Genomic DNA, 115,343 nt, shown 5'->3' on the forward strand with positions numbered 1-115,343 from the left:
AACAGCGCTAATGGATAACCTAGTGCAGTTTATTAATAACGATGAGTTATGCGATGCAGATCCGCTGGTAAAAATGGCTATCATCCACCATCAGTTTGAAAGCACTCACCCATTTTACGACGGCAATGGCCGCACAGGGCGGATCCTGAATATATTGTACCTGGTGATTAAAGACTTGCTTAACCTGCCGGTACTGTATTTAAGCCGTTTTATTATTCAGCACAAAGCAGATTACTATAATAATTTGCAGGCCGTGCGCGACACTGGAAACTGGGAACCGTGGATAGCCTTTATGCTTGATGGCGTTATCGACACAGCGCAAAACACCATCTCACTCATTAGCGAAATGAAAAGCCTTATGGCAGAAGTTAAGCACGGTATTCGTGAACAACTGCCGAAAATTTATAGCCAGGATTTACTCAATAACCTTTTTCATCACCCCTATACCAAAATCGATTTTATTATTGATGAGCTAGGGGTAACGCGAATAACCGCCACTAAATACTTAGAGCAGCTAGTAGAACACGGCTTTTTAACCAAACAAAAAATTGGCCGCGCCAACTACTACATTAATGAGCCGCTGTGCAAAGTACTAATAGCACACAGCTAAGAACCAAATAATCTATTAAGAGACAAATATGACCAATAACGACATCGTTCAAAAACTCTGGAACCTCTGCGACGTACTTCGCGACGACGGTATTAATTATTCAGATTACGTAACCGAACTCGTACTTCTGCTATTCATTAAAATGGTGCATGAGAACACTGAAGCAGGCGTATTAAAACGCCATCCTCTACCAGAAGGATGCCGTTGGACAGATATCAGCGAAAAGTCGGGTATTAACTTGCTAAACGACTACAAACGCATTCTATTAAGCCTATCAACAGGTAAAGATTCAGACGGCAATATTGTGCACGAGGACCCGCTTATCAGTGCGATCTACGCCGATGCACAAACCCGACTGCGTGAACCCCGCCATCTTGAACAAATGATCAAAACCCTCGACCAGATTGATTGGTTTAGCGCGCAAAAAGATGGGCTCGGTGATTTGTACGAAGGCTTGTTGGAAAAGAACGCGTCGGAAACGAAATCCGGGGCAGGGCAGTACTTTACCCCTCGTGCACTCATCAACTGTATGGTCCGATGCATTAAGCCGCAAATAGGCGAGGTGATTCAGGATCCTGCCGCAGGTACTGCTGGCTTCCTGGTTGCCGTAGACCAATATATGCGTGATCAAACAGACAACTATCTCGATCTTTCTGCCAAAGAAGCTGATTTCCAGAAAAACAAAGCTTTCGTTGGCGTGGAATTAGTGCCAAACACCCGACGCTTAGCATTAATGAATTGTTTACTGCACGGGATGGAAGGTGATGAAGATGGCGTAGTGCATCTAGGTAACGCTTTGGGGGATGCTGGAAAGGATTTAAAGCAAGCTGACATTATTCTGGCAAATCCGCCTTTCGGCACCAGTAAAGGTGGTGATGCATCGAATACCAGAGACGATCTCACTTACAAAACCACTAACAAGCAACTGGCGTTTTTACAGCATATTTATCGTAATTTAAAACCCGGTGGCCGAGCGGCCGTGGTGCTACCTGATAATGTACTGTTTGAAGCGGGCGTAGGTACTGAAGTACGCCGTGACCTAATGAATAAGTGCAATCTACATACTATTTTACGCCTGCCAACGGGTATTTTTTATGCCCAAGGCGTAAAAACCAATGTACTGTTTTTTACTAAAGGTTCAGCAAAAGACAAACATCAGGAAGAAAACTGCACTGAAAATGTGTGGGTATACGACCTGCGCACCAATATGCCAAGCTTTGGTAAACGCACGCCTTTTGGTAATTCCGATATTGGCTTTTCATCAGAAGAATTCGGAAAAGATCAACATCTAGGCGCTTTTGAAAAAGTATTTGGTGAATTATCTGATGGAACAAGCCAACGCAAAGAGGGCGAATACAGCTTTGGTGCACAGGAAATTGAAGTCGACAAAGAAGTCGTTGAGGAAAACCAAGGGATTGATGACCGTCTTGCGCATTCCCGCTGGCGCTGCTTTAGCCGTGAGTGGATACGCGAAACAAAAGGCGATTCTTTGGATATTTCCTGGCTCAAAGATAAAGACAGTGTGGATGCGGCTGATTTACCAGAGCCAGATGTATTAGCCCGGGGAGCCAAGGATGAACTGAAAGCAGTCCTGCGTGAATTGGATGAACTAATCAAGGCGTTGGAAGGAGCAATGTGATGGCTGAGGTTAATCTGCCACCTGAATGGTCTGTTTGTACATTTTCAGATTTGGTTTCTAGCTCATTTACTGGTTTAGTGCGCTCAGCCCGAGAACAAGGTGAAGAACGTACTTTTAAATATCTAAAAATGAACAACTTAGACAGCAAAGGAAACTTCATACTCGATGGTTTTACCAAAGTGGACGCTGAGCCAGTCGAGATAGAAAGATACTCCCTACAAATAGGAGACTTCATATTTAACACGAGGAACAGCGTTGAACTTGTCGGAAAGTGTGGTGTTTTTAACATCAAATCAGCACAGCCGATACTTTTTAACAACAATTTGTTGAAAGTTAAGTTTATTGAAGTTGAACCAAGGATTGTTGCGCACTGGCTAAATTCGCCAGTAGGAAAAAGAAATTTGCGAAACATAACATCTGCAACAACCAGTGTTGCAGCAATTTATCAAAAGCAATTATTTGGCTTAAAGTTACCGCTTTGTCCACTATCGGAACAAAAGGTGATTGCTGATAAACTCGATACTCTACTCGCGCAGGTGGAATCCACCAGAGCCCGCCTCGAACGCATTCCAGAAATCCTTAAAACCTTCCGCCAATCCGTCCTCGCCGCCGCCGTGAGTGGGAAGTTGACGGAGGAGTGGCGCTTGGAGCATCAAGCTCCTGAATCTATAAACTTCACAGAAGAAACTAAAAAAGAGAGACTTCAAAAAGGTATTAGAGAAGGGAAATTGGCTAAAGATGCAAATGTTCCATATGTACCATATGAAATTCCTGAAAGTTGGAACTGGGTGAGGCTTGGTCATTTGGCTCTTAAAATAACAGATGGAGCACACAACACCCCAAAAGTATTGGAAAGCGGCTTTCCATATTTAATGGCAAAGGATTTAACTGGCGGTCAATTGGATTTCTCGGAAAACCGTTTCGTATCAGAAGACGTTCACAGAGAACTATATAACAAGTGCCAACCTGAGGTCGGTGATCTATTAGTTGTTAATATTGGTGCAGGGACAGGAAACAATGTCTTGATTGACGTAGGTTTTGAATTTAGCTTCAAAAATATCGCCATTGTAAAGAGACCTAATTACATAGCACCTGGTTACATGCAATATTATTTTAAATCTGCAAAACAACGAATATTTCAAGATCAAGCTAAGGGTGGAGCGCAGCCATTCTTGAGTTTGACTATGCTTAATGACGTTCCTTTTGCACTTCCTCCGCAGTGTGAGCAAACCGAAATCGTCCGCCGAGTCGAAGAACTGTTTGCTTTCGCTGACCGCATCGAACAGAAGGCCAATGTCGCACTTGAAAGAGTGAATAACCTCACCCAGTCCATTTTAGCCAAAGCATTTCGCGGAGAACTTACTACAGACTGGCGAGCCGCCAACCCTGAGTTAATCAGCGGAGAAAACAGTGCTGAAGCTTTGCTAGCAAAGATTAAGGCAGCACGTGAAGCGCTAAAGCCGGTTAAAAAAAGTAGTGTAAGGAAAAAATCCTGATGCGTTTGCTGTCGCTAACTTTAGGTGGGCAGTACAAGGGATTGAAAGATCAGACCTTTAATTTTGAGGATGCCGATGACAATGTCATCGCATTTATTGGTTTAAATGGCTCTGGCAAATCCCAACTATTGGAGTTAATTGCAGAGTGTTTTGCCTATCTAGAACGTTTGCAGCGAACTGATTTTAAAAACAAAGGGCATTTAGGGTTCGACTTTTCGCTGGTTTATAGCATGAGCGGTTATGTAAATGCAGCACCTTCTGCTCATGCGGAAGTATTCGGTGAAAAACTCCGAGTTGCTGATGGGTTTACTGATCCCAAATTTTCGGTATCAGTCAATGGTGGTGACGTACAGCCAATCGATGTTGAGCAAGCCGACCAATCAATAAAAATAGGCTTAGAGCAATTACCTATGCCGCATGTTGTAGGATATTCCTCCGGCCTGAATGAAAACTTACAACGTCCGTTTTTGAAAAATGCGAACCAGCTGTTTAAGGCTCTGAAAGCTAGGGCTCGTTACCATAAAGAAAAACGGGCATTAGATCTGTCTTATGAGAAAAATCTAAATGATTCGGAATCAGCTTTTAATCAGTTTAGAAAGAACAAAATAGATCTTCTAAAAAGGTATCAACGAAATCACCCATATTTGTTTAATTTTGAGGTGGCTGACTACGTTGAGGATGAAATTGAATTACCGGAAACGGTTACTCAGTCCTCTAACTTGGTATATCTAGACTACGATAGTGCGCAGCTTGTCGTTGCTTTTATTGATTTTGAGTACCAGTCTTTTTTCACCCAAGATTTAGCGAAAAAAAATAGTCAATATAGGCTGCTTTACGCAACTCCAACTTTGTTATTACTCGAATTTGATTTTACTCAGCCTTATGTATCCGACGAAGTTGTAGAAAGTGTAAGCTCCTTCATTCGATTAGCGGGGGCCGAAAATGTAGAGTATCAGGGCAGAAAAACAACGTCAGAAGAATTTGAGTACTACGAATTAGATGCATTGAAGGGGACTATTAGCCTAGATCTCACTCAGCTAGCTGACGATAGCAGACTATCAACCCACGGCGTACTTAACCCATTCAGGCTTTTCGAGCGCTTATATAAGACTCAGCAGCTAGGTCTAAAAAATATTAGCGCGCATGACCGTAATCAACTGGATAGAAATTGCTTTTTGGGGACCGTTAAAAAGCCTCTTAAAGTAAAGTTACCATTAACAGCTAAGCGTCTGATATTAGAAGGGGATAATTTAACTTCAGTTGCTTTTGAGGAGTTATCAGATGGTGAGTCACAGTTACTCCAGATATTAGCAATATTAAAATTGTATTCTCAGGAAAATACGTTATTTTTGCTCGACGAGCCTGAAACGCATTTAAATCCTGCCTGGCGAACTTCTTTTCATAAGTACGTTTGTGATGCGTTAAATGCCGGTAACAAAGAAACTAAATCACAGGTTTTTCTCTCGACTCATTCTCCATTTATGGTCTCTTCTCTCAAGCGTCAAAATGTTTATCAATTCTGGAGAGAGGACAGCGGATTTATACAGATGAACATGGCGCAAAACGAGACTTACGGTGCATCATTTGATGTGCTAATAAAAGAACTATTTGGATTACGCTCGTTGATCTCTCAGAGCGTGATTGAAGAAATTCGTAAGCAGCTAGCGCGAGGTGAAGAACACGCTAAAGTTTGGATGGAAAATAATCTCGGATTGTCTGCGGAAAGAGCATATTTGATAAGGAAATTGACAAAGTAATGTTATTTCGTTTGGTAGATGGAACTCCTTGTTTCGAAGTATTTCGCTTACTCAACTTAGAACTATTGCATTTTCTTGAAGAGGCGATAGATAAAGAAGATTTTGGCCGTCAATTATTCACTGCTGGAGCTATCGGCGATGCCTGCTGGGCTAACGAAAATACTCTTGATAAGTTTCAAAAACTATTCGTAGATCTAAGTAATGCTGATGGTGACACTAAACAGCAGCTTTTTCTAGCAATGCAGAATAATCAGGATTTGGAGGTATTTTTTGGCAATCCTCAGAGAGGACTTTTAGATTTCTTGAATGGTGACTGTCGAAGTTCACTAAAAGAATTGAGCTCACACTTGTACAGTGCGACAAAAGACTTAGTTCCTGTAGTTGCTGCTGCCGGAGGAGTTAACATAAATTCTCATTTTTCTGATTATAGATCTTTAGCCAATAACGGAAACGTTTGCAAAGCTTGTGGTATGGAAAAACTGGCAGTGATTAGAGCCGGTATTACAGAACAAAGACAGTGGCGTTCGGACTACGATCATCAACTTTGTAAATCTAAATATCCGATATTCGCGGTTCATCCTAACAATCTCATTCCCTTATGTAGCGTTTGTAATCAGAACGCAAAAAGAGCAAAAGATCTTTTCAATAGTACCGATGGAAATACCCGTTTAGCCTTTTATCCATACACAGAAGAAGCGAGAGACTTTGTTGGTATTGAGATTAGTAATTTACTCGATCCTGAGCCAGCTTTCAGCGTTTTCTGGTCCACTGAGAATGAAACAGTTTTGGATAAGCTTAAAACATGGGATGAGGTTTACGAAATTAGGAATCGCGTTGAGGGGCAATTACGTGCGATAGAGGATATTATTGTAGATGAAATTAATCCGATTGATGAAGCTCACCTAATCAGAAGAATACAGGATGAGGCCAGGCCCATAGTTGAAGATACCCTAAAACGGAAGGAGTGGGTATTTTGGTATCAAAAATTATTTGCAGCGCTTGAGCTGGTTGACCTTGCACCTTTTGCTGCTAAATTAGGCTTTATTCAAGAGCAGGGAGCTAATGGTGGTGAGTTTATTTTAAGCGGCGGTTGATTGACTTCTTTTTTCATTATTTTTTAAACAAGGATGTAAATAGCTTGAGAGTTTATATAGCCAACTTTGGCGAAGAAAATTATGAATGGCCAGTATGTAAAGCCAAAGGTACTGTTGCAACGATGAACGATATCAAAGCACAGCCACTATGGGAGCAAGGGAAAAAAGAAGAATACATCCTTTCTCGAATGAAAAATGATAAGTCAGCCAGAGGACAAGCGCCAACAAGACAAACAGCATCACGTTGGTACAATCTCATGACTATTATTTCTGAGACAACTAATGACCTTTGGATTCACAGAGACGGCGACAAGCTATTCTGGACTATTTCAAAAAACGACCCACATTTCTTTGAAAATAAGAAAGAGCCCGTTGGCCGAAAAAGAGAAGTTGTTGTCTGTCATAAACCATGTGAACCATGGTCAGATCGCAGCAAATCGGGGCAACAGCTTCTATGGCACGGTCTTCATCCTAAAGCGAAAGATTTCTTATCAACCGAAGCTACACTCCAGCAACTGAAACCTGAAAATGCTGAATATGCTATCGCTTTAATCAATGGCGAAGATTTATCACCTTGGCATGAGCAGGAACTGTGGAAAAAGAAAAATGCCAATGCTTCAAAAGAATATAATCCAGTAACCTATGCGAACAGCGCCAGAAAAGCCGCTATGCGAATGGCTAGAATGGCGTTTACGACAGCGAAGCAATCTAAAGACCAAACAGTAGAAAGGACGGTTAAAAATAAGGATGTGAAGTTCCGCAATGAAATGGAACTTGAGGACTACATAACCGCTTTGATTGAAGCTCAGGAAGGCATGTGCGCGTTAACAGAGTTGCCACTGGAAATGGACGAGAAAGATGGCGATAAAGAGCTTGTATGTTCCCTAGACAGGATCGATAGCAACGGTCACTACGAGAAGGATAACCTTCAAGTAGTTTGCCGATTTATCAACCGCTGGAAAAGTGACTCTGACAATGAAGAGTTTAGGAGATTGCTAAAAATTTTGGGAACCAACTGTATTATTCAAAATAATTAAGTAGTTTTTCTATTTATAGCGTCGAATCGATAACACCAGATAAAAAATGCGGGTAAGAGTTGCGGGGGGAATAAGGTTTACTTAGAGTCAAACATCAGAAATGTTCCCAGCTGTCGAAATACATGGAGGTAATAGAAAATGACCTATAAGTGCAGTTACAACCATGGAAATGGCGAGACCTGCAAGCATCCAGCAGAAGAAAAAGCGCTTAATGAGGCAGAGCTGTGCCTATTCCATCAAACTATAAGGCAGGGCGATGCTCAAAAGCGTTTTTGGTGGAGATTGAAACGACTGGATTTAAAGGGAGATGGTGATTGGAGAGGCTTTAACTTCCCAATAACTAAAGAGCTGGAAAATGTGGTGTGTAAAACATCATTGAGATTACAAAATGCGAGCCTTTATGGAGTCAAAATAAAACAGGGCGTGTTTGAAGGCAATTTAGATATGACTGGTTGTGAAATTAGCAGCTTGGAACTACAAACCTGCAAATTCAAAGGCTCAGTTGATCTTAGCGGACTAGAGTTTAGCTTTTTTAAAGCTGCGTCTATTGAAGTAGAAGAAAGTTTTATCGCAAAAGAAGTAAAGTTTGATGGTGAGTTCTTTATTTCGGGAGCTTTAAAACAGTCAGCTAACTTCAACCGTTGTCACTTCTCTAGTAAGGCAACATTTATACAAACCAAAACCGTTTCACTATCCGCAAGCTCCGCAGTTAGTTTTACTGTAGCCGGTCCATCTGTAGTAATAACTCAGAAACCTGGACCTAAAGCTGATACTCGGACAAAGATTAAATACCAGTATAGAAACTATAAGTCATTTCTCAAAAGCCACATTCGGCACTATATTCGAACTTTCGTGGGATTTGTGAAAAAGCTTCTACGAAAGATAAGAACAAGTCTTCTAAGAGCGTTTAACCGTTATCGCGTTAGATTTCCGCACAGACGAGAACACGTAGTTCTGTATGTTCTTTTCAATAGCAGAGCAATGCTTGAAGAAATAAACTTTGCGGATCCTAAAAGAGTTATTTTCAATGGAGTAAGGCTTTCTGAAGCGAGTTTTCGAAATACTGACCTTCGCGGCGTTAATTTTATAGGGAATGATTGGCGGCAGAAAAAAATTAGGCGCAATGGATTGTTTGATGAACTAAGTTTTCACCAACAAAATGATTATTACAGCAGGCGCGAGATGCTGCCAGGGATCGAGAATACCTATCGAAATATAAGGTATTCACTTGAAGAGAATAAGGACTTTGGATTAGCGAATGATTTTTTCGTAGGGGAGATGGAAGCTAAGCGAAGGCAGCTAAAATGGTGGCGGCGTTGGTTACTGAGTGTGCCTGCTGCATATAAAATTTTTAGCAACTATGGGACCAGCCCTTTAAGAGTGTTTTTATGGTTGTCACTACTCACTTTTCTAAATGCTCATCACCTATGGGATTATTCAATTTACGCTAATGAGTCACTAATTGAGATAAATACTCCAGAAGTAGATATCAGCTCATCGTTGGACGGTTTTGAAACGCTAATGAATTCCATCAAGATTAACCTTGAAGGAATTAGAGGGGTACTAACATACTCGATACAGACTTTAACACTTCAAAAAGATAAGCTTGAAATTTTTGATAATCTACCGAAAAACTCCCCCGTTTATTTAATAAATACGCTATACGCAGTTATAGGCCCCATTATTATTGCCCTGTTTGCCGTATCAATCCGTACGCGGATAAAACGCAACTAATAGCAATATTTACAGCATTTAGATTGCGTGAAATATGGAAGTTTTTAACTAGGGGTAGTGCACCCATTTGTGCACTACCATCACATTTCGGCACCCAAAACGTAATGCTACGTATCACTATATAGCGTCGCTCTGACGGGAGTACCACTATATATTGCTATGTAACGTGATCAGACTATTTTCAAATCCTCTCACACCGACCAACTTCTCTCTCACCCTTGAGTGGCTTGACTTACAAGCGTTTCGGCTATTCCCCAGTAAAGATAGCTTTCAAGATACCGTTTAACAATTCAATCACTGAATTCCGATAAACTCAAAAATCGATCCCAACACCAGTTCGGCACTCTCAATTTGCGGGTAGTGACCAATATTCTCAAGTTCAACTACATTGGGTTTGGGAATGAGTTCTTTGTATCGAGCTGCCATATGTGCGCCTGAGATAGGATCGGCCATGCCGACCGTCAGTCGAAGAGGAACGGTTGTATTTTGAAGTGCACCTACCCAGCGTTCTCTGTATTGCTTACGTTGGTTCATATAATCCAGCAGTAAATGCATGTATCTGTGGCCGTTGTTCTCAACAATAAGCGCCCAAAAATCATCAATTTCTTGTTCTGAAGGCGGCGTGTTTGGCCCAAAAATATTCAGCATGCTTTTTCGAAGGGCATTTTTATTTAGAAAACGGATAAGTAAACCGCCAACAGGAGAAAGAAGGAGCTTTTGAATAGGCAGTGCTAAATGGGTTTCTGGGAACAAACCACCATTTAATAAATGCAGTGATTCAATATGAAATGACAGAGTATTTTCATTGTGTTGTGCCAATAGCTCTTGCGCTGCCGTATCGCCATAATCGTGAGATAGCACATGCGCTTTTTGAATGGCTAAATGCTTCATGACGGCACTTATCACCGCTACTTGCTCTTTGATTTGATACCTTTTCGGCGCTTTACTGCTAAACCCAAACCCCAGCATGTCTAGTGTAACGCAGTGAAAATGAAGGGTGAGATCAGGCCAAAGTTTAATCCAATCAAAGCTTGCGGTGGGATATCCGTGAATGAGTAAGAGAGTAGGGCCTTGGCCTTCAGTTCGAAAGAAAACGCGCTGCCCATCTATATCTAGAAACTGACCGCCCTCGCGCCAATGATTCAGCTGCATTTTTACTTACTCGTAGTATTTACTTTCGCTTAGCTTGACGTGCTAATGGGCTAACGTCTGTCGTAAAGGCGACATTTCTATAGGGACGAATTGCTATTAGTCACGTCAAACCTCAAACAACAGCGAAGGGGTAAACAAACGCAGTGTTACGAGCAAATACTCATTGCTCAATAGGAATACGTACGGCTACCGTAGTTCCTTCTCCAGGCGCTGATGAAAGACCAATATCGCCATTAAATTTTTGTCGAACCAGATTGTATAAAATGTGAAGACCCAGCCCAGTGCCGCCTTTATCCCTGGCTGTGGTATAAAAGGGTTCAAACACTTTTCGGTGAAACTCTTCGGCAATACCTTTGCCGTTGTCCCTTACGCTTATAACAATATTGTTGTCTTGTTTAGTACACGATACGGTAACTTTATTGCCATCGTTATTTACTGACGGTCCAAATGCATGACGTTGGGCGTTTGAAATTAAGTTAGTTAATATCTGGGCGATAACGCCAGGGCAAGTGGTAATGACTAAATCTGGTGTTACATCAATAAAGAGGTCAACTTGTTCTTTGCGAAGCATAGGCTTAAGGGGGTTACATACGCGAGGAATGTATTCATCCAACGCGATTTCTTCAATTTCTAGTGAGGTTTGGTCAGCAGAAGTGCGTTTAAAATCCTGTACCAAGTTCGCCGCGCGCATTAAGCTGTTCTCAGCTAAAATAAGGCCCTCAGAACAAATGGCTTCGAAGTCTTTAAAGCCTTGTTCTGTCAGTTCGCCCTCCTCAAAATCACGAAATATACTTTTAAGCTCTTCTTTACAGTTACTCACAGACGTTAATGCAATGCCCAGAGGCGTGTTAACCTCATGAGCAATACCCGCCACCAAATTACCCAGTGCCGCCATTTTTTCTGATTCGATAAGCCTTTCTTGTGCGGCCTCAAGTGCTGCGGTACGTTCTTTTACACGTTGTTCTAGCGTCTGATTAGCTTGTATGAGTTTTGCTTCATATAATGCGCGCTCATTAGCGCTCACCGCACGTCCGTAAAGGTCAGCCAGTGATGAGGCAAAAACTATTTCATCGGGTTCCCATGTGCGGGGCTCACCTTGATGCTCGCAGCAGATGATGCCGATCATCTTGCCCCGATGTCGAATAGGCACGTCTAGCATTGAGGCGATACCCAACGGCTTTAAATACACATCAGCAAACTCAAACGTAGCAACGTCTGTTACCGCATTGTGTGCAACAATACTTCGTTCACTGTCTAACGCTTCAAAGTAGTGGGGAAAGTCTTTGCGCGTAAGTACCAGGCTCTCGTGCTCAAGGTTGTTGGTTTTATCAATTAGCAAGGCGCATTTGACGAGGGTTTGCTCAGCATCGTAAAGCCATATGCCCGCCCGAGTGATTTTCAGGCCCTCACAGATAGAATTGATGATCAACCTTAACGCGGTTGCCAAGTCTCCTTTATCAATATCGGCACTTTGGCCAACGCGCAGCAATATAAGTTCTAACGACTCTTTCATTACTCTTCATCCGGTTCTAGCGCTCGAATTTCTTGGATCTTATCAAAGTGTTCCAACATGATTTGCGTTATGAGTGGATCAAATTGCTTGCCCGCGTTTTCACGCAAATAGTCTTTTACCTCTTCTTCACTCCAAGCGGGCTTGTAACAACGCTTCGATAAAAGAGCATCGACCACATCCACTATCGCCATAATGCGCCCCTCAAGAGGAATCGCGTCTCTCTCTAAGCCTAATGGGTATCCTTTTCCGTCCCAGCGTTCATGGTGTGATTTGGCGATGATAGCGCCCATTTTTGCGACAATACGGTCAGAGCCGGCCAGTAGGTCGTAACCTCGTTGCGCGTGGGTTTTCATTATTTCCCACTCATCAGGATCAAGCTTTCCTGGCTTATGCAAGATAGTTTCTGGAATACTAATTTTTCCCACGTCGTGAAGTGCTGCTGCATATCGAATGGTTTCGATAAACTCTTTACTCAAGTGCAGCTTTTCTGACAAGAACTCTGTCATAAGAATAACGCGCTTTACGTGGCCACCGGTTTCTTTGCTACGCATTTCAATTGCGTCGCTCAGCACCATGATGAGTTCTTTCTGGGTCTGCTGTATGTCCTCTTTTTGCGTGAGGTTTTGGAAAATAATGGCAACATTAGAAGCAAACATTTCAAGTGTTTTGCGCTGTAGAGCATCTAACGGACTGTTTAGCTTGACGTATAAAATATTATGTGTGGTTTCTCCCGTAGGGTAGTAACCAACAAAGAGATCGTCAGATTGATAATGGGCTTTACTGACAAGCACATGTTTGACTTTTTCCTCTATCGACTCGGGAATTTTTTTAGAAATACCTGGCTCGCACAATCCCACGAGGTCGCCACTTGCGCCTAACACCGTCATGGTGGTGTCACCATAAAGATCGGTGTGTTGGGTTGATAAATAGAGCACGGAGTTGTCTAAATTTAGTAGCGTGAGCGTTTGCTTTAATACAGCAGTGCCAAACTGAGACAAAGATTGACTCGCTAGCACAGAAGAGGATGATTTGAGAACATCCTCCATACCGCGCTTACCCTTTTCGATAGTTTGAATGTCGCGATAAGAGCGAATGGCGGTGTAGACGCATGACTTAAGCTTAAGGGAAGAGAGTTCGGTTTTAGCCTTGTAGTCGTTGATGTCGTATCGTCGGATAACTTCTTCTTCAGGTGCCTGACCAGGTTGCCCTGTTCGCAGTATGAGACGAGAAGTGTGGTTATCTAAATCGTTCCTTATGGCGTCAATAAGTAATAGACCCGCGTCGTCGGTTTCCATCACCACATCGACGAACGCTAAAGCAATATCTGGATGAGCGGTAAATAGCGCTAGGCCTTGCTCACCGCTATAAGCCGATAAAAACTCTACGCCCCGTTCTTCAAAACTGAATTTTCGCAGTGTAAGTTTAGTGACTTCGTGAACGCCTTCTTCATCGTCTATGATGGCTATTTTCCAAGGCGCTTTGCGCGCAGTAACAGGCTCTTTTTTTACTTTTTTAAATAGCGACATACTTTATTTAACAAAACGTAGATTGTCTTAAAAGTAAGCTACAATTCCTGATGCCGCAATTGAAGGGAAATTAAATTGTTCTAAAGTTTAATACGATTGAATCTTTACAGTAACCACAGTGGCATCAATCACTATTGATAAAACGGGCAATCAGGGGATAAAGGAAGGACCAACGAGGCTTGGTGGCCCTATCACTCGAAAAACAAGCGATAGGGGCAATTGTAGTGAAGGCTAGTTCAAAGGATTAACTGTCTTCAATAGGCGTATGTTCAGTAATAGGCACCGTATTCACATCTGTATCCAAACTTTCTACCGCATTTTTCACGCCTGCAGCATAATCGGGGTGCACTTTCTCTAATACTGCGTACCATCTTTCTTTCACACTGTCAGAGCACGGGCCCATAGCAGCCGCATAGTTCTTATATAGACGCGCCTTCTGGTCGTCTGAAAACATTTCGTAGAGTTTACGTGGCTGCACGTAATCGACATCAGATTCACTTTGATGGTATCGGTCAGCATCTCCGTCTATGCGCAGCGGTGGTTCCTTCAAGGAAAAATCCGCAACAGGCCCGTCATATTGATTCGGTTCGTAGTAAGCGTCAGGGTTACCAAAGTCGTTGGTAAAGAAACGCATAGCACCGTCTTTATGATAGTGATTCACTTTACTATTTTTGGGGGCATTAGCCGGAAGCGCCTCATAATGAGTACCTAGGCGATATCTGTGGGCATCTGCATAAGCAAACACGCGAGCTTGAAGCATCTTGTCTGGACTGAAACCAATTCCCGGTACAACGTTTGATGGGCTGAACGCGGCATTTTCAACCATTTGGAAATAGTTTTCTGGGTTTTTGTTCATTTCCAACACGCCCACTTCGATAAGAGGGTAATCGTCATGAGGCCACACTTTGGTTAAATCGAACGGGTTGTAGCTTTGCTGACCAGCTTCCTCTTCAGGCATTGCTTGAATATACATTTTCCATTTTGGATATTTGCCTTCATCAATGGCGTTATAGAGTTCTTCCTGATATTTTTCACGGGTACTGCCAATGATCTTTTCAGACGTTTCGTTGGTGTAATTTTTAATGCCTTGCTGAGTTTTAAAATGGAACTTCACCCAGTGACGTACACCGTCTTTGTTCCACATGCTAAACGTATGGCTTCCATAGCCATTCATATGCATTGGCGATACAGGTATGCCACGGTCTGACATTAAAATGGTCACTTGATGGACACTTTCCGGTTGGCCAGCCCAAAAGTCGAACATCGCTTCTGGTGAGCGAAGGTTTGTTTTAGGGTGTCGCTTTTGTGTTCGGATGAAATCTGGGAATTTATAGCCGTCTCGAATAAAGAACACTGGGGTGTTGTTGCCCACCATGTCCCAATTTCCTTGCTGAGTATAAAACTTTAAACTGAAACCCCTTACATCTCGTTCGGTATCGGCGGCACCAGATTCCCCCGCCACGGTAGACCATCGGCTTAGTACTTCGGTCTGTTTACCTATTTCTGAAAACATATCTGCGCAGGTGTAGTCAGTAATGTCGTGGGTAACGGTAAATGTGCCTTGCGCTCCCCAGCCTTTTGCGTGCACAACACGCTCCGGAATTCGTTCTCGGTTTTGGTGGGCTAATTTTTCAATGAGCTGATAATCTTGTAAGAGGGCAGGGCCGCGCTCCCCGGCGGTCTTGGTAGTTTCATTGCTTACTACAGGGGCACCTGCGGATGTGGTTAACTGCGGTTTTTTAGCCATTTGTAACTCCTTTCATTGCTTTTTTCAAAGCCAAACTTCCATAAACACCATGCGTGTCTGACTCATGACGTAAAATTGCTACGCGCTATTAGCAGAAAGGGTTTACAAACCTCTATATATATCTATAAAAACAAACAATCCTAATTTGAATGCAAGCCTATTGAAGAGCGTATCACGGATGTTTACTCTAATTTAACAATTCGACAGCTATTTAATGGGTTAAGGAAGTTCATGAATTTTGCAGAGTTTGCAGCATCAAGAAAAAGCGTTCGCGGATTTACTCAGCAGCCGGTTACAAAAGAGACGGTAGATGCGATTATCAATGCGGCCAAATGGGCGCCGTCTTCATACAACACTCAAACTTGGAAGATACATGCGGTAACGGGGGATGTATTAGATAAAATTCGCGAAGGGAACACGAAAAATACGCTGGAAGGTAAGCCTCATGTTCGTGATTTTCCGTACAAAGAGGATTACGAAGGCATTCACCGCCAACGCCAGATCGACGTTGCCATACAGCTTTTTGACGTGATGGGCATCAGTCGTGAGGACAAAGAAAAACGCATGGACTGGATGATGCGTGGTTTCCGCCAATTTGATGCCCCCGTTTCGCTGGTTTTAACCTACGATAAATCACTGGAGCCTGCGGGTATAACCCAATTCGGCTTGGGCTCTTTGGCCTACGGAATTGTTTTGGCAGCCTGGGATTTAGGGCTCGGTTGTGTCATTAACGGGCAGGGTATCATGCAGTCAGATGTCGTGCATAAATACGCAAACATTCCCGATGATGAAGCCATAATGATTTGTATTGCGTTAGGTTACCCAGACCCAGATTTTCCAGCAAACGATGTTCGCTCAACCAGAGCAGATAACGAAGAGTTTGTGACTTATCACGGGTTCTAATTCGCTTTGTCTTTGATTCAATTCCAGTTTAGACGTTTCGTTAGAAAGTGCGAGCGCACAAAGAATTGAGGGTGAGTCGTCTTGTTGCAAAAGAGAAAAATAAGCATAAGCAAGAGAGAGACAGTAAAGACATGTTACTTTACTGTCTTAATAAGCGCTATTTACCTTTCATCTGACGGTGCGTAACGCTCCAACCAGTGTGCGTAAGGTGCTGGCATAACCCAAGATGGTTTTTCAACACCTAGCTGTTTCGCTGCAAAATAAGTCCAGTGTGGGTTGGTTAGGTGCATTCTTCCCACCATGACCACATCCAACTGTTCGTTTTTTACAGTGTCGTTGGCAAGCTCGGGCGTATCGACACCCCAAGCGGTAGCTACGGGAATATCTGCTTCATCACGTACGCGCTTCGCGATAGGTGCTAAAAACGCCGGTCCCCAAGGAATGTTAGCATCGGGCGTGTTAAAGCCAACACTAACACTGACAAAATCAGCGCCAATTTCTTTAAACTGCTTTATCAGTTCAATCGACTCATTTAGCGTTTGTTCGTCGTCGCCATCGTATTCGATAACACCAAAGCGCACGGTAAGCGGCAAGTTTTCAGGCCACACTTCACGCACAGCGCTAAGTGTTTCAAGTAAGAATCGACCGCGGCCTTGTGCATCACCGCCGTACTCGTCTGTACGCTTGTTGGCGTGCTTTGAGAAGAAGCTTTGGGCCAAATAACCGTGGGCAAAATGAAGCTCTAGCCACTCATATCCAGCTTCAAGTGCACGCTTGGCGCCCTTAACGAAGTCAGCCTTAACACGTTCAATGTCGGCCTTGGTCATTTCCTTAGGCGTTACTGGCAGGTGTGCACCAAACGCTTCGGCAGACGGTCCAATAGGCTGCCAACCTTTGTCATCACTTGGCTGAATATGATCGTCACCTTCCCACGGGCGGTTAGCACTGGCTTTACGCCCCGCATGAGCAATTTGAATTCCAGCAACAGCGCCTTGGCTTTTAATGCGCTCGGCAATGTTTTTTAAGCCACTAACGTGTTCGTCTTTCCAAATACCTAGGCAATTTGGCGTAATGCGGCCTTCTGGGGAAACGGCAGTCGCTTCTACAATTACAAGACCTGCGCCACCACGGGCGAACGACTGGTAGTTTGCTTCATGCCACTGATTGGTAAAGCCGTCTTCTGCGGAATACTGGCACATCGGAGGCACGGCAATACGGTTGCGAAGCGTCACGTCTTTTAACGAAAATGGTTCAAACAGTGGAGTCATATTTTCTCGCTATTTAAAATGAGAGTAACAAGTACCCAGCCGTTGCGGGGTACTCTGTTGTTCAAAACGCATATGTGCTTTGCACCATATGCAAATGGGCTTACGCCGCTAAGGTCAAAATTTCGCGGGCTTTCGCAAGGTCTATGTCGCCATGTTCTCCCAGCGCGGTTAAGCCATTGCGTTCTAGGTTCTCGACAAGTCCATCAATGGCAGACTTTTCAATGCCATAATCAGACAAACGGGTTTTAACCTGCATAGTTTCGAAAAAGTCTTGGACAGCTTTAATGGTTAGGTCGATGGCCTTTTCTTTGTCATCTTCCTGAATGCCGAACACGCGCTCGCCTAGCTGCAGAATTTTTTCCTGCTTCTTGTCGCGCTGCACAAACATGAGCGATGGCAATACGATGGCTAGTGTTACCGCGTGGTCTAAACCATGCAGCGCGGTAAGTTCATGGCCAATCATGTGGGTGCCCCAGTCTTGTGGTACACCTTTACCAATTAAGCCGTTTAGCGCCATGGTTGCTGACCACATAACGTTCGCGCGCACATCGTAGTCTTCAGGTGTTGCCAGAGCTTTAGGCCCTTCTTGGATTAAGGTTTGCAAAATACCCTCTGCAAAACGGTCTTGAAGCGGCGCATTTACAGGGTAAGTTAAGTACTGCTCAATTACGTGAACGAATGCATCTACCACACCATTTGAAACTTGGCGCGGAGGCAATGAATACGTAAATTCTGGATCTAGCACCGCAAAAACAGGTTGTACCGTTTCAGAAGAAAACGCACGTTTTTGCGAGGTTTCTTTTCTGTTTACGACCGAGTTACCGTTACTTTCTGAACCTGTCGCAGGTAACGTAAGCACCGCACCAATGGGTAACGGGTTGTTAAACGCTGCGCCTTTAACAAGAATATCCCACGGGTCGCCGTCAAAATTAACTGCAGCCGCCACAAATTTCGCGCCATCAATAACACTTCCACCGCCTACAGCGAGAATGAAATTTACATCGTTTTCACGGGCCACATTCACCGCTTTCATCAGCGTTTCAAATTCTGGATTGGGTTCAACACCCTCAAACTCAATGACTTCAGCGCCTTCTAGCGCGGTATTTACCTTATCGTAAATGCCGTTTTTCTTAATCGAGCCGCCACCGTATAGGAAGAGGACTTTAGCCTGTTTCGGCAAGCGTGAGGACACTTCACTAAGCTGACCTTTGCCGAACAAAATTTCAGTTTGATTTTTAAATGTAAAATTAAGCATTGGGTTGTCTGTCCTTAATTAAATTTTGAATTTAACTGTGCTAAAAGCGTTTCAGCTAACAGCTCGTCAGAAAATGGGTTTTGGCCTGTGATCAGTTCACGGTCTTCCACCACGTTAGGCGCCCACATTTCTTTGTATTCCATTTTGCCACCCGCCTGCGCCATGGCATCTGCTGGGTAGTACAATAAAGTTGCATCATCTAAGGTGCTTTCAAAATATTCTTCTTCCGGTGTTGAGAAGATTGTCATTTTGTAGCCTTCATAAATCCAACCTTCAGATGTGGCCTGCTCACCGGATTTCAATGCCAATTCAAACGCCTCTGGGTTAGACTGCCCAGAAAGTAAGGCGATTGGGCCATGGCAGATCGCAGCAGTGGGTTTTCCTTCATTATGGAAGTGAGACAAAATTAGGCCTACTTGAGGGTTGTTAGCGAGGTCGATAAGCGGTGCGTGTCCACCTGGAACAAATACGCCCTCAAATTCATCAAGCCCTTGCGCGATGACTTCAGTTAGCGACAACGTGTCATTAATGCCCTCCAAAGACGCTACAAACGTTTGAATAGCTTGCATGTGCGCTTCGCCGCCATCAAAGTATTGTGGGATGACTGACTTTTTATCTACCGATGGTGCGTTTCCTTTCGGTGTTGCCAATACCAGTTTGTAACCGGCGTCCGTCAAGGCTTTAGCTGGTACGCCAAACTCATTAAGGTAGTAACCTGTAGGTGCTGTTTTACCATCGGCAAGCTGCATCATATTTTCGCTTGAAAGCAATACAAGCACTTCGCCTTTATTGGCTTGTAACGTTTGAGCGTCAGCAGCGTTGGCTGATTGTGAAAAACCAGCGATGAGCGCTAGTGATAGAATTGATGATGCTTTTTTCATGTGCTTTTCCTGTTGCCTCTGAAAGTGCGTGTATCTTAGAGAGGTTGGTTTAGATCGAGAAGTCAGATAAATTATGACAAGTCATCAAAAATCTGATGGGTAGAAGATTATGTCTTACCTAACACAGCTAAAAACTTTTGTAGAAGTCTATCGAAGCGGTAACATCACTCGCGCCGCAGCGCGGCTTCATATGTCTCAGCCCGCGGTCACGTCTCACATACAAGCAATGGAAAACATTGTTGGCAAAGAGTTGTTTGTGCGAAAAGCAAGAGGGGTGGAACCAACGCCAATTGCAGATGATTTAGCACTGCAGGTCGCTAGTCACATCGATACTTTAGAGCAGAAGGTGGCTTCAATTCGCAGTCGTGCATCTACCGATCACGGTACGTTGCACCTTGCAGGTCCCGCTGAATACTTAAGTTCAGTGGCAGGGCCTGCCCTTGCAAACCTGCTGCAAGCGGACAAGGTCAATCTGGTCATTCACACAGGAAATAAGAACAATACGTATGCGTTGCTAGAGAATGATGTCGCTGAGCTTGCCATTACAGCGTCTGAACCCACCGATGCGATGTACGAATACCAAAAATTAGACAAAGAGCGTTTGATTTTGGTGATGAACAGAGTGCAAGGAAGGCTGCTTGAGGGCAAAGAAATTACGGCATCGCTATTAAATCAGCACAAAATCGTTACCTACGATGAGCAACTACCCTTAATTCGCCGCTATTTTTCGGAAATGTTTAATGCGCCTTGTGAGTCACCGGTAGCAGCAGTATGCCCTGATATCCGTGCAATCAGCAATATTGTTAAGGCTGGCATCGGCTATTCCGTCTTGCCGGATTATCTATGCAAAGAAAGCATCGCAAAGGGGGAATTAATCCCGCTCGGTATGAAAGGGCCCGAGAATGAAATTTATCTTGTATGGAAGAAGGGGGCGCTCAGTAATCCAAGGGTCGACTTTGCTAAAGATGTGATCATGGCCTTTGCCAATATGAATCATTTAGCAAACTACCCAGATTAACCAAGTAGATAGAAAAGCGACGGCTGGAGTTGCGTCGCTTGTTTGTAGTCTTTCATCCTGAAGAGTGCAGCTTAAAACGTTCCGACTACCTTAACGTCACCGCTTACTTTACTCTCGTCGATAAACCCGATGGTATTCGGGTTTGTAGCGACAAGCTGTAGCATTTCTTCTTCTGTCGCTATCATCTCAGGAGGCGTGCCTCTACCTGTAAAAACGAGTTTCGACCAAAACGCAGAGTACTGAGACTCTGATTTTCCCAATACGCCATTATTAAATGCGTTTCTCGTATCATTGCCTTGTTCAAAGGTAAGCGGTATGGCTCGGCTGCCATCAGGAAATGCCTTCATCTTTCCAAGGTAGATTTTTTTTACCGTGTCGAAGTCTACGCCAGAGTTATTGTTCGCGTTTACAATGACTGCGGTCCCGGCATAAAGCGGTGCGGATAATAAAAAACACAGGGCTACGACTATTTTCATTAATGTTACCTTCATTCGATACTCGACAACGGATGCTGTGCCGCGGAGTCGTTGATAAACTAGGGCGGTGCGCCCGTACTAAGTATAACCGCAATTTATGATTTGTCGCACTCAGACAAAAGGTTAAATCAAAATAAGGAATCAACAAACGAACTATGGCAAAACCCAATGCGAAAGGCCCTGTAAGAACAGTTCAAATCGTTTGCGCGAAGTGTAAATCTTTGCTGTTGAAATACCGAAAAGGCGGGAAAGGTGCGCTAGTAAAATGCTTTAAAGAACGAATTGTCGAAAATTATACTGAGGATGAAGGTATTTGCCCCTCGTGCGACAGCCAGTTTGCCAGGAGTACACTTATTCGCGGGACGCCGGCACTAAAAATGGTGGGTGGGAAAGTCAACATGAAATAGTTACTCAACTTGGGTGCTTAGCGTGCCAATTAGATTTTAATTTTATACGTTTTAATAATTTGCGCTAATGTAAAAATGTTCTAAATTAAGTAGATGTAAGGTCACTGTGTTTGTGACCAGTGCAAAAAAATGGTCCAAAAATGACGGAACATGGGATTTCAAGGGAGTGAGAAACGGGATTTATTAACCAAAATGAGAAATTAGATGTCTATTCAAAGAAAGTTTCTGTTCTCCATTGCAGCGGTTATTGGTTTGTTTGCAGCCATCGTGGCTATTGTGACTGTATTAACCACCTCCGCCTCCATTTCTAAGCAAGTTCAAGATCAAAAAAACAGTGCCGCGGATAGACTTGTCAATATACTTACTGTCACCGACGCCATTATGCTTGAACGTGTGAAAAGCAGTATGGCGCTTCTTAAACAACGAGGTGAAGCATTAGGCGTTCCGAATCAAACCGACTACGTTACGGTGAAGGATACACAGGCGCGGCAAGTTAGGTTGGGCACAGTAGAACAAGCTAATTCTTTTGACTTGGTCGATGGTCTGACCGATGTGATGGGCGGAACGGCCACAATCTTTAGCAAAACGGGTGATGATTACATTCGCGTGAGCACGAATGTCATAAAAGATGGTGCACGTGCCATCGGGACAAAATTAGCCCCTCAAGGAAAAGCCATAAAGAAAATTAATCAGCGAGAAGCATATTATGGCGCCGTTGATATTTTGGGCAGTCCTTACCTTACGGGTTACGAGCCCATGTTTAATGGTTCCGGAGACGTTATTGGTATTTGGTATGTGGGCTATTCCGCTGATTTAAACGTGCTAGAGCAAGCCATTAAAAATAGCCGTGTTCTGGAAGACGGTTTTGTGGCACTTCGAGATGCTAAAGGGAATATCCGAATGCACTCATCTCATGTAAATGGCTCGCAAGTAAGCAATGCTTTAACGAATAGTAGTGACTGGATCATAACGGAAGTACCGTTCTCACCCTGGGGGTATGACATTATACTCGCTGCATCTGCTTCCGAGAAAAGTGCATTGATAAGTGGTGCGGTGATGGGAGTGGTGTTTAAAATAGCCGTAGGCAGCGCGTTTATACTAATAACCATTTGGCTTTTGGTGAAATACATCGTTGGTAAGCCTTTGGATGAGTTTATCGAGGTCGTAAATAACTTGTCCTCGGGAGATGGCGATCTGACCTTCCGCTTCCAAGCTTCTAGCAGCGATGAGTTTGGTATAATGGCAAGAGCGTTTAACGCTCTTTTGAGCCAGCTCCAAGACACCTTGCAAAGTGTAGATGAAGCGACTGATCAAATGTTGGCCAAATCCGAAACGCTCAATGAAACGGCCATGCAGTCCCAAAAGACAGTTTCGCAACTCGGCAGAGAGACAGAGTCGATTGATAACGCGATATCACAAATGCAACAAAATACAGTGGCTGTTTCTTCTACCATTCAAAGTTCAAGTGAGGCAGCTCATGCGGCCGACCAAGACACCAGAAACAGCGTTAATGTGCTAGCGCAAACTATTAGCGATATTCAATCTCAAGCGAATGACGTAGATGCATCTGTACAAGTCATTTCCGAACTTGCGCAAGCCAGTGAAGAAATCAGCGGTGTAATGGAAGTTATTAGAAACATTGCAGAACAGACCAACTTGCTTGCATTAAACGCTGCAATTGAAGCAGCAAGAGCCGGTGAACAAGGTCGAGGGTTTGCTGTGGTGGCTGACGAGGTACGCTCATTAGCTAGCAGGACGCAGGCTTCTACCGAAGAAATTCGCATCATGATAGAAAGGTTGCAGCAGGGAAGTCGCGTGGCCTCGGAGAAAATGCAGCAAAATAAAGAGACGGCGTTTAAAACGGTAGAATCTACAAAGCACGCTGGCGATTCATTGAAGCAGGCGCTAGATGCCGTTGCACGAATAACCACCCTAAACCAAGAAGCCGCCAGTATGGCGAGTGGGCAAAGCACGGTTGCCGATGAAGTGAATAAAGGTGTTATCAGTATTCAGCAAGTGGGACATGCGAACAGCGATTATGCACAAGAAGTGGTGGATAATTGCGAAGCCTTAGTGAAAAGGATAAAGCAAATGCAAAGTCAATTGCGTCGATATCGATTTTAATGTGTAACGTAGAGCCGTTATTGTGGGACAAACTCCACCGTTTTTGCGGCTGACACTGATAGTAACAATTTCGAGCACGCCTAAGAGGCCTTATCAATTGATAAGGCCTTTTTTCATCATTATGCTTGGTACAAAAGGATTCCTCCAAAAAACGGATAAACTATAATGAGACGAATAACTAAACTGGCGATGGTCGTGGCGAGTGCGTGTGCTTTTACTTCTCTGTCAACCACATCGGCTGTGGCGCAAGAAACGGCTTTATCATCAGCCGTTGCGCCGTTAAAAAAAACACTGGCCGACGTTGAATATCGCTTACCCTCGCATGTTGCTCCTACGTTCCAACGCATTCACCTTAATATTGACCCTGACGTTCCAACTTACACAGGAACGACAACAATTGATGTCACAGTAAAAAAAACAACACATAAAGTTGGTTTTTATCAGCAGGATTTGACCGTAAGTTCTGCCCGCTTGGTGTCAGGTGAAACTATCATTCCTCTCTCCGTTTCTATTAGTGATTACGATATAAACTGGGGACAAGCGCAAAGCGAAATTGCGCCTGGTAAGTATCAGTTAGAGATAAACTTTGAAGGTAAGATAAACACCTCATCTGACGGTATGTATTTATCTCGTTTTCACTTGGCCGGCGCAACCGTAGAAAACAAAACATGGGCTATTCCACTTAAACTCACTTATCAGTCAAACGGTAAAATACACAACGACGTTGTGTTTATCGATAAACAAACGACCGTGTTACCTCAGCTTGCTGAAGCAGACTGGGTATTTCCTAATGATGATGCGACCGGTTATTTCCGCTGGTCAGTTGAGTCGAGTCAGCTTAATGCATTACTAGACAATGTTGATGCACTTAATAAGCGAGAGAAGAAAAACCTGCTCTACAATTATCAAGCGCTTCTAAATGCTGATGAAGTAGGTATAGACAGCGTAATGAAGGTGCTAAATAGTTTAGCCAAAGACAAAGACCCTGCGGTAATACGCGCAGCAGTTAGCGTATTAGAAGAGTTTGATTACTTGGTAAATGACCAAAATCAGGACGCGTATGCAGCGCTTTTAAACAAAACGTATATGCCGCTATTAACGGAGCTTACGCTTAGTCAAGGTGAGCAAGATAGCGCTGATGTGATCCGTTTGCGCAATCAGCTTTACAGCTTACTGGGTGCGTATGCCAATAGCGAAGCGTTAGTAGAGCAAAGTGTTGATATTGCAAAACAATACCTCGACGACACGACAAGTGTACCTTCGGGTATTGCAGGTACAGCTATTGAGATAGCGACCAAAAACAGCAATGACGGCGATCAGACCAAATGGTTTAACACAATCATTGACGCGTTTAAAAAAGCCCAGCTACCCAACGTGAAAAGTACGTTGGTGTATTCAATGCACTTTGAAGACAAAGCCACGGTTTTCAAAATGCTAGATTTAGCATTGACCGACGAGATTACGCCGGCAAATACCATGTATATGGTCGTACGCGTAGCCCGTAACCTTGATGATCATTCGCTGTTATACGAATGGCTTGATGAAAACAAAGACGCACTTATCAAAAAAATGCCTGACTATCATGTGAACCGTATGCCAGAGTTTGTCTCTACAACATGTTCCGCTGACAATTTGCAAATGGCTGAAAACTTTTACGGAGCGCTAAGCAATAAATACAAAGGAATGGCAAGAGGCGTCGAAATTATGCGAGACGAATCTAAACAATGCTTAAGGCTAAAAGCCGCGTTTCAAAATGATTTTGACCGCTACCTGAGTCATCAGTAACGGCAGAAAATCGCGCAAAAAGTGATCGCGTACATAATCTTTAAGTAACAGAAAAGAGCGTCTTTTGGGCGCTCTTTTTTTGTGCATAAACGTTTAAATTGCACGCTTTTGAGTCATAAAAATGTGTCAACCCTGAAACACTTCAGGTTTGTTACAAATCAGCTTTCCCTATACCTAAGTACAGTGGAGTTAATAAATAAATAAACTTATTTTAAGCCTCTAAACTATTGATTCTATTGATGTGTGACGTTTCTATTATTATTTTCATTAAGTGCTTGCTGCGTATACCTATGTATAAGAATTTATACGTTCCTTATATAAAAAGCGGAAAGCAAAAATGGTCAATGAGGGTAACACACAAAGGTATAAGCTGCGTAAATCAGCTAAAGTCGTCAACGCATTATTAGCCGGAACGTTGTCGTTAGGCGTCGTGGCTTTGAATGCAACAGCAGATACGCTATGGCAGGAAGATTTTGAAGCCAGCGAGCTTCAAGGTAAAGGAGCAACTGGCCCTCTCGGTGCAGGGAATAATGTAACAATTGATGGGGTAACCCGCTGGTCAATTGATGTTTCAGCTGGCGAATTGTCAGCAACGTCAGACTGGTTTCGCGTAGAAGCGGGCGCCATGCAAGCGCGTGACGTAGACGGCGAAGTGGTTTGGTTGAGTGAGTCTATCGATATTTCTGCTGCAGGTGATATTACGATTAATGCAGAGCTTTCTCAAAGCGGTGATTTTGAATCTGCGGACTACATCGATGTATTTTACTCGCTAGATGGCGGCGCGTTTGAGCTAATCACGCTTACAGAAGGGGCATCGAATACCGTGCAGGAAAACTTCGGTTCTGCGGCGGTAAATGAAACAATCGGAAGCGGAAGTACATTAGTCTTAAAAGTGGCCATGGCCAATAATGCTGGTTCTGAATATCTGAATTTAAACAGTATTTCAGTTACAGGTTCTGGGGCAACTGATGGTGGAGACAGCGGCGGAAATCCTGATAACGGCGGCGATCCTTCAAACGCGCTTCTTTTCTTAAGCGGTACTTGCTTTAATTGCCCTGATTTAGAAGCGATTAATTTAGCGAGTGGTTTTGTTGCATCAGACTATTACGCGGCCCTAGATGCAGCTATTGCGAATGGTGATAGTGCACAAGCACTTAAAGAAACCACGCATAACATTATTGAAAACGGTCATCGCGCGTTGTCATACTCTGAAGTATGGACAGCGCTAACTTACACCGATGAGGACCCTGCAAATACCGACAATGTCGTCCTGTTTTATAAAGGTGTATCGCAAGGGAAGTTTACGAATGGAAGCGGTAGCCAAAGTAACAACCCAGACAACTGGAATCGCGAGCACGTATGGGCCAGCAGCCATGGATTCTCAAGCAATAGTTTAACCGCCTACACTGATATCCTCCATCTACGTCCCTCAGACATTTCAATTAACAGTTCGCGCGGTAACTTAGATTTCGATTTTAGTGACGGCGAACTTGCTGAAGCGCCTGCTAATCGCGTTGATAGCGATTCATTCGAGCCTCGCGATGCGGTAAAAGGCGATGTAGCTCGCTCTATGCTTTATATGGATGTGCGTTACGACGGAAACACTGCCGGTGATACGGAAGAAGATTTAGTCTTGTTAAATCGCTTAACGTCTACCGAGGAGGCTGCATTCGGCAAGCTCTGTGTGTTGCTTCAGTGGCATGAGAGCGACCCGGTAGACGACTTTGAACGCCGCCGTAACGAACGGGTGTATGAATTCCAGGGTAACCGTAACCCGTTCATTGATAAGCCTGAACTTGCTTCGCTTATTTTTAACGAAAATTGTGATAGCACTGGCGGTGATACCGGCGGGGATACAGGTGGTGATACCGGCGGTGACACAGGTGGTGATACCGGAGGTGACACAGGTGGTGATACAACACCCTCTACCAATAGCGTTTATATCTCAGAGTATATTGAAGGTGGGAGTTTTAACAAAGCGATTGAGCTTTTCAATAGCTCAACTCAGCCAGTGAGTTTAACGGGATATGAATTGGTTCTACTGTCTAATGGTGCCACGGGCGATGCAGATCGCAAAGTGCTCGCGCTTGAAGGCGAGATTCCAGCAGGTGGGGTAGCAACGTTTGCTCACGCGCAAGCCGATGCTTTACTCACAAGTGGTTCTACGCTTAGCAGTTTCGTTATGAACTTCAACGGTGATGATTACATTGAGTTGGTATACAACGGCCAAGTTGTAGATGCATTGGGTACGTATGGCGTTGATACCGACTGGGGTAAAGATGTCACGTTAGTGCGTAAAAGCTCAGTGACAAGCGGGAATCCTGATCGCAATCCAGCGTTTACACTTGACGAGTGGGATAGCTTTCCAAAAGATACGCTGAGTAATTTTGGTGCCCATAACGGTTCTGTAAGCGAGCCAACAGAGCCAACAGATCCTTCCGACCCGACTGATCCAACAGACCCAGTTGTAGAGGTGGTACTGATTAGTGCAATTCAAGGTGACGGAGACGAGTCAGCACTGGTTGGCACCGATGTAATTGTTGAGGCTGTAGTAACAAAGGTTGTGCCTGCCATGAGTGGATTCTTCGTTCAAGAAGAAGCGGCTGATTCGGATGGCAATGCATCAACGTCTGAAGGCGTGTTTGTTTATGCGGGTTCGTTTAGCTTACCAGAAGCAGGTGACGCGGTGCGTTTGCAAGGAACGGTAGGCGAACGCTTTGGCGTAACCCAATTAGCCTTGTCTGCAGATGTTGAGGTTACTGGTATCGGTAGTAGTGTGCTTTACACTACAATTGCTATGCCTCTTAGCCCAGCAACGCGATTAGAAGCACTAGAGGGCATGCATATTAGTTTTGAGCAAACGCTTAAAGTGACTGATATCTATAATCTAGGGCGTTACGGCCAGTTTAACGTGTCTTCACAGCGCTTAATGATCCCTACAAATCAGTTTGTAGCGGGATCAGAAGAGGCGGTAGCGCTAGCGGAAATCAATGCGCGAAATACCTTATTAGTTGAAGACGGTAAAACAGCACAGAATTTGGATGGTATTCCTTTCCCTGTTGGCGGCTTGAGCCACAACAACCCACTTCGCTTGGGAGACAGTGTTGAAGCCCTTGAAGGTGTTCTGCACTACGCCTTTGGCGCCTACAATTTAATTCCTCTAGGCGATATCCAAACGGTGCGCACTAATCCACGGATTGCTGCACCTCAGCTTAATGCTATCGGAGATGTAAAAGTTGCCAGCTTCAATGTGCTCAACTACTTTAACGGTCCAGACTTCCCAACGTCTCGCGGCGCAGACTCACTTGCTGAGTTCGAGCGTCAAAAAGCGAAAACCATTGCAGCTATTGTCGCAATAAATGCCGATGTACTCGGTCTTGTTGAAATTGAAAACGATGGTTACGGCAGTGATTCAGCGATTGCTACATTAGTTGACAGCGTAAACGCAGAGCTTGGGAGTGATGAATACAGCTACGTTGCTCTCGAGTCACAGCTAGGCGGTGATGAAATTGCAGTAGGTATTATCTATAAGCCTGCTGTGGTTTCTCTCAAGGGAAACCCTGTTACCTCATCTGACGCACCATTTGACTTTGGTAACCGTCAGCCGTTGCTGCAAAGCTTCAGCGTGAACAGTAATGGCGAAGACTTTACGTTTGCGATAAACCACTTTAAATCAAAAAGTTGTGGTGACGCGACAGGCAACAACGCAGACTCAGGTGACGGTCAAGGCTGCTGGAATGAATTGCGCACCCAAGCAGCGCAAGGCCTGATTACGTTAGTTGAGCAAAACAGCGAAGTTTTGTCAGACCGCGTTATCGTAATGGGGGATTTGAATGCCTATGCGAAAGAAACACCTATTCTAGCGTTAGAAGAGGCTGGTTATAGCAACTTGGTTAACTTCTTCGTTGGCGATGGAGCCTACTCGTATAGCTTCGGCGGCGAAATGGGTTACCTAGATCACGCTTTATCTAGCCCTTCGTTAACTGAATATGTGGTAGATGCAACGGTATGGCATATCAATGCCGATGAGCCTCGCGTATTCGACTACAACGTTGAATTTAAATCGGAAACTCAGCTATCTAGCTATTACGGTGCTGATGCATATCGCTCGTCAGATCACGACCCAGTAGTGGTTGTGCTCAACTTTCCTGAAGAAGTCACCGTTGGGGATTTAGACGGTGATAACGATGTGGATTACAACGATATCATGGCCTTTTACCAGCTGTTTTTACAAGGTCAAGCGACGGGTGAAAACTACGATTTCAACGGCGACGGTTCAATTAATTTCTTCGATATTCAAGCATTAATGGCGATGTGTACACGCGCTAACTGTGCAATTTAATTTTAGGATAATAACAATGAAAAAATTCTTTTTACTACTAATAGCTGCCGCTGCCTTCAACGCAAACGCTGCGATTATTTCGATTACAACTGATAAAGATACCTATAAGGTTGGCGAGACAATAATGGCCACGGTGAGTGCTTCTGAGTTGTCAACAAATGGCGTTCAGACTTACTTCTTCGGGTATGATATATCTGTTTTGTTTGATTCGCTTTTTGTGAGTTTAGACCCAACTAAGGTTATGGATCTAGGTGCTATTGGTATGCCACTTTTTGGGCCACTGAATACTAGTTCAGCTAATTCAGCGTCACTAAGTAGTGCTACTATATTCCCGGTAGACCTTTTTCAAGCTGGCAAAACTAAAGTAGACATTTTTTCGTTTGCTTTAGTAGCGTTAAGTAGCGGAATGGTCGACCTTTCATTTTCTAAGGCTGAATTATCGAACAACATTGGATTTAATATTTTCGTCGCTACTGCCCAAGGAACAAGCTTCACCATTGCACAGGTCCCAGCACCAGGCACTCTTGCACTTTGGCTTTTGGCTTTTGGCTTTAGGCGGCATGGCTTTCGCTCGTAAACGTGCTAAGTCATAAACCTCAAATACTAAAAGTTTAAGCCCAGCCACGTGCTGGGCTTTTTTATTTCTTTAACTATTTACATGCGGCTTTAAATAAACCACACTGAATAAAAATACACTAAGTGCGCACTATGTTAGATACTATTTCTTTTTCTCAGCGTCAGCGACTGGCGTATATCGATTTCTGTCTACTGTTTAAAGGGGCTATTCATCGCCAAGATTTAATAAATCGTTTCGAAGTAGGTTTATCGGCTGGCTCTCGTGACTTTACGCTCTACAAAGAACTTGCCCCTGGTAATTTAATATACGATCCACGAGAGAAACGTTATTTCCAGACGGAAACGTTCGTACCTGTTTTTGAACATGATGCAAGGCGCACGCTGGTAAAACTTGCGAACGACATATCAGACGGGTTTGATGCTATCGGAGATATACACTTTCCGGTAGAAAGTGCCTCATCGTTGAACGTGCCCGATATTTTTGTTGTAGCGAAAGTGGTTCAGGCTATCGTCAATAACAAAGCCATTAGCGTGATATACACGTCATTATCCAGCGGTAGCGGCGCGCGCGAGTTAGTACCACACAGTATAGTTGACAACGGTCAGCGGTGGCATGTTCGCGCGTTTGATAGAAAGTCACAGAGCTTTCGAGATTTCGTGTTAACCCGCTTTAGTAAGGTCACAGTAAAAGCCGAGCCAGAAGCACACGAATGTATCGAGAATGATAAAGAGTGGGGAAGGCTTATCTCACTTGAAATAGTGCCTCATCCGAAAAATATTAATTATCCCACCGCAATAGAGCTTGATTACGCTATGGAAGAAGGCGTACTTAAACTAGAAGTACGAGCCGCCATGGCTGGCTATTTATTGAGACGTTGGAATGTAGACTGTACCAAGCATGCAAGTTTGCGCACTGGTGAGTATCAACTGTGGCTCAGAAATCAGCAAAGCCTTGCTAATACTGAAAACCTTGCCATCGCCCCGGGATACGTTGTAAAGGAAGAACCTTACGCTGTGTAACTTTTATGTACGCTTGCAAAGGCTTATGCGGATTGGTAATTACAAGTCCCCGTAAGCGTTAAGTGTGATGAACAGTGATTAATCACCCTTTAACATTGCGCAAGTACCATCAAGTCGTTACTTTAAAGATAGAGTTTGTCATGCACCCACGTACTTTCTTATGCATGTCAGCAGCGTATTTTTATCTAACGGCTTGGTGAGAAAATCATTCATGCCTGCTGCGAAGCACTCGTTTTTATCTTCGGCAAAGGCATTTGCGGTGAGGGCAACAATGGGGGTTTTTAGCTCAAACGTTTTGCGTAAAATAGTCGAAGCTTCAATGCCGTCCATGACAGGCATATTGCAGTCCATCAATATTAGGTCAAAATCATGCTTTTTGCAGACGTCGACAGCGTCTGAACCGTTTTTCACATGAAGAAATTTATACCCTTCGTTTTGCAATATTGCTTTCACGATTTCGGCGTTTATTTCATTATCTTCAGCCAATAGTATTCTTTTGTTCTTATTGATGGCGTGAATGTTTTGTTGTTTAGCAGGTTGTTTCTTGATTAACTTAGCTAAATCGTTTTCTAACTCTCGTCTATTAATTGGCTTTGCATGGGTCTTCCAAATGAGAGACTGTATGTCTTCCTCATCTTCCAAGCGTTCTAATTCTGCGGATATCAAAATGACTTTAGGAAGCGCGTCTGGATCCATGGTTTTGAGTTGTGTGATTAACTCAGTGCCGCTCATTTCTGGCATGGAAAGGTCTAAAATAATGACTTCATAACTTAGAGGATCATCGTCTAAATAGGCCTTTGCGCTTTCATAGCAAGTGGATTTAATCGAGAGAGAGGAGACGATATGCTCAAAATACTCTCTACTGGTTTGCAAATCGTCAATGATTGCACACCGTATATTCAGGTTCTTTTCTATGATGATTTCTGGAAGCTGGGTTTCTTCTGCTTTCAAATCGAACGTAAACGTACTGCCTTTACCCATTTCGGAGCGCACTCGAATGTCACCCTCCATTAGGTTGGCAAGCTGTTTGGCAATACTTAACCCTAATCCTGTACCGCCAAATTCCCGTGTAGTTGTTTGGTCGGCTTGTTCAAATTTTCTAAAAATGGTGTCAAGTTTAGAAGTGGCTATGCCAATACCCGTGTCAATGACATCAAAAATGAGTATATTGCCGTCTGTCCGCGTGACGTAGTTAACCTTCAGTGTGATTGAACCTTGCTCAGTAAACTTTATTGCATTGCTGAGCAAGTTATGAAGAATTTGTGAAATACGCGTGAGGTCGCCCTTTATTACATGAGGAAGAGAGGGGGATTTTACGTAGTGAAATGCTAAGCCTTTGCGCTGACAATATGCGCGCTGTAGCGAGACGACATCATCTAACACTTGAAGCAAATCGACAGGCGCTTGCTCAATTTTTATCTTACCTGCTTCTATTTTGGATATATCTAAAATATCGTTGATGAGAACAAGAAGCTGGCGGCCAGAAGCTTTAGCTTTCTTTAGATAAATATTGCTTTTTTCAGGGTTATCGATCGCCAGTTCTATCATGCCAAATAAGCCATTCATCGGTGTTCGGAGTTCGTGGCTCATGCTAGAAAGAAATTCTGATTTAGCTTTATTGGCTTTTTGCGCTATTTCAGCATGCGTTTCTGCTTCCTCCTTAAGCGCGTTGAGTTTTTTAAATGCGCGTTTTATTTCCAGTTCCATAGGAAAGAAAATGCAGGCTGCTTCAATCGTTAGCAGTAAAAGTGCGGCTAGCCAAAGGTACATCTCTATGGATAGCACCGTATCTACACGACGTTTCGCATCATATTCAAACTGATTTACCACGCTGTCTAACTGTTCAAGCAGGGCAGTAAGCTGCTTGATACTCAATAATCGGGAAGGTTTACATTCGGCGCTTTCTAGCGCTCTCTGAGCACTAGCAATATAGTCATTGACCTTGGCATTTAGCTGACCGTCTTTAAAATAAGTATTAAAACTAATAGCGGGAAGGTGTTCTAACGAGACTAAATACATATGGTTTTGCTTAAACCGCGTTAATGCCTGATTGAGATAGCGTCGCTCATCGCTATCACTGCATATTTCTGATGTCTCAACAAGAAGCGCAATGCGCTGTGATAGCATGCGCTGCTGGCCAGCAATATTGATAATTTCCGCATCCTGCCTTTGATTTTTAATAAGATCTGACAATACAAAAAAGGAAAGTGTAATAAGAGACGCCGTCAGCACAAGGGCAATGATGTATCGAACACGTATAGACATAGAGAGAGGCTTAGCACAGTGATATTCAAAAGATAATAGATACCTAGCGGTTGCGCAATGCACTACAGTATTTACTTACCTCTTTGATACACTATTTCATCCCGATGGGTTGCCATCCAGCTAATATCGCTTTTTTCGTATAGAAGGAAGCAAGTTCCTCGTTCAGTCTATGCGATTCTAATTCGGGAGAATTGACATCATAAGCACTGCCTTCACCGTGGGAATTGTACTCAGCAAACCTTGCTTCTGTGTGAGGGTTAAATAACACCTTTGTGCCTGACGGGCTCGTACCTGCCATACTTGCCCATCGCTCTTGTGAAATATGACCGGCCATATTGGTGTTAATAAAGGTCGCTTTGCCCACAGAAAAAGGGTTGGCGTAACGACCATTCGAAAACGTTGTAGTGGGGTGCCAGGGTCTGCCTAGCGCGACGCTATTGTTCTCCACGCCAGGCTCTCGTTCTAGCCTGCAATTGATAAAGGTCAATCCATATGGGCGCTGAAGGTGTGTACTGGGTGCTGTTATATAACCTGTAAGCCCATTGTCGCCAGACCGCCGCACGCGAGATACGATAGATACGTCCTCGAAAAGCGCGGTACCCTCACCGAAAATAAAATCAATGTGACCCGCTACGACTCCTCCTTGCATCAGAGTTCGATTGCCTTTTAAATACAGGGTGTCTTGATAGCCCCATAGCGCCACGTTATTTAAAAAAAGCTGATCGGAGTGAACATCCGCTTTGAGCGCTACCGCCTGTGTGCCCGATACTCGGGTAGGGTCTTCCTTTGCTTTTGCCTCGTTGCCAGGATAGTCAAAATCATTGGTAATCGTGATATCTTCTAACGTCACGTTCTTACCCTTAACTTCGACAGTGGCAGTGCGCCCCGTTCCCCAGGTTTCACTAGAACGGTCTAACGTTGTTTGGCCTGCATAGCGATTAAAAACTATTGTCGTTTGGTCACGAGAGGCACCAATTAAGCGAAGATTGCTTGCGTTTATGACGACTCGCTCTCGATAAGTTCCTTCCTCAACAAATATTGTCCATATCTTGTCAGCGTGCACCGAATGAGACTCAACAAATGCGATTGCCTGTGAAACAGTATCGAAATGAGGTATCGACGCGTTAGTTACATGCTGAGAAACTAAGACATCGGTATTCACCGGCATTGCGAGAGAAATCCTCGAAAGGAGCATGGTGATGACTAATACATAAGTTCTCAGTAGTAATGTATAGGGCTTTGTCACTACCATTGGCTTACTTCTCTTTTCTCTCGAACGGTTTGTCGTTAACCACAACATTGTTCAATGATAATTGTGCTACGTTCTCGATAACTGCGTCTTGTAATGCGCGTTTGATGACGATGTTATTTAACGTTAACCCTGATATCGGGGTGTGATCGTAGCCGCGCAACATAAATGCACGGTCCGCAGACTCAACATGCAGGTTTTCCACAGTAATATCTTCTAAGAGAGGAGGAAAGTTGCCTGCGTCACCTTCTTCATAAAAGAAGTTTACGACCACCGCATCTTTCACCGTACCAATATTAATATTACGGTAGTTCAGGTTTTTCAGGTGACCACCGCGAATGCTGTTGGTTTTAATTCTGATGCCGCGGTCTAAATCTGGGCTACTCATGTTGCAATATTGGGCATACAGATTTTCTACACCGCCGGATATCTCACTACCAATGACAACGCCGCCATGACCAGCCTTCATCTCACAATGTTCTATTACAATATTGCTGCAGGGTACATTGACACGCCGGCCATCTGCATTACGTCCGGATTTAATAGCAATACAATCATCCCCAGTGTCAAACGTGCAGTTTGAAATAAGTACATTCGTGCAGCTTTCAGGATCGCAACCGTCTGAATTGGGGCCGAAGCTTTTACAGTAAACATCATTAATGGTGACGCTTTTGCAGAGCACAGGGTTTACTAGCCAGAACGGCGAGCGCAGGATGGTAACGCCTTCTATGAGCACATTTTCACAGCGGTAAGGCTGAATAAACGGGGGGCGCAAATAATTATTTTCAAAAACGCGGTCACTAACGGGAATGGCCTTTTCCACCATTTCTTGTAGTGTATCCCGGGTATACTTTTGATTTTCAACCGGATCGTCTCCCCATGCTGAGGTTTTCCACTTACCTTTCCACGGCCACCAGTTGTCTTTTGTGGCACTACCGTCCAGCGTACCTTTACCGGTTATCGCAATATTGGTTTGCTCAAACGCATAAATAAGAGGGGAGTATCCCATTAACTCCATGCCTTCCCACCGCGTATACACATACGGTTTGTAGTCATCAGGGCGGGTAGAAAACCGAATGATAGCGCCTTGCTCAACATGTAGATTTATATTCGACTTTAAGTGAATAGGGCCGTTAGATACCCAGTCGCCTTTTGGCACTACCACTTTGCCTCCACCTTGGCTTGTAAGGTGTTCTATCGCCGCGTGCAATGCTTGCTTAAAATCGCTGTTGTGCTCTTTTAAGAAGTCGGCAACGCTCACCTCGAGTTCGGGAAAAGCAGGGCGCTTTATCATGGCTTTTATAAGGTTTGCTTCAGCGTCCCATTGGCGTTGAGTTCTTCCTGCTTCGGTCACACTTGTACAACCAGATAGGAATGTAGGAACCCCTAATGCCATGCCTGAGGAGGCAACTGCGGTGGCGAGGCCAGACTTTAAAAAGTGGCGTCTGGCATTCGATGAATTAGGTTGGACCATCATTTACCCCTTTGAATTACGTGTCAGCGCTGTTTTACTTATTCAGATAGTGTGCAGCCAGAATAAACGGGCCTACACCTTTCGCGTCATTTGCTCTGATTGGTTCACTCATGTAGTAGTCGAATGACCCATCTCTATATGGGTTGCCACCAAGACCGGCTACAGCGCACACTTTTTCAAGATTGACCACGTTAGTGTCTGGATTCACCGAAATCATTTGGTCAAGAATTCCAGCGAACCCTTTCTCTGCGTACGTTTTGTATTCCATGGGAAGAAGTGTAAGGCTAGCCCCCTTCGCTATCGCGTAGGTCAACATTGCCGTACCGGACGCCTCTAGGTAATTGCCTTTGCGGCTGCCCAAGTCGGTCACTTGATACCAAGTGCCTGAATGATGTTGATAGGCAAGGGTAGCATCAATAAATTTCTTAAAGCGTGCTTGCAACCAAGGGGTTTTTGGGTGCTCGGCGGGAACAATTTCAAGTACGTCTACCATTGCCATTGCGTACCAACCCAGAGAACGTGACCAGTGGTGCTGTGAAAGCCCTGTTTCTTTGTCTGCCCACTTTTGCTTTCTTGACGCATCCCAGCCATGTAAAGGAAGGCCCGTTTTATCGTTGTAAAGGTGCTCTTCGATTAATTCGAATTGTAAAAACACGTCGTCGAGTTCCCTCATATCGCCATACTTAACGATGTATTCGGCATAGAACGGCGCACCCATATATAAGCCATCAAGCCACATTTGTTCAGGGTAACGTTTTTTGTGCCAAAACCCGCCTTGCTCGGTGCGTGGGTGAGTCGTTAACTGAGTTCTTAAGAGATCGGCCGCTTTCTTATACTTTGGGTTACCTGTTTCTTCATAAAGAAAAAACAGCACCTTGCCCGGGTTAATCATATCGATATTGAATTTATAAAGATCATAGGTTTTGATACTGCCATCCTCTTGGACCAGCATGTCATAGTAGCCCTTTACATAAGAGAGAAGGCGAGGGTCTTTGTTGTCTTGATACACCTCAGCTATTGCGAGTAGGTTGAGACCATGGACATAATCCCACTGCGGTGTTTCATCCCAGTCGATTTGCCAAGCTTCAGGGAATCGCACCATTTCGGATTCTATCATTCTGATAGACCACGGTTGTGTGTTGTCGAGAGGCATTTGCACCTCAGTATTTGCATTAGCCGCCGAAGAAACAAACACCGTGCAAGCCACAATGGAAGCTGCGCGTAGAATACCTTTTAGCATAACAAACCCTTATTTTTATAACATTGTAAATACACTTTGTGCTACCGGTAGCATAATGATTTTTTTTTTGCTCATATGTCAACGAAATTATTCATTTTCATTTACTTTTGTTTTACCTTCTATTCCTTAATAATTTATTCAATAAGATTTTGTAAAATAAAGATAATTGCTGTTTTTCGTGCGCTTTTTTCAACTATTGCTATTGTAGATGGTTTTTGGTTTTTTCGCTTTAAATTTCTAAACATTGCAAAAATTTTAAACAAAGTAGTTGCCACCGGTAGCATAACTGGTTAGGATGTAAATCAAATGTAAAGCTTGAGTGTTGTTTTTGGGGTTTACATTATTGCCGAAGAGAAGTTTTGCTCTAATTAAAAATACAGCTGTACCCTGCAACTCTTCTTATTCATGGTTTTAGTGGCTTACAAGGTCACTCTAGAAAAAACTTAGCATTGACGCGTTTTTGCTTCCTTAACAGCCAAAACGTGCCACTAGAAAGCGTGGTTCATTGGCGGTATTTATGAGCAAATGTTTACCGGTGGCATGATGGGAAGTGAAATGATTAAATACGATAAATGTTGAATTTTTGTAAATTTGAATGTTCCACACACACCATTCAAAAGTATGTTCACGTTTTGTCAGTACGCGCGTCTCTTATAAATATAAAAAACCGGAGAAACAACAATGTTACCAAAGAAAAAGCAACTCGCTGTTCTCATTACGCTAGCGTTGTCAGGCGCCTATGTTCACGCGCAAGAAGCCACAGACGAACAAGTCACTGAAAGCGAAGCGCAAAACATGGAAGTCATTGAGGTATCAGGCTTTCGTGGTTCACTCAACAAATCACTGATGGAAAAGCGAACGTCAGTAAACAGCAAAGAATCAATTGTTGCTCAAGACATTGGTAAATTCCCGGACTTAAATATTGCAGAATCTATCCAGCGTGTACCTGGTGTGGCAATTTCTCGTGAGGGTGGGGAAGGGCGTCAAATTACGCTACGTGGTTTGAGCCCGTCGTTTACTCGCACAACGCTTAACGGGATGGAAGTACCAGCCAGTACAGATGGCACTGATTCAGGTGGCGGTGTAAACGGTGGCCGTGGCTTCGACTTTAATATTTTTGCCTCTGAGTTGTTTAATCGTGTCGATATTCAAAAGTCGCCCACAGCGTCAATGGAAGAGGGCGGTATAGCGGGTACAGTTGATCTATATTCAGCAAAGCCGTTTGATTACGACGGTTTTAAATTTGTATCATCACTGCAAGGTGGTTACAACAGCATCACTGAAGAGACTGATCCTCGCGCCGCCTTTATGATCAGCAATCGCTTTGCTGACGACAAGGTGGGGGTCCTTTTCTCTGCTGCGTTTTCTGAACGTACCGTAAGACAAGAGGGGTTCGGCACCGTTCGCTGGACTACGCCGGTACGCGACGGTGGCGGGATTTTTGGCGACACGTCAAATACTGTGGTTAACGGCACGCCGGACGTAGGTGATTGCCAGTATGAAGGTGCGTCTGTTGACCCCATCAACTGCTTGTGGACGCCACGTCTACCACGTCCTGATTATTTCGGTAACGATCAAGAGCGCACAGGTTTCACAGGCTCAATTCAGTGGGCAGCCACGGATAATTTCACAGTTACGTTAGATGGTCTGTTATCTAAACTTGATAACACCCGTACTATGTATAACTTCTTCCACATGTTCAGAAGTACGTTTGAAGATATTACCCCCACCTCTATAACAGTGCATCCCAATGGCAAACAAGTTTTAGCCGGTAGTTATGATGGTATCAAGTCCCGTATTGAAAGCCGCTTGCAAGAATCGACCACCGACTTTAGCCAATTTGTAATATCAGGTGAGTGGTTTATTGGTGAAAACCTTAAGCTTGATATGATGGCCGGTACTGCCGAATCTGATGCACGTTCAGAGCAATATCGTTACAACATGACTTTATTAGAAGAAACCAGCTATGGCTTCGATTTTAGTAACAATAGCAATGCCCCTGAATTGACCTACGGTTACGACGTTAATGATGCAAGTAACTACAACCTTAGTGATGGTCGTTTACGTGCTACAGACGTGTTGCGCGAAAACGATACGGTTAAACTTGATGCGACCTACTTAGGCGATGAGGTAACTATCAAGGCAGGCTTTGCTTACAATGACCGCGTTGTTACCTATAGTGAGGAGCAAATAAATGGCTTCCCAGACCAAAGTTCAGCGGTAGGCTTTGCTGAAATGATGCCAGTAGATGATTTCGGTAGTGGTTTCGATGGACCCCTTGATCCGTTTCTTGTGGCTGACTTCGACGCAATTAACAGTCAATTGCTAGATGTTGTTTGGACACCGCGTTCTGCACAAAGTTGGAAAGTAGGCGAGGAAACCACAGCTGCGTACATTGAGATGGACACGAGTTATGAGATTGGCGATATGCTTCTGCGTGCCAATTACGGTGTGCGCTATGTGAAAACCACCACCACCTCAGAAGGGTTTATTCAAGGCGAAACGGTACAAATTGAGAATGATTACAGCAACTTCTTACCCGCTGTTAATTTAGCCCTTGAAGCAACAGATGATGTGGTTGTTCGTCTTGGTTTGACGCAGTCAATGACGCGGCCAAGTCTGAATTCACTCAACCCTGGCAACCCTAGTTTTGACTACATAAACGGCTCGGTGAGCGTGGGTAACCCTTTCCTTGACCCGTTTACGTCTAACAATGTGGATTTTGGTGTTGAATGGTACTTTGACGATGAAGCGCTGCTTGCGGCAACGGTGTTTTACAAAGACATTGATAACTGGATAGTGCGTGCCTCTGAAGAACGTTTAGTCGATAGTGCTTACTACGATTTTATTGACAATGACGCACAGTTTGACCCGGTAATCGCCCTAGACCCTCGTACTATACCTTATGAGCATAGTAGCCCTATTAACGCAGAAGAGAGAAGTATAAGCGGGTATGAGTTAATTTATCAGCAGCCATTGACCTTCCTACCTGGACCGTTTGAAAACATGGGTATCGTGTCGAACTACACTCACGTTAACGCTGACAATATCGAGGGGATGAGCGAGACCTCTTACAACTTTACCGTGTATTACGAAACTGACCACTATGGTGCACGCGTATCGGTTAACAAACGCGATGACTATATTACTGACTTTATCGGCAGTAATGGTAACGCGTCACATGGAACGACAGGGCCTACACAGGTGGACTTCTCTTCATTTTATAATGTAAACGATGAACTCACCTTGACCTTCGAAGTAATTAATCTCACCGATGAGTACGAGCGTTTGTTCACCACCGGTGACGGTTCTTTGGACTTGGTACGTGAGTATAACCATACCGGCCGTCAGTTCTTCTTGGGTGCTCGCTATAATATGTAACAAAATCAGGTTGCCCATGTGAATTGGTCAATCTGAAATACGCATTAAATGTTGTGTTCCGTGAAGACGGGTGTGTCTGGCCATCGTAATGATGGCCTTTTTTATCTATCTGGACTGGTATGACTCCCTTTTTGCGTACTCCCACAGCGTTTAAAAAAGGATGGTAACTGTACTTATGTTTAAAAAGGATAAAAGTGTGAGAAATTTGAGAAAACGTGCCGCAGGGAGAATGAGTACTATGCTTCGCTATAGCCTTGTAAGTGTTGTTGCCGCAACAAGTACGTTTACATTAGCAGAACTACAAAGCGAAACAGTGCTTCAACATACTCATGCGGCTCAATCGAGCAAATCAAAACTCGCCAGTTCTAACGCTCACGAGCGCACTGAACAAAGCGCCAGCAAGGTGGACGGTGAAGCACATAGAAAAACGCTACCTTACAAAAAGCCCGTGACCTTGCATCTGGTCGGCGATTCAACCATGTCAGACAAGCCTCTGCTGTCATACCCAGAAAGGGGGTGGGGGCAGCTGCTTCCTGAATTTATGTCGCCGAACCTTACCATTAAAAACCATGCGGCAAACGGTAGAAGTACAAAGCGATTTGTAGATGAGGGGCGTTGGCAAGTGCTGCTATCGGAACTCTCAGAAGGTGATTTTGTGGTTATCCAGTTTGGCCATAATGATCAAAAACAGTCAGATCCTGCGCGCTATGCCGACCCACAAAATGCCTATCCAGCCTACTTGAACCAATTTGTGAGAGACGTGGACGCTAAAGGAGCATCAGTGATTATTGCGAGCAGCATATGCCGGCGTCATTTTTCTGAGGACGGTGTATTGAAACGCACTTTGCTGACCTATGCCGATGCTGCAAAGAAAGTGGCAGCGCAATCTAACGTCCCCTTTATTCCCATGAACGCATTAACCTGCGATTTTCTCGCACAGGAAGGCGAGCCTAAGAGCAACCATTACTTTATTAAAGTGCCAGCTGACTTATATACACGCTATCCTGACGGTAAAACTGACGACACTCATTTAAACGTAGTGGGCGCCGCTAAAATGGCGCAGATATTCGTACGAGCGTTAAAAGCGACAGCACACCCACTGGCAGACTATGTTTATCGAGACACGCTGTAATACCATATAGGGTATGAATTGAAGAAAAAGACCGCGAAACGTCAGTGCGCGGTGGGCTGCAGGTGTCTTAGTAAGCGGATTGGTATATTAGGCAATAAAAATGGAAAGAGAATGTCACATACCGGCTAAAGCGACGGTATGTGATTGGTAAACGCGTCACATGATATGATGGCACCGGGGTAAGTAATGACGGTGGCTGCCACCTTAGCGCCATAGCTTGCGCTTTCAACGGGTTTTCTTCCCGCAAGTCTAGCCGCCATATAGCCTCCGTTAAAGGCATCGCCCGCCGCCGTTGTATCAACCACACATTCAACTCGTTCAACAGGTACGATGCATTGTTCTTGCTGACGTAGAATATGAACACCAACGGCGCCGTTTTTCATTACAATTTCATCAATCTGTTTGTCGGCCAAATAGCTAAATATCTCATCAGCATGGGTGTGGCCGAACAGCATTAAATGGTCGTCAGCACCAGGGAACGCCAAGTCCGCTTCGGCGTAAGCCTTACCCGTCCAGTATTTTGCCTCGTCTTGAGAAGACCAAAGGCGTGCTCGGTAGTTAGGATCGAACGCAATCTTACTGCCTTTGTTCTTAAGGCAAGCAATGAGTTCAAAAAGGGCTGTGCGCTGTTCGTCATCTAAAATGGCAATAGAAATACCACTTAAATAAAACCAATCGCACGCAAAGTCAGTGCCCTTCATAATATTAAGCGTCTGCGTTGCTGCAGATTGATTACGCCAGTAAGCGAAGGTTCTTTCGCCCTCGTTGTCATTGCGTATCATATACAAACCAAGGTTACGCGATGACGAGCGGAACACTAAGTCGGTATTGATTTCGTGTTCGCCCATTTTGAATAATAACTCGTCACTTAAAAAATCAGCGCCAATGGCCGTTAAGTAGCTAACGGAGGATGAGGGCAAGCAACGTTTAAAATACACTGCGGTGTTGTATGTGTCCCCTGCAAAACTTTTGGCCATCAGGTCAGTGTTGGTGGTGTCATTACTTATACTTTTTGATGACTCACGCTGTGAGCTTCGAAGCTCAACCATACATTCGCCAAAAATGACCATTCTTTTTTTTGTATCAGCGACGCTCATGCTGCAGCCTCATCAAATAAGGCCAAGCTTTGTTTGCATGCTAAGGTAATGGCCTGCCAGTTTTGCGCCTCAACCGCGGTCTTTGGCATCATCCACGTACCGCCTACAGCACCTACATTGGATAGCGCCAGATAGTCGTGAGCATTTTCGCCATTTATACCGCCGGTCGGGCAGAAGGAAACATCGCTAAACACGCTTGAAATAGCTTTAAGAAAAGGTGTTCCACCGCTAAGGCTTGCAGGAAAGAACTTCATTTCTCGAATACCTTTTTGATAAGCCAGTAGGATATCGGCAGGCGCAGCAACACCAGGTAAGAATGGGGCATTAGAGGCGATAAGTGTATCGAGTAATGTCTCTGAGCTGGTGGGTGTTATCAAAAATTGCGCGCCTGCATCTAACGCTTCGAAAACGTGATTGCGGTTTAACAATGTGCCCATGCCAACCACTAACTCAGGAAAATGTTGTCGAATAGCAGACAACGCGTCAAACGCCGCATCGCTACGTTTCACTACTTCAATATTACACAAACCGCTGTTTGCAATCGCTTCTGCTAAGTGAAGACCTTCGTCGACAGACGTAGGCTGAATAATAGGGAGTAACGGGGCGCCTTTGAGCATGGAAAAGGTACTTATCATCACACGGTTCCTTTTAGTGGGTCTAGCGAGTTCTCCATTAGCCGGTTTGGCACAGACTCTTGCTCACTATTGTCGTTATTGATTTGCGATAAAATATTAAGCAGCAGTTCAACCTTTTCTCGTACCTTTTCTTTAAATGTATTGTTTACCGATAGTTCAGCAAACATGGTATCAAGAGATAATAATTTTTTGGTAAGTGCGTCAGGTTGAAAATTCACGGATTTGGCCGTTGCTCTTAACGCTTCATCGAGCGGGTCGGTGATGGTTTCGTCTAAACGGGCTTTGTTATTAACAAATAAACACCACGCAGCCACGGCAGTGCAAAGCAAATCAATGTTTCGCTTTGCTTTGAGGTTATCCCTTACCGTATCAAGGATACGAAATGGAATTTTTTGCGAGCCATCCCATGCAATTTGTGACAATAGGTGGCGAATGTGCCTATTCTCATAGCGCTTAACAATGTCTTGCGCATACACATTGAGGTCAAAGTCATTGTTACCCTCAGTGTCATCATTAACAAGAGACGGAACAATTTCTTCCTTTAACATAGTTTGAATCAGTTGCTTTATGGCTGGGGTTCGCATTGCTTCGTATACGGTTTCCTTGCCAAGCAACAAACCGATATAGGCTAGGGTTGAATGTGTGCCGTTGAGAATACGCAGTTTTGCTTTTTCAAAAAAGCTCACATTATGCGTAAAGGTAACGCCAACTTTATCCCATGCGGGTCTAGGGCCAGAAAAATTATCTTCAACAACCCATTGAGTAAATGATTCACGCTGGATAGGCCAGTTATCAGTTAAACCCAGCTCAGTGGCAACGTTAGCTTTAAAGCTGTCTTCGGTTGCTGGTGTGATACTGTCGACCATAGTGCAAGGGAAAGCGATATTCTCGCTAATCCATTGGCCTAATGATTCATCGGTTTTGTTGGCAAACTCGGAAACGGCTTTTTGTAGTTTTTTGCCGTTGTCCGAAACATTGTCACAGCTGATGATGGTGATATCTGCGTAACCAGCCTGTTTTCGCTGTGCCAGCGCTTGCACGATAAGGCCAACCGCGCTCACCGGTGTCTCTGGCGTGACCAAATCGGCCTTGATATCCGGATGATCAGTGTCTAGATGACCTTGTGCATTAAGGCAATAGCCCTTTTCTGTCACGGTAAGCGTAACAATTTTTGTTTGTTTGTTTACCAGCGCAGCAACAATGTCTTCACGATCATTGGCTAGTGTAGAGAGGGTTTTAATTGCGCCTATAATGTGGGTTTCAGGCTCGTTATCAACAATACACAACGCATAGAGATTGTCTTGTGGACCTAACGCGTCTTTAAGTGATGCGCTGCGCATTGATACACCGTGAATACGCCAGTCACCACCGTACGCTAACGCCTTTTCGGTGTAATACGCTTGGTGCGCACGGTGAAATGCGCCCGGGCCAATATGCACAATGCCACACCCTGTTGCATTAAGGTCATAATTGGGTTTGCTTACGCTTTCACTTAAGAGAGGAAGCGTTGCAATAGATAACGGCTTTGTCATGTTTACCCCAGTTTGTACGCTTGCTTAGCAAAGTCATAAGTCAGTTTTCTGGCAACACTGGCCGCTTCTGTTTCGCTGATGCGGTGCTCCACCACAAGTTGTGCAAGAAAACGACAGTCTATGCGTCTGGCAACATCATGACGGGCAGGAATAGATAAGAATGCGCGCGTGTCATCGTTAAAACCAACGGTGTTGAAGAAACCTGCTGTCTCTGTCACTTGATGTCTAAAGCGCAACATGCCCTCAGGACTGTCGTGGAACCACCATGAAGGGCCTAGCTTGAGACAGGGATAATGGCCTGCGAGTGGTGCTAATTCACGGCTGTAAGTGGTTTCGTCTAATGTGAATAGAATAATGTCGAGGTTAGGCTCGTTACCGTATTTACCGAGCAGCGGTCGAAGTGCGTTAACAAAATCTGTCTGCATTGGAATGTCGTGGCCCTTGTCTCGGCCAAATTGAGCAAACAGCTGACTGTTGTGGTTCCTAAACGAACCTGGGTGAATTTGCATGACCATGCCATCCTCCACGCTCATTCCCGCTAGTTCAGTAAGCATTTGGGCTCTGAATAGCTCTTGCTCCTCTGCGTTACTTATCCCACGTCTTACTTTATCGAACAGGGCGATACACTCGACTTCGCTTAAATCAGCGGTGTTTGCGGTGGGATGGCCGTGATCTGTTGCGGTCGCACCGTGCTCTCTAAAGACGGCGCGCCGTGCGCGAATGGCGTTCAGATAGCCCTGCCAAGTTGTAGTATCTTCACCCGTTAACGCTCCAAGCTTTTCAATATTTGACGTAATGTCCTCGCGCGAGGCATCGACGACATCGTCGGGTCTGAAGGTTGTAATGACGCGCTTTGCCCATGGCGTATCTTTGATTGCCGCGTGATGAGGAAGAGAATTAAGTGCGCCTTCGGTGGTCGCAATCACTTCGATGTTAAACCGATCCATTAATGCACGAGGCTTAAAGTCATCCCTTTGAAGCTGTGCAGTGATGTGATCGTAATACTGGGTCGCGTTGTCGCTACACAACATTTCTCGTAAGCCAAATACGTCGTGAAATACGGTGTCTAACCATAAACGCGAAGGTGTGGCAGCAAACAAGTGGTAATTATCAGCCAATAATTTCCAAATTTTGCGGGGATCTTTTTCTGTTTCGCCACCATCCCAGCGAGGCACACCAATATCCGTTAATTCAATGCCTTGGCTATAAAGCATTCTGAAAACATAGTGATCAGGTGTGATAAATAATTCAGTTGCATTGGTGAAATTGTTGTTTTCTGCAAACCAACGGGGGTCAGTATGGCCATGCGGACTGATGATAGGGAGATCGCGTATTTCCTCATACAGCGCACGAGCAACACGTCGTGTCGCTTCATCGGCAGGAAATAGTCTATCTTCATGTAGTAATATCGGTTCCATAACGCTCTCTTTTAGAGTGTGACGCCGCGTTTCCAAATGGCAATGTCATGGCTGCCATTTTTCTCGTTGCAGGTTTGTTGACCAGATGCTACTGCCAAGCAGTGTGAAAGTAGCGCTTCGGCACACTTATCAATAGATACACCTTCGAGAACTTGCCCAGCGTTAAAATCTATCCAATGTGGCTTCTTATTAGCGATATCCGAATTAGACGATATCTTTACTGTGGGTACAGGAAAACCAAGGGGCGTACCTCGGCCTGTGGTGAATAAAACGATGTGTGCCCCCGATGCTGCCAATGCTGTGGAACTGACGGCGTCATTTCCAGGGGCTTGTAACAAACTCAAGCCTTTGTCTTGCTTGGGCTCGCCGTATTGCAAAATAGACTGAATGACAGAGGTTCCCCCTTTTTGAACCGCACCGAGTGATTTCTCTTCTAGCGTGGTCAACCCTCCAGCTTTGTTGCCCGGAGAGGGGTTTTCGTAAATAGGTTGATTGTGGGCGATAAAGTAATGTTTAAACTCATCGATAAGCGAATTAAACGCTTTGAATACGTCTTTATTTTTCGCGCGATTCATCAAGAGTTGCTCAGCACCGAACATTTCAGGAGTTTCGGTTAAAATGACCGAGCCACCTAAATTACACATTAAATCGGTGACGCGTCCTACGGTGGGATTAGCGGTAATTCCGCTAAAAGCGTCGCTGCCACCGCACTTCATACCTAAGGTCAATTCGCTGGCGTCTGTGGGCTCGCGTTTGTCGTTTGCCATCACTTTCAGCAAATCGTACACCGCATTTACCCCTTCTTCTAGTTCATCTACTACGTCTTGGGCGTTATAGAAGCGAACCCGATTTTCAGGCTTATCAACATGGGGCAGCAAGTTCTTTAACTGGTTGTTCTCACAACCCAGGCCGACAATTAGTACTGCGCCAGCGTTAGGGTGCGATGCCAATGATGCCAGTATCGTACGGGTGTCATCTAAATCATCGCCCAGCTGAGAACAGCCAAAAGGATGAGTAAATGCACGAAAACCGTCGCACTCAGAAGCAAACCGTCTGGTACATTCATCGGCAATACGCTGTGCTGTGCGATTAACACAGCCTACCGTATTTATGATCCACACTTCATTGCGGATACCTACTTTGCCGTTTTCTCTTCGGTAACCCATAAACTGTAAATGCGAGGGTGTACTAGAGTGTTTTATACCCGTATGCGATGGCTGATAAAGGTATTTTTCAGTGCCGTTTAGCTTAGTTTTGACATTGTGACTATGGACATGATCGCCGGTCTCAATGTGACTCAACGTCACGCCAATACTAAAGCCATACTTGATAATATCACTACCAGGGGCAAGGTTGCTTAATGCAACTTTGTGTCCTGCCGGGATGTCTTGATTAGTGGTAATGCCATATTCAGCGATGTAGGAGCCAGAAACGATAGGGGAGGTCGCAACGGCAACATTATCACTATTATGCACTTTCACGAGTTGAGTTTTAATGTCCATCTGACGTCCTACCATTTAAATTTATACTTAATACTTTCTTGCTTTTAACATTCTTTTTATTTAAATGCCACCGGTGGCATAATAGGTGTAAAAAGAAGTGCAAGCAACACTTCATTGTAAAAAAATCACACTTTTTTAATTGAATCGCGAATAATGAGGTGAGGTTTTACTAAATAAGTTTCGGTTTCACTGACTTGGCTGCCCTCAATATGGGCAATTATCTTGCGTGCTGCGATAGCGGCCATATCACCAACCGGGCGTTGCACAGTAGTGAGCGCGGGAATGACTCGTGCGGCAAGTAAGTTATCATCGAACCCAGCAACAGAAAGGTCATCTGGTACCGTGATCCCCATTTCATGGGCCACTTTGAGTACACCCGCAGCCATATCGTCGTTGTTAGCAAAAATAGCTTTTACCCGAGGCGACTGAATGAGCAAATGTCTTGCACATTCAATACCGCTTTCGAAGGTGTTTTTTCCTTCTATCACTCTGTTCTCTGGTACTTCAACACCTAAGTCATTCAGTGTTTCCACAAATCCTTCTAGGCGCTCTTTTGACGAGTAGTACTGCTGAGGGCCACTGATAATACCAATGTCTTTGTGGCCTAACGACACCATATAGCGGGCGAGGTCACTTAAAGCCGCTCTGTCATCGCTCACGACAATGTTTTGATGATCATCTAAGTCAACCGAGGCCATTCGAACATAATTGATATTTTTTTGTTGTAACGTGTCAGCCAGTTGTTTTGCTTCGGACACCGGTGGCAATATGATGACACCGTCAATGTTAGAGCGACGCACAAAGCTAATGCAGTCTTCCACAAATCCTTCTGTGTTGTAGCGACAGGGGTGAACGACCAACTCATAGCCTTTCTGAGAACAGATACTTAATACACCTCGTTGTACTTGGTCAATGTAGAGCGCATCGGGGTTGTCGTAGATAAGGCCTATCAAATAAGAGCGGCTGGTACTCAAACCTCGCGCTTGCTTATCAGGGGCAAAACCCGTTTCTTGAATGATAGCTTCAATGCGTTCGCGAGTGGCTTTACCCACATTGGTTGCACCGTTAATAACACGGGAAACGGTGCGCTTAGATACCCCCGCAAGGGCAGCAACATCATTAATAGTAGGGCGCTTGTTCATAGTTCTCTGTTTTTCCGCGCTATTTTGTTGTTATTCTCGATATTAACACACAAATTGAGGCAATATATTCTTGTTACTTAAAAGTCACGCTGAGTGGGTCATTAACTATGCGGACTGGTATTACACAGTATTAGTAGCTGCATATTACGTTGGCATAAACGTTCCTTTTTAGAATCCTAAGGCGCGTGGCAGGGCTTCACTAAACCACGCAACATAAGTGACCAGCATGAGCACCACGAACATAGCAATGTACAACGGGATGAGCGGTCGAATGATGTTTTCAAGCTTAGTTTTCGCAATTGCACATGTGATAAATAGGACTGCCCCTACTGGTGGTGAGCATAAGCCTATAGACAGGTTGAGTACTAACATGATCCCGAATTGAAGCTCACTCATGCCTAATTCTAGCGCTACAGGTAAAAATATTGGGGTAAAAATCAATACAGCAGGGGTCATATCTAAAAACGCCCCAACGACAATAAGAAGCAAATTAATTAGCAGGAGGATTAGCAGTGGATTATCACTGACCGACAATAACGCATTGCTAAGGGTTTGTGGAATGTTTTCGAAAGAGAGTAGCCAAGACATCGCCGTTGACGCTGCAATCAGTAGCATTACAATTGCTGTCGTTTCCGCCGCTTTTAAAAAAATATCAGGCAATGCCTTCGCTTCAACTTCTTTATAAAACACCACCGCTAACAATAATGAATAAACCACGGCAATAGCGCCAGCTTCGGTAGCGGTAAACACGCCGCCAACAATGCCGCCAATAACCAAGAAAATCAGAAACAACGAGGGAATGGCTGCAACCGTTTTTTCGAAAACCACTTTGAGCGGCAGTCGCGGTGATAAAGGGTATCCTTTTATTTTTGCGTAGATAAAACAAACGAGCATGAGTGCCAGACCGACCATAATGCCGGGTATATAGCCGGCCATGAAAAGGGCGGCAATAGAAACACCGCCGCTGGCAATAGCGTAAACAATTAAGATATTGCTTGGCGGTATTAACATGCCTGTGGTTGACGCGGCGGCGGTAACCGCAGCGCTAAAGTTTGGCTCATAGCCTGCTTTTTTCATTTCAGGCAGCATAAAGCTGCCAATAGCGGAGGTGGTGGCAACCGCAGACCCTGAAATTGCACCGAATAGCATACAAGATACTACGTTTACCAAAGCAAGACCGCCGGGAAGGGCGCCAATAAGTGCCATGGCGCATTCTATTAATCGCTTGGCTATACCTCCTCGCCCCATGATTAAGCCAGAGAGTACGAAAAAAGGAATGGCGAGTAATGCAAAACTGTTCAGGCCACCTGCCATACGCTGCGCAATAGTAATGGATGCTGGTGCAAGGTCCATGCTCATTACCATAGCAAGCAATGTGGCAACGCCAATACTGATTGAAATGGGAACGTTTAATAGAAGTAGTACGAAAAAGGTGACGACTAAAATGATACCGGTCAGTTCCATCACACTGACTCCTTATTATTGTGTTGCCAAAGCGAAATAATGTTAGCGAACGCATACGCAATGATAAGGGCGCCAGACAGCGGAAGCACACTGTAGATTACGCCCATTTTTATGCCGAGAGCAGCAGATATTTGCTCTAGCTCTAAAGTAAGAAGGACAAGTTCAGAACCACCGTACAGCATAACTAACACACAAAATACAATAACGATAATTTCGACACAGGTGAGTAACACGCGCTTTGTATTACGTGACTGACGTTCCACGATTAAATTAAAGCCTAAATGGGCATGTTGACGGTATGCGTAGGCTGCGCCTAAGATCCCAATCCATATCAATATGAATCTTGAGAGTTCTTCGGTAACGGACGCAGGGTCTTTGAGCACGTAGCGTGAGAACACTTGCCAGATTACAGTGAGCAATATACTGACCATTGCCATAATCAGCGTTCCTGCTAGAGCTTTATCAATGAGGCGTAGTATCATCGTTACATCGCTTTTATTTGATTAATTAACGTGCCAATTGGCGTGTTTTCAAAACTTTCGTGAAAAGGTTTCACGGCTTCTACGAAAGGTGCTTTGTCTGGTGTTATCACCGTCACGCCCTCGGCTTTTACTTTTTCTAACGAGGCTTGCGTTGAGGTTTTCCAAAGCTCACGTTGATATTCAACGGAGTCTTTCATTGCTCTGGTTAACCAGGTTTGCTGCTGTTCGTTAAGGCTGTCCCATACTGGTAACGATGCAAGCATGATATCGGGCACGCTTGTATGCTCATCAAGGCTGTAGTAGCGCGCGATTTCGTAGTGTCGAGAAAGGTAATAGCTAGGAGGATTGTTTTCTGCGCCATCTACGACACCTTGCTGAAGTGCAGTGTAGAGCTCTCCCCAGGAAACGGGGGTTGCAGCTCCCCCGAGTGCGCGCACGGTCGCTACCGCTGTCGGGCTATTCAATACGCGAATTTTCAGCCCGTTTAAATCGCTGGGGTGTGCGATAGGTTTATCGTTAGTGTAAAAGCTACGGCTACCTGCATCATAATAACCCAGACCTTTCAGGCGAAAATCCTCTATCCCCGAAAGCAAGGTATCGCCAATGTCGCTATTTAATACTCGCCAGAAGTGATCGTTATCGCGAAAAATGTAAGGGATACTAAATATCTTCATATCCGGTGCAAAGCCTTCCAACGGGCTGGCAGACACTTTTGTCATAGCGAGAGAGCCAATCTGTAACAGCTCTATCATTTCCCGTTCGGTGCCTAATTGGCTACCTGGGTAAATGACGACACTCATCGTTCCCTCAGAATAGTAATCGAGGCGCTCTCCTAGATACTCCATCGCTTTATGTACGGAGTGTTGAGTATCAAGGGTATGTCCTAGGCGCAATACGGTGACTTCGCCTTGAATTTCATTTTGAGAGCACGCTGTCGATAGCAGTAGTGCAGTGGCAGAGAGCGTGAGCTTTATATACTGCAACATAAATCATTACACCTTAGTTTTACTTTGAGTACTTAGCGCAGTTGTGATGGAGGGAATTTGTCCATGTCATCGTAATCAAGGTTTTCACCTGCCATTCCCCAGATAAATGCATAGCTACCCGTTCCTACGCCACAGTGAATTGACCAAGGTGGAGACACTACGGCTTGTTCATTTGCAATAAAAATATGGCGGGTTTCGTGCGGCTCTCCCATGAAGTGGCATACACGGCTCTCGCTATCCATATCAAAATAGAAGTAAACCTCATTGCGTCTGTCGTGCTGATGCGCTGGCATGGTGTTCCAGACTGAACCTGTGTGAAGGCGCGTCAATCCCATTTGTAGTTGGCAAGTATCAACGACGGTGTTGATCAGCAGTTGTTTAATGTCGCGCTGGTTCGATGTTTCTTGGCTTCCTAAATGCAGCACATTCGCATCTTCACTTCCTATTTTCTTGCATGGGTAGGCGTGGTGTGCTGGCGCGGAATTTAGGTAGTACTTGGCGGGATTAGACCCGTCGTCAGACGCAAAAATAACGTCTTCATTGCCTTTCCCGATGTATAGTGCTTCTTCATTATCTAAATGGTAGGTGGTGCCGGCAACCGTGATGGTGCCAGGACCGCCAATATTAATTACCCCTACTTCGCGACGGGCGGTAAAGAAAGGCATTTTTAGCTGATCTTCAATGGTTTCGAGTGTTAACGCCGACGTTGTGGGGACGGCGCTCCCCAGCATAAAGCGTTCGTAATGGGTGTATATCCAGACGACTTCTCCCTCTTTCATAAGGGTGTCGACGAGAAACGCGTCCCGTAATTCTTGGGTATTGTAAGCGTTAGCCTCTTTACGGCCGATGGCATATCGAGTGTCTATTTTTTCGTTCATGGCAGCTTTCTCGTTCATGGCAGCTTTCTCGTTCATGACTGTTTCCTCGTTCATGACTGTTTCCTCGTTCATGACTGTTTTCCTTCGTTCGTAAATTATCGAGCTAAAAAGCCGCCATCGACTGCGAGGATGTGGCCGTTGATATAATTGCTTGCTGTGCTGGCTAGAAATACAGCGGCACCGGCTAGGTCGTCGCTTTCTCCCCAGCGATTTGCAGGAATGCGGGCACAAATTTCCGCGCTTCGCTTTTCATCATCCTGAAGCGCTTGCGTGTTATCCGTTTTAATGTAACCGGGTGCAATTGCATTGACCTGAACATTGAACTGGCCCCACTCGTTTGCCAACGCTTTTGTCAGGCCCGCTATCGCGTGCTTACTTGCGGTATATGCAGGAACGGTGATACCGCCCGTATAACTTAGCATTGACGCGATATTGATGATTTTTCCTTGTCCGCGCTCCACCATTTTCTTACCGATGGTTTGGCTGAGGAGAAAAGCAGCGTCTATGTTGACTGCAAGCACATTTTTCCATTCCTTGAATGGAAAATCTGTGGCAGGCGCTCTGAAGATTGTGCCGCCGTTGTTCAGCAGAATGTCAATATGCCCTTTAATGCTTAATGCATCTTTGGCAAGTTTGATGACTGCGTCCGCATCGGCGAGGTCACCACTAAGTGCAATAGCGTCACCACCATCACGTTGAATTTTGTGCACCGTTTCGTCACAACCCCCAGCTTGTGAACTGGCACAGATAACAAAGGCACCAGAAGCCGCTAGTGCCAAAGCAAGCGCTTGACCTATACCTCGGCTAGCCCCAGTCACTAATGCAGTTTTACCCTCTAGGCTAAAGTTGACCATGTAATTTACCTTTCACTAAATGGTTCATTGATGTGCCGAATGTTGTCGACATACTAAATTGAAAAATTTCGTTAACAAAATTTAAAATAATTGCCACCGGTGGCATTTGTCAATATATTGTTTAAAAATATCGTCAATTAGTTCAGTTTGTTAACAACCGGTGGAGAGCAGAAAAGTGAATAAATACAGCAAGGTAGGCCTATTTCTTGTGCCATTTTTGGCAAGTTGCTCACAAGGGGAAATAAATTCGATAATGTCTGTTGAGGTTAAAAATTCAGCAAAAGGAGGCAGCGGCGAGCAAATCGTAGAAATTTCACTTCCCTTGCAATATACGAATTGGAGATTGAAACACAACGCTTCAGAGTGGATTGAGAATGATGAAGGGCGTTCAGTACTACTAGGCGCTGTTTCTATCGCGCCGGGGACCAGTGAAACACTAGAACTTGTGCCACCCCAGAGCGCCTCAGATGTCAACGTTCAAGACAGAGCGCATGCTGAGCTTTCGGTAAGAACGGGAGGGGAGTGGCAAGACGCAGCGTATATCGCCAACGGCTTTACTTTTGAAAACGTTTCCTCATTCACATCACCTCCTCAGTTGACTGATCATTCTTACTTTTTGCGTTACGAAGGGCCTGGCTGGGAATCGGATAAAATGGGCTATCGACTTTACCTTGATTGGCGCAATGCCATTGATGTATTTGTGAAAACAACGGACAGCGTTGTTTTACCCGACGTCGGGCAAGACGGCTACGATAGCTATCACAATCTATCCTCTTGGGGAGGAGATGCCCTTAAAGTCGGCAAGTCATTGGGCGTAGGTGCGCTAGGTCGATTAGTAGAAAAAGACGCGCAAGTGTCTGCGACAGTGTCCTCAGAGGCACCGTTGAAACAGACAGTCATGCATTTCCAGCACGTCGATAATACGCATTACCAACTGGTATCGAATTCACAACTTCGGGCTGAGTTTGATGTTATTTATCAAGGGTGGTCATCATCCGAGGCAAAAGCCGACAGTATCGACGTTACCACACGCTATCGTATTGATGCGTTTGATCCGACAACTCACATCAGCGTTTCCTTATCAGCGCCCTCAAAAAATATTGTCGCAGGTTTGGTTGCCCATGATGGAATGAAAGTCATTAAGGCTGAACAAGGTGAGTGGGGAGTGGTCGCTACTTGGGGAGAGCAGAGTATTTTGGCAGATAATGACAGTCTTGGATTAGCGCTTTTTTATCGAATCGACCAAGTTGAAAAAGTGTTTGAAGGTGAGCATGACCACCTTGTTTTGTTTAAACCACACACCACGTTAGACTACAAAATACTGGCGGTATGGCCTACACGCAGCAGTGATGTGCAATCTGCAGAGCAGTTTGAAGACTATCTCACGAATAAACTTAACGTGTACAGTTATCCGCTTACCGTATTGAATTAAAGTATATCAAATCAAAAGGTTAACGGGCTGCGGCGAAATGCGCAGCTCGTTTGTTAACGGACGCGTTTGGCCTTTTTCTTCTGCTTTTATCCTCGCAGCCCCCTAGCTTTTTCACGCGATAATTTCTTTTGGCGTGGATTGCATAAATGCTCTGACCAGTAGGGTGAAATAAATAATTCATAAATTGACTACGTGGTTTAATTTTTCTTTATGGCATATTCAATCATCCCAATGATTTCAACGCTCCCGTAAATTTTCGCTACGGCTTTGTTAGTTTTTCATACCCCCGTGTCAATAAAGCTTCATTTTGCTGTCAATTCACTGTCACCTGAATGTCACAAATGTCCTCCAGACTTTTCGACCGCTAAGACCGTTTACTGAGGTAAGTCATTGACTTATCTCCACTCAACATTGAAAACAAGTATAAGCAAGGAACCATAATGAAAAGCGATACTCTTCGTGGAATTAAGTATTCAGCGATTGCATTGGCAGTAGCACTTGGCATGTCTGCCTGCTCACTAGAGGGTGATGATGGAGAAGATGGCGTTCAGGGTCCCGCAGGTGAGCAAGGCCCAGTGGGTGAACAAGGTCCTGTGGGGGAGCAAGGTCCTGAAGGTGCCACAGTCGGAAAACTTACTCGAATTGCGACCGTTCCCCTGGGGGCAGAAGTTACGGGCATTTTCCTAACGGAGGAAGGTGACTTGTTTTTCAACGTACAGCACCCGTCAGGCACCAATGCGGCGACGACCAGTGTTAACGCGATGCCAATTAATACCGGAACGGTAGGTGTGCTTGCAGGGGCCAACTTCAACAATTTGCCTGTTACATTACCAAACTCTCCGGTACCGAGTTCAGATGAAGAAAAAGAACTGGTTATTTCTGCTATCGGTCAATATCAAGTGCTTGGACAAACCGGTGATACCTTTGGAACTGACTTACCTGAGGGCCTAGGTCACATCTATACATTAGATGGCGAAGAATTGGTGCTAGAAAACGATATGCCTGACTTTAATGGCTTTATTTCAACCGCAGAAGGCGAAGGGTACCTTTTCTCGAACTGGGAAGAGCTTCCAGGCGGTATGAGCCGCATGAAAGTAGAAAAAGACGAATTTGGCATGTGGGAAGTCACTGAAGCTATGATGCTCGACTTCTCGCCCGTATGGGGCACTGCGGCAAACTGCTTTGGTTCAATGTCACCTTGGGGCACCCCGCTGACCTCTGAAGAGTGGGTAGTAGATTCGGCTGTCGATACAACCACATCGCCTAACTGGAATAACCCAGAAGCCGTATCCACCGATGCGCGCTTGGGGCGTATGTGGCAGATGACAGCGCCCGATGCGCCAAACCCTTACAACTATGGCTATATTGCGGAAGTAACAGAACCGTTGGCTGATGAGCCGGTTATTGTGAAGCATTTTGCCATGGGCCGATACGAGCACGAAAACTCAACGGTCATGCCTGATGGGAAAACGGTGTATCTTTCTCAGGATGATACGGGTGGCGTATTGTTTAAATTTGTCGCCGATACAGCGGAAGACTTATCAGCAGGCACACTTTACGGCGCTAAACTGACCCAAGATGCTGGGCAAAATGACCCAGCAACAACCGGTTTTGCGGTTGAGTGGGTTGAATTAGCCAGCGGTGACAACCTGACTATTCGTGCGTGGATTGATGAATATAACGGTATTGGTACTGACGATTACGTAGAGGGGCAAAGTTCGTACATCACAATGGCTGACGTTCAGGCTTGGGCAGATGGCGACGCGACCTACCCAACGGTAGAGGAAGGAGGGTCCAGCGTAACGGCAGGACAGCCAATGGATAACCGTGTTGCATTCTTAGAGAGCCGCGCAGCGGCCCGTCTTAAAGGGGCCACAGCAGAGTGGAGAAAACTGGAAGGTATCTCTATTAACCAGAAACGGGCAAAAGAGGCCGTTGAAGGTGTAGATACGATTGATGGTGAAATAGTAAAGAATGCATATCTTTACATCGGCATTGCTGATATCGACAACACGATGATTGACGGCGAGGGTGACATGCAGCTTTCTGCACGCGTTAAAGATTGTGGTGGCGTGTATCGTGCCAAGCTTGAAGAAGGCTACAACATCTCACGTATCGAACCTGTTGTAATGGGTGGCACATACCGTTCAAGCCTGACGGGCGCAGAGCGCTGTGACGTTGAGCAGCTGTCTCAGCCAGATAACGTGGTAGTGATGAACGATGGCCGTATTCTTATCGGTGAAGACGGTTTCCAAGAAAACAATACGCTGTGGATGTATGAGCCAGCAGATAAGTAAGTTTTCTTTTTAATTAAAAATATTCCGGGTATCTATGTGCCCGGATGTTTTCGTTGTGACGATTATGACAATGCTAAAAACAATTTTAGGTGCGAGCATTCTGCTTTCACTATTTATAAGCGCCGGGTGCTCTGACAACAAAGCTACTGATGTAGGCAATGAATCAAATGCACAATTGAGCACACCTAGCCACGCTGCTGATGCGCAGGTGGTGTTGACGACCCAACAATCAATAGACGGTACGCCGACTTACCCTTACCAAGAAGGGGATGCTATTCCCGCACTTGCGTATATTGCGCACAATGAGGTGTATAACCCCGAGTCAGTGATTCCTCCGCAGTGTTATACCAAAACCGACGGAGTGAACAATCCATGTTACGCGTGCCATCAAAGTTACGACGGGATAGAAAAGCGCCCTAATCAAATGGGTGACGGTACGCTGCAGGGTAACTATGAATTTTCTGATGTAGGGCTAACGAACAGCTGGAAAAACTTGTTTATTGACCGTACATCGCTAATTGCGGGCATTGATGATGCCACGATCAGGAAATATGTAGCGCAAGACAACTACACGGCATCGCTTGAAAATAACGTAATGCCAGAATACATGCGTATCGAGCACTTAGCCGCGGCTGACAAAGCGTTTGATAGTAAAGGATTCGCTCACGATGGAAGCGGGTGGGTGTCATACAATTACAAGCCTTTCCCAAGTACCTTTTGGCCAACTAACGGATCGACTGGCGACGCCATGATCAGGCTTCCTGAAGACTTTCAAACGCTAAATGGCGAGTATAACAAAGCTATTTATACATTGAACCTCAGCTTGGTAGAAATGGCGCTTAAAGCGCTTGAAACATTAACGGTTGCGCCGGTCGACGAAGTAGCGCTTAAACTTGATGTAAACCAAGACGGCAAGCTGTCAAATTCAGTGACTGAAATTGCCCGCTCTTCTCACTATGTTGGTGATGCACGTGCAGTCCCGTTAGCGCATATGCTTTACCCCGAAGGCACAGAATTTCTGCACACCGTGCGCTATATTGGCGTAGACGATAAAGGGAATATCTATAATGCGCCGCGTATGAAAGAAGTGCGCTACATGAAAAAGCACATGTTCAGAAGCAGAGAAAGCTTGGCGTCTGCCTACTATGCAGAAGCCAAGGACAAACATTTTGAAAAGTTGCCTCAAACCCGCTATTTGGGTGAGAAAGGGATAGATAACGGCTTTGGATGGACGATCAATGGCTTTATTGAAAATGAAAAGGGCGAGCTTCGTGCACAACACGATCAAGAGCTAGCTTTTTGTAACGGCTGTCACAAAACCGTTGGGTCAACGTTCGACCAAACATTTTCATTTGCTCGCAAAGTACCTGGAGAAGCGGGGTGGGGCTATATCAACCTGCGTGAAATCGAAGATGTGCCAAATATTAACGAGGAAAAAGGGGAATTTCTTACTTATATGGAGCGTGTAGGCGGTGGTGACGAGTTCCGTCAAAACGGCGAAATGCTGGCTAAATGGTTTGATGAGAAGGGTATGGTTAAAGCCGAAGACGTACAGCGTGCCAAATCAGTGTACGAGATCATTACGCCCTCGCCAGAGCGCGCAAATGCGTTAAACAAAGCCTATTTAACCATAGTGAAAGAACAAAGTTATTTGTTTGGGCGGGATGCGACGCTAACCGAGGCGACCAATGTGTTAAGCACCATTGATGCTGAGCAGCCACCGCTGAAGCCTGAGCATCGTTTTAAGTGGGATATGCGTTTAGACTGGCAGAAAGACAAATCGAGCGCTATCGCAGATGCGAGGTAGCGCTCGGTTAATTTCGGTTTAATTGGAAAACAAATAGTTTCCCTGTAAGTGATTTATGCCGTCGAGCTTAAAAGGTCTGTACCTTTCTCTGGCGAATGGAAAGACGTGAATTCGACATTATCATAGGCGGTTTTAACCGACGCTTGATCAGCTGCAGCGTCCGCTTTGTCTTCATTTTTATGTTGGGGGAGCTGCTTAATTTTAATGCCATGTTGATTGTAGTCAGCATTAATAAAGCCTTCTTTCGCGTAGGCATTTAATACATTCATACATGGATAAAAGCCCCATTTTGAATGAAATCGCTGTGCGTTATGAACAAAGTCTAGAAGGTGATTTACTGGGCATTGATAGTTAGGTCTGTGTGGTGCGAACGTCCGCGTTGGCAGCTGTTCCAGAGAAAAACCTAACGCCCTACAGTTGGTGAAAAAGTCTTCGTCGTTTAGTCCGAAACCCGCGTAGCCTTCATCGAAGCCGCCGGTTTTCTGAAAGTCTGCCTTACGAATAAAAAACACTGTAGAACAAATACTATCGTCACTAAACTTTCCATGATTAATTTCCTGATCTCTTGAAGGGATTTCGTTATTGTCGTCTTGCGGTAACGTGTCGTCATTACTCGCTAAATAACCAATTTGTTTTTCGTCTCTCGAAATGTGTAAATACGGCTTGTTGCATTGCTCACTCGGAAGAAAAACCACCGAAGTAAATACAACCGCGCTGTCTCTAAGTGCAAGTAAACCGTCCTTGAACAGTGAAGGTGCAATGACGGCATCAACGTTCAAATACACTAAATTTGCATGTTTAGCGGCGAGCATTCCTTTGTTCCGCGCCTTGGCGATGGGTAGCGTTTCTTGCGTCGTAAACTTGTGAATAATGTCAAATTTTTCACTGCGAACAAGTGACAAATCAGAAGGTGGCGCCATCCAAACAATCACTAGCTCATCGGGCGTTGGTGAGCATTGTTCCAATTGAGAAATTAAACTACATAGCTTTTCTGTTCTGCTTTTAACAATAGTTACAGCACTTATCGGTGAACGCATACCCTACCTCCTTTACTTATCGTTTGAATGCTTACTGCCTTCTTTAGTGCCTCGTGCACGTTATACTTTAGTACAAAGCAAGTAGTGTTCCTGTTTTCTAAATTGCTGAAAATAAAGGGAATGTTAAGTTTTTTGGTAGGTGCCAGTAACGTGTTCAACGCTATGTAAGGAAAGAGATGCATGTAGAAAGAAAATTTTACATACCCCCGTTTTCTTTGACGCTTATCTTTTGTTTTGTCGATGAAACCGCGTACTTTTGTCAGAGGCAATCAGAAGCTATCAGAACCGGTGCCCTGCTGGCGAAAACAGTTTAAATACGTGAAAGTGCCTCGCTATCGACATATCCAGTTATGATTAGGGCGCATATAGACTGATTGTTTTTATGTCTTATTTTAGTGTAGTTACAGCGTGTAATTGCTTTGCCATAGCGATGATTTTTGCTATCCTGCTATCTTGATGTTAAACATTACAATTCAACAGTTTAAATGTTTTTACTGTTGCTACTTAATTTGTTTTTTTGCGAAAAAATTTGCGTCTCTTTTGGAACATCTGGCTTGTTCGAGACTCGGTAAATCTTCAGCCTTACTTGTAACGTACTTATTTTTGTTTCTCTTATTCTCTTGGTGGAAAAGGCTGTGGAATCACAATCGTCCGTATTTATTAAACACTATGATAAACAATCACTGAGAGCGGTGGATGTTATCTCTGGAATTTCTCCGAACGCCATGCGACGTGTATTCGGTGGCTGGATATTTTTTGCTGCTGTTGTAGGCGTCATTATCAGCGTTGCACCTGATTTGAGTGCACAATTTATAGGCCTCACGCTCTTTGTGTTGTTTGCTTTTACATTGATTATGTTCGGACAGAGCAGAATCTCAGAAGGTTGGCCTGCCATAATTTGTGATAACGATATCATCGGAGTGGTGCGAGACCCGGTTAAACGTGAGTACATATGTGTTAAATCATCACTGGTCAAAGCTGCCATTCCCACCCTCATTAAACCGAATAAAAAGGCAGTTGAAATTGTGTTAAACGATGAGGCGTTGTCTCCAGAAGACCAAAGCGTGCTCAACCAAGCAGTTTGGCCGAGGCAAGGAAAGCTTATAGGCTTAGCACACTTTAAAAAACGAGAAGAGGCTTGTGAGAGCCTAATGTGGTGTATTAAGCATCGAGGGGCTCGTTGAGAGAGCCCTCTTCTTCACCTTCAGTTTTTTTAACTGTTTATAAAGGCTAGCTCGGTATAAAGAGGGTAGTGGTCTGAACCTATGCTCTCTAACTTTTCAATATGCACTAACGCAAAATGCGTAGAGTGAAATACATGGTCTAAAGGCCATTTCACTAGCGGGTATTTTGCGTGGAACGTGTTATAAAAGCCTCTTCCTTCTCGGGGGTCTAGCAAGCCGCTAATTTTCTTAAACTTACGTGTCGTTGGTGACCAGGCTACATCGTTAAGGTCTCCAGCCACGATAATTGGCCCGTTTTTTTCCGATATTTCTTCGCCGACCATAGTTAATTCAATGTCTCGAGGCTTCGCGTACGTGTTTTCTGTTGGGCTAGGAGGTTTGGGGTGAAGAAAGTAAAGCAGCGTCTCTTGATCATGATAATTAACTTTTACTTTCATTGAAGGAACATCGTCCTCAATAAGAAAATGTATCGTTGCTTCTTCAAAGGGTATTTTGCTGTACAAATGCATACCGTAAAGGTTTTCAAGCGCGCAGAACTTTCGATAAGGATATTCTGATTCGATTTCGCTAATGCCTTTTTGCCATTTTTCATTCGACTCCAACGTGACTAAAAAGTCTGGCTGTTTGTTTCTAACGTGCTCGATGAGTTTTCGGAAATCATTATTCGGCATGTATACGTTGCTTGAAAGTACACTAATAGTGCCTTGTGCTTGTGCTTTGGATACTTTTCTCACTTCTTTTTTATAAAGCGGTGTGTAGGGAATAATCCAAATGAGTTGATACGTGAAACTTATCACTAACCCTATTACAAGCAGAGCGTCAATAAGCCTAAAATGACTATCTGTGAGCCATTTTAGACCATAATATAAAAGCAGAAATGCAATCAGTGCAGATATTTGCAAGCGAGGGAACTCCCACACCCGAACCATCCAGTGAGAAGAGGGAAGTAGGGGAACAAAGCTGATTGTAATAAAGAATATCGATGCAGAAATTAGCGCAATATCCATTGGGTTAGCGTCCTTGAAATAGAAAAATTAGACATGCTCTTTGACTTTCAAGATTTTAAAAAAGATGAACCGAGAAAGATGAATTCTGTTTATTTACGCTGACTTTGTTAAATCAGTTTAATCTTTATCGCCAGACCTTTTTGAGGGGCGAGCTTAAAATGTCCGTACTCCTAGTTGTGTCACCTTGATGTAGAACCACCGCCCCTGCGGTAACACGCCGCGATGACGAAGATCTTAAGTCTCACTGAGTAGGTCATCACCTAAGCCAACTGGTACTGGCATCGAGTAAAAAGTTCTCGCTTCACAGCAAAGTTTGCAACTCTGTAAAATTTTAGCGATAAGAAAAATTTAAAAAATATCTTAATAACAATGTGTTATAGCATTGGCAGGCTTTTGGCATGTACTCCTTTGAGTTTCGACAAAGGAGAAATGTTATGAAACGTTCACTAATTTCTATGATTGTTGCTACAACACTGACAACTGCAGCCTATGCAGGCGACATGGACACTGACAACAAGTGGGAAAAAGGAGCCAAAGACGCATGGATTGATGGCAAAGCTGAGGCTACGCTGTTGTTCAATGGCAACCTAGATTCATTCGACATTAATACCGACGTTAAAGACGGTAATGTTGTGCTTACTGGTAAAGTCGACAATTCGGTCGATAAAAAACTTGCTGAAGAGCTTGTGGCGAATATAGATGGCGTAATGTCGGTCGATAACAAGCTAACCATCGTTTCTGACAACGACATGGAAAGCGATGTGTCTGATGATATGGAAGAGACTGTTGATGAAGGCACGAGCGAACTTACCGACGCTAAAATTGCAACCGTCATCAAAACCCGACTTCTGATGGACACTGATATTTCAGGTTTTGATATTGATGTTGATGTGGAAAATGGCGTAGTAATGCTGACCGGTGACGTTGATTCTGACGCTGAGCGCGACCTGGCAGTTGAAATCGCCAAAAATGCGTCTGACGTAAAAGAGGTTAAAAGCGAGCTTCGTGTGGTTACTGAAACTGCAATGAACTAGGTACCTTTTCACTAAACCATTCAAAAAGGGGCATTTGCCCCTTTTTTGTTAGGAACGCTGTTGCGTTAGCAAGCGCTGAAACAAACATCAACGGCCCTTCTGAGAGGGTAGAAAAAGCAGCGAATGTAGTTTTTAAATGAAAACGTGTAAACCTCTTGGTAGATAGTTGCTTACTTATTTAAATTAATACTTAATCGGGATTTCTTGGTAAGTCCATTTTTTCTATTTCATGCCTCCCTGTAATGCCAATTCATCATCCATGTAAATCAACTCTGAAGTCTCGTGATCTCACTTAAACTATCGTAATTATGAGGTTTTTTTGGATTTTTAATGAGTGGGGGAGAGTAAGGTTGTGTTCTTTATTTAGACCATCGTCTAAATAATTAGAGGCTTCTCTACTCAAAATTGAACTTATTGGTAATGCCAAAATTGTTTTAATTCTTATGCGCTCGCGATCTAGTTGATTGGGACTTGTATTATCGTTTTGTGCTGCAAGTCTCAAATTACGTGTTCCAAGAAAGAAAGGGAAAATTTTCTCTTGAAGTGTGTAGAAAGTTCTTTCAGTGCATTCCCGCAGTCACGTTCATGTTTCTTATCTTTCTGATATGTAAAGAAAATACCTTGTGGTATGAAAACTGCTCTCACAAATATGTAGAGTAAGTAGATTGAGTGAGTTATCCAGTTATTTACACGGCGCGTAGTTTCGTGAACATCAGCCAAGTGAATAGCAGTCGGACAAATTTTCTTTCTTAGGATTAATTGCGTTATCAAATTTATGAGCAGGTTAATATTGCTCAGGGAGTGAGGCATGAATTTTTTAAAGTGGGTTTATTCAGGTATTGTTGTTTCAGTGGTGATTGTGCTTATTGGCGTATTGGGGCAGGGCAAGCTTTCTGTCAGCCAGGCCACAGCAGATGATGCTGAGCGCCCCGTGCATGCCGACATCGTAAAGGTTGAACAAACCTTCTCACTTGTAGAATTTGATTTATCAAAGAAAGCTCATCTGCTTAGAAAGACGCGATTAGATTTTTATATCGCGCAGGCGAAGCAAGCAGATTTGAGAGGCTGGAAATTTAAGCGTGATGAGTTCGTTGAGCGCGCAGAGAACATCCTAAGTCATCATCTTACGCAAAATGCCAACGATGTTATTCGAAATACAGAGCCTTACACAGCACACGCAATCTAAAAGTAATGGCTACTGCGAAAAACGCTCCTCACTTACAATGTAAGCAAGGGGCGTTTTTTTATTTCTCTGTCATCTCTACTCATTCAGCGAGGCATGTGCTTCGCTTTAGTTTGCTAATTGTAATTATTCTACTTCAACAATTTTCAGCGTATTCGTAGCGCCTACTTTTTCCATCTCATCGCCGTAGGTCAAGATGATACTATCGCCACTTTTCACTAGCCCTTTTTCTTTCAGTGATTCAATGACGTCGTATTTCAATCTGCCTGGTTCGCTGTTTGAAGAGTCGAAGTAGACTGGCTTAACACCACGGCAAAGCGCCATTGTGTTAAGTGTCGACTCATGACGAGACATGGCAATGATTGGCAGTGATGTTGTAATGCGCGACATTAATGTTGGTGTCGTGCCGCTTTCTGTTAAGCCAACAATGGCTTTTACGCTTGGAAGGTGGTTCGCCGCGTATACCGCTGACAGTGCAATTGACTCACTGGTAGAAGAAAACTGCTGGTCCATGCGGTGCTTGGAAATTTTTACGCTTGGGTGCGTTTCCGCGCCTTCACAAACCCGAGCCATTGCTGCAACTGTTTCAACGGGGTAGTTACCCGCAGCGGTTTCAGCCGAGAGCATAACGGCATCGGTGCCATCTAAAACAGCGTTTGCTACATCCATAACCTCAGCACGTGTTGGCATAGGACTGTCTATCATCGACTCCATCATTTGCGTGGCAGTAATGACGACTTTATTTAACTGGCGAGAACGCGCGATAAGTTTTTTCTGAACGCCAACGAGTTCTGCGTCTCCAATTTCTACGCCCAAATCACCGCGAGCTACCATTACAGCATCAGATGCAGAAATGATATCGTCCATGGCTTCGTCAGAAGCGACCGTTTCAGCACGTTCTACCTTTGCACAAATTTTGGCATAGCAGCCTGCTGCCTCAGCAAGTTCTCGTGCATAGTTTAAATCTGCGCCGCTTCGTGGAAAGGAAACCGCGAGGTAGTCAACGCCCATTTTCGCAGCGGTTTTAATGTCTTCTTTGTCTTTTTCAGTAAGCGCGTCGGCTGATAGGCCACCGCCCTGACGGTTTATGCCTTTATTATTTGAAAGTTTACCACCAACGGTTACTTCGGTGATGACCTTGCGTCCTTCAACACCTGTCACTCTAAGCTGAATACGGCCGTCATCAAGCAATAAAATATCACCCGCTGACACGTCATCAGGAAGAGCTTTGTAGTCGATACCTACTTGGTTTATGTCACCTTCATCACGACCAAGTTCAGCATCAAGAATGAACTTTGCGCCTACTTCTAAACGAACGGCACCTTCGGCAAAACGTGCTACACGGATCTTAGGGCCCTGTAAGTCTCCCAGTATTGCTACGTATTTGCCTAAGTTTTTAGCTGCCTGACGAACGCGTTTTGCACGCTCAATATGGTCGTCAGCTTGCCCGTGAGAAAAATTCATACGCACTGTATTTGCGCCAGCGGCAATTAATGCCTGAATTTTTTCAAGAGAGTCTGTAGCAGGTCCTAAGGTGGCAAGAATTTTCGTTCTTCTGGTCATGTGATTCCGTCGCTGTTTCTAAGTTAGAAAAGACAAAGATGATTGGCAGCACGTATGAAAAGTGTGCCTGTAATCGCTTTACGTAATTTTATTACAGAATAATAGTTGAATTTGACAATAATGTGAATGAAATAAAGAAAAACGCTTAACTGGCTCGACCAGTTAAGCGTTTCTTGTGTGATGATGTCGTCGTTTATTTTTACAGTGATCGTTTCGACAATAAGCAGTGACCGTGTCAATTAATCGCCGCGTTTTTCATAGCGAGAGCCACGAAGCGTATCTTTAACGCGTTTTAAATTTTCTCTGAATTTATTGCCGCGACGCAATGTAAACCCTGTTGCCAGCACATCAATAAGTGTCAACTGCGCAATACGAGAAGCCATAGGCATATACATATCTGTATCTTCAGGCACTTCTAAGGATAGTACATAGCTGCACTCTTGCGCCAGCGGGCTATCGGCTGAAGTGATACCCACCACAGTTGCGTCGTTCATACGGGCAATCTGGGCTATCTCTACAAGGCTCTTTGTACGCCCAGTGTGACTGATTAGTACAACCACGTCACCAGCAGAGCAATTCATACAGCTCATGCGCTGCATAAGAATATCTTCAAAGTAAACGACAGGTACGTTGAAGCGGAAAAATTTGTTTAGGGCATCATGGGCAACGGATGCTGATGCGCCTAAACCAAAGAATGAAATTTTCTGTGCTTGAGTAAGCAAGTCAACTACGCGGTTCACTACATTCACGTCAACCGATTGGCGAGCAACTTCCAGTGACGCCATTGTTGATTCAAATATTTTATTCGTATATTCGTCTGGGCTGTCGTTCTCGTCGACATGGCGATTTACATATGGCGTGCCGTTAGCCAAGCTTTGTGCTAAATGAAGTTTAAAGTCAGGAAAGCCTTTCGTATCTAACCTACGACAAAAGCGATTAACTGTGGGCTCACTCACATCAGACATTTTAGCGAGGGTTGCTATACTCGAATGAATGGCCGTTTGGGGGTTAGCAAGAATAACTTCAGCTACCTTCTTCTCAGATTTACTGAAAGCCGCTTGATTTTGTGTGATTTTTTCTAAAATGTTCATACAGATATAGCAATTAATTAGCACTGTTTATTGTAAGGTACGTCGCTAATAGTACCTATTGTGACGTCGGTGACAAGAAAAATGTAATTTTTTGACAAAATTTGTTGTTTCAAACGGGGTAAATGAGGGTAAACTGAGGGAAACGGTAAATATTCAGATCCTATAGTTGGTTCAAGTTGTAATTTTACTACATTTGGTGTTAACTATACGGTAAAAATAGTCGTTAGTGTTGTAAATAACCTTTACAATACGTTGCGGACACATACATTTAAAAGGTCGACGAATATGGTATTGGATAATTCCTACGAACCCTGTGATTTTGTACTTTTCGGTACGCTGGGTGATCTTTCACGACGCAAGTTATTGCCTTCTTTATATCAGCTTGAAAAAGCAAATTTGATGCATCCAGACACGACTATTGTAGGTGTCGCGCGCCAGGAAATGGAGCTTGATGCCTATATTGAAGAAGTTCGCGCCAATATAATAAAGTTTGGTGATAAGAACTTGTGCGAAGCCACCTGGGAAAAAATGAAAGCGCGTTTGCATTACGCCTGTGTCGACATGAAAAATGTCGATAGCTACTGTGTTCTTGACGACCATGTTGATCCTACCCGCACAATGGTGTGTTACTTAGCCACGCCACCAGCGATATACGGCGACATTTGCCGCGGTCTACACAGCTGTAAAATCATCGATTCAAGCGTTCGCGTTGTTCTTGAAAAACCAATCGGCCACGATTTGGAATCGTCGAAAGTAATCAACGAGCAAGTGGCTGAGTATTTCGATGAGAAACAAATCTATCGTATTGACCATTATCTTGGTAAAGAGACCGTACTCAACCTAGTGGCCCTGCGTTTCGCGAATTCTATTTTCGCCACAAACTGGGACCACAACTGTATTGACCATGTACAAATTTCAGTAGCTGAGTCAGTAGGTATTGAAGGGCGTTGGGGTTACTTCGACGACGCTGGCCAAATGCGCGATATGGTGCAAAACCACTTGCTACAAATTTTAAGCTTGGTGGCGATGGAGCCGCCAACAACCTTAGACGCTGACAGCATTCGTGACGAAAAGCTTAAAGTACTAAAAGCGTTACGTCCTATTAATTCGTTCAACATTAACGAAAGCACGGTGCGCGGTCAGTATACGTCTGGCTTTGTTAAAGGTGAGGAAGTACCTGGATACCTTGAAGAAGAAGGTGCCAATACGCAAAGTAAAACTGAAACCTTTATTGCCATTAAAGCAGAAATAGACAACTGGCGTTGGGCGGGTGTGCCGTTCTACCTGCGCACAGGTAAACGCATGCCAACCAAGGTGAGTGAAGTTGTTATTTACTTCAAGCGTCAGCCGCATAACTTGTTCGGCGACAGCTTTAAGAACCTTCCGCCTAACAAATTGGTTATTCGTTTGCAGCCTGATGAAGGCGTAGAGATTACAGTAATGAACAAAGTGCCTGGCTTAACCAGTTCAGGCTCTATGGACCTACAAAAATCTAAACTTAATCTAAGCTTCTCTGAAGCCTTTGCTGATGACCGTATTCCTGATGCATACGAAAAACTGCTTCTTGAAGTGATGTTGGGTAATCAGGCGCTGTTTGTGCGTCGCGATGAAATTGAGCAAGCGTGGACATGGGTAGACTCAATCCTAGAAGCGTGGAAACAATCGAGCGAGCCGCCAGAACCGTATCAGGCAGGGACATGGGGTCCAGTAGACTCTATCGGTCTTCTTGCTCGCGAAAATCGCAGCTGGTATGAAAGCAAAACAGGGAAGAAGAAGTAATATGGCATTAACAACTCTATCGTTTGACACGCCTGAAGCGCTTACCGACGCCTTTGCGCAAGATTTGGTGAGCATTTTGAAAACAGGCATCAAAACACGTGGTCGTGCGTCGCTTATTGTAAGTGGCGGTCGCACGCCGCTAGCGCTGTTTAAGCAATTGAGCGAAACTGACCTAGAGTGGGATAAGGTTGACATCACCCTTGCAGATGAGCGTTGGGTGGATGAGGATCACGAGGCCAGCAACACCAGCCTAGTTAAAAATAACTTAATTCAAAATAAAGCCGCAGCGGCCCGCTTTATCGAACTGAAAAGCGATGCTGAAGATGCAAATGAAGGCGTGAACGCAGCGGAGTCTAATCTTGCTAGCATGTCGCAGCCTTTTGATGCTCTGATTCTCGGTATGGGGGAAGACGGTCATACTGCATCGCTTTTTCCCTGCTCTGAACAGGTCCTCGACGGCTTAGATATGAGCAGCGGCAGAACCTGCATAGCTGTTCAACCTACAACAGCACCTCACCAACGTATTTCATTAACGCTACCTGCGTTACTCAATAGCCGTCATATCTTTTTGCACCTAACAGGCGAGAAGAAAAGACAAGTGTTATTAGACGCTATTGAAAATGCTACCGAAGCGCAAAAGCCCATCACCGCCGTTGTTAACAGAGCACCGGTTACTTTGATGTGGGCGCCATAGGAGACCAACATGAATCCAAAAATTGCTGAAGTTACGCAACGAATTATCGAGCGTAGTAAAGAAACCCGTAAAGCGTATTTAGAAAAGATTGAAGCCGCACGCCGTCAAGGTCCACACCGTGGTGTGTTGTCATGCGGTAACTTAGCTCATGGCTTTGCTGCATGTGGTACAAGCGAAAAGGCTGACCTTCGTTCAATGACCAAAGCCAACGTGGCTATTGTGTCGGCGTACAACGATATGCTTTCAGCGCACCAGCCTTACGAAACGTATCCTGCGATCATCAAAGAAGCGGTGAAAGAAGTAGGGAGTGTTGCACAGTTTGCTGGTGGCGTTCCTGCTATGTGTGACGGTGTGACGCAAGGCCAGTCTGGTATGGATCTTAGCCTAATGAGCCGTGATAACATCGCCCAAGGTGCCGCTATCGCGCTTTCTCACAATATGTTCGATAGTACTCTAATGCTGGGTATCTGCGATAAGATCGTGCCCGGGTTGTTGATGGGTGCGCTCACGTTTGGTCATTTGCCAACGGTATTTGTTCCTGCTGGCCCAATGCCATCCGGCCTACCAAACAAAGAAAAAGCAAGGGTTCGTCAAGAATTCGCGGAAGGTAAAGTGGGTCGTGACGCACTTCTTGAAGCTGAGTCTCAGTCTTATCATTCAGCAGGTACGTGTACTTTCTACGGTACGGCGAACTCTAACCAGCTTGTGGTTGAAATGATGGGCTTGCACCTACCTGGTTCTTCATTTGTTAATCCAGGAACGCCACTGCGTGACGCGCTGACAAAAGCTGCAGCTGTTCAAGCTACGCGCCTGACAGATCTAGGTGACAACTACACGCCAATCGGTCATATTGTCGATGCGAAAGCCATTGTGAATGGTCTTGTAGGCTTGCTGGCAACCGGCGGTTCTACTAACCACACTATGCACCTAATCGCGGTTGCTCGTGCTGCGGGTTATATCGTAAATTGGGACGATTTCTCAGACATTTCGAACGCAGTACCATTACTTACCCGCATTTATCCTAATGGCTCAGCAGATATCAATCACTTTGTTGCTGCTGGCGGTATGTCTTTGCTTATCAAACAGTTGCTTGATGCAGGACTACTGCATAACGACGTGAAAACCATTGTGGGTGAAGGCCTAGACCTATACACCAAAGAGCCTGTGCTTAAAGATGGCGAGCTAGAATGGCGCGATGGTCCAACTGAATCGTTGGATAAAGAAGTACTGGCAACCGTAGAAACACCGTTTAAGCCCGATGGCGGTTTGAGTGTACTTGATGGCAACCTAGGGCGAGGTGTGATTAAAACGTCTGCGCTTCGTACGCCGCACTGTCATATCAAAGCACCTGCGGTTGTATTTGAAGATCAGTTTGAGCTGGATGATGCGTTTAAATCTGGCAAGTTAGACAAAGACTGCATTGTAGTTGTTCGCTTCCAAGGCCCTTCAGCGATTGGTATGCCAGAGCTTCACCGTTTAACACCGCCGTTAGGTGTACTCCAAGACCGTGGCTTTAAAGTGGCCCTAGTTACCGACGGTCGTATGTCGGGCGCATCAGGTAAGGTGCCTGCTGCTATCCACGTGACGCCAGAAGCGTATAAAGGTGGTCTACTTGCGAAAGTGCAAGAGGGCGACATTATTGAGCTAAACACTGAAACCGGTGCGCTTACTCTTCATGTAGATGAAGAGACTCTGGCTGCGCGAGAGGCGGCTCCCGCTAATCTAGCAAAGCATCATATCGGTATGGGACGTGAAATGTTCGCTGGTATGCGCGCTATTCTAACTGGCGCAGAAGAAGGTGCATGCTCATTGTTTTACACGCAGGAGCAAGCATAATGAGCCAGAAGTTTGTGGCTGATGTTGGCGGTACGAATATTCGCGTTGCGCGGGTGACCGAATCGGGTGTTGAAGACATCAAGAAATACATGTGCAATGATTTTGCCAGTATTGATTTAGCCATAGCGCAATATTTTGCTGATACGCCTGAGCATAGCTTCACACAAGGTTGTATTGCCATCGCATGTCCTGTGCTGGGTGATCACGTTGAAATGACTAACCACAGTTGGGCGTTTTCGCAAAATGCATTACGCTCTCAGCTTAAGCTTGATGCGCTGTTTGTTATCAACGATTTTACTGCGGTAGCGCACTCTTTGCCCGTATTAGGCAAAGAGCAAGTCGTTCAAATTGGTAATGGTACGGCAAAAGAAAATGGCAATATTGCTGTTTTTGGACCAGGCACAGGCCTTGGGGTTGAACACATCACCATGACGTCTTCTGGCTGGCAGACGCTTGATGGTGAGGGTGGTCACGTAGATTTTGCCCCTGTTGATGAAACTGATGTTGTCGTGTGGCGCCACTTGCAAACTACATTGGGCAGAGCTTCTGCCGAAGAAGTGATGTCAGGTCGTGGTTTGCATAACATCTACACAGCACTTGCGACAAACGCAAATGCGCCAGTCACGTTCACAGAGCCCGCTCAAATCACTGAGGCAGCGTTAAACGGTACCTGTAAGATTGCAGAAGCAACACTTACTCAATTCTGTCGAATTATGGGCAGCTTTGCAGGTAATCTCGCTCTTAACATGGCGACCACAGGCGGTATCTTCATTGGCGGTGGAATCGCCAATCGCTTCCCTGAATTTATTCAAAACAGTGATTTTAGAGCGCGTTTTGAAGCCAAAGGGCAAATGAAGCACTACGTGAAGGACATTCCCACCTATTTAATTGCAGAGCCTGATCATGGTCTATTGGGTGCGGCTGCATATCTGAATCAAAATACAGCGAGCTAAATTATGACAACCAAATGGAAAACCTCTCCAGAGGAAATTTTTGCGGCCGGTCCAGTTGTACCTGTACTGGTCATTAACGACGTGGAAAAAGCTGTTCCTCTGGCTAAAGCGCTAATGGAAGGCGGAATTAAAGTATTGGAAGTGACCTTACGTACTCCAGCAGCAATCGACGTTATTAAGCGTATTGCAGAAGAAGTACCTGACTCACTTATCGGCGCAGGCACTGTCACCAATGCGCAGCAGCTTAAAGCCGTAATTGAAGCGGGCGCTAAGTTTGCGATAAGCCCGGGTATGACGGCTGACTTACTTAAAGCGGGTATGGATGCAGATATCCCACTTATTCCTGGTATTTCTTCAACGTCAGATTTGATGAAGGGCAAGGATGCGGGTTATACCCACATGAAATTCTTCCCAGCAGAAGCGTCAGGTGGTGTTAAGGCAATTAAGTCTATCAGCGGTCCTTTCCCTGATGTAACGTTCTGTCCAACTGGTGGCATTGGTCCAAACAACTATAACGAATACTTAGCGCTTAAAAACGTGAAGTGTGTGGGCGGCTCATGGTTAGCCCCCGATGATGCGATTGAGTCGGGCGATTGGGCGCGGATCACGCAACTAGCTAAAGAAGCCGTTGCAGGCGCTAAGCAGTAAGTACGACGTGCTTAAAACATAAAAAAACCTGCCATCGGCAGGTTTTTTTATACCCTTTAGCGGTGCACATTTAAACGATAAAGTGCTCTATTGCGGCACAATATTTTGCTGCAAAGTATGACTTTCGCCGGGCGCCAGTGTATGGCCTTGCGTTAGCGATGTTTCTACACACAGCATATGCTTATAGCCAAACGGATCCATGTCTGAAATAGACGCAGCGCCTTGCCACGGATTCCAAACTACTAGCGAATCATTGCCTTGTGAGAAAACTTCGGTAAATACACTGCCGTCCACTTCAATTTCAGCTTTTTCAATTGGCGCAAGATGAATTCGGTCTGTTTCACCAGTGATAGTGTAGGGCATTGGTGTAGGTTTTAGGGTCCACTCATCCAGCTTATCTTTATAGTCGCCTTCAATACCGTTGATTTGCGTGTGCTGGATATTATCCACTTGGAAATAAGTATGCAGGGCACAATTGAAATTGAACGGCACTACGCCGGTGTTTTCTGTGATAAGTGAAACTTCCAAAATTTCGCCGACCGCGATTACCATAGTGACAGTACAGTCATTTTCGAAGCCTTCTGCACGGGTAAAGCTAGGCGACAGCGTTATTGTCGTTCCCTTTTCAGTATCCTCAGAACTCACGAGTTTCCACACCTGAGTTCTTAAAAACCCATGGGCGGGTAGGGCACCTTTTTCTCTTCCGTGGTCATCACTGAACCAAGGCCAGCATACGGGAATACCGCCACGAATAGGGCGCTCGCCATTTAGATATGCATGTGGACTGACCCAAAGGCGTTCTTTGCCGTCCGCCTTAGGGACATACGATAAGATATGCCCGCCAAACAGGCTTACGCGTGCTGAAGCAAATGAATTGCTTACATCTAAAAAAGTAAGGCCATTAGACTCGCTAACGGTAACTGAGCTTGAAGGCGGCATAAGCACTCCTTAGAACAATACGAAAACAAAGAAATAAACGACGAGAAAGCGGAAGTCGCTAGAATATCGTTTTAATAGGCACAGTGGCTAGTAAAAACAAAAAAGGTGCAAACGCAATGTTTACACCTTTAGACTAACTCATCTTCTACAAAAACAGTTGAACTATTTTTGCAAAATAGTGGTTTTTACTTCGATATGTGGGCAACAAGGTCTAGAACCTTGTTTGAGTAGCCCCATTCGTTGTCATACCAAGATACAAGCTTAACGAACGTATCTGTTAATGCGATACCTGCTGTGGCATCAAATACAGACGTACGTGCGTCACCAACGAAATCGTTAGATACAACAGCGTCTTCTGTGTAACCCATGATACCTTTCAAGTCACCTTCAGAGGCTTCTTTCATCGCAGCACAAATTTCAGCATAGCTTGCAGGCTTGGCCAGGTTAACGGTTAGGTCAACCACAGAAACGTTTGGCGTTGGTACACGGAAAGCCATACCCGTTAGCTTGCCGTTAAGTTCAGGAATAACTTTACCTACGGCTTTCGCTGCACCCGTTGATGATGGGATAATGTTCTGGCCAGCACCACGACCACCGCGCCAGTCTTTCATAGAAGGGCCGTCTACCGTCTTCTGAGTCGCTGTGGTCGCGTGAACCGTCGTCATTAGACCATCAACAATGCCAAACTTGTCATTGAGCACTTTAGCAAGCGGCGCAAGGCAGTTTGTGGTGCAAGACGCGTTAGACACAATGGTCTCGCCAGCGTAGCTATCTTGGTTAACACCCATAACAAACATAGGAGTGTCGTCTTTTGAAGGCGCTGACATAACCACTTTTTTCGCGCCTGCTTCAATGTGCTTAGCAGCGGTTTCTTTTGTTAGGAACAGACCGGTAGATTCAACAACAACATCAACGTCTACTTCATTCCATTTTAGTGCTGCTGGATCTCTTTCTGAAGTGATACGAATAGTCTTACCATTTACAACTAGGTTGTTGTTATCTACTGTAACTTCACCGTCGAATAAACCGTGAGTCGAGTCATACTTCAAAAGATAAGCAATGTAATCTGTGTCTAGCAAATCGTTAATGGCTACAACTTCGATGTCGTTGCGCTCTGCTGCTGCACGCATTACTAGGCGACCAATGCGGCCAAAACCATTGATACCGATGCGAATTGTCATAACGTACCCCGATTGTTTAAATAAAATGAAAATAAATTACGTAAAGTATGGATCAAAATGCCATAATTAGCAAAATAAAAAGCAAAAGTGTTGCAAAATTACGAATTAATACTCTTGCAATCGTATTCAGATATCGTCGAGCTCATGTTTCTAGAATAATGTTAAAAAATTGTATGTGACGCTTGTGCTTTTTTGGATCACGCGTCTCTCACCGAACAACAGGAATGACAAACCATGACACAACAACTTCTGCAACAACTGGTTGAAATGCGGGGCATCGAAACCCATTACGTCGACGCATGGGGAAAACCTGCAACCATCGCAGAATCAAGTAAAGCAAAGTTGCTTAACACACTTGGCTATGACACCAGCAGTGATGAAAAAATTCAGTCGCAAATTACGCAAGATATTACGTCGGTATGGTTGTCGCCGCTCAATCCTGTTCAGGTCGTCCGCAACACGCAAGCGATTATTCTTACTGTCCGTCTTCCCATAGAACTTGTTAGCGACGAGCATACGCTTACCATTACCTGCGAGAACGGCGATGTAAAAGCACACACGTTTACGCCAGTCGATCAAGAAATGACGACCATGGCACACATTGACGATGTTGAATTTCATGAATACGTTGTAACTTTGCCTTTGGATTTACCTCTCGGCTATCACGATGTTGTCTTAAGCGCTGATGACGATGAATTCGCTCGCTCTCGTTTGATCGTGGCGCCTGAAGCATGCTACACGCCAGAGAGCATAAAAGAAGGAAAGAAAATCTGGGGACTAAGTGTCCAGCTTTACTGTGTTCGCAGTGAAAAGAATTGGGGAATTGGAGACTTCTCTGACTTAGCATTACTTATTGAAAAAGCAGCGGGTGTTGGCGCAGACTTTATTGGGCTAAATCCGATCCACGCGCTTTATCCAGCGAACCCAAATGCGTGTTCCCCTTACGGTCCAAGCTCTCGCCGTTGGCTAAATTACTTATATATTGATGTTACGGCTATCGATGGTTACGACGATGCGTCAGTACAAACGCTGGTTAATAGTGACGACTTTAAGGCGACATTTGAACACGCACGTAACGTTGAACATGTCGATTACGAGGCAGTGGCTCACCTGAAATTGTCTGCGCTTAAAGCGGTGTTTGAGGTTTACGATAGTAAATATCTTCGAAAAAACAGCAAACAAAACAAAGCGTTTAACGCGTTCGTTGAAGCCGGTGGTGAAAGCTTAGATATGTTGGCAGTTTACGATGCGCTGCAGTCGCATCTAAAAGCCGAAGGTAAAGAAAGTTGGGGTTGGCCGGTATTTCCGCAAGACTACAAAGACTACCACAATCCAGCTGTCGAAAAATTTAAGCGCGCAAATGCGCAAGACGTAAAATTTTATCTGTTCCTTCAGTGGATTGCGGCGCAGCAACTTGAACTAGCGAGTCGTAAAGCAACAGACGCTGGAATGACCATAGGCCTTTATCGGGATTTAGCCGTTGGTGTAAGTGAGGGCAGTGCAGAAATTTGGGGTAATAAAGATCTTTACTGTACCAATGCGAGCGTGGGCGCGCCACCAGATATTCTGGGCCCTCTTGGTCAGAATTGGGGCTTACCACCGATGGACCCACGTAAGCTTTACGAACAAGGCTACCAGCCAATAATCGATTTATTTGCTTCGAATATGGCATCATCTGGGTCACTACGTATTGACCATGTGATGGCGCTATTGCGTTTGTGGTGGGTAGTAAAAGGCGACAATGCAAAAGACGGTGGCTATGTATATTATCCCGTGGACGATTTGTTGGGTATTCTCGCACTAGAAAGTCATCGAAACCAAAGTCTCGTTATTGGTGAAGATTTGGGAACGGTGCCAGAAGAGATCCGCAGTAAGTTGGCGGATAATGGTGTCTATTCTTATCGTGTATTCTTCTTTGAACAAGCTGAAGACGGTGGTTTCTTCTCGCCTAGCCATTATCCTGTTCAGTCAATGTCAACCTTGACTACACACGATATGCCGACACTCATCGGTTACTGGCATTGCCTGGACCTTGAGTTAGGTAAAGAAATTGGGCTTTACCCAACGGATGAGATTCTTCAAACCTTGTATGCAGACCGTCACCAAAATAAGCAAGAAATTCTCAATACGCTACACGGTCACAGTTCAATTGGAGATAACGTAGGTCAGGATGTTAATTATACGGGTATGAACCGTGAACTTAACAATGGTATGCAGGTGCATATGGCCGGAGGCTCAAGCGCATTATTGAGCCTTCAGCTAGAAGACTGGTTAGAAATGGATAAGCCGGTCAATATCCCTGGGACGTTCAACGAGTACCCAAATTGGCGCAGAAAACTCACTGAAAACATTGAGTCTCTGTTTGAAAGACATGATATTAACGAATTAGCGTCTAAACTTACTCTGGCAAGAAAACAAGCAAGCCAAGGTTAGGGAGCGTATTCCCCAATATCATTATCAAAGAAAAGGTAATTGATAGTTGCCTAGGCAACTTAATCGAGTAAGATAAAGTGCCACTAGGGTGCTTTTGATAGAGCTTGAACGCAATAAAGCGTACTCAAGCTCTCAATTCAACCCGCTGAAATGCGGGTTTTTAATAGGAGTAGCGAATGCAATTAGCGCAGCAGTTTGAACAGGCTTCATGTTCTCAACCGTTTTCCCATCTAGGTGTAGTGACAAGTAAACAGGACGTAGTCATTCGAGTATGGCGTCCTGATGCGAGTGAAGTCACGATTAAGTGGGAGAATTCTGCGCTGAATGATTTAACGCTCTCTTCAAACAATGGGCTATTCGAAGCCCCACTACCTGAAAATTACAACGGTGAAGTCTATCGCGTTATCGTTAACGGTTCGGCCAACAACAACGGCTATATTGACCCGTACCAGTTCGCCGAACAGGCTTACCATGCCGTGCATTACATTGATAGTGCACCGGAAAATTTATACAAGCAAGCAGGGGCGCAACTTGTCACGCTAACGACGTCTCAAAGTCATATTGTCAGCGGTGTAAGGTTTTGTGTCTTTGCGCCGAATGCTAGCGCCGTATCTTTAATAGGCGATTTCAATCAGTGGGATGGCCGTATGCATCCTATGGAAAAAACGTCTATGGGATATTGGGTGCTTTTTGTACCAGAACTGGCTGAGGGCGAGCGCTACAAGTATCAAATCAAAGATGCACATGGCCACGATTTACCGCACAAAGCCGATCCGCTTGGTTTCAGTGCAGAACAATATCCATCACACGCGTCGAAAATCTTCAATCACGATAATTATCAGTGGAAAGACAGCGTGTGGATGGAGCAGCGAGGCAAAAATAAATATCAAAGCCCTATGAGCATATATGAAGTGCATTTAGGCTCATGGAAACGTCCAGGAGATAAGGCAAACGCCCGCTACCTTACTTATCGTGAACTCGCTGATGATTTGATCGACTACGTCAGTGATATGGGCTATACACATTTGGAACTGCTTCCCATTTCTGAGTTTCCGTTTGATGGCTCGTGGGGATATCAGCCCGTTGGCATGTTTGCGCCTACCAGTCGTTTCGGGAACCCCGATGACTTTAAATACTTTGTCGATAGATGCCACCAAGCAGGGATTGGGGTTATTATCGATTGGGTACCAGCTCACTTTCCAGAAGATGGACATGGGTTAGCCAGATTTGATGGTTCTTGTGTCTATGAATATGAAGACCCGCGAAAGGGCTGGCATCCAGACTGGAACTCTTGCATTTATGATTTTGGCAAAGATACAGTTCGTCAATTTTTGGTTGCAAACGCACTGTATTGGCTAGACAAGTTCCATGTTGACGGTCTCCGTGTAGATGCCGTTGCATCTATGCTCTATCTGGATTATTCCCGTAACCACGGCGAATGGATCCCCAATGTGGATGGTGGTAACGAGAACTACGAAGCCATCAGTTTGCTTAAGTGGATGAACGAGGAAGTGTATAAACATTTTCCTGATGCCATGACTATTGCTGAAGAGTCTACGTCGTTCCCCAAAGTATCACGACCGCTATTTGACGGGGGCCTAGGCTTTGGCTTCAAGTGGAATATGGGGTGGATGCACGATTCTTTGCATTATATTGCGAAAGATCCGGCATACCGCAATTATCACCACGGCGATATCACCTTCAGCATGGTGTATGCGTTTGATGAAAACTTTGTGCTACCTATTTCACACGACGAGGTCGTTCATGGAAAGGGGAGCATGCTGCATAAAATGCCCGGTGATGAATGGCAGCAGGCGGCGAACCTACGGTGTTACGCGGGTTTTATGTATGGTCATCCGGGTAAAAAACTTAATTTCATGGGTAATGAGATTGCGCAAGCTCGTGAATGGAACCATGACAGCAGCCTTGACTGGCACCTCTTGGATTACGACAAGCACAAGGGTGTTCAGGCGCTTTACAAAGCGCTTAACCATCTGTACACATCAACGCCTGCGTTGTATGAGCAAGACCATAACCCTGCTGGCTTTGCTTGGTTAGATCACGGTAACGCCGGCCAAAGTGTTGTGTCATTCATTAGAACTTCAAAAGACGCAAAACAGAAAGTCTATGTTGTGTCGAACTTCACTCCGGTTCCGCGTACGAACTTTAGGATAGGTGTCGATGAAGCCTGTTCACTGTCGCTGGCGTTGAATACAGATGCCGGCGAATTTTGGGGTAGCAAACATGATGTGGTCTCAACGGTAGAGACGCAAAACACTCCGTGGAACGACCGCCCATATTCTGCAGAAATAACATTGCCGCCACTGTCTACCGTGTTTTATGTAACCCACTTGGATTAAACCGTTGAGCTATGTGTAAATTGAGAACGTTGTGAACGAGATGCAAACGACCGCGCTAATTGAAATAAATGGAATAGGCCAGCCGTATCCACTCGGCGCCTCGCTCACAAAAGAGGGATGCAATTTCGCTGTATATGCACCAGACGCGAAAGCGGTGATAGTGTGCTTTTTCACGAGTGATACTGAAGAAGCGGTAAGTGAGCACCCGTTACCTGAAAAAACAGGAAGTGTTTGGCATGGCCATTTCAGTGGCGTTAGTGCAGGCCAATACTACGGATATCGCGTTGAGCGTGGCGAGGGCGGTTTGCACTCAGTGCCTACAGATAAACTGCTTATCGACCCTTATGCAAAGAAGCTCAGCCGCGCAATAAAGTGGGATGCAAGGCGTTACAAGCACGACTCTCAATTCATGATCCCAAAGTGTATCGTCATAGATGAAAGCGAATATGCCCTAAGCCATGCGAGTGCGCCAGTCATTCCCAAACACAAGCGTATTGTCTATGAGGCTCACGTAAAGGGTCTCACAAAGCTTCACCCCGATGTTCCAAAAGAACACAGAGGTAAATTTATAGGGGCAGCACATCCAAGTGTTATTAATCATATAAAAGCGCTAGGTATTACTACCGTGCAGTTTATGCCCTTGTGTTCATTTATGCCTGAGCCTTTTATTACCGACAAAGGCCTCACCAATTATTGGGGTTATAACCCCGTGAACTTCTTTGCGCCGGAGCCTCGCTACGGGGTGTCAGACGCTCTCGCAGAGCTAAAACAAATGGTCGATGCGTACCATAGCGCTGGCCTCGAAGTCATTGTTGATGTGGTATTTAACCATACTGCAGAAGCAGGCGAGGGTGGGCCTATTTTATCGTATAAAGGTCTTTGCCCTTACCAAGCTTATTTGCTTGAACAGACTAAAACCGGTGAGCTCGTCTATTCAAACCATTCAGGCTGTGGCAATACGGTAAACACCGCTCAGCCATTCATGATGGGCCTTATCTTAGATGCAATGCGTCACTGGGTAACAGTTATTGGTGTCGATGGCTTTAGGTTTGATTTAGCTGTTTGTTTAGGGCGAGAACCGCAAGAGTACAATAAAAAATCCGGGCTGCTACGTGCAATCAGCTGCGACCCGATTTTAAGAGATAAAGTGCTGCTTGCTGAGCCTTGGGATATCGGCCCAGGTGGTTATCAAGTTGGTAATTTTCCGTCGCCATGGCTTGAGGTCAACGACAGATATCGGGACACCGTTCGGGCATTTTGGCGCGGAGACGATGGCTTTACAGCAGACTTTGCGACGCGATTAATGGGCTCCAGAGATATATTCCACAAAGGCTCTCGACACATTAGTACATCGGTTAACAATGTAACGTATCACGATGGGTTTACGCTGCACGACATGGTGACCTACGCCGAGCGTCATAATTTGGATAATTTAGAAGACAACAGAGATGGTCATGGTCACAACCTTTCCGCTAATTATGGGGTAGAGGGGGAAACTAACGACGAATCAGTTATAGCCATGCGTGAGCGCCAAAAGCGAAACCTCTTTGCTACCTTAATATTTTCACAAGGTACCCCCCATATTCTTGGCGGAGATGAGCTTAGCCGTACGCAAAATGGAAACAACAATGCGTATTGCCAAGATAATCCTATAAGCTGGTTGAACTGGGACCTTAACAAACGCAAGCAGGATTTTCTCCGCTTCTGCCAATATGTTATTCGCCTGCGTCAATCGTCTTCTCTGCTCAGTGAGCTGAAACTGCATGATGATGCCTTTACTTTGTCTCGAAATGTAAAGGAAATAAATTGGTACAAGCCTGACGGCTCAGACAAAGCATCTGAAGATTGGAACACCCATCACAATAAGGCCTTTGGCGTTGAAATAAAGGGGTGCGTCGTCGGGGAACAACGACCTGAACACTGGTTTTTATGTGTAAACGCCAGCGAAAATGACGTTCGTTTTCACTTACCGTCCGTGCTTCCTAAGGGGGGATGGACTATGCATTTGGATACGCGGTACAGCGCTTTAGAAGAGCAACCCTCAATTTGTATTCAAAAAGTGTTTTTACAAGCGAGTAAATCACTCACACTCTTTAGTTTTGCCCAGTTTACAGGGTAAGACGCAATTTATGCTGAGTGAATGTACAGTTATCGTCAGTGCTCGCTCATGCTTTTCAGGTGGAAAGTGACGAAGTCTTTACCTTTGTCGATATTTCATACAGCATAGGGCAGCACGCTTAAACTTAGGGTTAAAAATTAGAACCCATTAACCTTTAAGACCCATTTATGTTTACCGCTGGTGATATTTACACCAGTGCTAACGAAAAAACGATGTTTGACTGTTCATTATTCTTTCAGGTGGTATCATGCGCAGCCATCTGAAATGTGAGGGTGTTCCTATGCAAAAGAAAGGTGGTAATTCGCACGACGACAAGTCCTGTGATATTGGTTTTATCGGTTTAGGGGTAATGGGCAGTAACCTAACCATGAACCTGGTGGACCATGGCTATCGCGTCGCTTGTTTCGACTTAGATCAAAATAAAGTTGAGTCTATTTTAGCTAAAGACAAGAGCGAAAGAGCTGAAAATACTGAGCCTCGTGTTGAAGGCTGCAGTTCCTATACCGAGCTTTTGAGTAAATTAAAAGCCCCTCATTTGATTATCATATCCGTGCCTGCGGGCGATCCAGTTGATCACGTATGTAATCATCTTATCGATGCGGGTATCCACGCTGACGATATCGTTGTCGACACAGGTAACAGCTTGTGGACTGACTCTGTCGCCCGAGAAGAGCAGTATAAAGGTAAATTTATATTCTTCTCTACCGCCGTGTCAGGGGGTGAAGTGGGTGCACGTTTTGGACCGTCTTTAATGCCGTCGGGCAACCCCTACGCGTGGACTCGCATTGAACCTGTTCTTAAAGCCATTGCCGCCAAAGTTGACCCTGAAACCGGTAAACCGTTAGAAAGTCATACACCAGGGGCGCCGGTACTCGAAGGCGAGCCCTGTGCGACTTACATAGGTCCGGTTGGAGCAGGACACTATGTGAAAATGGTGCATAATGGTATTGAATACGCGGACATGCAGCTGATCTGCGAAACTTATCACGTTATGCGCGAAGCCCTGCATATGGCGCCAGCTGAAATTGCAGAAGTATTCCGCAAGTGGAATGAAGGTAAACTCAACAGCTACCTGATGGAAATTAGTGCTGAAGTGCTTGAGCAAATGGACCCCGAAACCAATCAGCCACTCGTTGATGTCATCTTAGACAGGGCAGGACAGAAAGGTACGGGCCTTTGGACTGCTGTGAGTGCACTTCAAGTAGGTAGTCCCGCACAAACGATTACATCAGCCGTATTCGCACGGAGCATCTCTAGCTTGAAAGACGAGCGTGTAGCTGCGAGTAAAGTGCTAACCGGTCCTGATGCACCAACGTTTAGTGATGCTGAAAAGATGTCTATCGTTAATAAGCTAGAGCAAGCGCTCTACTGCTCGAAAATTTGTGCATACGCGCAAGGTTTTCAGCTAATGGCGATGGCGGGTAAAGAACACGGTTGGACACTAGAATTTGGTGAAATTGCTAAAATCTGGCGTGCTGGCTGTATTATTCGAGCGGTATTTTTGCAGTCGATTTCCAAGGCTTATGAAAATAATGAAGACCTTGCTAATTTGCTGATGGATCCATTCTTTTCTGAACAAATAACGCAATTCCAGGCTGACTGGCGTGAATCTATTGCTCAGGCAACGCTTGCGGGGGTTCCTTGCCCTGCTATGATGTCCGCATTGAGCTATTATGACTCCTATCGCACTGCAGTATTGCCTGCCAACCTGTTACAAGGTCAACGTGACTATTTTGGCGCGCATACTTATCAGCGTGTTGATAAACCGGCGGGCAAGAAGTATCACATCGAATGGAGTGATCCAGCTAGGCCACAAACTGCTATCAAAAGGTAGTTGCTAACATTCATCGCTATCACTTACACGTCTGTGTTATGACGATTGTGGGTGGTAATCGAAAAAGGTGTATTTGTTATCAGATACACCTTTTTTTGTTTGAAGAGGTAAGGTATGTCGACAGATAAAAATGAAAATGCGTCTAAGACTATGAAGGACTGGAAAACAGAACTCAGTGAACAGGAATATTATGTTTGCCGCGAAGCTGGGACCGAGCGGCCTTTCACTGGGGTGTTGCTAGATGAGCAGCGAGATGGCGTGTATTTATGTAAGTGCTGTGAAGCACCATTATTCCCTTCTGACACTAAATTCGACGCGGGATGTGGTTGGCCCTCTTTTTACAAGCAGCTAGATGAAGGGAATGTTGACTACCGAGAAGACTTAACGCACGGGATGCGTAGGGTTGAGATATTCTGTAAAGCGTGTGGCTCGCACTTGGGGCACGTTTTTCCTGATGGGCCAGCGCCAACGGGCCAACGTTATTGTGTCAACTCACTCTCAATGACATTCAAAAGTGAGGATAACGTGAAAGTAAGAGGGTGAGTCCGCCCGTCTGCTGTGCCGCTGAGCGTGACTAAGGTAAACATCTGATTAAAAATTGACCTTGCGCGAGTCGGACGTTTTTAATTTAAAAAAAAACCGCGTATAAATCGCGGTTTTTTTGATTATTTATAGATAAAATTGTGTAACTAAATTTCAAAATGTTACAGCTTATCCAGCTTCAGCGCGTTTGCATCGAAAGTTACGCTCTTCAAGTTACTGATTATTTCATCGACAATGTCATCGAGAATTTCGGTAGGAAGATCATGCATTTCTCCCAATTGAACCCGTTGATTTTCACCGAGTCTGTCATCGAATGCTTCTGCTACGCCATACCACACATAAGCACGTCGATAATTCTCTAAATCCATTCCAATAGCGGCAAGAGAGTAAAAAACACTGACATCAATATCATCACTGTCAGTATACAAACTTAACGCGCGATGTAGGGTTTCTGTTGTTCGTTTCAAATCTGTTTTTATCTGAACCGAAGCCAGGGATACCAGCAAACTAGGGTCGGTAACACGATTACTCGCAGCATAGCGTTCAAAGCGATGAAATGCGTCTTTGTCGTTAAAGCGAGTCCAATGATAGTAGGATAGGTAGGGATCAAGGGAGTCCTTTGTTTCCCTGCTGAGACGTTTAATTTCTCGCTGGGCAGTAATCACGCCTTTTAATCGCGTGGCCTCTTTTCCTTTTCGCTTTACGTGTTCAATGTGCTGTACTTCTTCAACACAGGTTAAGTATTTCTCAAAGTTTAATAACAGAGGATATTTGTAAGCATCATCCTTTGTATCTTGGTTGTAGTAGCGAAGTCGAATAATTTCAGCACGCTCAACGCGACAACGCGCGTCTAAACTCAAATCTAAACAAATTTCACTGTGTGATTCGCAAATCTCGCTAATGGTGGGCTCGAACAGATCGCCACAGCCGCTTAGAGAAATGAGCGCCAGCCCAATCGTCGATAGCCGCTTTTTTGTTGGAAACTTACTAAATAAATTCTCCGTTGTGCGCTTTTTTATGCTGGTTTTGAAACTTATCAACAATTTGGTCTTCCTAACTTGTTTATTTAATATATCGCTCGTCACCGTCAGACGAAAAACTCACCTAGTGTACCCTAAAAATAATAAAAAGCTGACGCGTAATTAAGATTTGTTGCCCGTAAATTCGCCATAACGCAATGGTAGAACAACGGCCATCAACAACACCGTTAATTTAATTTCGATGAAGGCAGAAGCATGAATCAACAGTTTGAGCAGGAATTACAAAGCAGCTGGCAAGAGCGTCAGGAATACGCAGAAATGATGTTGCCCCTTATTGGTAAGCTTTATCGCAATAAGGCCGTTGAAATTTCGGTTTACGGACGCTCATTATTGAACGCCAGTGCGATTGACGTTATCAAAGCGCATCGCAAAGTGCGTCTGCACGAAGGAATTAAGTTACGTTTACGCGAAAGCTATCCTATTTTAGAAGCGTTGAGCAACATGAAGCTTGCGCCAGCGCAAATCGACATTGGCAAACTGGCCTTCGACTTTCACTTTGGTTCTGCGGTTGACAACAGCGACCTTACGGCCTACCTCAACGAAAAACTAAACGACGTTGTGAATAAAGAGGACGATCAGAAACCTCAAGACGTTGTACTTTATGGTTTTGGCCGTATAGGTCGTTTACTTGCTCGCCTGCTTATAGAGCGTCAAGGTAAAAACAACAAGCTTCGTTTACGCGCCATTGTGGTGCGAGGCGGACGTGATGGCGACCTAGAAAAGCGCGCGAGCTTGCTCCGTCGCGACTCGGTACATGGTCCATTCAACGGCAGTATCACGGTTGATTACGAACGCAACGCATTGAAAGCGAACGGCTCTTACATTCAAGTCATTTATGCGAACAGCCCTGATGAGGTCGATTACACTCAATATGGTATCGATAACGCTATCATTGTAGACAACACGGGTATTTGGCGCGACCGCGATGGTTTGGGTCTTCACCTTAAGGCGAAAGGGGCGGCGAAAGCCATCCTTACCGCACCGGGCAAAGGCGACATTAAGAACATAGTACACGGTGTGAATGACGAAGAAGTAACGCCTGAAGATACTATCGTTTCTGCTGCAAGCTGCACGACTAATGCGATCACGCCAGTACTTAAAGCACTAGATGAAGAGTATGGTATTGAAAACGGTCACGTTGAAACAGTTCACTCTTACACAAACGATCAAAACCTAATCGACAATTACCATAAGGGCGACCGTCGAGGACGTAGTGCACCACTTAACATGGTAATTACGGAAACGGGCGCAGCGAAAGCGGTGGCTAAAGCGTATCCGAAATTGGCGGGTAAACTTACGGGCAACGCTATTCGTGTGCCTACACCTAACGTATCGCTAGCGATTTTAAACCTAAACCTTAAAACGCAGGTGGATCGTATCGCAGTTAACGAGTTTTTGCGGGATACGGCTTTGTTCTCGAAACTTCAGCATCAAATTGACTACACGGCAAGTAAAGAGATTGTTTCTACTGACTTAGTCGGCTCTCGCGCTGCGTCGGTTGTTGATTCACAAGCGACGATAGCTGCAGACAACCGCTTAACGCTTTACGTGTGGTATGACAACGAGTTTGGATACAGCTGCCAGGTATTACGCGTTGTGCGCGATATGGCTGGCTTGAGCTTTCCTACGTTACCGCTTTAAATGCAAAGCATGAAAAAGCCCCGTTTTTGAAAAACAGCGCTTTTACCTGTTCAAAAAACCGACCCAAGTGGTCGGTTTTTTAGTGGTGTAAACATTTTGTATACTTCCAGCGAGATAAAACCCGCTGAGTGCGTGGAATTTGTGTTTATGTCTATGCTAAATTAGCGCGCAAATAATTAGGAAAACGACAGTCTATGCATATTTCCAGTCAATTCGACAGCGGTAACATTGAAGTAGTTAGCGCACAATCACCTGACGATATTCGTCTAACCATTCCTAACGACAACCAATCTGAATTTGCACAGTGGTTTCATTTTCGTTTAGTGGGCGAAACCTTTGTTACGCACACAATGACGATTGGCAACTTGGCAAAATCAGCGTATCCAGAAGGTTGGAAGGGATATAATGTTTTAGCGTCTTACGACCGTCAAACCTGGTTTAGAATTCCTAGCGAATTTGACGGGGATAACCTGACGTTTTCATTAACATTGGAACAGCCCAGTGTTTATTTTGCCTACTTCATTCCCTACAGCTATGAGCGTCATCTTGATCTTGTGCACGACGCGCAAATGTCATTGCTTTGTGAGCACAAATTTTTAGGTCTCACGCTGGATGGCCGTGATATGTCTATGCTGGTGATCGGTGAAGAAACGCCTGAAAAGAAAAAAGTGTGGATCACGGCCCGTCAACACCCTGGCGAAACCATGGCCGAGTGGTGTGCGGAAGGTATAATCTACCGTCTGCTTGACGAGCAAGATGGTTTGGCGCGACAGTTGCTTGATAACGCGGTGTTTTACATTGTACCGAACATGAACCCAGATGGCAGTGCACGCGGCCATCTGCGCACCAATGCTGTAGGCACCAACCTTAACCGCGAGTGGGCAACACCTTCGAAAGAAAAAAGCCCGGAAGTTCTTTATGTACTCAACGCAATGAGCGAAATTGGTGTCGACATGTATCTTGATTTGCACGGTGATGAAGCATTACCGTACAACTTTGTAGCAGGAAGTGAAGGCAACCCTAGTTACAATGACACGATAAAGATGCTTGAAAACACGTTTAAAGATGCGCTGTTAAATGCAACGCCTGAATTTCAAGACGAGTTTGGTTATGATAAAGATGAGCCTGGCAAAGCCAACTTAACCGTTGCGTCAAATGCGGTTGGCGAAAAATTCAAATGTATGGCGTATACGGTAGAAATGCCATTCAAAGACAATGCAGATGTGCCGGACGACATTTATGGATGGTCGGTACAGCGCAGTCGTCAATTAGGTGAAGATTTGCTTATTGGTGTGAATGCTGTGGTTAAAAAGCTGAAAGCATCAGAGCAATAAAATAAGAATTAGGAAGCGTAAGCCTCCGCATTAAAGGCCTCGACAAACAGAGGCCTTTTAATTATTTAAATAAAACAACAATTAAACATAATAAAAAAGGGGAATAACGTTGGAAGGGTTATATGGTTTTCTGACTATGCTCGATGGATTCTTAGGGGGCGCGTTCTGGTTTCCTTATGTACTGTTAGGCGTGGGTCTTTTCTTTACGATTTATCTTAAATTTCCGCAAATTCGATTTTTTAAGCACGCTTGGCAAGTGGTTACCGGTAAGTTTGATAAAGAAAGCGATCCGGGCGACACCACACATTTTCGTGCTCTCACAACCGCCCTGTCTGGTACGGTAGGAACAGGTAATATTTCTGGTGTTGCCTTTGCGATTTTCCTTGGTGGTCCTGCCGCACTATTTTGGATGTGGGTTACGGCCTTCTTGGGTATGACTACCAAGTTTGTAGAGGTGACGTTATCTCACAAATACCGAGTTAAGACCGAAGATGGCACCATGGCTGGAGGCCCCATGTACTACATGGACCGTCGACTTAACATGAAATGGTTAGCGGTGGCGTTTGCTATAGCAACAGTCGTTAGCTCGTTTGGTACAGGTAACCTTCCACAAAGTAACGGTATTGCGCAAAGTATTGAAGCTACCTTTGGCTTTGAACCATGGATGGTAGGCAGTGTATTGGGAATTCTTCTTGCTCTTGTTATTCTTGGTGGTATCCAGCGCATTGCGGCTTTCACGGCACGTGTTGTTCCTGTAATGGCTGTTATTTACCTTATTGGTGCGCTGGCCGTTATATTCGCAAACCTAGACAATATTGGCCCTTCCTTTGCCGCTGTTATTGGAGATGCGTTTACCGGTTCAGCCGCCGCAGGGGGGTTCTTAGGCGCCTCGTTAGCTTATGCATTTAACCGTGGCGTTAACCGTGGCCTGTTTTCAAACGAAGCGGGTCAAGGCTCTGCACCTATTGCGCACGCTGCGGCGAAGACAAAAGAGCCAGCGTCAGAAGGTATGGTGTCTCTGCTTGAACCGTTTATCGATACTATTCTTATTTGTACTGTTACGGGGTTGGTTATTCTTTCGTCAGGTGTTTGGAAAGAGAAGCACGAAAACGTATTCGACCGTTCTGACATGTACTTTGTTGCCGGTCAGTACGATGATTCCAACCAAGCTGATGTTGATAAATTATACGGTTACCTTAACGAGATAGAAGGTAATGTGGTTGAAGCTTATACCGGCTCTATCACTGTTGTTAACGGTACTGCGGTAAGCGATGGGTTTACACTGCTTAATGCTCGCTCAATAGCTGAGGACGTTAAATACTCCGTAGGAAGCGAAGATTTATTTACGGGCACCCTTAAAATTGTTGATGGTAAACCGGTAAAAGAAAACTTAGAGGTGAGCGGTAAGTCGCTGGTTCACTCTGCAGCGCTTACTACCATTGCCTTTACCCGCGGTTTCTTTGGCGATTTTGGTCAATACATCGTATCAATTGGGCTTATGCTTTTTGCTTTTTCAACGGCAATTGCGTGGTCTTACTATGGCGACAGGGCGATGACCTATCTTTTAGGGCCGCGTTCCGTTATGCCGTATCGCGTTATCTATGTGGCGGGTTTTGTATGGGCCGCGTTTTCAGACACTACATTGGTCTGGGCACTGTCAGCGGTTGCGATTGTTGTTATGACCTTGCCAAACCTGTTTGGAATTATGCTGCTTTGCAAAGAAATGAAAGAGACCGTAAATGACTATTGGTCTCGCCATAAGAAGTAAATAAAAACCAGCTTATACACAGACCTCATAGACGGTGTCGTTTGAGGTTTGTGCAGTAAATGAGCGTTTGAAATTGCGCGACGGTGCTTCATTAAAAAAGTGAACGCCTCGCGCATTTTTTATGTCAGATTTTATCCTCATAATCGACTTCATTGTTGTGCCGAACTTAAGTATGATACCCCTCCGCGTATAACTACTGGTGTTAATAGCGTCAGTTTCCATTTCGCACCCAATAAATAGGAGCAACATATGGCATTAGTTGACTGTCCTTCATGCAATAAGAAAACGTCAGACAAGGCTCAGGCGTGCCCTCACTGTGGTTTTAAAATTGGCGACGCCACGTCAGAAGACATTGAACGTAAGCAAAACTTACAAAAGTTTAAAAAGTTACAGAGTATCCAGAACCAGTCACTCCTTGCTATGCTTGTGTTTGTTGCGAGTTTCGGTTTTATGTACTGGGGCGGAACCCGCCCGGGTGACTTGCAGCATAACCTAGCTATTTTGGGCGCAGTGGTAGGCTTTGTCTGGTACTTAGTAAACCGTGCGCGAATTGTATATATAAAGCGTTTGTCCTAAATGAATATAGATACACTTGTAGCCAGCATGACGCCAGAAATTTATGAGCGTCTGCGACAGGCCGTTGAAACAGGAAAGTGGCTTGACGGTACGCCACTAAACGAAGAGCAAAAAGCGAGCAGTATGCAGGCCGTTATGCTTTATCAAGCTAAAATTGAAAAGTCTTCAGAGCATATGACTGTGGGCGAGAGCGGCGAGATTGTTCATAAAAGCAAAGCCGACTTTAAACGTTCATTACAAAATGAGCAGGATGATAAAAATACAATAGCGCGGTTCAAACAGGATGATATTTAGTCGTATATTTACGCCTTCACACCAAAGCCCAAAACCTGAAAAACGAATGCAGGCAATTGAAAGCCTCTCTCCAGAAAAGGCACAGGAAAAAACAATTCTTCATGAGCTTGCCTTTAATGACGAAAACCCAAACGTAAGCTTGGCTGCGTTAGAAAAGCTTAATAGCTTCGTTTTGTGGCTCAAGATGTCGCAAATTGCGAAGCAATCTCGTGTTAAAAAAACCGCGGAGTCGAAGGTTAATTCAGCGCTGTTGAATGAAGGGGCGCTCTCACTTTCTCCCGAAGAAAAATTTTCATTTTTGACGGAAACTGCAAGCCCAGATCTTGTCGTACAGCTGTTGCCTAAGATGAAAGAAAGAGACGCCAGCCTTCTAAGCGACGACGTCTTAGCTCAAGCACTTATTGATAAAGTTAACAAGCCGTCATTCACACATTATGTGTTTTTAGAAGGGGCAAGTGCGAGTTTACAAACACAGATAATTAATGCCCAGTCTAATGTCTCAGATTTGCAGAAATTGGCAAAGAAAGTGTCTGATGCTGACCTTTTATCCAAAATCAACGCCCGTATAGACGCAATCAAAGAGGCCGAGCAGCGCCCAATTGAACTCAAAAAACAACTCACGTTAACACTGTCTAAGTTCCAGGCACTACTTGATAAGGCCGACGTTGAGGTCGTTGAAGAAAAACGTCGCGAACTTGAGAGTGAGCTTTCTGGGCTATTCACCCAGATTAATTTACTCACACAGGATGAGCGTGCAGAGTATGAAGAAAAGCGAAGCCGCATCGGCGAGCAAGTAGAACGCTATCTAGCCCGCATTCGACCTGGGTGGGAAGAGAAGCAGCGAGCCGCTCAGCTTGATAATACAAAGGCGTTGTGTGAACAACAGCTGACCCATGCTAGTAAGCAAGTATCGTGGCTCTACGATAGCCGACTGTGTGAAGCAACGCTTGCAGATGTCGCTACTGTAAACGAGAGTGTTCGTGGCGTTGAAGCCACACTAGAGCAACTCGCTCGTTTGGGTAAGGACACATCTAACGAAAAGCGTATACGAGAAATATCAAAAGCGGTAAATCAGCTAAACGACAAGCTTGAACGCTTTTCGATGCAGCAACATTACGGACAAAAGCTCCTTATTAAACTGCAAACCCTTGAGGGTATTGTGGCAAAAATGACAAAACTCTCTGGTGGAGAAGCGGACAGTGTTTTAACGAACGCAGGCATCACAGAGGCAAGTTCATCAAATGAGGCGCAGTTAGACACTGACGAAAGTGTGGATAATCTTCAGGCCGCATTTCATAAAGCTCGCGATGACTACAAGGCGATAAGTCGTGAAATTGACGCTATCCCTGATGTATTATCGGCGCGTTACAAGGCTGTGCTTAATCGCGCGAATGCCAAAGAGCGAGCGAACAAAGTAAAGGAAAATGAGCAGGTTAAGAACGCTAGAAAACAAATTAGTGTAATCGACAATCTTATCGCTCAGGGCAAATTTCGAGTTGCGATTGCGAAATTTCAAAAGCTCGAAGAAAGTTACAACGTGTTATCGAGTGCGGCTAAAAAACATGTTGAGAAACGGTTTGAAAAAACGGCGGAAGAAGTCACTCACCTAGAAGGGTGGCAAAGTTATCTTGCAGCGCCTCGCAAGCCCGCTCTTGTTGAAGAAGCAAACGCGCTGGCGTCGACAATTCCAGATGATATAAAAGCGCGAAGCGAAGCGATTAAGTATCTTCGCAAACAGTGGTTATCACTGACGACCGCGTCAGATAACAACGCCACCGATAACGGTGACGATAGTTTGCAACAGCAGTTTGACCAGGCGCTTGAAAAGGCGTTTGAGCCGTGTCGAGCGCACTATGCAAAACTCGATGAGCAACGTCTACAAGCGCAAGAAAAGCGCCAATCCATTATTGCGTCAGCTAAATCGCTCGACACCGAAATGCCAGAAGCCGAATTAGTTAAGGTTTTCGACAGAATTGCAAAGCAATGGCATGCTGCTGGCCAAGTGGAGCGCGATACCTACGAGCAACTTAAGCACGAGTGGAAGGCGGTATCATCGCCTATTCAAAATAAGATTCGAGTTTGGCAGAACGACAATCAAGCACAGAAACGAGCATTAGTTTTACAAGCTCAGCAACTTGCTAATGAAGAAGACATTGCTGCTGGTGCAGACCAGGCTCAGGCATTACAAAAGCAATGGAAGCAGATTGGGCATGCTGGAAAGCGAGAAGAAAGTAAGCTTTGGTCAGAGTTCAAAGCGGCAAATGATCGAGTTTTCGAACGCGTGAAGGCACAAAGGAAAAACCAAAATAACGCGTTGAATGCGCAGGTTGATTCGCTGCTTACTCATATTGAAAGTATCGATATAGAAAGCCATGAAGTTGATTTCAGCGAATCGGTAAGTAAATTAAGAGCGCAACTTTCTGAATTGCCCAAGCCGCAGCGCAACAAAGTTGAAAGAAAGCTAGAATTGATTGAAAGTAAACGCGAAGCGCTAGAAAAAAGCGCGCAATCTCAAGCACAATTTGACAAAGCGCAAGCACTCATATCACTGCTGAAACTAAGCTTAGGCGAGGGAAGTGATGATGAGCAAATGCTGGCTGAAAGATTAGGTAAGCGCTGGTCAAATTTGTTTCAACAGTCTGACGGTCACATTCGATTACAGCATGACAGGCAATGGCTAACGGTTGCTTTGGAAGTAGCGTCTCATATGCCAAGTCCTGATGCCGATGCATCAATAAGGTCAAGTGTTCAGTTACAAATGATGACAGCAAAACTGGAGCTCGGAGAGTCCGCCACTGCGTCTGAGATTTTAGCCGATTGGCTGTCATATGATGTGCTAGGCGTTAAAGACAAGATCTTCACTCAACGTGTTATTGCCATTATAGATGCACACCCGGAGGTAGTGGCTTAAATGGATAACGCTGTTGAATATGAGTTTGAGACAGAGATGTCTGCCTATCGGTTTTTAAATACGGTCAAACATCTTGATGCTGATGGATTAAAGGTTAAGTTCGGACGATCTGACCATCATGTACACGTTAAATATCGCTATATTCTGGGAGAGTTTGACTCGACCCTCTCGACACTTGATGATCTTGCTAGAGATTTGGGTGGAGAGGAAGTGACCTAGCGTTCGTTATGTTAAAAAAAAAGGTCAGACATTCGTCTGACCTTTTCATAGAGAGACCCTACTAGCAGTCTTTATCTTCAGCATCTACGCCTTCTTTCACATCCTCGCACGCGTCTTCAACAGCATTGCCGGCATCGGTAACCATCTCATCAAGCTCTTCGCCTGCATCTTCCGCTTCGCCGTCGCCGCATGCAGCTAGCGATAAAGCAAATGCCGATGCTACTAGTACTTTCGATAAATTTTTAAATGAAAACATATCCTTACTCCTTTTTCCTATTTAATTACGTGTTGATTTTAGACTCTTGGTGCTTTGCCACGTAGCGCGTTAGCGATCAGTGAGATTACAAGCAATGCGATAAACACAAAAAACAGAAATTGCGCTATACCTGTTGCTGCACCTGCGATGCCTCCAAAACCAAAAACTGCTGCAATAATGGCGATGATAAAAAATGTAATTGCCCAACCTAACATAACTAAGTCCTCGTATTGCTTCCGTTAATTTCACAATGACTAATGCTAGCTTCGTGCCTATTTTTTAAGTTAATGATATTTAACATAAATATCTGTTTTCAGGATTTGTTTGATCGATAGTGCGTAGATATTTAAAGTCACGATTACATAAAAGGCTGCATATTTTACATGCCTGCAAGCGCTAAATGTTAAATTCAAATCTGCGTGTCTATCTCCTTTATTTAGGCCACCAAACCAAAATTGCCACTTTCCATCACTACTTGTATCGCCGGTAATTGCTAATGCATTCCAAAATCGGAAATCGTTATTCGCGAATGTTTGAACACCTGCAAGTGTTAGGAATAATAAGAATAAGGCGTATTGGGGGAACTTAGATTTTGTATTTATCGTGTTTTCAACATATAAAAAAAGAGGCAGAGCGGAAGGGAAAACCGCGCTGCCTTAAGAAAGGAGAGGGACTCCTTAGGTATGTAAATACTCAGGACGCAAAGCTTACTTAATTACCATTAGGGTTGTAAGGTAACGATGACTGATGAGCAACAATTCTGAGGTCGCCGTCACTGTCCTTCACGTAGGCAAACGTGTATTCGACTTTCGTTTCTCCTCCCTTAGTGTCGGTAAAGAAGTAGTTGCCCATTGCTACCGCCATTCGACAGCTGTTATTTATAATGCCAACGTTATCGAATTTGACGTTTGTGTAGGGTTTAATCGCAAAGCCTTTGTCTTCTGAATAGGCATCGTTACCGCCGACAAAATAGGAAAGCGCTGCGTCAAAGCTCGAACGAAATTGATCGTTAGCAGCCAGTGTGGGCTTGAATAACACACTGCTCAAATCATAACCATACATATCTTGTATAAAATCGGCCGCCTCGGATGAGTAATCCCCATCGTTACTAAATACTGCACCAATTCTTACAATGCCATCTCCCCATTTTCTCTGGGCAGACACAACTTCCCGTTCTGTAATGCACTCATCAGAGTACAGTAGTGCGTTATCTAATGCGTTTGCCTTTAGTACCGGAGCGTTTGACCCAGCATAATCCGTTTGTGGTTTCGCGACCGCACTGCAACCTGTAACTAATAAAACTGTAGCTGCTGCAACTGCTGTCTTTGTCATCACTGTATTTAGGTTTTTCATCGCTGACTCCTTAGTCATATGCAAAAAAATTACTGCTGTACCCGTATCACTGAGGAGATAGGGGCTTATAAAGCTGCTTTGCAGTTCATGTGACTAATGATAGATATTGTTGATGACGAAGACTTTTGTACAACATTAATAGAAGATTAACGGTACATTAAAAGCAAAAAAATCCGACAGATAGAGAAATAAGCGATTTAATGAGCACTCAGTTTTATGGCTTCGTCGCCTACTTCTCAGCACGGGCATTGTGTTAGCACAAGATAATAGAGGCAGGGTGGGGAGTTAGTTTAAGCAATCCAATTTCTATATAGATAGGATTTAATTTTTGTTTTTTGTAGCGTGACTGCGAGAAAACCCGTGTCGCTTTCTCGCAGCAAAAAATTTTTTGGGGGGCTTACGTTTATTTTATTTTTTTTGGTTCTAATGGTTCAGATAATATTTCTTGAACCGTAAACGCATTTTTCCCCAGGCTCGTCATGTCGTTCGACATTTTTACGTCTATGGTGAAATAGATATCGTTTATTTGAGTTTTAACGATGTCGTTAGCGTTAGGCACGGCCATTGGTTGAGCCACTTCGTCGCAGCCTGACATTGTGCACTGTTTATCAGTCTGAAAAGTAGTGACCTTATCGTTATTTGCCACTATCTCTCTGGCTAAAATCGGCTTTTTATCCACGTTGGTTTTTACGATGGCAAGATAGGAAAAACCTTGTGAATTTGCTATTTCAGCAGCGCGATGCAGCGCGTATTGTTGAACGCGATCCGCCGGTGTCTTGTCCGTTGCTTTAAAAAGCACTTGTATCTCATTATCAGAAAGCTTTTCGCTAGAATAACCGTACGCGGCCTTTGAGTTTGCCGATTTATATGGCGTAGGCGCTGCCACTGGGGTAGATGAACAACCTGCTATCGCTAGGGCAAATGAAACCCCGACAGCAGCCAATGTTACGCGTGTTTTTTTGACTATAATTTTATCGTTCATCTCACATACTCCTTAAGTACTGTGATCACTGAAATATTGACATCAACGCTGTTCGACCTAAGGCCATTATAGCTTGATTGCGCTTCGCTTTTGGCTTTGCATCAACAGCGCCTTTGTACGCGCCCAATGCAGAAATTCCCAGAAGAATTTCAGGCTTTCCCATCAGTAACCTACATTGCCTCTTTGCTTGAGTAAGTGCAATGTCTGCGTGATGCTTTTGAGAAAAGTAAGCATGCTCTTTTTGAGCAATGTCTTGCATGTTTGCTTTAAGAAAAATGTTCATTGATTTCACCTGTGGTTTTAACGGGCGAGTTATACGAGCGTAAGCTATCCAAAAACTCTATGCCATGTTTGAATCAGCCGATGAAAGCTTAAGTAATTAAACGAATTTTGAGCAAGTTTAAAAAAACCAAACGCTGCAATACTATTGAAAGCAAGTAAAATTAAAGGAACCACAACATAGTGGACTCCAGCATTGTGCAGAGCAGCGCCAATGGCGATATTTAAAATTAACCAGCAGACGGTGCCCACCGCAAACGCGGCCAGACAGGCAAAAACAGTGACGAAAAAACTTTTTTTAATAAGCATAATTTCACTGTTAGTCAACGCTAAAAAGGCTAAACCTTGGGCCTTGCGCTGTGTAAACGCTTCTTGAAAAGCTGAAATTATGTCTGAAAATGCCGGGTCGGGGTATGGTTGATCGTCAGAAGCGGTACCTGCGTTCTCACCCGTTTTCGGGTTGTAAGCATGATACTTCGCCTGCGCCCTCGGGGGCGTCAGACGAAATGGATTTTCCTCGCACAGGGTAAATTGTGCTTTGTGAAAATCAGGGACGTTCATTAAATTACTTCTTGCGTAGCAAAGAAGTAACCAACATGCCGGCAGCGAATGCTATGCCTGCCGTTGCTAATGGATTTTCAATGGCATAGTTACGCACTTTTGATGCTTGCCATTTTTGTTCCGCCAAACGCTTCCTCTCGGCCATGCTTTCTGCCGATGACGACGCTGTTTTACGAATGTTTTCTTCTGCAATGCCGGCACTATCTGCTAGCTTATCTACCGATGCGTGAAGAGAATCTTTCAGTTGGTCCGTTACTGGGTGGCTTGGCTCAGTCACGCCGTTTGCTGTCGTAGACTTTACTGATTGCGATTTTGCTGATGCTTGTGTAGCCATAATACTCTCCTTAATATTTTGGGTTCAGTAACAAAGCTGCAATGGGTGTACCAATGCGTTAACCTATTGAATATTATGAACTATGTTGTTTTTCATGATGGAAATAAATGAAAGGTTTGCAAGTCTCACACATTGACATTGCAAACCCTTGTAATATTTTCGCAGTCATATGCGGGGCGAGTTTTTCTAGCCCACCACTGATTCTAAATCATCTTTAGAGACGGGCTTGAGAAGGGCATTATCTATACCAATGGATGTCATACTCTCGGTATCTGCTTCATGTCCGCTTACTATCGTTAACGCTGCATCAGGGAGTTTTTTCTTAAGTTCAGCAGCAAGGTCATAGCCGTTGTAATCGGGTAGTGTTAAATCCATGAGAATGTGATCAAAATTTTGCTCTTGCGCGGTGTTTAAAGCATCGGCACCGTTATATTCTGTGGTAACGGTGTGACCTAAATGCGAGAGAAACAACTGTAACAGTTCTGCCGCATCTTCATCATCCTCTATCACGAGGATACGCTTATTCTTTGATGCCTTTTCTTCGTCTATTTTACTAACGACCTGCTTAATGGGTTGCGATGACACTTTATCGTGTTCTTTTTGCTCAGTGTAAGAGTCTTGCTGCTCTGGTGCGAACGGTTTGTTCAAAGGCATGTCAGCAACCTGAGCTTCTACATTTGTAAAAGTAACATGATTACCTCGCGGTAAATACTGCGAGAGCAGGTTTGCCAGCGCAAAGCGGTCAATAGGCTTTCCAATGACGTCGTTAAAGCCTTCTCTGATCAACGATTCTCTGAGCCCTTTGCGACTGGCTGCCGTTACTGCAATAACTGGAATTTTTTTACCGTGGCGGCGAATAGCATGCAGCGCTTCTATTCCGTTCATCACAGGCATGTGGATATCCATCAGCACTAAGTCAAAAGGCTGGTTATGTTCATCGGCTTCTAATACGGCTTCCAGCGCTTTTACACCATTTTCAGCGTAGCTGATATCAGCCTGTGACTGGCTGACAATATGACCGGTAAGCCTTCGTATTTCTCGTAAATCGTCGACAATTAAAACACGTCCTGTTAGACAAAGGTTGATACTACTCGATTCAACAGGTTGAATTTGTCCAAGCTGAAGATCAACGCGCGGTTGCGACGAAATGTCGCCAGGATCAATATCAAAAGTGAACGTGCTTCCTGCGGCAAGACGCGATGAGACCGATATATCGCCGCCAAGTTTAGTGACTAACTCCTTGCATATTGCTAGCCCCAAGCCTGCGCCGCCGTGGTTGGCACGCATAACATCTTCAATTTGTTCGAAGGGTTGAAATATGTTTTTGAGCTTATCTGGCGGCATACCAATGCCCGTGTCTTCAACAGAAAACCGCAAATGGGCTTCGTTGTTACTCTCTGAGGAAGGTTCTTCCAGTGAAATTGTGAGCGTAATACTTCCTTTATCGGTAAATTTCACCGCATTGGATATCAGATTCAGTAGCACTTGGCGTAATCGGGTAGGATCTGTCTTAATAAATTCGGGTATTCGAGTAGTAGATACTACGTTAAGACTCAAGCCCTTATCTTTCGCATTCAGCCGCATAAGCGAATGGATATCGGTAAGAAATGCGGATAAGTTTACATCCTGAATATTGAGTTCAAGCTTCTCAGCCATGATACGCGACATATCGAGAAGGTCATTGAGTAAACTGAGTAAATGTTTGCCATTTGAATGAATGATAGACAGCTCTTGTTGAAAAGGACTGTTGCGAGTATCGTCAATAAGCAGTTCGGTATACCCAAGAATAGAGGTAAGTGGAGTGCGAAGCTCATGCCCTAAATGCGCTAGAAACTTGTCTTTTGCTTTGTTCTTTTGCTCAACTTTATTGCGCTCAAGCCGCTCGTTCTCGATGTCGCGTCGCACCATAGCATAGCGGATGGTGCGCATGAATCGCGGAGACTCAATTTCAGATTTCTGTAAATAGTCTGCGGCTCCTGCACGCATAACCATTTCATCTACAGTCGCATCAGATTGTCCAGTCAAAATCACCACAGGCAAGCTGAATTGGTTTGATTTTAGAACCCCTAAAACGTCAACCGCGTTTTCCGAGCCCAACAAATAGTCAAGTAAGCAAAGATCAAAGCTTTCTGCTTTGAGGGCTTCTACTGCATCTAGACTGTTTGTCACCCACGTCAATTCAAACGTTGGTGACTCACACTGTTCTAAGTAATCAGAGGTTAAGAAGTAGTCGTCTTCATCATCCTCGATTAACAGAACTTTAATTACCTCTGTCATCTAGTTCCCCAACTACTCGTGTGGCAACTCTACGAACTCTATCCAGTAGCGTCCGAGGGCCCGCATCAATTCCACCAAACCTTCAAAGTTGACCGGCTTGGTTATGTAAGATGCACACCCTAAGTCGTACCCTCGAAGCATATCCTCTTCTTCCTTGGACGTTGTTAAAATAACAACAGGGATACTTCTAAGTTTTGGATCGTTTTTTAGCTCTTGAAGTGCTTCTCTTCCGTCTTTCCTCGGCATGTTCAAATCTAGCAAAATAAGACTAGGACGAGGCGCAGAGGCGGGGTCTGAATATTTTCCTTCATGACGCAAAAACTCTAGCAATTCCACACCATCTTCTACGCAGAACAAGTTATTTAAAACTCGGCTTTCCTTTAGCGCATCAACCGTTAATAAGCGATCGTCTTCATCGTCGTCGGCCATAAGAATGTTGATAGGTTGGGATTGTTTACGCGTCATGGGTTGTCTCTCCGTTATTGTTGTTAGTACCAAAAGGGTCACTGTCTTTAGGTATGATTATTGAGAATGTTGCACCTTCACCGAGCTTACTTGTCGCGCTTATCTGGCCGTTGTGGCGTTCGACGATACGGCGACAGACAGCCAAACCTATCCCCGTTCCTTTATACTCACTTCTACCGTGTAAACGTTGAAAAGGTGCAAATATTTTTTCTGCAAATGATTGCTCAAAGCCAATACCATTGTCAGTCACGGTAATTTTTATCCAATCATGATCATCAGAGATAAGAATATCTTTTACATCCTCTGACGTGGCGTCGGTGGCAGTTATTGACACAATTGGCGTAACGCCGTCGCTTTGAAATTTCAGTGCGTTGGACAGTAAGTTTAAAAACAGTTGTTCAAGTTGTGATTTATCTCCTCGAACTACTGGCATATCGCTAACGTCTATCTGAGCGGATTTTTCATCAATGGCGATTTCTAAGTCACTCATCACGCTCTTTATGACATTAGCTAAATTGACATCACCAAACTCTTTTCCCCGGGTTGATACGCGCGAGAAAGCGAGAAGATCTGATATTAGCATTGACATCCGTTCTGCTGCATTGAGCATGCGCGCAAGATAATCTTTACCTCGTTCATCGAATACATCGTTATAGCCAGATTCTAGTCGGTTACCAAATGCACGGATTTTCCTCAGCGGTTCCTGAAGGTCATGAGAAGCGACAAAAGCAAAATCTTCCAATTCCCTGTTACTTCTAGCCAGCTCTTCTGAATAAACGCTGAGCTCTTGTGTTCGCTCAGCGATCCTCGATTCTAAATCTTCATTTACCGATTCAAGGTCAGCTTGATACTTTTCATGTTCACGAGAGTTAATCTTCAGCAATAAAAATACCGAGATAATAAGAAGCAGGGTAGTGGCCGATGAGATAATTAAGGTGTTAACAGAGTCACGTCTCAAGCTCATCAAGTTAGCTAAGTGCGTTCCCTGCATATTTCTTTCTGAACTGTCGATTTCACTAAAGAGGTTTTCGAACTGTTTATAGAGTGTAATACCTTCATCGCTTTCTACGAGTTCCGTTGCCTCTTGTTCTTTTCCTTCTTTTATAAGTTCAACCACTTGAATGACCTCGTTTACCTTAGCCTTTGTCAATTCAAGCAGCCGTTCAATTCTTTCATTTTGCACCTCGATGTCAGATGAAAATGAGCTTACCTCCACTTCGTCCATCAACTCGCCAATCACCCCTAATGTTTGGGTGTAATCCGCAAGATACTTTTCGTCGTTGGTGAGCATGAAGCCTCGCTGGCCAGACTCTATTCTAAGCACAGCAACGTGTAGACGATTTACCGCATTAATTACGCGGTTGGTAGTAAAAAGTCGGGCTTCAAGGGCTGAAAGGTCATTTAACGTACTAACTACATAGAATGAATTAGCGGTTATCACCGCAATGACAAACACAACGATAACGATCCAACTGTAAATAGAAGACAGTACCTTAGAAATCATTTAACTAATCCGCAATGTTGTCACCCAGTTCTGATGTCATCTCAGTAAGGGTGTGACTGCAGTCTTTTGCACTGCTAATTATTTTATCCAACGCCGCCACCGCCTTTTCAGGCGGGACGTCTCCATTAAGTGCCATTTTGACAAGTTCAGCTTGCATGGAAATTCTGTTTAGCGGCTTACGCGCATCGTGTACGAAAACACTGAGCTTGGAAAATTCATCGCTAGTCATACCGAATGCCTCTTTTTTATTCGTCTTTACTCAGGTCGCCATAGGCGTGCAGACGGTTGTAAAGGGTTTTAGTGCTTATTCCAAGCATTTCTGCGGCGGTGGTTTTATTACCGTTTACCTTTTCAAGCGTGGCGTAAATGAGCTCTTTTTCTACATCTTCAATCGTTCTACCTGCCTGAAGCGCAGGTGTTGTGCTTTGCTTCTGTGCAAAAGGTGACTCAATCGTTTTTGGAAGTTCAATCTCACTTTTTTCAGGATCGCTCATAATCGCTGCGCGATGCACAAAATGTCGTAACTCACGGACGTTACCCGGCCAATCGTAAGCCTTCAACGTCTCAAGTTGTCCATCTTCCCATCGATAAGAGGAACCATTGTCTTTATTAAATTCTGAAATGAAGGTTTTAGCGAGTAGCGGTATATCTTCTTTGCGGTCCCGCAAAGGCGGAATGGTAATTGGAAAAACGGCAAGCCTGAAATAAATATCTTCTCGAAGCACTTTGCTTTGCGCAATTTCTTCCATTGTACGGTTTGTTGCTGAGACAACACGACAATTAACAGGGATAGATTTGGTGCCACCTACCCGAAGTACCACCTTATTTTCTAAAACGCGAAGTAAGTTAGGCTGCATATCGATAGGCATTTCTGTGATTTCATCAAGAAAAAGCGTGCCACCTTCCGCCTGTTCGAATACACCTTCTTTTCTGCCAACAGCACCAGTGAAAGCCCCTTTTTCATGGCCAAATAGTTCGCTGCCGATCAGTTCTTTTGAAAACGCGCCACAGTTTGTCGCAATATAAGGACCCTCGCTCTCAGAAGCGCGATGAATAGCAGCAGCGACGACTTCTTTACCAACGCCACTTTCGCCAAGCAGCATGACGTTTGCACTCGTTTTACTCACGCGCGCGATGAGTTTGTACAGGTCTTTCATCACTGGCGATTCGCCAATAAGCAAGTCAAAGTGCTTTTCAATTTTTTCTTCTACAGGCTCGTTGCCCTTCTTTTTTTGGCTTAAAACCGCTTCGATTTCTTCTCGTTGAATGGGCTTCACAAGGTAATCGACGGTTGGACCACAAAGACCCTTAATGACGCTCTTCACTGAAGGATGGCCCGTTATTAAGGTTACTCTGGGTCGTTTGGGAAGTGCATCAAGCTCATTAAATAGGTGTGCGCCACTGCCATCAGGTAGCATGAAGTCTAAAAGAACGTGATCAAACGTTTCCTTTTTCAACCAATCTCGCGCTTCTTCTAATGTTCCGGCAGTAAGTACTTCATGCCCTAGAAATTCAATGATGGTACAGGCAACTTCTGTGAATTCGGCGTCGTCGTCAACTAAAAGTACAGTTAGCACGTGGATGTCCCTCTCTTTCTATTCCTAGTTAAAATGGAATATTTATCAATATATTGGTTTTAATGATTCAGTTATCGACGCATTTCACATTGGTTTATTGAAAGCTCGACCACCGCATATTTTTACTTTGTACAACTAGGAAGGATGGCTACGCAGATTCAAAAATGACTTGAAGCTCAATAGTCTGTCGTATACCAGCGTTTGAATTCATTCCTTAGTTATTAAGTTTTGTTTTGCGCGTTATGCATTATAAGACGTTATTTTACAGAGATTTGCAAAAAACATTCCAAAGCGCTTGGTAAATGCATCAAGTGTTCAATGGCATATTTTTCGCACACCATTAGTCCTACCGTAATTCACAATAGGGCGTATATTTTCAAAGGCGCCCTATATTAGGTTTTTAGCGAGGATGTCGTCAAATTGCATAATCAGTTCACAGGCAAAGTGAATTCAAAGGACTTGAAAATGTTGGGGAAAACAGCTGAAAGATCAATGACATTATATGAGCTTCTTGGGAGAATGCAGCCTCGCGCTCAAGAGGATGACTTCCACTTTTCTGAATTTTGGGGTGTTTTAGAAAAGCGAGGTTTTGGCCCAATGCTCGCCTTGCCGTCATTCATTGCCTGCACGCCCATTGGCGCCATTCCGGGTGTGCCATCAATAACAGGTGTGACGATTTTACTTATCTCTTTGCAAATTTTACTCGGTCAACGACATCCTTGGCTTCCCGAAAAAGTGATGGATTTAAAATGTGACGCTGACCAGCTTAGGTCGTTTGTCAAAAGAGTTAAACCTCACGCGATTCGTATCGATAAATTCTTAGTCCCGCGCTGTTTCTTTATGCGTCGACCCGTTTTTCGTTCGATGATTGCGTTGAACTGTATGGCGTGTGGTTTGGTGATGGTGCCATTAGAGCTTATTCCGTTCATGGGGTTTATTCCTGCGTTTGCGGTTTTGATCATGGCAGTCGGCATGGCCACCGACGATGGCGCAGTTGCGCTTGTTGGCGTATCTATTTCACTGTTGGGGTTTGTGCTAGGTTTCGAGCAACTGAGAGCAGTAATAGGCTGATCCTGTCTTTTAGTCTGAACAGCCATCCTTAATGAGTTCTGAGGTAGGGAGGTTCATCGTTTGATACCTCAACTCTCCAATAAATGCACGAGCCGCTGGACCTAGCGTATCGCCATCTTCAAAAGACAAGTAAAGCAGCGCTTTTCTTAGTGCCGCGTTGTTGTCTAAGGGGAGCGGTACTAACGTACCATTTTCTAGCTTGTCTTTAATAATTGCGATGGGTAACCACGCAAATCCTAATCCCTGCGCAATAATATCAACCGACGTTCTTATGTGGCTTACCGTCCATCGCTGTTCTGCGCCTAGCCACCCAACGTCAGCCTTACGTTCAGTAGAAGAATCCCTAACTACGATCTGACGATGGCCTTTTAAATCTTCCAAAGTCAGTGTTCTGCCCAATTGATGTAATGGATGATTGGCGTGAGCGACCGCAACGAATTCGATTTCGCAGAGATCTTCGCTAAAGCCGTTAGGAAGTACAAAAGGCGATATACCCATGTCTACTTTTCCGTTACTCAATAACGAATTGGCACCGCTTAATACGGTCTCTTCCAACTCAATGCGTAAAAGTGGATACTCGTCAGACACCTTTGCAAGTACATTATAAAGCAGCTCAGAAGGAAATATGATATCCACAGCAATACGCAATGTGGTCTCTGTCCCCGCTTGAAGACTACTTGCTACCGCCTCAAGCTTGTGTGCTTCGTCTAGCAAAAAGGTAGCGCGGCGATACATCAACTCACCTTGTGGCGAGAGCTGTACTTTTCGCCCGATATTCTCAAATAAACGAACACCTATTGCATTTTCTAACTTCTGTACAGCATGGTGAACACTTGACTGGCTCTTATGCACCTCAACAGCGGCTTGATTAAAACCGCCTGCGTCGACAACGGCTTTAAACATTCGCCACTGTTCTAATGTGGATTTAAGCATAGATAGCTCTTTTAATTAATTTCTGGCTTTTATATCACACAAGCGATGAGTGCGTCATTTTTCACAAGCTTGGTTAATTGTGGCGACAGGGCAGGTTACAACGGATACGTTTTCATATCCCATTTTAGTCAATTGCTCCGCTGCAAGTTTAGCGCGGACACCTGACGCACAGTGGATATAAAGAGGCGTTGACGCATCTTTGAATTGTTCGATAGCTTTCATTTCTAACACGCCTCGAGGGATGTGAAGCGACGAGTGAACGGGAGCGCTAATGACTTCCGCGGCTTCTCTCACGTCAATCAATGTGCCTCCGTTGCTATTTATCTCATCAAAAGCCTGTTCAGCTGTAATCGTTCTCAGAACGACGTCGATATTTTCTAAACGAGTCTTTATATCGATTAGCATGTGGTTCCCTCAAATGTATGGTGTGTAAAGAGAATTTGTTTAATTCGTACCGGTCAATGTTTGAGCACAAGCATAGCAGAACAAGACGTCTGACTGAAATTCATCGCATAAAATGGTTAACCGGCAATTTATCTTATACTTTAGTATAATAAACGAGTATTTTAGTGCGGTTATTTTATAGATAGAGAGTGCTTATGTCCGAGGATATGGTAATAGGTTCAAAAAACATGATGGAACATGCAGCAGAAGCTGAGATTTTTCTTAAACAATTTGCAAACAAAACACGTTTAATGGTGCTTTGTTCGTTGTTAGAAGAAGAAAAGTCGGTCACTGAACTTCTTGACGTGGTCGATGTATCTCAACCTGTGATATCACAGCATCTTGCCTTATTGCGAGAGGCGAAAATGGTGGCGACACGCAGAGATGGACAAACGATTTATTATCGTTTGGCGGATGAGCGGGTTAAGCGCTTAATTGGATTAATGTACGAGTTTTTCTGCGAATAACGTAATCGTTCTTTCAAGAAAAGAAATGACAATGTCCGTCTTAGAAACGGACATTGCAAAAGTAAAAAAGTAGCGTTGTTTTATATATCGCTGTTTAGCGTTTCGCACAATGCTGAGATGTAGCCTTCGTCTGAGATTTTGTCATTGTCAACTTCAGGGCGATTCATCAGTTCTTCTTCACTCAAACTCACACTGACATGATGTGAGGCCCAGTCGATGTTTTTGATGTCGCTAGGCAATAGTGCAAGGTGCTTTCCGCCTGGTAGCCAGTTATTCGTATCAACAACCAGCATTACGATTTTCCAACTGCGGGAATCAATGATGAAATTACTAATGTGGCCTACGTTATCCGATGTTGTCGCTACTTCATATCCGCCAACTTCTCCCACCGCTCGCAAGTGATTTGACGTTTTTTGGGGGTGAACAGTTTCAGACTCCTCAACCTGCTGCAGTTCAACTAACTCATCCGGGTGAGCAAATTCGCCCCACGCTCCTGGACCTATCCAATAGTAACCATAGCCAAAATATTTAAAGAGATTTTCTTCGTACTCGCGAGATACTGGTTTGTGTTCGTCAATGGAAGGGCTATTTTTGAGTGTATCAACTGTCATATTGATATGAACGGTTTTGTCCTCACGGTCAAGTTGCGTTACCGAAATGGGTGATATTACTACTTTTCGGCTAAGCGGGAGCCACGTATTTGTGTCTGCCACAAGATAGCGAACAGTGAAGGTTTCATCATCAAAAAGGATGTCGCGAATGCCACCCACCTTGTCATCAAGTGCATGGATCGAAAAGTGAGTAAGCTGTTTCGAACTAATAACCATCGTTGCGCCTCCTTTGCTTAGGCTGGTTTTTCAGAGCAATGTATATAAACAAAAATATATTGTTCCGCTATAGTCTAAGTGTAGACATTCCCTAGCGTTTCTCAATTTTGTTCTCATCATTGCTTGATTGAGATCATTTCACGTTCAAAACAAAAAAGCTCGCCAAGGCGAGCTTCTTCTTCAATCTTAATTCCTAAGCGACGTCGAATTCGTCGTCAGAGTAGTCTTCATCGTAATCAGACTGGTTACTTGCACTACTGTGCAATGTGTAAAAATGTTTTTTACCTCTCGCCAGCTTGACATATTTTGCCCACGCCTTTTCAAGGTTATTGCTTGCTTCAACCTTACCGTTAACAAAGTCAACAAATTGCGCTTCGTCGTCACTTTCTGGCTTAAGTTCGCCACTTTCTAGTCCTAGCAGAGTTTTACCGTACGTGGTGAGAAGATCTGCTTCAGCAATGCTGAAATCACCGGACTTACGAAATCCATAAGGAAACTTCAAACGGTCAATATAAGGTTTTGCTGATGGTCGAATAGCTAAACTTTTCATAATGTACCCAACGTATTGTTTTGTTCAGCGCACTTTTATGACAATTAAAAAGCAAGATAAAACAAAAGTTTTTTTTCTTATCAACAAAAAATTTTTTATGGAGAGTAAATGTTAGAATAATGTGCAAATTGTTTAATATTTGTACGGATTGTGCTCGATGCCGAGACAATGCTTTATTTTCATAAGATATTGATAATTAATAATATATATTGTTTATTTCTTGTCTTTTAAATACGCTAAAGCCGTTTTTTTCAATGAAAATTCCTGCTTCCCTCGAATTTTATGAAACGACACCATCTCGCCATCAAAAATTCTTATCGCTACGATGATTAATTTTCGTTTTTAATTTTTACGCTTACGTTAATAATTAAGGTGTGTTAACAACTTAGAGAAAGCAATGAGCAAAGACTATCGTTACCAGCGTGAAGAATGGGACTCGGTAGAAGACGAAGGTTCTTACGCAAAAAAAACTAACGCAAAGCGTCAAAGCAGCGTAAAAGTTAAACAAAAGCGTGACCTACAACGTCGTGATAAACAGCGTCGCCTGCACCAAGAAGAATATTAATTCAACACGTTGGTGAAAATTTGATTAAGCGTACCGTTTTCAGCGGTGCGCTTCTGTGCTTTTGTGTTTACTTGCCGTATTATCTGTGTCAATTTAGACATACTTTGATTCGGTTGTACAACAAGCATGGATATACGCTTCCTTACCACCTTTATAGAGGTGGCCAAAACCCGCCATTTTGGTAAAGCCGCAGAAAATCTTTACCTAACACAGTCTGCTGTCAGTGCACGTATAAAGCTGCTTGAAGAATACTTCCATACTACGCTTTTCATAAGGCAGAGAAACAGTATTCAACTGACTCAATCCGGCGATAAGTTGCTGCCTTACGCTAAACAACTATGCGAAACCCTCAATGAAGCGAAACAAGAACTCCAGATTCAGTCGTCTGAATACGTAGTTTGTGGCGCAACGCAACTAGCCAGTGAGCTCGTATTGCCACAGGTGTTAAGCCATTTGCACCATGCGTTTCCTGATTGGTCGGTTAAGGCAGAAGTACTGACGCTCGATACCCTGTCTCGTCAAATGCACGAAAGGGTTACCGATTTGTCTTTTTCTACTGAACCGTTAAAGTCTGAAGAAGTAAATAGCACAGTGTTGTTTGAGCATGAACTTGCTTTATATCGAATAGGAGAGGGAGCTGAGGCTATCGATGCCGCTGACTTTGTCGCTATCGATTGGGGATCAAAAGCGAGAGATTGGCTACTTACCGCTTACCCTCAATTGCGCGATGCTAAGTTAAGAACTAACTCCCTGAGCTTGGCGCTAAACAATTTACAAAGCGAGGGCGGTGTTGCTGTTCTACCTACTAATGTGAAAAGTCAGTTACCTGAGAATATAAAGGTGACAAAAATTGAAGCATTAGAGAATGTGCCATTGAGAGTATACGTACACAGTATGAAACAAGTAAGGCGTGTAGGCTTATCAGATATTATAGATAGTGTATCTGCGGCGTACTGATAGTTACTAGGTCAATCATTTCGCGTACGTGAAGTATTGCGAATGCCAGAAGTTAAAAATGAGAGCTTTATGTCAAATATACATCCACTATTAGAAAAAAACGCAGCGCAGCGCTTAGACGCCAGCTTGGCAATAATCAAAGCTGAGCAAAGGTTGTTCATTCTTAAAGATGAGCATGGATGCGTTATGCTTACGACGGATGAAGAAGACGGGGTACCGATTTGGCCTGAATCTGAGCTTGCACTTTTATGGGCAACTGAAGACTGGTCACATTGTGAAGCAATGGAATTATCCATACAAGAATTCTTAACGAAATGGGTGCCAGGGATGACGCAAGATGAGCTCATGGTTATCGTGTGCCCCGTGCCTGCTGAAGAAGGTGAGGTGATCACTCCTGAAGAGTTTGCGGAGTATTTATAAGCTTTGATCTCAGTGGCTGTTGTGTCGGTAAATAATGAGTATATTGATTGATCAGGAGACGCAATGTTTACCGAGCAACCCACAATGAATAGTTTATTTAGTCAACTTGGTTTAAGAAGTTCTGATAAAGAAATTGCCGAGTTTATTGAAACACACCGAGGATTAAATAAGCGGCAACATCTTCACGACGCGCCATATTGGAACGAAAGTCAATCGGCATTTTTAAAAGATGCGATTGTTGAGGATGCTGCTTGGGCTGAAGTCATAGATCAGCTCAACGCGGAATTACACGGGTAGGTGTGGATAAAGTATTTGTAGTTTCCCTCACTGGATAGATAAGTTTTAACTAAAGGTAGTATCAATTTGTTGCAACCGACGGCTGACGATTTGTGGTTTGTTCCTCTAGGTGGAACGGGAGAGATTGGGATGAATCTCAATCTCTATGGCCACAATGGACAGTGGCTGATGGTCGATTGTGGCGTGTCATTTGACGAACCTTTGATACCGAGTTACAAGCGCGAAACCAGTAGTATAGAAAATGGCGGAGCAGGGGCGACACACCGGGTTGTTGCGCCCGATCCTTCTTTTATAGCAAGCCAGAAAGATGTGCTAGCAGGTATTGTCCTAACGCATGCCCATGAAGATCATATAGGTGCCATACCCTATTTGTGGGAAAGATTTCAAAAACCCGTCTTTACCACGTCGTTTACCGCTGAGGTACTTCGCCGAAAGCTTGCTAAAAGTAAGCTCGCAAACCGAATCCCTATTGTTGAAGTTGATCCAGGCGATACTCGTCAAATTGGGCCTTTTTCTGTCAACTGGCTTGCGATTACGCATTCATTGCCTGAGCCTTTCGCCTTGAAAATTTCCACCCCGGTGGGAACAGTGCTACATACCGCTGATTGGAAAATTGATGCCAACCCCATAACCGGCTTACCATTTGATGCAAATCTTTACAAACAGTTGGGGAAAGAGGACATTCTTGCTTTGGTCGGTGATTCTACCAACGCACCAAAACCAGGCTTTTCCATATCAGAACGAAATTGTTACGACGGATTACTCAGTACAATTGCGCCCCTTAAAGGTAGAGTGATTGTTGGGTGTTTCGGAAGCAATATCGCTCGCCTTATTTCATTAGCCAAAGTAGCCAAGAAAACCAAGCGCTACATGGGGTTATATGGCCGGTCTCTAATGAATATGTATGGTATCGCAAAGCATCAAGGAATTTGGCCTGATGACTTACCGGTTGCTGACGCCCAGCACCTTGGCTATTTGCCGCCTCATGAAGTGCTTGCGGTTGCTACTGGTAGCCAGGGTGAGAAAAACACTGCACTTGCCCGGTTAGCGAAGGATAATCATCCTCACCTCCAAATAGACAAGGGAGATACGGTGTTGTTTTCTTCCATTGTAATCCCAGGCAATGAGAAAAGCGTTGAGCGACTAACGAAATCGCTTGTTGCTAAGGGGGTTGCCGTCATCCACAGTGAAGACAGTACGTTACCTATCCACGCAAGTGGTCATCCATGTCAGGAAGAGCTTAAGCTCATGTATCATTGGGTAAAACCAAAAATTTCTATTCCCGTACACGGTGAACATCTGCATCTCACCGCTCATGCTAACATTGCTAAAGAAACAGGTGTTACCAAACACTATGTGGGCCAAAATGGCGATTTATACAGGTTGGCCCCTCAGCCAAGTATCAGACGTCAAGTTGTCCCAGTAGGCCGCATTCCTGTGCAACAAGATTAACCGGCTACCTCCTAGATGACGAATGAATGGGTCGGTGAGGGGGAAGCGGTTATTTTAACACAGCAATCTAAATGTTCTTTTTAATCAAAGTGATGCCTTCATATTTATTGGTTGTCAAAACCTGCTCATCGGCGCTGCACATGCTCGAAACATTCTGTTACACTGGGGTTAATAATAATAAATCTTACCGAACGACTCTATTCAATGCGAAGTTTCATTTATCTGTTTCTGTTTCTTTTTGTTGTGGGATGGCAGGCGGTGGCGTCACCACGATTACCCAACCCCGTTTTTCAATCGCTTTCGACAAAAAACGGCTTGCCCCAAGATATCGTAAATGACATCGCTATCAATGAAGATGGGTTTGTATGGATTGCCACCGAGGGTGGCTTGGTTCGCTGGGATGGAGTACGAACTAAACGGATAGCGGGACCTAGCAACACGATTGTTGACGCCTCAATCTATAAGCTCGCATTACAGGGAGAAGAGGCGCTTTGGTTTAGTGTTTATGGTCAAGGCGTTTTTTACTTAGATCTCGCCACGCAAGCTATCGAACAGATCGAGCCTACTTATTACCGAGATGTAAAGGGCTTCGTTCAGCATGCAGAAACGTTTCATTGGCAAAGCAATAATCAACTCATTATCGCACTCGCTGAAGAAGTGCAGCGATTCAATACGCAGACTAAAACCCTCGAAAAACTCATTCGCCTTCCCGAATCATTTTTAGACGATAATAATAGCATTCGTGCTGCGATCACTGTAGACGATATACTGCTTGTTGCTACGACATCAGGTGTGTACACCAAAGATGTCAATAATCCATCCCAACCTCTCAACGTACTGAACTATCTAGGAAATATACCGGCAAATCTCGATAATAAGAACGCCAAGTTTTTAATGGTAGATGACCGAGAAAGAGTTTGGATTTCAACCGTGCAGGGCGTTTTTGTTGCGAATAAAAAAGATTTCTTGGAACAAGTACAGGGTAAGAGAGAAAATGCTTTTATCCAGGCTGTGTCTGACAGAAATGTGTGGACCATGGTTCAGCACAAAACCGATGGGTTTTGGATGGGCACAAATAAAGGTCTTTATGAATTAAATAAAACAGCCAGCGGATGGCAGTACGAACATATTTTAGAGCCACACAATGGTTCTACCGAGATATCAAACAAAAAGATATCAGCTATCGCGAAAGACGAGTCTGGTAACCTCTGGTTAAGTTCCGTTTACGCTGGAGCGCTTTACTTCGGAACAAAAAGCGCAGATATTTTTGCGATACAAAATACGCGAACCGGAAGTGGAGATACACTCACTAGTCACGTGATCTGGGCGCTTGGAGAAACACAGCCCAATGAACTCTGGTTAGGGACGGAAAATGGGCTAAATCGTTATAATCTGACGACCAAAACGTTTAACAAATACCTCTTTTCAGAATCTGAGCTTGCTTCGATGGGCGATGGCGCCATCAACCGCATCATTCCGCTGAACGATGGAAATCTCTTAATTGAAACCTACAATGGTATTCGTCTTTTCGACCCCGTAACCGGCGAGTCGAAAAGACCGGACATTGTAAGTGGTGAGGATCCGACTATTTTTGATGCCTACGCGCCGGGTGCAACGCTAGCGAGTGATGGCAATTTATACTTTATTGGTAGTGCAAACTTTTTAAAGTATGACGTCGAACAAAAGCGTATTTCTTCTTTAAAGCTTGACCCCAGAGTGTTTGATATCAACTTTTCTTTCGGTTTTTTAGGGGAATCTTCCTATCATGGCAATAGACTGTTTCTTGCCACCGAAGGGGGCCTTTGGTTAATTGATCCTAAAACGTCTCGGCATGAACTTGTCCATCGGTTTTCAGAGCTCCAGCGCGCCAGAGACCGCTCAATAAGTTCGTGGGTAATCGATGATACTGGCGTCTTATGGCTTGCTTATAGCGGCGTAGGACTTATCGGCGTAGATTCAGACACCTTTGAACCACTCTACAACTTGAACGACACCAATATCTTACTTTCCAATATTGTCTATGGGCTTCAAAAAGACGAGTCCGGAAAAATATGGTTTAGTTCTCACAAAGGGCTGCACAGATACGATCCCGCAACCGGTCAAATAAAAAACTACATTTACGGACGTGAACTGAGCGTGTCTGAATTCAATCAAGGAGCGTCTCTTAAATTACATGACGGTAGGCTTGTCTACGGCTCAACGAGTGGAGCAGTGGTATTTTCACCGTTGCAGTTAGAAAATCTAGAAACGGGAAAAGGCTTACTGAGTAAGCAAACGGCAATCACCGAAGTGTCGGTAGATAACAGAGTTCTCAATCAACCGCTTAAAAATCTAAACGAACATCATTTCGACCTAGACTATGAAGACTATGGGTTAACGTTCCATTTTTCCGCACTTACCATGTCTGGTGTTGGAAAGGTGAAATACTATTACAAGTTACTTAAAGGAGATCGCACTGTAACAGAAGGAATTACGGAAGACGCAAAAATTACCATAACTAACATAGAGCCTGGCGACTACGTGTTCTCTGTCGTTCCTACACCTGGAAGCTTTGACTTTAACGTCATTCCAGCGGAAGTAACCCTTTCCATGCCCTACGCACCACTTCGCTCTCCGCTTGCTTACACGATATATGCATCCCTCGTCGTGGGTCTATTTGTCGCTTATTTGTTTTCGCGCCAGCGTCAGTTAATCAGGTTGCAAAAGGCCCAGCAACAGGTGACCTTGTTTAGTGACGCATTTAGACAAACCCGCGATTGGGTTTTAATTTTCGATAAAGACAAGCGCCTCGTAGCAGCGAATCCTGCTTTTGAACAAGTATTTGGCTTTAACAGTAAGGAGCCCTTACCCAAACAGTTAGCCAAACTTTATTTGCGTTACCCTAATTTAAACAGGCATCTTTCTGGAAAATTGCCTGAGATGCAAGGCGGCGATTTTTGGAAAG

General features: G+C 44.4%; 94 protein-coding genes (1 of these 94 running past the window's edge). 48 read left to right on the forward strand and 46 right to left on the reverse strand.

Annotated elements, in window-relative coordinates:
• From GVO63_RS05125 to GVO63_RS05155, 7 genes are all read left to right on the forward strand, one after another.
• Window positions 1-610: Fic family protein (locus tag GVO63_RS05125; protein ID WP_201281878.1), on the forward strand; the 610-nt coding region annotated here is incomplete at its 5' end.
• A 28-nt stretch (window positions 611-638) separates the two neighbouring features.
• Window positions 639-2,249, forward strand: coding sequence for an N-6 DNA methylase (locus GVO63_RS05130; protein WP_159578370.1), 1,611 nt, complete (start codon window positions 639-641; stop codon window positions 2,247-2,249).
• Window positions 2,249-3,745, forward strand: a complete 1,497-nt coding sequence (locus tag GVO63_RS05135) for a restriction endonuclease subunit S (protein WP_159578371.1) — start codon at window positions 2,249-2,251, stop codon at window positions 3,743-3,745. The genes GVO63_RS05130 and GVO63_RS05135 overlap by 1 nt, the downstream gene beginning before the upstream one ends.
• On the forward strand, window positions 3,745-5,502 hold the full coding sequence (locus GVO63_RS05140; RefSeq protein WP_159578372.1) for an AAA family ATPase: 1,758 nt from the start codon (window positions 3,745-3,747) through the stop codon (window positions 5,500-5,502). Before GVO63_RS05135 ends, GVO63_RS05140 begins: the two co-directional genes overlap by 1 nt.
• Window positions 5,502-6,596, forward strand: a complete 1,095-nt coding sequence (locus GVO63_RS05145; protein WP_159578373.1) for a hypothetical protein — start codon at window positions 5,502-5,504, stop codon at window positions 6,594-6,596. The genes GVO63_RS05140 and GVO63_RS05145 overlap by 1 nt, the downstream gene beginning before the upstream one ends.
• Window positions 6,597-6,640: 44 nt before the next feature.
• Entirely contained in the window at window positions 6,641-7,633 is a 993-nt protein-coding gene (locus tag GVO63_RS05150) for a hypothetical protein (RefSeq protein ID WP_159578374.1), read from the forward strand.
• 138 nt (window positions 7,634-7,771) lie between these two features.
• Window positions 7,772-9,367: a pentapeptide repeat-containing protein gene (locus tag GVO63_RS05155; protein WP_159578375.1), complete on the forward strand. Its 1,596-nt coding sequence runs from the start codon at window positions 7,772-7,774 to the stop codon at window positions 9,365-9,367.
• A 294-nt stretch (window positions 9,368-9,661) separates the two neighbouring features.
• Here GVO63_RS05155 and GVO63_RS05160 read toward each other — a convergent pair whose 3' ends face one another.
• The 4 genes from GVO63_RS05160 to GVO63_RS05175 all read right to left on the reverse strand — a co-directional run bounded on the left by GVO63_RS05160 (window position 9,662) and on the right by GVO63_RS05175 (window position 15,305).
• The gene (locus tag GVO63_RS05160; protein ID WP_159578376.1) at window positions 9,662-10,519 is read right to left on the reverse strand and encodes an alpha/beta fold hydrolase; all 858 of its coding nucleotides are present in this window, start codon (window positions 10,517-10,519) and stop codon (window positions 9,662-9,664) included.
• 160 nt (window positions 10,520-10,679) lie between these two features.
• Complete coding sequence (locus GVO63_RS05165; protein ID WP_159578377.1) at window positions 10,680-12,032, reverse strand: sensor histidine kinase; 1,353 nt, start codon at window positions 12,030-12,032, stop codon at window positions 10,680-10,682.
• Window positions 12,032-13,558, reverse strand: coding sequence for a DUF3369 domain-containing protein (locus tag GVO63_RS05170; protein WP_159578378.1), 1,527 nt, complete (start codon window positions 13,556-13,558; stop codon window positions 12,032-12,034). The genes GVO63_RS05165 and GVO63_RS05170 overlap by 1 nt, the downstream gene beginning before the upstream one ends.
• Before the next feature lie 244 nt (window positions 13,559-13,802).
• Window positions 13,803-15,305, reverse strand: coding sequence for a catalase (locus GVO63_RS05175; protein ID WP_159578379.1), 1,503 nt, complete (start codon window positions 15,303-15,305; stop codon window positions 13,803-13,805).
• A 231-nt stretch (window positions 15,306-15,536) separates the two neighbouring features.
• On the opposite strand from GVO63_RS05175, the gene GVO63_RS05180 reads away from it, so the two are divergent.
• Window positions 15,537-16,208 carry a nitroreductase gene (locus GVO63_RS05180; RefSeq protein WP_159578380.1) on the forward strand — a complete coding sequence of 224 codons (672 nt, stop codon included), beginning with the start codon at window positions 15,537-15,539 and terminating at the stop codon, window positions 16,206-16,208.
• Window positions 16,209-16,369: 161 nt separating this feature from the next.
• Here the strand turns inward: GVO63_RS05180 and GVO63_RS05185 are convergent, their stop codons facing one another.
• From GVO63_RS05185 to GVO63_RS05195, 3 genes are all read right to left on the reverse strand, one after another.
• Window positions 16,370-17,476: an NADH:flavin oxidoreductase/NADH oxidase gene (locus GVO63_RS05185; RefSeq protein WP_159578381.1), complete on the reverse strand. Its 1,107-nt coding sequence runs from the start codon at window positions 17,474-17,476 to the stop codon at window positions 16,370-16,372.
• A 100-nt stretch (window positions 17,477-17,576) separates the two neighbouring features.
• On the reverse strand, window positions 17,577-18,731 hold the full coding sequence (locus GVO63_RS05190; RefSeq protein ID WP_159578382.1) for an iron-containing alcohol dehydrogenase: 1,155 nt from the start codon (window positions 18,729-18,731) through the stop codon (window positions 17,577-17,579).
• A gap of 14 nt (window positions 18,732-18,745) precedes the next feature.
• Window positions 18,746-19,612 carry a type 1 glutamine amidotransferase domain-containing protein gene (locus GVO63_RS05195; protein WP_159578383.1) on the reverse strand — a complete coding sequence of 289 codons (867 nt, stop codon included), beginning with the start codon at window positions 19,610-19,612 and terminating at the stop codon, window positions 18,746-18,748.
• Window positions 19,613-19,721: 109 nt separating this feature from the next.
• On the opposite strand from GVO63_RS05195, the gene GVO63_RS05200 reads away from it, so the two are divergent.
• Window positions 19,722-20,630, forward strand: a complete 909-nt coding sequence (locus GVO63_RS05200) for a LysR family transcriptional regulator (RefSeq protein WP_159489259.1) — start codon at window positions 19,722-19,724, stop codon at window positions 20,628-20,630.
• Between the two features lie 71 nt (window positions 20,631-20,701).
• Here GVO63_RS05200 and GVO63_RS05205 read toward each other — a convergent pair whose 3' ends face one another.
• Window positions 20,702-21,106, reverse strand: coding sequence for a phosphate ABC transporter substrate-binding protein (locus tag GVO63_RS05205; RefSeq protein ID WP_159578384.1), 405 nt, complete (start codon window positions 21,104-21,106; stop codon window positions 20,702-20,704).
• Between the two features lie 155 nt (window positions 21,107-21,261).
• Here GVO63_RS05205 and GVO63_RS05210 point away from each other — a divergent pair, with 155 nt between their 5' ends.
• The 6 genes from GVO63_RS05210 (at window position 21,262) to GVO63_RS05235 (ending at window position 31,360) form a co-directional block, all read left to right on the forward strand.
• Window positions 21,262-21,513, forward strand: coding sequence for a hypothetical protein (locus GVO63_RS05210; protein ID WP_159578385.1), 252 nt, complete (start codon window positions 21,262-21,264; stop codon window positions 21,511-21,513).
• A 204-nt stretch (window positions 21,514-21,717) separates the two neighbouring features.
• A complete protein-coding gene (locus GVO63_RS05215) occupies window positions 21,718-23,637 on the forward strand; it encodes a Cache 3/Cache 2 fusion domain-containing protein (RefSeq protein WP_159578386.1) in 1,920 nt (639 codons plus the stop codon).
• A 165-nt stretch (window positions 23,638-23,802) separates the two neighbouring features.
• Entirely contained in the window at window positions 23,803-25,422 is a 1,620-nt protein-coding gene (locus tag GVO63_RS05220) for a M1 family metallopeptidase (protein ID WP_159578387.1), read from the forward strand.
• A gap of 337 nt (window positions 25,423-25,759) precedes the next feature.
• The gene (locus GVO63_RS05225) at window positions 25,760-29,764 is read left to right on the forward strand and encodes an ExeM/NucH family extracellular endonuclease (protein WP_159578388.1); all 4,005 of its coding nucleotides are present in this window, start codon (window positions 25,760-25,762) and stop codon (window positions 29,762-29,764) included.
• 16 nt (window positions 29,765-29,780) lie between these two features.
• Complete coding sequence (locus GVO63_RS05230; RefSeq protein ID WP_159578389.1) at window positions 29,781-30,341, forward strand: hypothetical protein; 561 nt, start codon at window positions 29,781-29,783, stop codon at window positions 30,339-30,341.
• Between the two features lie 131 nt (window positions 30,342-30,472).
• Entirely contained in the window at window positions 30,473-31,360 is an 888-nt protein-coding gene (locus GVO63_RS05235) for a WYL domain-containing protein (RefSeq protein WP_159489273.1), read from the forward strand.
• A 138-nt stretch (window positions 31,361-31,498) separates the two neighbouring features.
• Here GVO63_RS05235 and GVO63_RS05240 read toward each other — a convergent pair whose 3' ends face one another.
• The 4 genes from GVO63_RS05240 to GVO63_RS05255 all read right to left on the reverse strand — a co-directional run bounded on the left by GVO63_RS05240 (window position 31,499) and on the right by GVO63_RS05255 (window position 37,588).
• Window positions 31,499-33,625 (reverse strand): response regulator, encoded by a 2,127-nt coding sequence (locus GVO63_RS05240; protein ID WP_159578390.1) that lies wholly within the window; start codon window positions 33,623-33,625, stop codon window positions 31,499-31,501.
• Between the two features lie 91 nt (window positions 33,626-33,716).
• The gene (locus GVO63_RS05245; protein ID WP_159578391.1) at window positions 33,717-34,877 is read right to left on the reverse strand and encodes a pectinesterase family protein; all 1,161 of its coding nucleotides are present in this window, start codon (window positions 34,875-34,877) and stop codon (window positions 33,717-33,719) included.
• 4 nt (window positions 34,878-34,881) lie between these two features.
• A complete protein-coding gene (locus GVO63_RS05250; RefSeq protein ID WP_159489287.1) occupies window positions 34,882-36,348 on the reverse strand; it encodes a glycoside hydrolase family 28 protein in 1,467 nt (488 codons plus the stop codon).
• Between the two features lie 34 nt (window positions 36,349-36,382).
• Window positions 36,383-37,588 (reverse strand): glycoside hydrolase family 105 protein, encoded by a 1,206-nt coding sequence (locus GVO63_RS05255; RefSeq protein ID WP_159578392.1) that lies wholly within the window; start codon window positions 37,586-37,588, stop codon window positions 36,383-36,385.
• A gap of 681 nt (window positions 37,589-38,269) precedes the next feature.
• On the opposite strand from GVO63_RS05255, the gene GVO63_RS05260 reads away from it, so the two are divergent.
• A complete protein-coding gene (locus tag GVO63_RS05260; RefSeq protein WP_159578393.1) occupies window positions 38,270-40,969 on the forward strand; it encodes a TonB-dependent receptor in 2,700 nt (899 codons plus the stop codon).
• A gap of 175 nt (window positions 40,970-41,144) precedes the next feature.
• The gene (locus GVO63_RS05265; RefSeq protein ID WP_159578394.1) at window positions 41,145-42,101 is read left to right on the forward strand and encodes a rhamnogalacturonan acetylesterase; all 957 of its coding nucleotides are present in this window, start codon (window positions 41,145-41,147) and stop codon (window positions 42,099-42,101) included.
• A gap of 125 nt (window positions 42,102-42,226) precedes the next feature.
• Here the strand turns inward: GVO63_RS05265 and GVO63_RS05270 are convergent, their stop codons facing one another.
• From GVO63_RS05270 to GVO63_RS05320, 11 genes are all read right to left on the reverse strand, one after another.
• A complete protein-coding gene (locus tag GVO63_RS05270) occupies window positions 42,227-43,198 on the reverse strand; it encodes a sugar kinase (RefSeq protein ID WP_159489289.1) in 972 nt (323 codons plus the stop codon).
• Window positions 43,195-43,833, reverse strand: coding sequence for a bifunctional 4-hydroxy-2-oxoglutarate aldolase/2-dehydro-3-deoxy-phosphogluconate aldolase (gene eda / locus GVO63_RS05275; RefSeq protein ID WP_159578395.1), 639 nt, complete (start codon window positions 43,831-43,833; stop codon window positions 43,195-43,197). Before eda ends, GVO63_RS05270 begins: the two co-directional genes overlap by 4 nt.
• On the reverse strand, window positions 43,833-45,365 hold the full coding sequence (locus GVO63_RS05280; protein WP_159578396.1) for a mannitol dehydrogenase family protein: 1,533 nt from the start codon (window positions 45,363-45,365) through the stop codon (window positions 43,833-43,835). Before GVO63_RS05280 ends, eda begins: the two co-directional genes overlap by 1 nt.
• Window positions 45,366-45,367: 2 nt before the next feature.
• Window positions 45,368-46,783, reverse strand: coding sequence for a glucuronate isomerase (gene uxaC, locus GVO63_RS05285; protein ID WP_159578397.1), 1,416 nt, complete (start codon window positions 46,781-46,783; stop codon window positions 45,368-45,370).
• 11 nt (window positions 46,784-46,794) lie between these two features.
• A complete protein-coding gene (locus GVO63_RS05290) occupies window positions 46,795-48,285 on the reverse strand; it encodes a UxaA family hydrolase (protein WP_159578398.1) in 1,491 nt (496 codons plus the stop codon).
• Between the two features lie 125 nt (window positions 48,286-48,410).
• A complete protein-coding gene (locus tag GVO63_RS05295; protein ID WP_159489299.1) occupies window positions 48,411-49,427 on the reverse strand; it encodes a LacI family DNA-binding transcriptional regulator in 1,017 nt (338 codons plus the stop codon).
• A 168-nt stretch (window positions 49,428-49,595) separates the two neighbouring features.
• Window positions 49,596-50,891 (reverse strand): TRAP transporter large permease, encoded by a 1,296-nt coding sequence (locus GVO63_RS05300; protein ID WP_159578455.1) that lies wholly within the window; start codon window positions 50,889-50,891, stop codon window positions 49,596-49,598.
• Entirely contained in the window at window positions 50,891-51,373 is a 483-nt protein-coding gene (locus GVO63_RS05305) for a TRAP transporter small permease (RefSeq protein ID WP_159578399.1), read from the reverse strand. Before GVO63_RS05305 ends, GVO63_RS05300 begins: the two co-directional genes overlap by 1 nt.
• A 2-nt stretch (window positions 51,374-51,375) precedes the next feature.
• Complete coding sequence (locus GVO63_RS05310; protein WP_159489303.1) at window positions 51,376-52,359, reverse strand: TRAP transporter substrate-binding protein; 984 nt, start codon at window positions 52,357-52,359, stop codon at window positions 51,376-51,378.
• 32 nt (window positions 52,360-52,391) lie between these two features.
• The gene (kduI, locus tag GVO63_RS05315; RefSeq protein ID WP_159578456.1) at window positions 52,392-53,237 is read right to left on the reverse strand and encodes a 5-dehydro-4-deoxy-D-glucuronate isomerase; all 846 of its coding nucleotides are present in this window, start codon (window positions 53,235-53,237) and stop codon (window positions 52,392-52,394) included.
• 95 nt (window positions 53,238-53,332) lie between these two features.
• On the reverse strand, window positions 53,333-54,091 hold the full coding sequence (locus GVO63_RS05320; RefSeq protein ID WP_159578400.1) for an SDR family oxidoreductase: 759 nt from the start codon (window positions 54,089-54,091) through the stop codon (window positions 53,333-53,335).
• 253 nt (window positions 54,092-54,344) lie between these two features.
• On the opposite strand from GVO63_RS05320, the gene GVO63_RS05325 reads away from it, so the two are divergent.
• From GVO63_RS05325 to GVO63_RS05335, 3 genes are all read left to right on the forward strand, one after another.
• Complete coding sequence (locus GVO63_RS05325; RefSeq protein WP_236552064.1) at window positions 54,345-55,523, forward strand: DUF4861 family protein; 1,179 nt, start codon at window positions 54,345-54,347, stop codon at window positions 55,521-55,523.
• A 440-nt stretch (window positions 55,524-55,963) separates the two neighbouring features.
• Window positions 55,964-57,820, forward strand: coding sequence for an alkaline phosphatase PhoX (locus tag GVO63_RS05330; RefSeq protein WP_159578402.1), 1,857 nt, complete (start codon window positions 55,964-55,966; stop codon window positions 57,818-57,820).
• A 64-nt stretch (window positions 57,821-57,884) separates the two neighbouring features.
• Window positions 57,885-59,627, forward strand: a complete 1,743-nt coding sequence (locus GVO63_RS05335; protein WP_159578403.1) for a hypothetical protein — start codon at window positions 57,885-57,887, stop codon at window positions 59,625-59,627.
• Window positions 59,628-59,680: 53 nt separating this feature from the next.
• Here the strand turns inward: GVO63_RS05335 and GVO63_RS05340 are convergent, their stop codons facing one another.
• Window positions 59,681-60,664 (reverse strand): glycosyltransferase family 2 protein, encoded by a 984-nt coding sequence (locus tag GVO63_RS05340; protein WP_159578404.1) that lies wholly within the window; start codon window positions 60,662-60,664, stop codon window positions 59,681-59,683.
• Window positions 60,665-61,299: 635 nt separating this feature from the next.
• Here GVO63_RS05340 and GVO63_RS05345 point away from each other — a divergent pair.
• Window positions 61,300-61,848: a hypothetical protein gene (locus tag GVO63_RS05345; RefSeq protein ID WP_159578405.1), complete on the forward strand. Its 549-nt coding sequence runs from the start codon at window positions 61,300-61,302 to the stop codon at window positions 61,846-61,848.
• 29 nt (window positions 61,849-61,877) lie between these two features.
• Here GVO63_RS05345 and GVO63_RS05350 read toward each other — a convergent pair whose 3' ends face one another.
• On the reverse strand, window positions 61,878-62,855 hold the full coding sequence (locus GVO63_RS05350; protein ID WP_159578406.1) for an endonuclease/exonuclease/phosphatase family protein: 978 nt from the start codon (window positions 62,853-62,855) through the stop codon (window positions 61,878-61,880).
• Window positions 62,856-63,289: 434 nt separating this feature from the next.
• Here GVO63_RS05350 and GVO63_RS05355 point away from each other — a divergent pair, with 434 nt between their 5' ends.
• Together GVO63_RS05355 and GVO63_RS05360 are read left to right on the forward strand one after the other, a co-directional pair.
• Window positions 63,290-63,889, forward strand: a complete 600-nt coding sequence (locus GVO63_RS05355; protein WP_159578407.1) for a BON domain-containing protein — start codon at window positions 63,290-63,292, stop codon at window positions 63,887-63,889.
• A gap of 808 nt (window positions 63,890-64,697) precedes the next feature.
• Complete coding sequence (locus GVO63_RS05360; protein WP_159578408.1) at window positions 64,698-65,075, forward strand: hypothetical protein; 378 nt, start codon at window positions 64,698-64,700, stop codon at window positions 65,073-65,075.
• A gap of 123 nt (window positions 65,076-65,198) precedes the next feature.
• Here GVO63_RS05360 and pyk read toward each other — a convergent pair whose 3' ends face one another.
• Together pyk and GVO63_RS05370 are read right to left on the reverse strand one after the other, a co-directional pair.
• On the reverse strand, window positions 65,199-66,635 hold the full coding sequence (gene pyk, locus GVO63_RS05365; protein ID WP_159578409.1) for a pyruvate kinase: 1,437 nt from the start codon (window positions 66,633-66,635) through the stop codon (window positions 65,199-65,201).
• 239 nt (window positions 66,636-66,874) lie between these two features.
• A complete protein-coding gene (locus GVO63_RS05370) occupies window positions 66,875-67,726 on the reverse strand; it encodes a MurR/RpiR family transcriptional regulator (RefSeq protein ID WP_105929740.1) in 852 nt (283 codons plus the stop codon).
• Window positions 67,727-68,011: 285 nt separating this feature from the next.
• On the opposite strand from GVO63_RS05370, the gene zwf reads away from it, so the two are divergent.
• Genes zwf through GVO63_RS05395 form a run of 5 tightly spaced genes read left to right on the forward strand, consistent with a single transcriptional unit; the run spans window position 68,012 to window position 73,636 of the window.
• Window positions 68,012-69,505, forward strand: coding sequence for a glucose-6-phosphate dehydrogenase (zwf, locus tag GVO63_RS05375; protein ID WP_159489325.1), 1,494 nt, complete (start codon window positions 68,012-68,014; stop codon window positions 69,503-69,505).
• Window position 69,506: 1 nt separating this feature from the next.
• The gene (pgl, locus tag GVO63_RS05380) at window positions 69,507-70,199 is read left to right on the forward strand and encodes a 6-phosphogluconolactonase (RefSeq protein ID WP_159489446.1); all 693 of its coding nucleotides are present in this window, start codon (window positions 69,507-69,509) and stop codon (window positions 70,197-70,199) included.
• A gap of 9 nt (window positions 70,200-70,208) precedes the next feature.
• On the forward strand, window positions 70,209-72,035 hold the full coding sequence (edd, locus tag GVO63_RS05385; RefSeq protein WP_159489327.1) for a phosphogluconate dehydratase: 1,827 nt from the start codon (window positions 70,209-70,211) through the stop codon (window positions 72,033-72,035).
• Window positions 72,035-72,988 carry a glucokinase gene (locus GVO63_RS05390; RefSeq protein ID WP_159489329.1) on the forward strand — a complete coding sequence of 318 codons (954 nt, stop codon included), beginning with the start codon at window positions 72,035-72,037 and terminating at the stop codon, window positions 72,986-72,988. The genes edd and GVO63_RS05390 overlap by 1 nt, the downstream gene beginning before the upstream one ends.
• Before the next feature lie 3 nt (window positions 72,989-72,991).
• Window positions 72,992-73,636 carry a bifunctional 4-hydroxy-2-oxoglutarate aldolase/2-dehydro-3-deoxy-phosphogluconate aldolase gene (locus GVO63_RS05395; protein WP_159489331.1) on the forward strand — a complete coding sequence of 215 codons (645 nt, stop codon included), beginning with the start codon at window positions 72,992-72,994 and terminating at the stop codon, window positions 73,634-73,636.
• Between the two features lie 87 nt (window positions 73,637-73,723).
• Here GVO63_RS05395 and GVO63_RS05400 read toward each other — a convergent pair whose 3' ends face one another.
• Both GVO63_RS05400 and gap read right to left on the reverse strand, forming a co-directional pair.
• Entirely contained in the window at window positions 73,724-74,575 is an 852-nt protein-coding gene (locus tag GVO63_RS05400) for a D-hexose-6-phosphate mutarotase (protein ID WP_159489333.1), read from the reverse strand.
• Between the two features lie 185 nt (window positions 74,576-74,760).
• Window positions 74,761-75,756: a type I glyceraldehyde-3-phosphate dehydrogenase gene (gene gap / locus GVO63_RS05405; RefSeq protein WP_105929733.1), complete on the reverse strand. Its 996-nt coding sequence runs from the start codon at window positions 75,754-75,756 to the stop codon at window positions 74,761-74,763.
• 234 nt (window positions 75,757-75,990) lie between these two features.
• Here gap and malQ point away from each other — a divergent pair, with 234 nt between their 5' ends.
• The 5 genes from malQ to msrB all read left to right on the forward strand — a co-directional run bounded on the left by malQ (window position 75,991) and on the right by msrB (window position 85,045).
• Window positions 75,991-78,189: a 4-alpha-glucanotransferase gene (malQ, locus tag GVO63_RS05410; RefSeq protein ID WP_159578410.1), complete on the forward strand. Its 2,199-nt coding sequence runs from the start codon at window positions 75,991-75,993 to the stop codon at window positions 78,187-78,189.
• A gap of 176 nt (window positions 78,190-78,365) precedes the next feature.
• Window positions 78,366-80,549 carry a 1,4-alpha-glucan branching protein GlgB gene (gene glgB / locus GVO63_RS05415; protein ID WP_159578411.1) on the forward strand — a complete coding sequence of 728 codons (2,184 nt, stop codon included), beginning with the start codon at window positions 78,366-78,368 and terminating at the stop codon, window positions 80,547-80,549.
• 31 nt (window positions 80,550-80,580) lie between these two features.
• Entirely contained in the window at window positions 80,581-82,668 is a 2,088-nt protein-coding gene (glgX, locus tag GVO63_RS05420) for a glycogen debranching protein GlgX (protein ID WP_159578412.1), read from the forward strand.
• Window positions 82,669-82,948: 280 nt separating this feature from the next.
• Complete coding sequence (gndA, locus tag GVO63_RS05425; RefSeq protein ID WP_159489341.1) at window positions 82,949-84,502, forward strand: NADP-dependent phosphogluconate dehydrogenase; 1,554 nt, start codon at window positions 82,949-82,951, stop codon at window positions 84,500-84,502.
• 114 nt (window positions 84,503-84,616) lie between these two features.
• Window positions 84,617-85,045 (forward strand): peptide-methionine (R)-S-oxide reductase MsrB, encoded by a 429-nt coding sequence (gene msrB / locus GVO63_RS05430; protein WP_159489343.1) that lies wholly within the window; start codon window positions 84,617-84,619, stop codon window positions 85,043-85,045.
• Between the two features lie 161 nt (window positions 85,046-85,206).
• On the opposite strand, the gene GVO63_RS05435 is transcribed toward msrB, so the two are convergent.
• Window positions 85,207-86,088: a DUF2989 domain-containing protein gene (locus GVO63_RS05435; protein WP_159578413.1), complete on the reverse strand. Its 882-nt coding sequence runs from the start codon at window positions 86,086-86,088 to the stop codon at window positions 85,207-85,209.
• 192 nt (window positions 86,089-86,280) lie between these two features.
• On the opposite strand from GVO63_RS05435, the gene GVO63_RS05440 reads away from it, so the two are divergent.
• From GVO63_RS05440 to GVO63_RS05470, 7 genes are all read left to right on the forward strand, one after another.
• Window positions 86,281-87,726 (forward strand): glyceraldehyde-3-phosphate dehydrogenase, encoded by a 1,446-nt coding sequence (locus GVO63_RS05440; protein ID WP_159578414.1) that lies wholly within the window; start codon window positions 86,281-86,283, stop codon window positions 87,724-87,726.
• 194 nt (window positions 87,727-87,920) lie between these two features.
• Window positions 87,921-89,060, forward strand: a complete 1,140-nt coding sequence (locus GVO63_RS05445) for a M14-type cytosolic carboxypeptidase (protein WP_136782846.1) — start codon at window positions 87,921-87,923, stop codon at window positions 89,058-89,060.
• Window positions 89,061-89,169: 109 nt separating this feature from the next.
• Window positions 89,170-90,828: a sodium:alanine symporter family protein gene (locus tag GVO63_RS05450; RefSeq protein WP_159578415.1), complete on the forward strand. Its 1,659-nt coding sequence runs from the start codon at window positions 89,170-89,172 to the stop codon at window positions 90,826-90,828.
• Between the two features lie 249 nt (window positions 90,829-91,077).
• Window positions 91,078-91,404, forward strand: coding sequence for a zinc ribbon domain-containing protein (locus GVO63_RS05455; RefSeq protein ID WP_159489353.1), 327 nt, complete (start codon window positions 91,078-91,080; stop codon window positions 91,402-91,404).
• Window positions 91,405-91,698 carry a YeaC family protein gene (locus tag GVO63_RS05460; RefSeq protein WP_159578416.1) on the forward strand — a complete coding sequence of 98 codons (294 nt, stop codon included), beginning with the start codon at window positions 91,405-91,407 and terminating at the stop codon, window positions 91,696-91,698.
• A 46-nt stretch (window positions 91,699-91,744) separates the two neighbouring features.
• Window positions 91,745-94,609, forward strand: coding sequence for a DUF349 domain-containing protein (locus GVO63_RS05465; RefSeq protein WP_236552065.1), 2,865 nt, complete (start codon window positions 91,745-91,747; stop codon window positions 94,607-94,609).
• Window positions 94,610-94,828 carry a hypothetical protein gene (locus GVO63_RS05470; protein ID WP_159489359.1) on the forward strand — a complete coding sequence of 73 codons (219 nt, stop codon included), beginning with the start codon at window positions 94,610-94,612 and terminating at the stop codon, window positions 94,826-94,828.
• A 61-nt stretch (window positions 94,829-94,889) separates the two neighbouring features.
• Here GVO63_RS05470 and GVO63_RS05475 read toward each other — a convergent pair whose 3' ends face one another.
• From GVO63_RS05475 to GVO63_RS05530, 12 genes are all read right to left on the reverse strand, one after another.
• Window positions 94,890-95,084 carry a hypothetical protein gene (locus GVO63_RS05475; RefSeq protein WP_159489361.1) on the reverse strand — a complete coding sequence of 65 codons (195 nt, stop codon included), beginning with the start codon at window positions 95,082-95,084 and terminating at the stop codon, window positions 94,890-94,892.
• Between the two features lie 38 nt (window positions 95,085-95,122).
• On the reverse strand, window positions 95,123-95,299 hold the full coding sequence (locus GVO63_RS05480) for a DUF1328 domain-containing protein (RefSeq protein WP_159489363.1): 177 nt from the start codon (window positions 95,297-95,299) through the stop codon (window positions 95,123-95,125).
• A 496-nt stretch (window positions 95,300-95,795) separates the two neighbouring features.
• Window positions 95,796-96,437 carry a phosphoribosyl-AMP cyclohydrolase gene (locus GVO63_RS05485; RefSeq protein WP_159578418.1) on the reverse strand — a complete coding sequence of 214 codons (642 nt, stop codon included), beginning with the start codon at window positions 96,435-96,437 and terminating at the stop codon, window positions 95,796-95,798.
• A 403-nt stretch (window positions 96,438-96,840) separates the two neighbouring features.
• Window positions 96,841-97,419 (reverse strand): hypothetical protein, encoded by a 579-nt coding sequence (locus GVO63_RS05490; protein WP_159578419.1) that lies wholly within the window; start codon window positions 97,417-97,419, stop codon window positions 96,841-96,843.
• A gap of 25 nt (window positions 97,420-97,444) precedes the next feature.
• Window positions 97,445-97,702 carry a hypothetical protein gene (locus GVO63_RS05495; protein WP_159578420.1) on the reverse strand — a complete coding sequence of 86 codons (258 nt, stop codon included), beginning with the start codon at window positions 97,700-97,702 and terminating at the stop codon, window positions 97,445-97,447.
• 44 nt (window positions 97,703-97,746) lie between these two features.
• Window positions 97,747-98,259, reverse strand: a complete 513-nt coding sequence (locus GVO63_RS05500) for a hypothetical protein (RefSeq protein WP_159578421.1) — start codon at window positions 98,257-98,259, stop codon at window positions 97,747-97,749.
• Between the two features lie 4 nt (window positions 98,260-98,263).
• Window positions 98,264-98,593, reverse strand: coding sequence for a DUF883 domain-containing protein (locus GVO63_RS05505; protein ID WP_159489373.1), 330 nt, complete (start codon window positions 98,591-98,593; stop codon window positions 98,264-98,266).
• 186 nt (window positions 98,594-98,779) lie between these two features.
• Window positions 98,780-100,870 carry a response regulator gene (locus GVO63_RS05510; protein WP_159578422.1) on the reverse strand — a complete coding sequence of 697 codons (2,091 nt, stop codon included), beginning with the start codon at window positions 100,868-100,870 and terminating at the stop codon, window positions 98,780-98,782.
• A gap of 12 nt (window positions 100,871-100,882) precedes the next feature.
• Window positions 100,883-101,335 (reverse strand): response regulator, encoded by a 453-nt coding sequence (locus tag GVO63_RS05515; protein WP_105929714.1) that lies wholly within the window; start codon window positions 101,333-101,335, stop codon window positions 100,883-100,885.
• Window positions 101,325-102,839, reverse strand: a complete 1,515-nt coding sequence (locus GVO63_RS05520; RefSeq protein ID WP_159578423.1) for an ATP-binding protein — start codon at window positions 102,837-102,839, stop codon at window positions 101,325-101,327. The genes GVO63_RS05515 and GVO63_RS05520 overlap by 11 nt, the downstream gene beginning before the upstream one ends.
• Window positions 102,840-102,843: 4 nt before the next feature.
• Window positions 102,844-103,068 carry a hypothetical protein gene (locus GVO63_RS05525; protein ID WP_159489378.1) on the reverse strand — a complete coding sequence of 75 codons (225 nt, stop codon included), beginning with the start codon at window positions 103,066-103,068 and terminating at the stop codon, window positions 102,844-102,846.
• Window positions 103,069-103,084: 16 nt separating this feature from the next.
• On the reverse strand, window positions 103,085-104,416 hold the full coding sequence (locus GVO63_RS05530) for a sigma-54 dependent transcriptional regulator (protein WP_159489380.1): 1,332 nt from the start codon (window positions 104,414-104,416) through the stop codon (window positions 103,085-103,087).
• A gap of 465 nt (window positions 104,417-104,881) precedes the next feature.
• Here GVO63_RS05530 and GVO63_RS05535 point away from each other — a divergent pair, with 465 nt between their 5' ends.
• Entirely contained in the window at window positions 104,882-105,487 is a 606-nt protein-coding gene (locus GVO63_RS05535; RefSeq protein WP_159578424.1) for an exopolysaccharide biosynthesis protein, read from the forward strand.
• 9 nt (window positions 105,488-105,496) lie between these two features.
• Here the strand turns inward: GVO63_RS05535 and GVO63_RS05540 are convergent, their stop codons facing one another.
• Window positions 105,497-106,420, reverse strand: coding sequence for a LysR family transcriptional regulator (locus GVO63_RS05540; RefSeq protein WP_159578425.1), 924 nt, complete (start codon window positions 106,418-106,420; stop codon window positions 105,497-105,499).
• A gap of 54 nt (window positions 106,421-106,474) precedes the next feature.
• Window positions 106,475-106,825 (reverse strand): rhodanese-like domain-containing protein, encoded by a 351-nt coding sequence (locus GVO63_RS05545; protein WP_159578426.1) that lies wholly within the window; start codon window positions 106,823-106,825, stop codon window positions 106,475-106,477.
• A gap of 194 nt (window positions 106,826-107,019) precedes the next feature.
• Between GVO63_RS05545 and GVO63_RS05550 the strand changes: the two genes are divergently transcribed.
• Window positions 107,020-107,331 (forward strand): helix-turn-helix transcriptional regulator, encoded by a 312-nt coding sequence (locus tag GVO63_RS05550; protein WP_159489386.1) that lies wholly within the window; start codon window positions 107,020-107,022, stop codon window positions 107,329-107,331.
• An 80-nt stretch (window positions 107,332-107,411) separates the two neighbouring features.
• Here the strand turns inward: GVO63_RS05550 and GVO63_RS05555 are convergent, their stop codons facing one another.
• Together GVO63_RS05555 and maoP are read right to left on the reverse strand one after the other, a co-directional pair.
• Window positions 107,412-108,158: a PRC-barrel domain-containing protein gene (locus GVO63_RS05555; protein WP_159489388.1), complete on the reverse strand. Its 747-nt coding sequence runs from the start codon at window positions 108,156-108,158 to the stop codon at window positions 107,412-107,414.
• A gap of 193 nt (window positions 108,159-108,351) precedes the next feature.
• Window positions 108,352-108,708, reverse strand: coding sequence for a DUF413 domain-containing protein (maoP, locus tag GVO63_RS05560; protein WP_159489390.1), 357 nt, complete (start codon window positions 108,706-108,708; stop codon window positions 108,352-108,354).
• A gap of 397 nt (window positions 108,709-109,105) precedes the next feature.
• On the opposite strand from maoP, the gene GVO63_RS19500 reads away from it, so the two are divergent.
• The 6 genes from GVO63_RS19500 to GVO63_RS05585 form a co-directional block, all read left to right on the forward strand.
• Window positions 109,106-109,273 (forward strand): hypothetical protein, encoded by a 168-nt coding sequence (locus GVO63_RS19500; RefSeq protein WP_167390606.1) that lies wholly within the window; start codon window positions 109,106-109,108, stop codon window positions 109,271-109,273.
• A gap of 126 nt (window positions 109,274-109,399) precedes the next feature.
• A complete protein-coding gene (locus GVO63_RS05565; RefSeq protein ID WP_159489392.1) occupies window positions 109,400-110,230 on the forward strand; it encodes a LysR family transcriptional regulator in 831 nt (276 codons plus the stop codon).
• A gap of 69 nt (window positions 110,231-110,299) precedes the next feature.
• Entirely contained in the window at window positions 110,300-110,650 is a 351-nt protein-coding gene (locus GVO63_RS05570; protein ID WP_159578427.1) for a DUF2750 domain-containing protein, read from the forward strand.
• A 63-nt stretch (window positions 110,651-110,713) separates the two neighbouring features.
• Window positions 110,714-110,947, forward strand: a complete 234-nt coding sequence (locus GVO63_RS05575) for a DUF2789 domain-containing protein (RefSeq protein ID WP_159578428.1) — start codon at window positions 110,714-110,716, stop codon at window positions 110,945-110,947.
• A gap of 66 nt (window positions 110,948-111,013) precedes the next feature.
• A complete protein-coding gene (locus GVO63_RS05580; protein WP_159578429.1) occupies window positions 111,014-112,399 on the forward strand; it encodes a ribonuclease J in 1,386 nt (461 codons plus the stop codon).
• A gap of 204 nt (window positions 112,400-112,603) precedes the next feature.
• Window positions 112,604-115,343, forward strand: partial view of an EAL domain-containing protein gene (locus tag GVO63_RS05585; protein ID WP_159578430.1) — the 5' portion only. It continues 1,433 nt past the right edge of the window; 2,740 of the gene's 4,173 nt are visible here — the first part of the coding sequence; its start codon is at window positions 112,604-112,606; its stop codon lies off the right edge, out of view.

It is taken from the genome of Alteromonas sp. KUL106 (assembly GCF_009811415.1).
In the GTDB taxonomy this organism is placed as follows: Bacteria; Pseudomonadota; Gammaproteobacteria; order Enterobacterales; family Alteromonadaceae; genus Alteromonas.

Bases quoted from the DNA above. Each gene is read 5' to 3' on its own strand.
- GVO63_RS05130 (WP_159578370.1), top strand. From the start codon at position 639: ATGACCAATAACGACATCGTTCAAAAACTCTGGAACCTCTGCGACGTA.
- GVO63_RS05135 (WP_159578371.1), top strand. From the start codon at position 2,249: ATGGCTGAGGTTAATCTGCCACCTGAATGGTCTGTTTGTACATTTTCA.
- GVO63_RS05140 (WP_159578372.1), top strand. From the start codon at position 3,745: ATGCGTTTGCTGTCGCTAACTTTAGGTGGGCAGTACAAGGGATTGAAA.
- GVO63_RS05145 (WP_159578373.1), top strand. From the start codon at position 5,502: ATGTTATTTCGTTTGGTAGATGGAACTCCTTGTTTCGAAGTATTTCGC.
- GVO63_RS05155 (WP_159578375.1), top strand. From the start codon at position 7,772: ATGACCTATAAGTGCAGTTACAACCATGGAAATGGCGAGACCTGCAAG.
- GVO63_RS05160 (WP_159578376.1), bottom strand. From the start codon at position 10,519: ATGCAGCTGAATCATTGGCGCGAGGGCGGTCAGTTTCTAGATATAGAT.
- GVO63_RS05165 (WP_159578377.1), bottom strand. From the start codon at position 12,032: ATGAAAGAGTCGTTAGAACTTATATTGCTGCGCGTTGGCCAAAGTGCC.
- GVO63_RS05170 (WP_159578378.1), bottom strand. From the start codon at position 13,558: ATGTCGCTATTTAAAAAAGTAAAAAAAGAGCCTGTTACTGCGCGCAAA.
- GVO63_RS05175 (WP_159578379.1), bottom strand. From the start codon at position 15,305: ATGGCTAAAAAACCGCAGTTAACCACATCCGCAGGTGCCCCTGTAGTA.
- GVO63_RS05180 (WP_159578380.1), top strand. From the start codon at position 15,537: ATGAATTTTGCAGAGTTTGCAGCATCAAGAAAAAGCGTTCGCGGATTT.
- GVO63_RS05185 (WP_159578381.1), bottom strand. From the start codon at position 17,476: ATGACTCCACTGTTTGAACCATTTTCGTTAAAAGACGTGACGCTTCGC.
- GVO63_RS05190 (WP_159578382.1), bottom strand. From the start codon at position 18,731: ATGCTTAATTTTACATTTAAAAATCAAACTGAAATTTTGTTCGGCAAA.
- GVO63_RS05195 (WP_159578383.1), bottom strand. From the start codon at position 19,612: ATGAAAAAAGCATCATCAATTCTATCACTAGCGCTCATCGCTGGTTTT.
- GVO63_RS05200 (WP_159489259.1), top strand. From the start codon at position 19,722: ATGTCTTACCTAACACAGCTAAAAACTTTTGTAGAAGTCTATCGAAGC.
- GVO63_RS05205 (WP_159578384.1), bottom strand. From the start codon at position 21,106: ATGAAAATAGTCGTAGCCCTGTGTTTTTTATTATCCGCACCGCTTTAT.
- GVO63_RS05210 (WP_159578385.1), top strand. From the start codon at position 21,262: ATGGCAAAACCCAATGCGAAAGGCCCTGTAAGAACAGTTCAAATCGTT.
- GVO63_RS05215 (WP_159578386.1), top strand. From the start codon at position 21,718: ATGTCTATTCAAAGAAAGTTTCTGTTCTCCATTGCAGCGGTTATTGGT.
- GVO63_RS05220 (WP_159578387.1), top strand. From the start codon at position 23,803: ATGAGACGAATAACTAAACTGGCGATGGTCGTGGCGAGTGCGTGTGCT.
- GVO63_RS05225 (WP_159578388.1), top strand. From the start codon at position 25,760: ATGGTCAATGAGGGTAACACACAAAGGTATAAGCTGCGTAAATCAGCT.
- GVO63_RS05230 (WP_159578389.1), top strand. From the start codon at position 29,781: ATGAAAAAATTCTTTTTACTACTAATAGCTGCCGCTGCCTTCAACGCA.
- GVO63_RS05235 (WP_159489273.1), top strand. From the start codon at position 30,473: ATGTTAGATACTATTTCTTTTTCTCAGCGTCAGCGACTGGCGTATATC.
- GVO63_RS05240 (WP_159578390.1), bottom strand. From the start codon at position 33,625: ATGTCTATACGTGTTCGATACATCATTGCCCTTGTGCTGACGGCGTCT.
- GVO63_RS05245 (WP_159578391.1), bottom strand. From the start codon at position 34,877: ATGGTAGTGACAAAGCCCTATACATTACTACTGAGAACTTATGTATTA.
- GVO63_RS05250 (WP_159489287.1), bottom strand. From the start codon at position 36,348: ATGGTCCAACCTAATTCATCGAATGCCAGACGCCACTTTTTAAAGTCT.
- GVO63_RS05255 (WP_159578392.1), bottom strand. From the start codon at position 37,588: ATGCTAAAAGGTATTCTACGCGCAGCTTCCATTGTGGCTTGCACGGTG.
- GVO63_RS05260 (WP_159578393.1), top strand. From the start codon at position 38,270: ATGTTACCAAAGAAAAAGCAACTCGCTGTTCTCATTACGCTAGCGTTG.
- GVO63_RS05265 (WP_159578394.1), top strand. From the start codon at position 41,145: ATGTTTAAAAAGGATAAAAGTGTGAGAAATTTGAGAAAACGTGCCGCA.
- GVO63_RS05270 (WP_159489289.1), bottom strand. From the start codon at position 43,198: ATGAGCGTCGCTGATACAAAAAAAAGAATGGTCATTTTTGGCGAATGT.
- eda (WP_159578395.1), bottom strand. From the start codon at position 43,833: ATGATAAGTACCTTTTCCATGCTCAAAGGCGCCCCGTTACTCCCTATT.
- GVO63_RS05280 (WP_159578396.1), bottom strand. From the start codon at position 45,365: ATGACAAAGCCGTTATCTATTGCAACGCTTCCTCTCTTAAGTGAAAGC.
- uxaC (WP_159578397.1), bottom strand. From the start codon at position 46,783: ATGGAACCGATATTACTACATGAAGATAGACTATTTCCTGCCGATGAA.
- GVO63_RS05290 (WP_159578398.1), bottom strand. From the start codon at position 48,285: ATGGACATTAAAACTCAACTCGTGAAAGTGCATAATAGTGATAATGTT.
- GVO63_RS05295 (WP_159489299.1), bottom strand. From the start codon at position 49,427: ATGAACAAGCGCCCTACTATTAATGATGTTGCTGCCCTTGCGGGGGTA.
- GVO63_RS05300 (WP_159578455.1), bottom strand. From the start codon at position 50,891: ATGGAACTGACCGGTATCATTTTAGTCGTCACCTTTTTCGTACTACTT.
- GVO63_RS05305 (WP_159578399.1), bottom strand. From the start codon at position 51,373: ATGATACTACGCCTCATTGATAAAGCTCTAGCAGGAACGCTGATTATG.
- GVO63_RS05310 (WP_159489303.1), bottom strand. From the start codon at position 52,359: ATGTTGCAGTATATAAAGCTCACGCTCTCTGCCACTGCACTACTGCTA.
- kduI (WP_159578456.1), bottom strand. From the start codon at position 53,237: ATGAACGAAAAAATAGACACTCGATATGCCATCGGCCGTAAAGAGGCT.
- GVO63_RS05320 (WP_159578400.1), bottom strand. From the start codon at position 54,091: ATGGTCAACTTTAGCCTAGAGGGTAAAACTGCATTAGTGACTGGGGCT.
- GVO63_RS05325 (WP_236552064.1), top strand. From the start codon at position 54,345: ATGTCTGTTGAGGTTAAAAATTCAGCAAAAGGAGGCAGCGGCGAGCAA.
- GVO63_RS05330 (WP_159578402.1), top strand. From the start codon at position 55,964: ATGAAAAGCGATACTCTTCGTGGAATTAAGTATTCAGCGATTGCATTG.
- GVO63_RS05335 (WP_159578403.1), top strand. From the start codon at position 57,885: ATGACAATGCTAAAAACAATTTTAGGTGCGAGCATTCTGCTTTCACTA.
- GVO63_RS05340 (WP_159578404.1), bottom strand. From the start codon at position 60,664: ATGCGTTCACCGATAAGTGCTGTAACTATTGTTAAAAGCAGAACAGAA.
- GVO63_RS05350 (WP_159578406.1), bottom strand. From the start codon at position 62,855: ATGGATATTGCGCTAATTTCTGCATCGATATTCTTTATTACAATCAGC.
- GVO63_RS05355 (WP_159578407.1), top strand. From the start codon at position 63,290: ATGAAACGTTCACTAATTTCTATGATTGTTGCTACAACACTGACAACT.
- GVO63_RS05360 (WP_159578408.1), top strand. From the start codon at position 64,698: ATGAATTTTTTAAAGTGGGTTTATTCAGGTATTGTTGTTTCAGTGGTG.
- pyk (WP_159578409.1), bottom strand. From the start codon at position 66,635: ATGACCAGAAGAACGAAAATTCTTGCCACCTTAGGACCTGCTACAGAC.
- GVO63_RS05370 (WP_105929740.1), bottom strand. From the start codon at position 67,726: ATGAACATTTTAGAAAAAATCACACAAAATCAAGCGGCTTTCAGTAAA.
- zwf (WP_159489325.1), top strand. From the start codon at position 68,012: ATGGTATTGGATAATTCCTACGAACCCTGTGATTTTGTACTTTTCGGT.
- pgl (WP_159489446.1), top strand. From the start codon at position 69,507: ATGGCATTAACAACTCTATCGTTTGACACGCCTGAAGCGCTTACCGAC.
- edd (WP_159489327.1), top strand. From the start codon at position 70,209: ATGAATCCAAAAATTGCTGAAGTTACGCAACGAATTATCGAGCGTAGT.
- GVO63_RS05390 (WP_159489329.1), top strand. From the start codon at position 72,035: ATGAGCCAGAAGTTTGTGGCTGATGTTGGCGGTACGAATATTCGCGTT.
- GVO63_RS05395 (WP_159489331.1), top strand. From the start codon at position 72,992: ATGACAACCAAATGGAAAACCTCTCCAGAGGAAATTTTTGCGGCCGGT.
- GVO63_RS05400 (WP_159489333.1), bottom strand. From the start codon at position 74,575: ATGCCGCCTTCAAGCTCAGTTACCGTTAGCGAGTCTAATGGCCTTACT.
- gap (WP_105929733.1), bottom strand. From the start codon at position 75,756: ATGACAATTCGCATCGGTATCAATGGTTTTGGCCGCATTGGTCGCCTA.
- malQ (WP_159578410.1), top strand. From the start codon at position 75,991: ATGACACAACAACTTCTGCAACAACTGGTTGAAATGCGGGGCATCGAA.
- glgB (WP_159578411.1), top strand. From the start codon at position 78,366: ATGCAATTAGCGCAGCAGTTTGAACAGGCTTCATGTTCTCAACCGTTT.
- gndA (WP_159489341.1), top strand. From the start codon at position 82,949: ATGCAAAAGAAAGGTGGTAATTCGCACGACGACAAGTCCTGTGATATT.
- msrB (WP_159489343.1), top strand. From the start codon at position 84,617: ATGTCGACAGATAAAAATGAAAATGCGTCTAAGACTATGAAGGACTGG.
- GVO63_RS05440 (WP_159578414.1), top strand. From the start codon at position 86,281: ATGAATCAACAGTTTGAGCAGGAATTACAAAGCAGCTGGCAAGAGCGT.
- GVO63_RS05445 (WP_136782846.1), top strand. From the start codon at position 87,921: ATGCATATTTCCAGTCAATTCGACAGCGGTAACATTGAAGTAGTTAGC.
- GVO63_RS05455 (WP_159489353.1), top strand. From the start codon at position 91,078: ATGGCATTAGTTGACTGTCCTTCATGCAATAAGAAAACGTCAGACAAG.
- GVO63_RS05460 (WP_159578416.1), top strand. From the start codon at position 91,405: ATGAATATAGATACACTTGTAGCCAGCATGACGCCAGAAATTTATGAG.
- GVO63_RS05465 (WP_236552065.1), top strand. From the start codon at position 91,745: ATGCAGGCAATTGAAAGCCTCTCTCCAGAAAAGGCACAGGAAAAAACA.
- GVO63_RS05470 (WP_159489359.1), top strand. From the start codon at position 94,610: ATGGATAACGCTGTTGAATATGAGTTTGAGACAGAGATGTCTGCCTAT.
- GVO63_RS05475 (WP_159489361.1), bottom strand. From the start codon at position 95,084: ATGTTTTCATTTAAAAATTTATCGAAAGTACTAGTAGCATCGGCATTT.
- GVO63_RS05480 (WP_159489363.1), bottom strand. From the start codon at position 95,299: ATGTTAGGTTGGGCAATTACATTTTTTATCATCGCCATTATTGCAGCA.
- GVO63_RS05485 (WP_159578418.1), bottom strand. From the start codon at position 96,437: ATGAAAAACCTAAATACAGTGATGACAAAGACAGCAGTTGCAGCAGCT.
- GVO63_RS05490 (WP_159578419.1), bottom strand. From the start codon at position 97,419: ATGAACGATAAAATTATAGTCAAAAAAACACGCGTAACATTGGCTGCT.
- GVO63_RS05495 (WP_159578420.1), bottom strand. From the start codon at position 97,702: ATGAACATTTTTCTTAAAGCAAACATGCAAGACATTGCTCAAAAAGAG.
- GVO63_RS05500 (WP_159578421.1), bottom strand. From the start codon at position 98,259: ATGAACGTCCCTGATTTTCACAAAGCACAATTTACCCTGTGCGAGGAA.
- GVO63_RS05505 (WP_159489373.1), bottom strand. From the start codon at position 98,593: ATGGCTACACAAGCATCAGCAAAATCGCAATCAGTAAAGTCTACGACA.
- GVO63_RS05510 (WP_159578422.1), bottom strand. From the start codon at position 100,870: ATGACAGAGGTAATTAAAGTTCTGTTAATCGAGGATGATGAAGACGAC.
- GVO63_RS05515 (WP_105929714.1), bottom strand. From the start codon at position 101,335: ATGACGCGTAAACAATCCCAACCTATCAACATTCTTATGGCCGACGAC.
- GVO63_RS05520 (WP_159578423.1), bottom strand. From the start codon at position 102,839: ATGATTTCTAAGGTACTGTCTTCTATTTACAGTTGGATCGTTATCGTT.
- GVO63_RS05525 (WP_159489378.1), bottom strand. From the start codon at position 103,068: ATGACTAGCGATGAATTTTCCAAGCTCAGTGTTTTCGTACACGATGCG.
- GVO63_RS05535 (WP_159578424.1), top strand. From the start codon at position 104,882: ATGTTGGGGAAAACAGCTGAAAGATCAATGACATTATATGAGCTTCTT.
- GVO63_RS05540 (WP_159578425.1), bottom strand. From the start codon at position 106,420: ATGCTTAAATCCACATTAGAACAGTGGCGAATGTTTAAAGCCGTTGTC.
- GVO63_RS05545 (WP_159578426.1), bottom strand. From the start codon at position 106,825: ATGCTAATCGATATAAAGACTCGTTTAGAAAATATCGACGTCGTTCTG.
- GVO63_RS05550 (WP_159489386.1), top strand. From the start codon at position 107,020: ATGTCCGAGGATATGGTAATAGGTTCAAAAAACATGATGGAACATGCA.
- GVO63_RS05555 (WP_159489388.1), bottom strand. From the start codon at position 108,158: ATGGTTATTAGTTCGAAACAGCTTACTCACTTTTCGATCCATGCACTT.
- maoP (WP_159489390.1), bottom strand. From the start codon at position 108,708: ATGAAAAGTTTAGCTATTCGACCATCAGCAAAACCTTATATTGACCGT.
- GVO63_RS19500 (WP_167390606.1), top strand. From the start codon at position 109,106: ATGAGCAAAGACTATCGTTACCAGCGTGAAGAATGGGACTCGGTAGAA.
- GVO63_RS05565 (WP_159489392.1), top strand. From the start codon at position 109,400: ATGGATATACGCTTCCTTACCACCTTTATAGAGGTGGCCAAAACCCGC.
- GVO63_RS05570 (WP_159578427.1), top strand. From the start codon at position 110,300: ATGTCAAATATACATCCACTATTAGAAAAAAACGCAGCGCAGCGCTTA.
- GVO63_RS05575 (WP_159578428.1), top strand. From the start codon at position 110,714: ATGTTTACCGAGCAACCCACAATGAATAGTTTATTTAGTCAACTTGGT.